107 protein-coding genes, 1 tRNA gene and 2 rRNA genes (2 of these 110 running past the window's edge) are annotated in these 113,635 nt (G+C 63.0%); 59 read left to right on the top strand and 51 right to left on the bottom strand.

From position 1 onward, the window contains the following. From sppA to lhpI, 4 genes are all read left to right on the top strand, one after another. Positions 1-933, top strand: the 3' portion of a protein-coding gene (sppA, locus tag NKI97_RS01490; protein ID WP_352448324.1) for a signal peptide peptidase SppA. The gene continues 24 nt to the left of window position 1, outside the view; 933 of the gene's 957 nt are visible here — the last part of the coding sequence; its start codon lies beyond the left edge, outside the window; the stop codon is at positions 931-933. Positions 934-1,014: 81 nt separating this feature from the next. Then, entirely contained in the window at positions 1,015-1,299 is a 285-nt protein-coding gene (locus tag NKI97_RS01485) for an integration host factor subunit beta (RefSeq protein ID WP_023675261.1), read from the top strand. A gap of 46 nt (positions 1,300-1,345) precedes the next feature. Beyond that, positions 1,346-1,678 (top strand): LapA family protein, encoded by a 333-nt coding sequence (locus NKI97_RS01480; protein ID WP_352633755.1) that lies wholly within the window; start codon positions 1,346-1,348, stop codon positions 1,676-1,678. Positions 1,679-1,730: 52 nt separating this feature from the next. Beyond that, positions 1,731-2,699 carry a bifunctional Delta(1)-pyrroline-2-carboxylate/Delta(1)-piperideine-2-carboxylate reductase gene (gene lhpI, locus NKI97_RS01475; protein WP_352832329.1) on the top strand — a complete coding sequence of 323 codons (969 nt, stop codon included), beginning with the start codon at positions 1,731-1,733 and terminating at the stop codon, positions 2,697-2,699. Between the two features lie 128 nt (positions 2,700-2,827). Here lhpI and NKI97_RS01470 read toward each other — a convergent pair whose 3' ends face one another. Together NKI97_RS01470 and NKI97_RS01465 are read right to left on the bottom strand one after the other, a co-directional pair. After that, positions 2,828-3,196 (bottom strand): VOC family protein, encoded by a 369-nt coding sequence (locus tag NKI97_RS01470; RefSeq protein ID WP_352506606.1) that lies wholly within the window; start codon positions 3,194-3,196, stop codon positions 2,828-2,830. An 86-nt stretch (positions 3,197-3,282) separates the two neighbouring features. Next, positions 3,283-3,966: a helix-turn-helix transcriptional regulator gene (locus tag NKI97_RS01465; protein WP_352468341.1), complete on the bottom strand. Its 684-nt coding sequence runs from the start codon at positions 3,964-3,966 to the stop codon at positions 3,283-3,285. 106 nt (positions 3,967-4,072) lie between these two features. On the opposite strand from NKI97_RS01465, the gene NKI97_RS01460 reads away from it, so the two are divergent. The 7 genes from NKI97_RS01460 (at position 4,073) to olsB (ending at position 11,502) form a co-directional block, all read left to right on the top strand. Continuing rightward, a complete protein-coding gene (locus NKI97_RS01460) occupies positions 4,073-4,558 on the top strand; it encodes a DUF1772 domain-containing protein (RefSeq protein WP_352832327.1) in 486 nt (161 codons plus the stop codon). Between the two features lie 180 nt (positions 4,559-4,738). Continuing rightward, complete coding sequence (locus NKI97_RS01455) at positions 4,739-5,692, top strand: RsmD family RNA methyltransferase (protein WP_502907065.1); 954 nt, start codon at positions 4,739-4,741, stop codon at positions 5,690-5,692. After that, a complete protein-coding gene (locus NKI97_RS01450; protein WP_352832322.1) occupies positions 5,693-6,556 on the top strand; it encodes a TrmH family RNA methyltransferase in 864 nt (287 codons plus the stop codon). A gap of 26 nt (positions 6,557-6,582) precedes the next feature. Further along, positions 6,583-7,059, top strand: coding sequence for a signal peptidase II (gene lspA / locus NKI97_RS01445; RefSeq protein ID WP_352454178.1), 477 nt, complete (start codon positions 6,583-6,585; stop codon positions 7,057-7,059). A 51-nt stretch (positions 7,060-7,110) separates the two neighbouring features. Continuing rightward, complete coding sequence (gene acuI, locus NKI97_RS01440) at positions 7,111-8,100, top strand: acrylyl-CoA reductase (NADPH) (RefSeq protein WP_352832319.1); 990 nt, start codon at positions 7,111-7,113, stop codon at positions 8,098-8,100. 88 nt (positions 8,101-8,188) lie between these two features. Then, the gene (locus NKI97_RS01435; protein WP_352832317.1) at positions 8,189-10,477 is read left to right on the top strand and encodes a PAS domain-containing hybrid sensor histidine kinase/response regulator; all 2,289 of its coding nucleotides are present in this window, start codon (positions 8,189-8,191) and stop codon (positions 10,475-10,477) included. Positions 10,478-10,626: 149 nt separating this feature from the next. Beyond that, a complete protein-coding gene (olsB, locus tag NKI97_RS01430; protein ID WP_023675251.1) occupies positions 10,627-11,502 on the top strand; it encodes a l-ornithine N(alpha)-acyltransferase in 876 nt (291 codons plus the stop codon). Between the two features lie 9 nt (positions 11,503-11,511). Here the strand turns inward: olsB and NKI97_RS01425 are convergent, their stop codons facing one another. Beyond that, a complete protein-coding gene (locus tag NKI97_RS01425) occupies positions 11,512-12,144 on the bottom strand; it encodes a trimeric intracellular cation channel family protein (protein ID WP_352448334.1) in 633 nt (210 codons plus the stop codon). A gap of 75 nt (positions 12,145-12,219) precedes the next feature. Between NKI97_RS01425 and NKI97_RS01420 the strand changes: the two genes are divergently transcribed. Beyond that, positions 12,220-12,870: a TetR/AcrR family transcriptional regulator gene (locus tag NKI97_RS01420; protein WP_352448335.1), complete on the top strand. Its 651-nt coding sequence runs from the start codon at positions 12,220-12,222 to the stop codon at positions 12,868-12,870. A 53-nt stretch (positions 12,871-12,923) separates the two neighbouring features. Continuing rightward, on the top strand, positions 12,924-13,703 hold the full coding sequence (locus tag NKI97_RS01415) for a cupin domain-containing protein (protein ID WP_352832315.1): 780 nt from the start codon (positions 12,924-12,926) through the stop codon (positions 13,701-13,703). 123 nt (positions 13,704-13,826) lie between these two features. Here NKI97_RS01415 and grpE read toward each other — a convergent pair whose 3' ends face one another. Further along, positions 13,827-14,462, bottom strand: coding sequence for a nucleotide exchange factor GrpE (gene grpE / locus NKI97_RS01410; RefSeq protein ID WP_023675250.1), 636 nt, complete (start codon positions 14,460-14,462; stop codon positions 13,827-13,829). Between the two features lie 236 nt (positions 14,463-14,698). Between grpE and NKI97_RS01405 the strand changes: the two genes are divergently transcribed. Both NKI97_RS01405 and NKI97_RS01400 read left to right on the top strand, forming a co-directional pair. Beyond that, positions 14,699-14,902 carry a hypothetical protein gene (locus tag NKI97_RS01405; protein ID WP_352588355.1) on the top strand — a complete coding sequence of 68 codons (204 nt, stop codon included), beginning with the start codon at positions 14,699-14,701 and terminating at the stop codon, positions 14,900-14,902. 127 nt (positions 14,903-15,029) lie between these two features. Then, complete coding sequence (locus NKI97_RS01400; protein ID WP_352832312.1) at positions 15,030-16,052, top strand: fatty acid desaturase; 1,023 nt, start codon at positions 15,030-15,032, stop codon at positions 16,050-16,052. Between the two features lie 147 nt (positions 16,053-16,199). Here the strand turns inward: NKI97_RS01400 and NKI97_RS01395 are convergent, their stop codons facing one another. The 6 genes from NKI97_RS01395 to cysG form a co-directional block, all read right to left on the bottom strand. Further along, complete coding sequence (locus NKI97_RS01395) at positions 16,200-16,820, bottom strand: DJ-1/PfpI family protein (protein ID WP_352703057.1); 621 nt, start codon at positions 16,818-16,820, stop codon at positions 16,200-16,202. 135 nt (positions 16,821-16,955) lie between these two features. Continuing rightward, a complete protein-coding gene (locus tag NKI97_RS01390; RefSeq protein WP_352568237.1) occupies positions 16,956-17,492 on the bottom strand; it encodes a DUF934 domain-containing protein in 537 nt (178 codons plus the stop codon). A gap of 203 nt (positions 17,493-17,695) precedes the next feature. Next, a complete protein-coding gene (locus tag NKI97_RS01385) occupies positions 17,696-18,460 on the bottom strand; it encodes a phosphoadenylyl-sulfate reductase (RefSeq protein ID WP_352448339.1) in 765 nt (254 codons plus the stop codon). Next, positions 18,435-20,105, bottom strand: coding sequence for a nitrite/sulfite reductase (locus NKI97_RS01380; protein WP_352448340.1), 1,671 nt, complete (start codon positions 20,103-20,105; stop codon positions 18,435-18,437). Before NKI97_RS01380 ends, NKI97_RS01385 begins: the two co-directional genes overlap by 26 nt. Before the next feature lie 49 nt (positions 20,106-20,154). Further along, positions 20,155-20,457: a DUF2849 domain-containing protein gene (locus NKI97_RS01375; RefSeq protein ID WP_352448341.1), complete on the bottom strand. Its 303-nt coding sequence runs from the start codon at positions 20,455-20,457 to the stop codon at positions 20,155-20,157. After that, positions 20,454-21,905 carry a siroheme synthase CysG gene (cysG, locus tag NKI97_RS01370; RefSeq protein ID WP_352832309.1) on the bottom strand — a complete coding sequence of 484 codons (1,452 nt, stop codon included), beginning with the start codon at positions 21,903-21,905 and terminating at the stop codon, positions 20,454-20,456. The genes NKI97_RS01375 and cysG overlap by 4 nt, the downstream gene beginning before the upstream one ends. A gap of 440 nt (positions 21,906-22,345) precedes the next feature. Here cysG and NKI97_RS01365 point away from each other — a divergent pair, with 440 nt between their 5' ends. Continuing rightward, entirely contained in the window at positions 22,346-22,795 is a 450-nt protein-coding gene (locus NKI97_RS01365; protein WP_352448343.1) for a baeRF12 domain-containing protein, read from the top strand. A 226-nt stretch (positions 22,796-23,021) separates the two neighbouring features. Then, on the top strand, positions 23,022-24,794 hold the full coding sequence (locus NKI97_RS01360) for a cation:proton antiporter domain-containing protein (RefSeq protein ID WP_352832307.1): 1,773 nt from the start codon (positions 23,022-23,024) through the stop codon (positions 24,792-24,794). Positions 24,795-24,907: 113 nt separating this feature from the next. Here NKI97_RS01360 and NKI97_RS01355 read toward each other — a convergent pair whose 3' ends face one another. The 5 genes from NKI97_RS01355 to NKI97_RS01335 all read right to left on the bottom strand — a co-directional run bounded on the left by NKI97_RS01355 (position 24,908) and on the right by NKI97_RS01335 (position 30,829). Then, positions 24,908-25,660 (bottom strand): SDR family NAD(P)-dependent oxidoreductase, encoded by a 753-nt coding sequence (locus tag NKI97_RS01355; RefSeq protein WP_352832304.1) that lies wholly within the window; start codon positions 25,658-25,660, stop codon positions 24,908-24,910. Positions 25,661-25,721: 61 nt separating this feature from the next. Beyond that, the gene (locus NKI97_RS01350) at positions 25,722-27,974 is read right to left on the bottom strand and encodes a transglycosylase domain-containing protein (RefSeq protein WP_352832302.1); all 2,253 of its coding nucleotides are present in this window, start codon (positions 27,972-27,974) and stop codon (positions 25,722-25,724) included. A gap of 291 nt (positions 27,975-28,265) precedes the next feature. Beyond that, positions 28,266-28,517 carry a hypothetical protein gene (locus NKI97_RS01345; protein WP_352749827.1) on the bottom strand — a complete coding sequence of 84 codons (252 nt, stop codon included), beginning with the start codon at positions 28,515-28,517 and terminating at the stop codon, positions 28,266-28,268. Positions 28,518-28,719: 202 nt separating this feature from the next. Then, positions 28,720-29,340, bottom strand: a complete 621-nt coding sequence (locus NKI97_RS01340) for a ribonuclease D (RefSeq protein WP_352832299.1) — start codon at positions 29,338-29,340, stop codon at positions 28,720-28,722. Between the two features lie 103 nt (positions 29,341-29,443). After that, positions 29,444-30,829 (bottom strand): M20/M25/M40 family metallo-hydrolase, encoded by a 1,386-nt coding sequence (locus NKI97_RS01335; protein ID WP_352502637.1) that lies wholly within the window; start codon positions 30,827-30,829, stop codon positions 29,444-29,446. A gap of 445 nt (positions 30,830-31,274) precedes the next feature. On the opposite strand from NKI97_RS01335, the gene polA reads away from it, so the two are divergent. Both polA and NKI97_RS01325 read left to right on the top strand, forming a co-directional pair. Further along, positions 31,275-34,223 carry a DNA polymerase I gene (gene polA, locus NKI97_RS01330; protein ID WP_352448350.1) on the top strand — a complete coding sequence of 983 codons (2,949 nt, stop codon included), beginning with the start codon at positions 31,275-31,277 and terminating at the stop codon, positions 34,221-34,223. A 292-nt stretch (positions 34,224-34,515) separates the two neighbouring features. After that, positions 34,516-34,797 carry a type II toxin-antitoxin system RelE/ParE family toxin gene (locus NKI97_RS01325; RefSeq protein ID WP_352448351.1) on the top strand — a complete coding sequence of 94 codons (282 nt, stop codon included), beginning with the start codon at positions 34,516-34,518 and terminating at the stop codon, positions 34,795-34,797. A gap of 67 nt (positions 34,798-34,864) precedes the next feature. Here NKI97_RS01325 and NKI97_RS01320 read toward each other — a convergent pair whose 3' ends face one another. Continuing rightward, positions 34,865-35,269, bottom strand: a complete 405-nt coding sequence (locus tag NKI97_RS01320) for a Fur family transcriptional regulator (protein WP_023675234.1) — start codon at positions 35,267-35,269, stop codon at positions 34,865-34,867. A 211-nt stretch (positions 35,270-35,480) separates the two neighbouring features. On the opposite strand from NKI97_RS01320, the gene NKI97_RS01315 reads away from it, so the two are divergent. The 3 genes from NKI97_RS01315 (at position 35,481) to NKI97_RS01305 (ending at position 38,866) form a co-directional block, all read left to right on the top strand. Continuing rightward, on the top strand, positions 35,481-37,682 hold the full coding sequence (locus tag NKI97_RS01315) for a caspase family protein (RefSeq protein ID WP_352448352.1): 2,202 nt from the start codon (positions 35,481-35,483) through the stop codon (positions 37,680-37,682). 102 nt (positions 37,683-37,784) lie between these two features. Further along, a complete protein-coding gene (locus NKI97_RS01310; RefSeq protein ID WP_352448353.1) occupies positions 37,785-38,165 on the top strand; it encodes a hypothetical protein in 381 nt (126 codons plus the stop codon). Beyond that, positions 38,162-38,866, top strand: a complete 705-nt coding sequence (locus tag NKI97_RS01305) for a DUF4760 domain-containing protein (protein ID WP_352448354.1) — start codon at positions 38,162-38,164, stop codon at positions 38,864-38,866. The genes NKI97_RS01310 and NKI97_RS01305 overlap by 4 nt, the downstream gene beginning before the upstream one ends. Positions 38,867-38,950: 84 nt before the next feature. On the opposite strand, the gene NKI97_RS01300 is transcribed toward NKI97_RS01305, so the two are convergent. Then, positions 38,951-40,033 (bottom strand): trypsin-like serine peptidase, encoded by a 1,083-nt coding sequence (locus NKI97_RS01300; protein WP_352448355.1) that lies wholly within the window; start codon positions 40,031-40,033, stop codon positions 38,951-38,953. Between the two features lie 391 nt (positions 40,034-40,424). Here NKI97_RS01300 and NKI97_RS01295 point away from each other — a divergent pair, with 391 nt between their 5' ends. Further along, positions 40,425-41,513, top strand: a complete 1,089-nt coding sequence (locus NKI97_RS01295; protein WP_352832295.1) for a S1 family serine peptidase — start codon at positions 40,425-40,427, stop codon at positions 41,511-41,513. A gap of 68 nt (positions 41,514-41,581) precedes the next feature. On the opposite strand, the gene NKI97_RS01290 is transcribed toward NKI97_RS01295, so the two are convergent. After that, positions 41,582-41,932 (bottom strand): hypothetical protein, encoded by a 351-nt coding sequence (locus NKI97_RS01290; RefSeq protein WP_023675228.1) that lies wholly within the window; start codon positions 41,930-41,932, stop codon positions 41,582-41,584. 190 nt (positions 41,933-42,122) lie between these two features. On the opposite strand from NKI97_RS01290, the gene NKI97_RS01285 reads away from it, so the two are divergent. Further along, positions 42,123-42,419 carry a DUF2934 domain-containing protein gene (locus NKI97_RS01285; RefSeq protein WP_352456784.1) on the top strand — a complete coding sequence of 99 codons (297 nt, stop codon included), beginning with the start codon at positions 42,123-42,125 and terminating at the stop codon, positions 42,417-42,419. A gap of 47 nt (positions 42,420-42,466) precedes the next feature. Here the strand turns inward: NKI97_RS01285 and NKI97_RS01280 are convergent, their stop codons facing one another. The 8 genes from NKI97_RS01280 to NKI97_RS01245 all read right to left on the bottom strand — a co-directional run bounded on the left by NKI97_RS01280 (position 42,467) and on the right by NKI97_RS01245 (position 50,735). Next, a complete protein-coding gene (locus tag NKI97_RS01280) occupies positions 42,467-43,159 on the bottom strand; it encodes a molybdate ABC transporter substrate-binding protein (protein WP_352832292.1) in 693 nt (230 codons plus the stop codon). A gap of 117 nt (positions 43,160-43,276) precedes the next feature. Beyond that, complete coding sequence (mgrA, locus tag NKI97_RS01275; RefSeq protein ID WP_352832288.1) at positions 43,277-44,323, bottom strand: L-glyceraldehyde 3-phosphate reductase; 1,047 nt, start codon at positions 44,321-44,323, stop codon at positions 43,277-43,279. A 131-nt stretch (positions 44,324-44,454) separates the two neighbouring features. Beyond that, entirely contained in the window at positions 44,455-45,603 is a 1,149-nt protein-coding gene (locus tag NKI97_RS01270) for a Gfo/Idh/MocA family protein (RefSeq protein ID WP_352832285.1), read from the bottom strand. A gap of 12 nt (positions 45,604-45,615) precedes the next feature. After that, entirely contained in the window at positions 45,616-46,362 is a 747-nt protein-coding gene (locus NKI97_RS01265) for a sugar phosphate isomerase/epimerase family protein (RefSeq protein WP_352832282.1), read from the bottom strand. Between the two features lie 87 nt (positions 46,363-46,449). Beyond that, positions 46,450-47,562: an ABC transporter ATP-binding protein gene (locus tag NKI97_RS01260; protein ID WP_352448362.1), complete on the bottom strand. Its 1,113-nt coding sequence runs from the start codon at positions 47,560-47,562 to the stop codon at positions 46,450-46,452. Positions 47,563-47,567: 5 nt separating this feature from the next. Further along, positions 47,568-48,503 carry a carbohydrate ABC transporter permease gene (locus NKI97_RS01255; protein ID WP_352832279.1) on the bottom strand — a complete coding sequence of 312 codons (936 nt, stop codon included), beginning with the start codon at positions 48,501-48,503 and terminating at the stop codon, positions 47,568-47,570. After that, positions 48,496-49,389 (bottom strand): carbohydrate ABC transporter permease, encoded by an 894-nt coding sequence (locus NKI97_RS01250; RefSeq protein ID WP_352456791.1) that lies wholly within the window; start codon positions 49,387-49,389, stop codon positions 48,496-48,498. The genes NKI97_RS01255 and NKI97_RS01250 overlap by 8 nt, the downstream gene beginning before the upstream one ends. A gap of 107 nt (positions 49,390-49,496) precedes the next feature. Continuing rightward, entirely contained in the window at positions 49,497-50,735 is a 1,239-nt protein-coding gene (locus tag NKI97_RS01245) for an ABC transporter substrate-binding protein (RefSeq protein WP_352456792.1), read from the bottom strand. A gap of 394 nt (positions 50,736-51,129) precedes the next feature. Here NKI97_RS01245 and NKI97_RS01240 point away from each other — a divergent pair, with 394 nt between their 5' ends. Together NKI97_RS01240 and NKI97_RS01235 are read left to right on the top strand one after the other, a co-directional pair. Continuing rightward, entirely contained in the window at positions 51,130-52,179 is a 1,050-nt protein-coding gene (locus NKI97_RS01240; RefSeq protein WP_352616544.1) for a LacI family transcriptional regulator, read from the top strand. A 404-nt stretch (positions 52,180-52,583) separates the two neighbouring features. Continuing rightward, positions 52,584-56,216, top strand: a complete 3,633-nt coding sequence (locus tag NKI97_RS01235) for an SIR2 family protein (RefSeq protein ID WP_352832276.1) — start codon at positions 52,584-52,586, stop codon at positions 56,214-56,216. A gap of 147 nt (positions 56,217-56,363) precedes the next feature. Here NKI97_RS01235 and NKI97_RS01230 read toward each other — a convergent pair whose 3' ends face one another. The 7 genes from NKI97_RS01230 to NKI97_RS01200 form a co-directional block, all read right to left on the bottom strand. Further along, on the bottom strand, positions 56,364-56,594 hold the full coding sequence (locus NKI97_RS01230; protein ID WP_095488311.1) for a hypothetical protein: 231 nt from the start codon (positions 56,592-56,594) through the stop codon (positions 56,364-56,366). Positions 56,595-56,781: 187 nt separating this feature from the next. Continuing rightward, on the bottom strand, positions 56,782-58,206 hold the full coding sequence (gene gnd, locus NKI97_RS01225; protein WP_352832273.1) for an NADP-dependent phosphogluconate dehydrogenase: 1,425 nt from the start codon (positions 58,204-58,206) through the stop codon (positions 56,782-56,784). Positions 58,207-58,346: 140 nt separating this feature from the next. Further along, complete coding sequence (locus tag NKI97_RS01220) at positions 58,347-59,984, bottom strand: copper resistance CopC/CopD family protein (RefSeq protein WP_352832270.1); 1,638 nt, start codon at positions 59,982-59,984, stop codon at positions 58,347-58,349. Positions 59,985-60,036: 52 nt separating this feature from the next. Further along, complete coding sequence (locus NKI97_RS01215) at positions 60,037-60,552, bottom strand: YcnI family copper-binding membrane protein (RefSeq protein ID WP_352832268.1); 516 nt, start codon at positions 60,550-60,552, stop codon at positions 60,037-60,039. A gap of 25 nt (positions 60,553-60,577) precedes the next feature. After that, positions 60,578-61,114 carry a copper chaperone PCu(A)C gene (locus NKI97_RS01210; protein ID WP_352832265.1) on the bottom strand — a complete coding sequence of 179 codons (537 nt, stop codon included), beginning with the start codon at positions 61,112-61,114 and terminating at the stop codon, positions 60,578-60,580. Between the two features lie 101 nt (positions 61,115-61,215). After that, the gene (locus tag NKI97_RS01205) at positions 61,216-61,572 is read right to left on the bottom strand and encodes a DUF2946 family protein (RefSeq protein ID WP_352832262.1); all 357 of its coding nucleotides are present in this window, start codon (positions 61,570-61,572) and stop codon (positions 61,216-61,218) included. Positions 61,573-61,691: 119 nt separating this feature from the next. Beyond that, positions 61,692-62,594 carry a GntR family transcriptional regulator gene (locus NKI97_RS01200; protein WP_352448373.1) on the bottom strand — a complete coding sequence of 301 codons (903 nt, stop codon included), beginning with the start codon at positions 62,592-62,594 and terminating at the stop codon, positions 61,692-61,694. A 256-nt stretch (positions 62,595-62,850) separates the two neighbouring features. Here NKI97_RS01200 and NKI97_RS01195 point away from each other — a divergent pair, with 256 nt between their 5' ends. The 5 genes from NKI97_RS01195 to NKI97_RS01175 all read left to right on the top strand — a co-directional run bounded on the left by NKI97_RS01195 (position 62,851) and on the right by NKI97_RS01175 (position 69,388). Continuing rightward, the gene (locus NKI97_RS01195; RefSeq protein WP_352832259.1) at positions 62,851-64,356 is read left to right on the top strand and encodes a UxaA family hydrolase; all 1,506 of its coding nucleotides are present in this window, start codon (positions 62,851-62,853) and stop codon (positions 64,354-64,356) included. 329 nt (positions 64,357-64,685) lie between these two features. After that, entirely contained in the window at positions 64,686-65,681 is a 996-nt protein-coding gene (locus NKI97_RS01190; RefSeq protein WP_023675208.1) for an ABC transporter substrate-binding protein, read from the top strand. Between the two features lie 104 nt (positions 65,682-65,785). After that, entirely contained in the window at positions 65,786-67,339 is a 1,554-nt protein-coding gene (locus NKI97_RS01185; RefSeq protein WP_352832256.1) for a sugar ABC transporter ATP-binding protein, read from the top strand. Further along, complete coding sequence (locus NKI97_RS01180; protein ID WP_352448376.1) at positions 67,336-68,301, top strand: ABC transporter permease; 966 nt, start codon at positions 67,336-67,338, stop codon at positions 68,299-68,301. Before NKI97_RS01185 ends, NKI97_RS01180 begins: the two co-directional genes overlap by 4 nt. Before the next feature lie 70 nt (positions 68,302-68,371). Further along, on the top strand, positions 68,372-69,388 hold the full coding sequence (locus NKI97_RS01175) for a zinc-binding alcohol dehydrogenase family protein (RefSeq protein ID WP_352832253.1): 1,017 nt from the start codon (positions 68,372-68,374) through the stop codon (positions 69,386-69,388). Positions 69,389-69,406: 18 nt separating this feature from the next. Here NKI97_RS01175 and phnF read toward each other — a convergent pair whose 3' ends face one another. Further along, complete coding sequence (gene phnF / locus NKI97_RS01170; protein ID WP_352448378.1) at positions 69,407-70,150, bottom strand: phosphonate metabolism transcriptional regulator PhnF; 744 nt, start codon at positions 70,148-70,150, stop codon at positions 69,407-69,409. Positions 70,151-70,285: 135 nt separating this feature from the next. Between phnF and phnG the strand changes: the two genes are divergently transcribed. The 12 genes from phnG to phnE (NKI97_RS01110) all read left to right on the top strand — a co-directional run bounded on the left by phnG (position 70,286) and on the right by phnE (NKI97_RS01110) (position 81,317). Continuing rightward, entirely contained in the window at positions 70,286-70,747 is a 462-nt protein-coding gene (gene phnG / locus NKI97_RS01165) for a phosphonate C-P lyase system protein PhnG (RefSeq protein WP_352832251.1), read from the top strand. After that, positions 70,747-71,355 carry a phosphonate C-P lyase system protein PhnH gene (phnH, locus tag NKI97_RS01160; RefSeq protein ID WP_352832248.1) on the top strand — a complete coding sequence of 203 codons (609 nt, stop codon included), beginning with the start codon at positions 70,747-70,749 and terminating at the stop codon, positions 71,353-71,355. The genes phnG and phnH overlap by 1 nt, the downstream gene beginning before the upstream one ends. 1 nt (position 71,356) lies before the next feature. Beyond that, positions 71,357-72,469, top strand: coding sequence for a carbon-phosphorus lyase complex subunit (locus NKI97_RS01155; protein WP_352832245.1), 1,113 nt, complete (start codon positions 71,357-71,359; stop codon positions 72,467-72,469). Continuing rightward, positions 72,466-73,377, top strand: a complete 912-nt coding sequence (locus tag NKI97_RS01150; RefSeq protein WP_352832242.1) for an alpha-D-ribose 1-methylphosphonate 5-phosphate C-P-lyase PhnJ — start codon at positions 72,466-72,468, stop codon at positions 73,375-73,377. The genes NKI97_RS01155 and NKI97_RS01150 overlap by 4 nt, the downstream gene beginning before the upstream one ends. Then, positions 73,374-74,150, top strand: coding sequence for a phosphonate C-P lyase system protein PhnK (phnK, locus tag NKI97_RS01145; RefSeq protein WP_352832239.1), 777 nt, complete (start codon positions 73,374-73,376; stop codon positions 74,148-74,150). The genes NKI97_RS01150 and phnK overlap by 4 nt, the downstream gene beginning before the upstream one ends. 2 nt (positions 74,151-74,152) lie before the next feature. Next, positions 74,153-74,860 carry a phosphonate C-P lyase system protein PhnL gene (gene phnL, locus NKI97_RS01140; protein ID WP_352832236.1) on the top strand — a complete coding sequence of 236 codons (708 nt, stop codon included), beginning with the start codon at positions 74,153-74,155 and terminating at the stop codon, positions 74,858-74,860. Continuing rightward, a complete protein-coding gene (locus NKI97_RS01135; protein ID WP_352832233.1) occupies positions 74,857-75,474 on the top strand; it encodes a DapH/DapD/GlmU-related protein in 618 nt (205 codons plus the stop codon). Before phnL ends, NKI97_RS01135 begins: the two co-directional genes overlap by 4 nt. 552 nt (positions 75,475-76,026) lie before the next feature. After that, on the top strand, positions 76,027-76,737 hold the full coding sequence (locus NKI97_RS01130) for a DUF1868 domain-containing protein (RefSeq protein ID WP_352539452.1): 711 nt from the start codon (positions 76,027-76,029) through the stop codon (positions 76,735-76,737). A 166-nt stretch (positions 76,738-76,903) separates the two neighbouring features. After that, positions 76,904-77,770 carry a phosphonate ABC transporter ATP-binding protein gene (phnC, locus tag NKI97_RS01125; protein ID WP_352539453.1) on the top strand — a complete coding sequence of 289 codons (867 nt, stop codon included), beginning with the start codon at positions 76,904-76,906 and terminating at the stop codon, positions 77,768-77,770. 90 nt (positions 77,771-77,860) lie between these two features. Next, positions 77,861-78,769: a phosphonate ABC transporter substrate-binding protein gene (phnD, locus tag NKI97_RS01120; protein ID WP_352448387.1), complete on the top strand. Its 909-nt coding sequence runs from the start codon at positions 77,861-77,863 to the stop codon at positions 78,767-78,769. A gap of 156 nt (positions 78,770-78,925) precedes the next feature. Beyond that, positions 78,926-79,882: a phosphonate ABC transporter, permease protein PhnE gene (gene phnE / locus NKI97_RS01115; protein ID WP_352539455.1), complete on the top strand. Its 957-nt coding sequence runs from the start codon at positions 78,926-78,928 to the stop codon at positions 79,880-79,882. 67 nt (positions 79,883-79,949) lie between these two features. Continuing rightward, entirely contained in the window at positions 79,950-81,317 is a 1,368-nt protein-coding gene (phnE, locus tag NKI97_RS01110) for a phosphonate ABC transporter, permease protein PhnE (protein ID WP_352502606.1), read from the top strand. 25 nt (positions 81,318-81,342) lie between these two features. On the opposite strand, the gene NKI97_RS01105 is transcribed toward phnE (NKI97_RS01110), so the two are convergent. From NKI97_RS01105 to NKI97_RS01095, 3 genes are all read right to left on the bottom strand, one after another. Then, the gene (locus NKI97_RS01105) at positions 81,343-82,194 is read right to left on the bottom strand and encodes a sugar phosphate isomerase/epimerase family protein (RefSeq protein WP_352832230.1); all 852 of its coding nucleotides are present in this window, start codon (positions 82,192-82,194) and stop codon (positions 81,343-81,345) included. A gap of 226 nt (positions 82,195-82,420) precedes the next feature. After that, the gene (locus NKI97_RS01100) at positions 82,421-83,608 is read right to left on the bottom strand and encodes a Gfo/Idh/MocA family protein (protein WP_352832228.1); all 1,188 of its coding nucleotides are present in this window, start codon (positions 83,606-83,608) and stop codon (positions 82,421-82,423) included. A gap of 155 nt (positions 83,609-83,763) precedes the next feature. Continuing rightward, complete coding sequence (locus tag NKI97_RS01095; protein WP_352832225.1) at positions 83,764-84,819, bottom strand: sugar phosphate isomerase/epimerase family protein; 1,056 nt, start codon at positions 84,817-84,819, stop codon at positions 83,764-83,766. A 392-nt stretch (positions 84,820-85,211) separates the two neighbouring features. Here NKI97_RS01095 and NKI97_RS01090 point away from each other — a divergent pair, with 392 nt between their 5' ends. Genes NKI97_RS01090 through NKI97_RS01070 form a run of 5 tightly spaced genes read left to right on the top strand, consistent with a single transcriptional unit; the run spans position 85,212 to position 89,449 of the window. Then, on the top strand, positions 85,212-86,099 hold the full coding sequence (locus NKI97_RS01090; protein ID WP_023675190.1) for a sugar phosphate isomerase/epimerase family protein: 888 nt from the start codon (positions 85,212-85,214) through the stop codon (positions 86,097-86,099). Positions 86,100-86,153: 54 nt separating this feature from the next. Beyond that, entirely contained in the window at positions 86,154-87,323 is a 1,170-nt protein-coding gene (locus tag NKI97_RS01085; RefSeq protein ID WP_023675189.1) for a mandelate racemase/muconate lactonizing enzyme family protein, read from the top strand. A gap of 1 nt (position 87,324) precedes the next feature. Continuing rightward, positions 87,325-88,041 carry a FadR/GntR family transcriptional regulator gene (locus NKI97_RS01080; protein ID WP_352832222.1) on the top strand — a complete coding sequence of 239 codons (717 nt, stop codon included), beginning with the start codon at positions 87,325-87,327 and terminating at the stop codon, positions 88,039-88,041. A gap of 1 nt (position 88,042) precedes the next feature. Next, positions 88,043-89,023, top strand: coding sequence for a hydroxyacid dehydrogenase (locus NKI97_RS01075; protein WP_352448395.1), 981 nt, complete (start codon positions 88,043-88,045; stop codon positions 89,021-89,023). A gap of 42 nt (positions 89,024-89,065) precedes the next feature. Beyond that, positions 89,066-89,449 carry a DUF6748 domain-containing protein gene (locus tag NKI97_RS01070; protein ID WP_023675186.1) on the top strand — a complete coding sequence of 128 codons (384 nt, stop codon included), beginning with the start codon at positions 89,066-89,068 and terminating at the stop codon, positions 89,447-89,449. 14 nt (positions 89,450-89,463) lie between these two features. On the opposite strand, the gene NKI97_RS01065 is transcribed toward NKI97_RS01070, so the two are convergent. After that, a complete protein-coding gene (locus tag NKI97_RS01065; RefSeq protein WP_352448397.1) occupies positions 89,464-90,759 on the bottom strand; it encodes an amidase in 1,296 nt (431 codons plus the stop codon). Positions 90,760-90,879: 120 nt separating this feature from the next. Between NKI97_RS01065 and NKI97_RS01060 the strand changes: the two genes are divergently transcribed. Next, positions 90,880-91,227, top strand: coding sequence for a GFA family protein (locus tag NKI97_RS01060; protein WP_023675184.1), 348 nt, complete (start codon positions 90,880-90,882; stop codon positions 91,225-91,227). Here NKI97_RS01060 and NKI97_RS01055 read toward each other — a convergent pair. Beyond that, complete coding sequence (locus NKI97_RS01055) at positions 91,224-92,447, bottom strand: MFS transporter (protein ID WP_352448398.1); 1,224 nt, start codon at positions 92,445-92,447, stop codon at positions 91,224-91,226. The two genes, NKI97_RS01060 and NKI97_RS01055, sit on opposite strands and share 4 nt — an antisense overlap. A 91-nt stretch (positions 92,448-92,538) precedes the next feature. Between NKI97_RS01055 and NKI97_RS01050 the strand changes: the two genes are divergently transcribed. Continuing rightward, entirely contained in the window at positions 92,539-93,519 is a 981-nt protein-coding gene (locus NKI97_RS01050; protein ID WP_352448399.1) for an AraC family transcriptional regulator, read from the top strand. A 12-nt stretch (positions 93,520-93,531) separates the two neighbouring features. Here the strand turns inward: NKI97_RS01050 and NKI97_RS01045 are convergent, their stop codons facing one another. From NKI97_RS01045 to NKI97_RS01010, 8 genes are all read right to left on the bottom strand, one after another. Next, complete coding sequence (locus NKI97_RS01045) at positions 93,532-93,813, bottom strand: hypothetical protein (RefSeq protein WP_352448400.1); 282 nt, start codon at positions 93,811-93,813, stop codon at positions 93,532-93,534. 246 nt (positions 93,814-94,059) lie between these two features. Next, positions 94,060-95,181 carry an ABC transporter ATP-binding protein gene (locus NKI97_RS01040; protein WP_352448401.1) on the bottom strand — a complete coding sequence of 374 codons (1,122 nt, stop codon included), beginning with the start codon at positions 95,179-95,181 and terminating at the stop codon, positions 94,060-94,062. Further along, a complete protein-coding gene (locus tag NKI97_RS01035; RefSeq protein ID WP_352448402.1) occupies positions 95,181-96,284 on the bottom strand; it encodes an ABC transporter ATP-binding protein in 1,104 nt (367 codons plus the stop codon). The genes NKI97_RS01040 and NKI97_RS01035 overlap by 1 nt, the downstream gene beginning before the upstream one ends. Beyond that, positions 96,281-96,502, bottom strand: coding sequence for a hypothetical protein (locus NKI97_RS01030; protein ID WP_023675179.1), 222 nt, complete (start codon positions 96,500-96,502; stop codon positions 96,281-96,283). Before NKI97_RS01030 ends, NKI97_RS01035 begins: the two co-directional genes overlap by 4 nt. Next, positions 96,499-97,458, bottom strand: coding sequence for a carbohydrate ABC transporter permease (locus tag NKI97_RS01025; protein ID WP_352448403.1), 960 nt, complete (start codon positions 97,456-97,458; stop codon positions 96,499-96,501). The genes NKI97_RS01030 and NKI97_RS01025 overlap by 4 nt, the downstream gene beginning before the upstream one ends. A gap of 1 nt (position 97,459) precedes the next feature. Beyond that, positions 97,460-98,365 carry a carbohydrate ABC transporter permease gene (locus tag NKI97_RS01020; RefSeq protein WP_254816733.1) on the bottom strand — a complete coding sequence of 302 codons (906 nt, stop codon included), beginning with the start codon at positions 98,363-98,365 and terminating at the stop codon, positions 97,460-97,462. Between the two features lie 92 nt (positions 98,366-98,457). Continuing rightward, positions 98,458-99,774, bottom strand: coding sequence for an ABC transporter substrate-binding protein (locus NKI97_RS01015; RefSeq protein WP_352448404.1), 1,317 nt, complete (start codon positions 99,772-99,774; stop codon positions 98,458-98,460). A 358-nt stretch (positions 99,775-100,132) separates the two neighbouring features. Next, complete coding sequence (locus tag NKI97_RS01010; RefSeq protein WP_502901422.1) at positions 100,133-100,828, bottom strand: TetR/AcrR family transcriptional regulator; 696 nt, start codon at positions 100,826-100,828, stop codon at positions 100,133-100,135. Positions 100,829-100,937: 109 nt separating this feature from the next. On the opposite strand from NKI97_RS01010, the gene NKI97_RS01005 reads away from it, so the two are divergent. From NKI97_RS01005 to NKI97_RS00995, 3 genes are read left to right on the top strand one after another with little or no spacing between them, the layout of a single operon-like run. Further along, positions 100,938-102,134, top strand: coding sequence for a Tm-1-like ATP-binding domain-containing protein (locus NKI97_RS01005; RefSeq protein ID WP_352448405.1), 1,197 nt, complete (start codon positions 100,938-100,940; stop codon positions 102,132-102,134). 11 nt (positions 102,135-102,145) lie between these two features. Beyond that, positions 102,146-102,985 carry a phosphoenolpyruvate hydrolase family protein gene (locus NKI97_RS01000; protein WP_352448406.1) on the top strand — a complete coding sequence of 280 codons (840 nt, stop codon included), beginning with the start codon at positions 102,146-102,148 and terminating at the stop codon, positions 102,983-102,985. A gap of 26 nt (positions 102,986-103,011) precedes the next feature. Next, on the top strand, positions 103,012-103,431 hold the full coding sequence (locus NKI97_RS00995) for a cupin domain-containing protein (protein ID WP_352448407.1): 420 nt from the start codon (positions 103,012-103,014) through the stop codon (positions 103,429-103,431). Positions 103,432-103,443: 12 nt separating this feature from the next. Here the strand turns inward: NKI97_RS00995 and NKI97_RS00990 are convergent, their stop codons facing one another. Beyond that, a complete protein-coding gene (locus tag NKI97_RS00990) occupies positions 103,444-104,631 on the bottom strand; it encodes a M24 family metallopeptidase (protein WP_352743052.1) in 1,188 nt (395 codons plus the stop codon). 366 nt (positions 104,632-104,997) lie between these two features. Here NKI97_RS00990 and NKI97_RS00985 point away from each other — a divergent pair, with 366 nt between their 5' ends. The 6 genes from NKI97_RS00985 (at position 104,998) to NKI97_RS00960 (ending at position 110,997) form a co-directional block, all read left to right on the top strand. Beyond that, on the top strand, positions 104,998-106,608 hold the full coding sequence (locus NKI97_RS00985) for an ABC transporter substrate-binding protein (RefSeq protein WP_352832218.1): 1,611 nt from the start codon (positions 104,998-105,000) through the stop codon (positions 106,606-106,608). A gap of 286 nt (positions 106,609-106,894) precedes the next feature. Beyond that, the gene (locus NKI97_RS00980) at positions 106,895-107,881 is read left to right on the top strand and encodes an ABC transporter permease (protein WP_352743056.1); all 987 of its coding nucleotides are present in this window, start codon (positions 106,895-106,897) and stop codon (positions 107,879-107,881) included. Next, on the top strand, positions 107,878-108,708 hold the full coding sequence (locus tag NKI97_RS00975) for an ABC transporter permease (RefSeq protein ID WP_352832214.1): 831 nt from the start codon (positions 107,878-107,880) through the stop codon (positions 108,706-108,708). The genes NKI97_RS00980 and NKI97_RS00975 overlap by 4 nt, the downstream gene beginning before the upstream one ends. Further along, positions 108,705-109,706 (top strand): ABC transporter ATP-binding protein, encoded by a 1,002-nt coding sequence (locus NKI97_RS00970; RefSeq protein WP_352832211.1) that lies wholly within the window; start codon positions 108,705-108,707, stop codon positions 109,704-109,706. Before NKI97_RS00975 ends, NKI97_RS00970 begins: the two co-directional genes overlap by 4 nt. After that, a complete protein-coding gene (locus NKI97_RS00965) occupies positions 109,703-110,494 on the top strand; it encodes an ATP-binding cassette domain-containing protein (protein ID WP_352539472.1) in 792 nt (263 codons plus the stop codon). The genes NKI97_RS00970 and NKI97_RS00965 overlap by 4 nt, the downstream gene beginning before the upstream one ends. After that, positions 110,491-110,997, top strand: a complete 507-nt coding sequence (locus NKI97_RS00960) for an L-2-amino-thiazoline-4-carboxylic acid hydrolase (RefSeq protein WP_352474855.1) — start codon at positions 110,491-110,493, stop codon at positions 110,995-110,997. Before NKI97_RS00965 ends, NKI97_RS00960 begins: the two co-directional genes overlap by 4 nt. A 711-nt stretch (positions 110,998-111,708) precedes the next feature. On the opposite strand, the gene NKI97_RS00955 is transcribed toward NKI97_RS00960, so the two are convergent. The 3 genes from NKI97_RS00955 to NKI97_RS00945 form a co-directional block, all read right to left on the bottom strand. Then, positions 111,709-111,785, bottom strand: a tRNA-Met gene (locus tag NKI97_RS00955). 129 nt (positions 111,786-111,914) lie between these two features. Continuing rightward, positions 111,915-112,029 (bottom strand): 5S ribosomal RNA (gene rrf / locus NKI97_RS00950). Positions 112,030-112,125: 96 nt separating this feature from the next. Beyond that, a 23S ribosomal RNA gene (locus NKI97_RS00945) occupies positions 112,126-113,635 on the bottom strand; it runs 1,289 nt beyond the window's last position.

The following is a 113,635-nucleotide window of genomic DNA, read 5'->3' as shown; positions in this document are numbered from 1 at the left end:
ATCGACCGCCGCCGCTTGCGCCGCAAGCTGACATTCTGGCGTGTCGCGGCGATTATCGTCGCCGCAGCCGGGCTGATCGCCTTTTCGGCGTGGATCTATGGTGACGACTTCACCGGCGCGGCTGTCGACCACATCGCCAAGGTCAAGATCGAAGGTACCATCACCGAAGACGAAGAACTGATCAAGCGGCTGGAGGCAATCCGTCAGTCGCCGCGCGTCAAGGCTGTGATCCTGTCGATCGATTCACCCGGCGGCACCACCGTCGGTGGCGAATCGATCTACGAGGCAGTGCGCAAGCTCGCTGCCGACAAGCCGGTGGTGGCCGAGGTCGGCACGCTCGCGGCTTCGGCGGGCTACATGATCGCCACCGCGGCCGACCATATTGTCGCACGCAAATCCTCGATCGTCGGCTCGATCGGCGTGCTGATCCAGTACCCGGACGTCAGCGGCCTCATGGACAAGCTCGGCGTCAAGCTGGAGGAGGTGAAATCCTCGCCCTTGAAGGCCTCGCCTTCTCCCTTCAAGCCGACCAATGACGATGAGCGCGCCATGGTCCGCAAGCTCATCCTCGACAGCTACGACTGGTTCGTCGGCATCGTCGCCGAGCGCCGCAACATGACCAAGCCGGACGCGCTGGCGCTCGCAGACGGGTCGATCTTCACCGGCCGGCAGGCGGTCACCAACAGATTGATCGACGCGGTCGGCGGCGAGGCCGAAGCAATCGACTGGCTTGCAGGCAAGGGTGTCGATGCCAAGCTCAAGGTGGTGGAATGGAAGGACACGGAAAAACGCGGCGGTTTCCTGTTCTCCAAAGCGATGGCGCAGACCGTCGGTGCTGCGCTTGGCCTGGCCGGCCATGACGGCGACGTCCTTCACGAAATTGGAGCGGACCGCTTGTTTCTTGACGGTCTCGTTTCCGTCTGGCACCCTTGAGGAACCGCTTGGGACGAGTGAAAAACCAAATAAAATCATTCTGATAATTTCGGCGGCACTGCTTTTACGGGGAGCCTTTTCATGATCAAATCCGAACTTGTGCAGATCATCGCCACGCGTAATCCGCATCTTTTCCTGCGCGACGTCGAAAACATTGTCAGCGCCATCTTCGATGAAATCACCGACGCGCTTGCCGAGGGCAACCGGGTCGAGTTGCGCGGCTTCGGCGCGTTTTCGGTGAAAAACCGCCCCGCCCGCACCGGCCGCAACCCGCGCACCGGCGAATCCGTAGAGGTCGAGGAGAAATGGGTACCGTTCTTCAAGACCGGCAAGGAATTGCGTGAAAGGCTGAACGGAGGCAAATAGGCGCGGCGCCCGCCACCGCTGGTGCCTTTGCTCCGAACGGAAAAACATGTTCAATCGCTTCATTCTCATCGTGGTTTTCGTGCCGCTGGCCGTCATCCTGATTGCGCTGGCCGTCGCCAACCGCGAACCGGTCGCCTTCACACTCGATCCGTTCAATCCCGGCAATCCGGCGCTGACGCTGACCGTGCCGCTCTTCATTTTCCTGTTCCTGGCGCTGGCCATCGGCATGATCGTCGGCAGCCTGGCGACCTGGATCAAGCAGGGCCGCTACCGCAAGCTGGCGCGCCAGCGCGGCGCCGAGGCAGAGAACCTGCGCCAGGCGGTCAGCCGCGCGCCCACCGCGTCGCAGGGCCCGGCCTTGCCGAAGCCGACGAACTGAGCCGCGGCTCGGGCCTGAAGCACAACCGGCCTAGTTCTCCACGGAGCCTTTCATGCTGACCATTTCCGCCGCCGAGGTCGACCGCGCGCTGACCTTTTCCGGGCTGGTCGAGACGTTGCGCGCCGCCTTTCGCGATGGCGCCGTGCAGCCGGTCAGGCACCATCACACGGTCGAGCGGCCCGATGCCGCCGCCTCGACCCTGCTTTTGATGCCGGCCTGGACCGACTTCAACGCCACTGGCACCTCGGCCGATGGCCATATCGGCGTCAAGATCGTCACCGTGTCGCCCGACAACAATGCCGTCGGCAAGCCCGCGGTGATGGGGCTTTACCTCTTGCTCGACGGCACCACCGGCGAACCGCAGGCATTGATCGATGGCCAGCGGCTGACACAGTGGCGCACTGCCTGTGCCTCGGCGCTGGCCGCCTCCTATCTGGCCCGCGAGGACGCATCGCGGCTGCTGGTGGTCGGCGCCGGCGCGCTGTCGCCATTCCTTGCAAAGGCGCATTCGGCGGTGCGTCCGATCAAGAACATCCGCATCTGGAACCGCACGCCGGCGAATGCCGAAAAGGTCGCGGCAAAATTGCGTGCCGAGGGTTTTTCGGCCGAAGCAGCAGGCGATCTCGACGCCGAACTCGGAAAGGCCGATATCGTATCGTCGGCGACCATCACCACCATGCCACTGATCAAGGGGGCACTGTTGAAGGCCGGAACCCATGTCGATCTGGTCGGCGGCTTCACGCCGGGGATGCGCGAAAGCGACGACGACGCGATCGTACGCGCCCGCGTCTATGTCGACACCCGCGCCGGCGCCACCAAGGAAGCCGGTGACATCGTCCAGCCGCTGGCCTCCGGCGTGTTGAAGCCGGAAGCCATCGTCGCCGACCTTTATGAACTCACGCGCGGCCAGAAAAAAGGCCGGCAGAACGACGACGAGATCACGCTGTTCAAGTCTGTCGGTGCAGCCCTCGAGGACCTCGCCGCCGGCATTGCCGTGTATCGCGCAAGCGTAGGGCAGTAGGGCAGTAGGGCAGTAGGGCAGTAGGGCAGTAGGGCAGTAGGGCAGTAGGAAACCGCACTGATCGTGCGGCGCCGCGCCAGCTATATTTCCTGTCACATACTCCCCTACTGCCCTACACCCCTACTGCCTTACTCCCTTTGCCAATAAACCCGCAGCCGGTGGCTGTCGGGATCAAGCGCGACGAAGGTGCGGCCGAAATCCATGTCGGTCGGCGTCTGCAGAATTTTCAGCCCGCGGCCGGCCCACTCGGCATGGGTGGCGTCGACGGCACCCGGCGTGTCCAGCGCAAAGACGATCTCGGCGCCGCCGCCTGCTGCCGCGGCGGCCGGTTCCACGGTGTGACGCGACCAGAGGCCGAGCTTGAAGCCGTTGTCGAGCACGAACAGCACGAAGGTCGGCGAGGTCTCGACCGGCTGCCGCCCCAGCAGCGCGCTATAGAAGGCGCCGCTTTGCTCAGGCTTGTCGACATAGAGGATGACGAAATTGGGCGGTGTCATGAATTGCTCTCCAGATGGTTTCGACTGGAGGAGCATACCGTATGCCACTGCCAGATTCTGGCAGCAGTCTCAACTGAGCAGCAGCCTTAGCTTGGCGTGTCGAGCGTCGCCCGCCATTCTTTGAGCAGCACCTGACGGCGGCGCGGATAGCGCATCTCGGTGGCATTGAGGCCGGATATCCGGTCGGCGCGAAAGTGCCTGAAATCCTGGCGCATCTCGCACCAGGCCGCGACGACGCGCACCTTGTCGAAGAAGCCGAGTGCGAACGGCCAGACGGTGCGCTCGGAGGCAGCGCCGCCGGCGTCGCGATAGACAAAGCTCAGCTTGCGCTCCTCGCGGATGGCCTGCCGCACCACACCGAGATCGATGCCTTCGGTGACCTCGGTGCGCGACCCGACCAGCAGCGTCGAGGCATCGAGCTCTTCGCGCAAATCGTCCGGCAGCACCGCGGCGATCTTGGCCAGCGCGTCGGTGGCGGCGTTCGCAAGCCGCCAGTCCGGCTGCTTGGCCACCCAGCGCGAACCGAGCACGATCGCCTCGATCTCCTCATCGGTGAACATCAAGGGCGGCAGCATGAAACCGGGCCTGAGCACGTAACCCAACCCCGCCTCGCCCTCGATCGGCGCGCCCTGCCCCTGCAGCGTGGCGATATCGCGATAGAGCGTGCGGATCGACACACCCATTTCGCCCGCAAGGCTGCGGCCGCTGACCGGCCGGCGATGCCGGCGCAGGATCTGGATCAGGTCGAGCAGGCGTTCAGCACGGGACATGAATCATGACCTGGTTTCAATCACGATAGAGCCCCAGCACTTTCGGCGGCAAGCGACATGGTGGCGGACGGGAACGTCTGCGCCCTGACGCCGTTGTCCGGCCATTATGGATATACGCGGGTTCCTGTTGTTCTGGTCGGTTTTGACCGCCATCGTCGCTGCGCTCAGCCTCGGACCATCCTTCGCCCATGTGCTGGAATCGGTGCCGCGGCTGACCAGATGGCCGCCTTCGCTCTGGCGTGAAACCACTGTCTTCAACGCTCAGTTCCAATTCTTCGCGATTGTCGGCGCACCGCTGGACGTGGCCGCGATCGCCTGTCCGGGGCTTCTCGCCTGGATGCTGCGCAGCGACCACCCGGCATTCTGGTGGATTTTGGCCGCCACCGTGCTTTATCTGATGGCCCTCGTGGCGTGGTTTACCCTGGTCAAACCGGCAAACGATGTCCTGGCCACCTGGGTGCCTGGACCGATCCCGGACAATTTCGAAAGTATCCGGAGCAGCTGGGAAACCGGCCATATGGTCGTCACCGGCTTCAAGGCCGTTGGTTTCATAACGCTCGCAGTCGGCCTGCTGTCGATCAGGCGCGGCTGATCCGGTTGCCCTTTTGTTGCGCCGGTCAATGTGCTGTGGCAGAAGCGGCGAGCCGCCTTCCGGAGATGCGCCTTCTTGAAACCTTTTCGCGACAAACGCCGCGACAGCCGCCCGCCCGCGAAGGGCGGGGCGGAGCAGCCGCGGCGGCGCGACGCCGGCCTGACCGGTTCGGAGCCTAAACTGCAGGACCGGTCCGAGCCGAAAGCCGCGCCGCGCCCTCTATCCCGCCGCGATGGCGCGCTGCCTGCCGAACATCTGCCGCTGATCCTCGAGGTCGGCCCCAATCAGGACTACGCGCTGCTCGACAGCGGGGCCGGAGAAAAACTCGAGCAATACGGCCCCTACCGCATCGTTCGGCCGGAGGGCCAGGCGATCTGGCAAAAGGCTTTGCCGGCCAGGGACTGGGAGCGCGCCGACGCCATTTTCACCGGCGATACCGACGAGGAAGGCATCGGCCGCTGGCGCTTCCCCAAGACGCCGCTCGGCGAGACCTGGCCGATGAAGCATGACGGCATAGATTATCTCGGCCGCTTCACTTCGTTTCGCCATGTCGGCGTCTTTCCCGAGCAGGCCTCGCACTGGGACCACGTGGCTGGACTGATCGCGGCGGCAAAACGGCCGGTGAAGGTGTTGAACCTGTTCGGTTACACCGGCCTTGCCTCCTTGGTGGCGGCGCGTGCCGGCGCCGAGGTCACCCACGTCGATGCTTCCAAGAAGGCGATCGGCTGGGCGCGCGAAAACCAAGAAATGGCGGGCTTGTCGCAAAAGCCGATCCGCTGGATTGTCGACGATGCCGTAAAATTCGCCGAACGCGAGGAGCGCCGCGGCAGCCGCTACGACATCATCCTGTTCGACCCGCCCGCCTATGGCCGCGGACCGAAGGGCGAGGTCTGGCAGCTGTTCGAGGACCTGCCGGCGCTAACCGATGTCTGCCGCGCGATCCTGACGCCGAAGCCGCTCGCCGTGGTACTGACCGCCTATTCGATCCGCGCCTCTTTTTTCGCCATCCATGCCCTGATGCGCGACACCTTCGCCGGCATGGGCGGCACGGTCGAGTCGGGTGAATTGATCATCCGCGAGAAATCTGCCGGTCGGGCGCTTTCGACCTCGCTGTTCTCACGCTGGGTGGCCTGAATGAGTGCCTACGAACGGCACGCGGGCGCGCCAGGGCAGGTGAAGGAAGTCACCAGCCTCGCCAACCCGCTGGTCAAGGACATCAAGGCGCTCGCGCTGAAGAAATTCCGTGACCAGCAGAATGCCTTCATGGCCGAAGGCCTGAAGCTGGTCATCGACGCGCTCGATCTCGGCTGGTCGATCAGGACATTGGTCTTCGCCAAGGCCGGACGTGGCAATACGGCGGTTGAAAAGATCGCGGCGCGCACGGTCGCCGCCGGCGGCACCGTCCTTGAAGTTTCGGAAAAAGTGCTGGTCGCCATCACCCGCCGAGACAATCCGCAAATGGTCGTCGGCGTGTTCTCGCAGAAATTCCTGCCGTTGAAGGACATCCGCGCCCGTGACGGTGACGTCTGGGTGGCGCTCGACCGCGTCCGTGACCCCGGCAATCTCGGCACCGTCATCCGCACGGTCGACGCTGTCGGGGCCAGGGGCGTCATCTTGGTCGGCGAGACCACCGATCCCTTTTCGGTCGAAACGGTGCGCGCCACCATGGGCTCGATTTTCGCCGTGCCGGTCGCCAAGGCGTCGCCCGAAGCTTTTCTCGCCTGGCGAGCGAGCTTTCCCGGCCTCGTCGCCGGCACCCATCTGAAGGGTGCGGTCGACTACCGCTCGGTCGATTTTTCAAAAGGCCCGGTGCTTTTGATGATGGGCAACGAGCAGCAAGGCCTGCCTGACGAGCTTGCCGCAAGCTGCGACAAACTGCTGCGGATACCGCAGGCCGGCCGCGCCGATTCGCTCAACCTTGCGGTGGCCACCGGCGTCATGCTGTTCGAGATCCGGCGCGGCGCGCTGAAGCTCGGCCCGGAGGACGCCAGATCGTGACATCTCAAACCGTGAAACTGCAAACCATGAAGTCCTGGAGGCCGTATGCTCTTCTGGTCGTCGCCGCGATAGCGCTCGACCAGTGGGTGAAATACCTAGTCGAAACCGGTCTTGCCTTTCAGGAACGGCTCGACCTGCTTCCGTTCCTAGCGCTGTACCGCACCTACAACACCGGCATCGCGTTCTCGCTGTTTTCGTCCTTCGGCGACACCGGCCTGGTGGTCGTCGCGGTTCTGGTGGTCGCTTTCGTGCTCTATCTTGCGGCCCGCACGCCGCCCGGCCACCTGCTTGCCCGCATCGGCTTCGCACTGATCGTCGGCGGCGCGCTCGGCAACCTGATTGATCGCGCAATCTACGGTCATGTCATCGACTATGTCCTGTTCCATACGCCGGTCTGGTCCTTCGCGATCTTCAACCTCGCCGACGCCTTCATTTCGGTTGGTGCGGTGCTGGTCGTCTTCGACGAACTCATTGGCTGGCGGCGCGGAGCGTCGAGCGATTGACCTCACTCGCCTGGCGCCGCACATTCTGATCTGCAAGCCCGAGGAGAAAAAATGCCCGAAACCTTCAAAGCCATCCTCGTTTCGCGTGACGCCGAGAAAAACCAGTCGGTCGCGGTGACCGAGCTTACCGAGGCAGACCTGATGGAGGGCGACGTCACCGTCGCGGTCGAGGCGACGACGGTGAACTACAAGGACGGTCTTGCAATTACCGGCAAGGCGCCGGTGATCCGCCGCTGGCCGCTGGTGCCGGGCATCGATTTCGCCGGCACCGTCATCTCGTCTTCCAATCCTGACTGGCGCAAGGGTGACAAGGTCATATTGAACGGCTGGGGCGTCGGCGAGACGCATTTCGGCGCCTTTGCAGGGCGCGCCCGCGTCAAGGGCGACTGGCTGGTGCCGTTGCCGGACGGCATGAGCCCGCATGATGCGATGGCGGTCGGCACCGCCGGCTACACCGCCATGCTTTGCGTCATCGCGCTGGAGCGCCACGGCATCGTGCCCGATCGCGGCCCGGTGGTGGTGACCGGCGCTGCCGGTGGCGTCGGCTCGGTCGCGGTCTCGATCCTGTCCAGCCTCGGCTATCACGTCATCGCCTCGACCGGCCGCGCTGCCGAAAGCCCCTATCTGATCGACCTCGGCGCCGCGGAAGTGATTTCACGCGACGAGCTCACCCAGCCGGCAAAACCGCTCGCCAAGGAACGCTGGGCCGGCGGCGTCGATGCGGTCGGCAGTCACACGCTGGCCAACGTTCTGTCGATGACCTCCTATGGCGGCGCCGTCGCCGCTTGCGGCCTCGCCGGCGGCATGGACCTGCCGGCAAGCGTCGCCCCCTTCATCCTGCGCGGCGTCTCGCTGCTCGGCATCGATTCGGTGATGGCGCCGAAGGCGGTCCGCCTCGAGGCCTGGCGCCGCATCGGCGCCGATCTCGACCACGCAAAGCTTGCCAGCCTGTCGACGAGCATCGGCTTCGACGGCATCATCGGCGCCGCGCATGACATCGTCGAGGGTAAGATCCGCGGCCGCGTGGTGGTGGATATGTGAGCCCCCAAGGGATAAAAAAGAGCGCGACCGCTAAAATTCGAGCGATCAACCACAACCTTCGATAAGCTCTGTCTGGCAGGATTTCCGTATGATTGCGGAACCCGGCATCAGAGAGGCGGAACCAGCCGAACGGGCCGACGGGACGGCCCCCGCGGCGCCAGGACGGCAGCTTGTCGCCGCGCCACCGCTGGCGCCGGAACTGCCGGCCTCCAACCGCGAAGGCCTGCCCTTCCTGACGCTCGTCGCCATCGTCGTGCTGGCAGGCTTTTCGCATCTGACCGGGGCGCCGGTCTTCATCACCATCGGCCTTTTGGCGACAGCCATCGCCGGGCTCGCCATGCATCTGCGCAACAGGCGCACCGAGCGCCGCGCGGTGGCCCTGCTCGATGCCACGACCGCCCGCAGCCGCGCCGAAATCGAGACGCTGGCCGACCGCATGTGGGAGATGCAGGAGAGCGAGGAGCGCTTTCGCGGGCTGATCGATGCACTCGGCGATCTCGTCGTCCATCGTGACCGCGACGGCCACATTGTCTACGCCAACAAGGTTTTCGCCGACCTTGTCGAAACCGACCAGCGCGACCTTGCCGGCAAGACCCTGGCCGAACTAGGCATCGATGTCGGCATCGTCCCCGACGCCGCGTTTTCCGACCATGAATGCCTGAGTTCCACCGACGTCGCCATTCGCACGCCGGACGGCCCACGCTGGTTCTCTTGGATCGAGCTGTCGGTGCGCGACAAGGACAGCGGCGCCGTTTCGCATCGCGCCATCGCCCGCGACATCACCGCTCGCAAGCGCGCCGAATCCTCGCTGATCACCGCCCGCGAGCGGGCCGAATATGCGAGCCAGGCCAAATCGCGCTTCCTCGCCACCGTCAGCCACGAGATCCGCACGCCGATGAACGGCATCATGGGCATGGCCCGGCTTCTCGCCGACACCAGCCTTTCGCCCGAGCAGCGGACCTATGTCGGCGCCATCTCGACCTCGGCCGGCGCGCTGCTGGCGCTGATCGAGGACCTGCTCGACTACTCCAAGATCGAGGCCGGCCGCTTCGATCCCGAACCGCAGCCGATGTCGGTGCGCGAGATCGCCGACAATGTCATCGAGCTTTTGGCGGCGCGGGCTTTTGCCAAGGATATTGGCCTCGGCTGTCATGTCGAACCCGACGTGCCGCAGCTGATCACCGCCGACCCCGGCAGGGTCAGGCAGGTGCTGCTCAATCTCATCGGCAACGCCGTCAAGTTCACCGACAGCGGCGGCGTCCTGGCAAGCATCGCTCGCGTCCGCACCAAAACCACCGACCGCATCCGCTTCACCATCACCGACACCGGCCCCGGTCTGCGCGAGCAGGACATGGAGCGCATATTCGAGGACTTCGAACAGGCTGACGGCACCTCGACCCGTGCGCATGGCGGTGCCGGCCTCGGTCTCGCCATTTCCAAGCGCCTGGTGACCGCCATGGGCGGCACTATCTCTGTGTCGAGCCGGCTTGGCCAGGGGTCCGAATTCGTCTTCGAGATTCCCGCTATTTCCGCCGTCGAGGCGCCGCAGATCCGCCAGGACGCGCTGTCGGGCCGGCATGCGGTGATCGTGTCAAAGAACCTGGTCGAGGCCGAAGCCCTCGCCCGCACCATTCGCGCCAATGGCGGCACGGTCGATCTGGCCACCGCCGCCGCCCAGGCCACCCCTTTCGCCGAGAGCTGCGACGTGCTGCTGATCGATGCTGCCATGGAGCAAAGCGACGGCAGGCTGCTCAGGCGCCTGCGCCAGAGCGGATTTGCCGATTGCGAAGCAGTGACGCTGATCGCACCGACCGACCGTGGCATGCTTGGCGAGTTCCGTGCCAATGGTTACGCCACCTTCCTTGCGAGGCCGGTGCGCGGCGAGACATTGCTGCGCGTGCTTTTGACCAGCCACGCGCCGGTCATCGCCGAGCCGCAACTGCAAAGGCGCGGCGCGCAGGCGGGGCACGCCATTGGCGCCCGCCAGCAGGGCCTGTCGGTGCTGATCGCCGAGGACAACGACATCAACGCCATGCTGGCCCGCGCCACGCTGCTGAAGGCCGGGCATCGCGTGAAAGTGGTCGGCAACGGCAAGGCCGCCGTCGAGGCGGTCATCAGCACCGGCCACAAGCACCGTTACGACGTGGTGCTGATGGACTTGCATATGCCTGTCATGGACGGCCTGGACGCCATCGCCGCCATCCGCCGGCATGAGGAGGAGACCGCGGTGCCGCCGGTGCCGATCATGGTGCTGTCGGCCGACAGCCAGGAAAAGACCCGCCACGCCGTGCTCGCTCACGGTGCCAGCGGCTTCGTCACCAAGCCGCTCGACCCCGATGCCCTGGTTCATGCGGTCGAAGGGCAAGCGGCCGCCTGAGGCACAACATAGACGGTTGATAGATTACCCAGCCGACGAAGTATTGCCCGCAGAGCCGTATCACGGTACTGTCACAATCCTGTTGCACCTACACCGTATCCCCGTGCCAAGAGGGATGGCTCGAAGGAGAATCACTCGTGCATACAGTCATGCCGGAATGTGATGCTCGGCCGAACGCCAGCGGGCCTTTGCTCGTCGGCCGGAACGCCGATGCCGTCATAAAAGGCGCATCGCTCGGCCGCATCGGCAATCTCGAAGTGCGGCTCGCCCGCAACGAGGCCGAGATCGCTGCCGCGCAGGAAGTGCGCTACCGGGTGTTCTACGACGAGCTTGGTGCCAGGAAGGACCTGTTCCAGATGCAGGACCGCCGCGATGCCGATCGCTTCGATCCCCTCTGCGATCATCTGCTGGTCTTCGATACTTCGCTTTCCGGCCCCGAGCATCGCCGCATCGTCGGCACCTACCGCCTGCTGCGGCAGGAGATTGCCGCGGCCGCCGGCGGCTTCTATTCCGAAGGTGAATTCGAGCTGACCAAGCTGATCGCGCGGCATCCCGGCCAGCGCTTCCTCGAGCTCGGCCGCTCCTGCGTTCTGCCGGAATACCGCTCGAAACGCACCATCGAGGCGCTGTGGCAAGGCATCTGGGCCTACATCAACCATTACGGCATCGGCGTGATGACCGGCTGCGCGTCGTTCCACGGCACCGTGCCGGCGGCACATGCGGAGGCGCTGACCTATCTTGCCCACCACTGCCGGACGAATTCATCCTGGGACGTGCGCGCCGTCGCCGGGCGCTATTGTTCCATGGATCTGATGCCGATCGAGGCCGTCAATACCAAGGCGGCGATCGCCGCGATGCCGCCGCTGGTCAAGGGCTATCTGCGCGTCGGCGCGCGCATCGGCGACGGCTGCGTCATCGACCGTGAATTCTCGACGGTCGACGTGTTCGTGGTGATGCCGGTCAAGGAGATCGGCGCCCGCTACGTCAATTATTATGGCGGAGAAGCGCAGCGGTTTGCGGCCTGACACCTTAAATCAGGGAATATCTTCCGGACGCCGGCCAGGCTTGCTTTTGTAGGACGGAAAGGCCCAGCCGAATTTCAGCGCGCCGCCGCGTACGCAGAAAGCCGCCATGAAACCTGCCAGGCCCGACGCAAGCGGCGGCAGTCCGGCGAAATCGCCAAGTGTGTAGAGGCCGGCGCCGGCAAGCGCTGCGGTAACGTAGATCTCCGGTCGCAGGAGCACCGAAGGCTCGCCTGTCAATAGATCGCGCAGAATGCCGCCAAGGGTTGCGGTGAGCATGCCGGTGACGATCGAAACTGCAGGTGACCCGGTGATCGTCAGCCCCTTGGCCGCGCCCATCACCGAAAATGCGGCAAGACCTATGGCGTCGAGCCAGAGCAGCAATTTGTAGCGGGACTCCAAACGATGTGCGCTGAAGAAGACGACGACCGCCACCGCTGCACAGATTAGCACATAGTCGCGGTTTCCCACCCAGAACACGGGCACGTTGAGGATGACGTCGCGAAACGTTCCGCCCCCGATGCCGGCAACGCTAGCCAGAAACAGGTAACCGATAATGTCGAGCTGTTTGCGCGAGGCGGCCAGCGCACCGGTCGCCGCGAAGACGGCGACGCCGGCATAGTCGAGAAGCTCGATCGGGTTCATGGGGTGAATAATGAAATAGCGAGTGGGGAATAGCGAGTGGCTCCTGCGAATCTGGATTGACTCCAGATAAATTAAATGATTGAATTGTTCATTCAATTATTTAAGTGGACGTCTATGTCCCCTCGCCGCTACAGCATGGGTTCCCGGACTGCCGCCTTCGCCAAGACGAGGCAGCGCATTCTCGACGCGACAATCAAGCTGCACACCCAGAACGGCATCTTTGGCACGACTTGGAAGGACATCGCTACGGAAGCCGATGTCGCCGTTGGCACCGTCTACAAGCATTTTCCTACTCTGGATGACCTGGTGCCGGCGTGCGGCGAAGTGCTGATGGAGCGTCTGCGTCCTCCGTCGCCCGAATCGGTGACTGAGATAATCGGCGGGGCGACGCACCCTAAAGAACGGTTGCGCCGGGTCGCCAACGAGCTGTTCGCCTTCTACCACCGTGGCGGACGGCATCTCGAAAGCGACCTGCGCGAGCGCGAGCTTCCAGCCATGCGGGAATGGGAGGAATACCTGCGACACATGGTGGCCGGATTCGTGCGCGAGGCCCTGGCCAACGACGGTCCCGGCGATGATGTCGTGCAGGCAATCAGCTTTCTATTCGACTTTCCGACGTTCAACGCGATGCGGATACGCGGCATGACGGTGGACCTCGCAGTCGAAACGGCAACAGAAATGGCGCTCTGCTGGCTCAAAGGCCAAGGCCGAACGAGCACGTCTTGAGCGAACAGAATGCGGGAGGCGAAACAAAGGTCAGGTAGCAAAGGGAGGAAGTCATGGACACGAATGTCGTTGAAATCACCGAATTTGCATTGAAGCCCGGATTCACCGAGCAGATGTTCCTGCAGACCAGAGATGAAGTGAATGACGAGGTGCGGAAGCTCAAGGGTTTCATCAATCGTCGCCTCCTTAAATCCGAGGGAGGCTGGACGGAGATACTCGAATGGGCGGACATTGACAGCGCCAAGTCGGCTGGCGAGGTCTGGTCCACCCTGCCCGGCATCAAAAACTATTGCTCGATGGTGAATTCCGCCTCGATCAAGGTCGGCTACCATTCTGTGGCGGCTGTGGTTAGCGGCGGAGCTGGCAGGAGCATTCCCCACGCCTTTTGCAGTCACGCCTTGGATGGAGAGGCGCGCTGGTGGCTTGGCTCGCTGGCGGTGATCAAGGCGACAGCAGCCCAGACGGCGGGCCAGTTCACGCTGGTTGAAGTCCTCGAGAGCGAAGGTGAGGCGCCGCTGCACGTCCATCATCGCGAGGACGAGTCATTCCTGGTGATGGAAGGCGAGATCGAGTTCGAGATCGGCGGTAAGGCGATTATGGCTGGACCCGGTTCGTTTCTCTTTGGGCCACGCGATGTGCCGCACCGCTATACGGTCAAGCGTGGGCCGGCCCGGATGCTGTTCCTCTTCACGCCCGGTGGGTTCGAGGAGCTTTTAGAAGCGACCAGTGTGCCTGCCGGAGACAGGCGCATCCCTCCGGACGGCGAAGGAATGCCGGACATGAAGACATTCCCCGACGTGGTCCGCCACTATGGGTGTGAACTGCTGGGCTGAGGGCAGGAAAGCCCTGCACGGCGACCTGTTTGATCGCCCCCTGAACTCGGACAGGTTGGGGGGCGGTCGATCATCCCTCACGCTTTGGTGGCGGTTGCTGCCGAACGGTGCACTATTCCCAGTTCACGCATCCTTCTCAGCCTGCTCGTTGACCGGCCCCGGCTCCACCGGCGCTTCGCTTGCCACATGCTTGGGGCCGCCCTTGGCGACGCCGACCATGGCCGGCCGCAGAACACGCTCGCCGATCGAATAGCCGGGCTGTACGACCTGCACGACCGTATTTGCCGGTACGTCGGGATTGGGCACCTCGAACATGGCCTGGTGGAAATTCGGATCGAATTTCTCGCCCTCGGGCTCGAGCTTCTTCACGCCGTGCCGCTCCAGCGCCGACAGCATGGCGCGCTCGGTGATCTCGACGCCGTCGATCAGCGCCTTGAAGCCGGCATCGCCCGAAGCCTTGGCCTCCTCCGGGATGGCATCCAGCGCACGGCGCAGATTGTCCGACACCGAAAGCATGTCGCGGGCAAAATTGGCAACCGCATAGGCGCGCGCGTCGTGGACGTCGCGGGCAGTGCGGCGGCGCAAATTCTCCATGTCGGCCGCGACGCGCAGTGCGCGATCCTTCAGCTCTTCGTTTTCCTTCAGAAGCCGGACAAGCGCTTCATAGTCGCCGTCGACGCCACCTTCCCTTGGCTCCGCGGCAGCCTCGGTCTTCTCGGCTTCATCGGGCGCGCGTTCGTCTTTTGCCTGGTCGCTCATCGCCGTTTCCCGTCATTTTCGAATGGTGTGGATTTGCGCCCGATATCGAGGTTTAGCGGCCAAAAATCAAGGGGCAAGCGATACTGCAGCCGCTGTCGCCGCTTGATGGCGGACGGCGCAGACCTCTCGATTTTAATTCAAACTTTACCGTACCCGACGGCTTTGCTTGCCGGGACACTACAATGCGGGAACCATTCCTCCCTTGGAAGAGTTTCGAAGCCGACACAGGATTTTGGATGATGCCCCGCAGGAATGGCGAAAAACGCGACGGGCTCGCCGGCGATATCCGGCGCCAGCTCGGCACCGAGGCGACCAAGCGCTTTCTGCGCACCTTGCCGGCCTTCCGCACGGAGTCCGATATTCCCGACCGTCTGAAGGAATTGCTCGACCGCCTGGACGGCGTCGAAGCCAAGGTGGTCGCAGGCGGGCGCCGTCGGTAGGCGCCGTTGCCGGCGACGCGCCCGGCGACTGCGGCCACCAATTCCTCGCCATCGCGCGACATTTACCCGCAGTAACTTTGCGTGATCGCCGCCTTGCGGCAGCGCCCTGCTCCGCCTATGTTTCATAATGAACATGATTTCCCCCGAAGCTGTGGCAAACAGCAAGCGCGCCTGGTTGAAAATCCTGTCGCGCTATAAAAAGCCCGACAGGCGTCGCAGCGCCGTCGAACTCGCCATCACCCTCATTCCTTTCGCCACGCTGTGGGGATTGTCCTCGGCCGCTTATGCCTATGGCCATTGGTGGGGTCTGGTCCTCATCCTTCCGGCCGCCGGCTTTCTGGTGCGGATCTTCATGATCCAGCACGATTGCGGCCACGGCTCCTTTTTTGCCAATCGCTATGCCGACGACTGGATCGGCCGCGTCCTTGGCGTGCTGACGCTGACGCCCTACGATTGCTGGCGCCGCGCCCACGCAACCCATCACGCCAGCGCAGGCAACCTCGACGAGCGCGGCACCGGCGACATCAAGACACTGACCGTCGCTGAATATCGGCAACTGTCATGGCGAGGCCGGCTCGCCTATCGCCTTTATCGCCATCCGCTGGTGATGTTCGGCCTTGGCCCGATATGGATCTTCATTTTCGAGCAGAGACTGCCCTTGGGCATGATGCGGGGCGGTTTCACCCCCTGGGTGTCGTCGATGTCGACCAACCTCGCCATCGCGGTCATCGCCGCGCTGCTCATCTGGTTCGTTGGCCCCGGCGCGTTTCTGGTCGTGCATTTGCCGATCGTCATCCTCGCCGGATCGGCCGGCATCTGGCTGTTTTATGTCCAGCATCAGTTCGAAGAGACGGAGTGGACAAAGGACTCCGAGTGGGAATTCCAGCACGCTGCCCTGCACGGTTCGTCCTATTACGACCTGCCGCCGGTGCTGAACTGGATCACCGGCAATATCGGCGTCCACCACGTGCACCACCTCTCGGCCAAGGTGCCATGCTACCGGCTTCCGGAAGTGCTGAGGGACTATCCGGAGCTGCGTGAGATCGGCCGCGTCACACTCCTCGACAGCCTGCGCTGCGTCAAGCTGGCGCTGTGGGACGAGAGCCGCAGCAAGCTGGTATCGTTCCGCGAAGCGCGGATGGCCGTGTAGACGCACCGCCGCACCTAAAGCGCGTCGCGCTCGACCGGCCTCATGCGACGCGCTTTAGGTTCTTGTTTATGCATGCCGTTATGGCAAAACCGCTGAACACTTTTGCGCGACATGCGTTAGGGGTGCGGCGGGCTCCACATTCCGAGCTTAAGCCGCCTGGCGCTGGTCGCGCATCAGGATCTCGCCTTGGCGGATCTCGGTGCCCAGCACTTTCAGGCATTCGCGCATGAACGCGGCAAGGCCCGGCCAGCCCTTGGCCGACACCAGATTGCCGTCGACATGGGCGCCGGTCGGCGTAACATCGATATAGATGCCGCCGGCCAGCGTGACTTCCGGCTCGCAATATTGCAGCGCCGCGACTTCGCGGCCGCGCACCACGCCGTCGACCGCGATCAGGATCTGCACGCCGTGGCAGATGGTGAAGATCGGTTTTCCCGTCTCATGGAAATGCCGCACCAGCGCCTGCACGCGCTTGTCGATGCGGATATATTCCGGCCCGCGCCCGCCCGCCGCGTAGACGGCATCGTAGTCGGCCGGATTGACCTCGGAAAACGTCTTGTTGAGGATGTAGTCGTGGCCGAGCTTTTCCGTATAGGTCTGGTGGCCCTCGAAGTCGTGCAGCGAGGTCTTCAGGATATCGCCGGCCTTCTTGTCGGGGCAAACGACATGGACGGTGTGGCCCACCGCATGCATGGCCTGTTCAAAGACGAAAATCTCGTACTCCTCGCTGAACTCGCCAACGAGCATCAATATCTTCTTGCCAGCCATACCCGGTTCCTCCCTTGTGGCCACATTTATTCGGATCGCGAAATAATGGGCCTATCCTAAGGCGGAGAGGCGCAAAATAAAAGGTTGAATCGGGAATGTGGTCCGACCAGAAGGCTTCTGGCCCTCTGGAGCGGATCAGCCGGCGCGCACCCGCCGCCAGGAATATTTCGGGCCTTTGGCCTCCGGCTTCACCGCCGGCTGATAGAACAGCGGCAGTCCGCCTGTGCGGCCTTGCTCGAGCCGCTTCAGCAGCACCGGGTGCGATATCTCGAATTCATCGAAGCCGACGCGCAGCATATGCGGCAGCTGATCGATCAGCACCTGCCCGGTGGCGCGCATAGCGCCTGCAAAATGATAACGGCTGCGCAGCAATTCGCCCTTGGAGAACGAGCGGCCGTCATTGAACGCCGGAAACGCCAGCGCCACCAGCGACAGCTGATCGAGCAGGCCTGCGATCTTTTCGAGCTGATCGCCGGGCTGCAGCAGCACACCGATGCGCTCCTTCGCCGACCGCCGCACCTCCGGATCGAGGCCGAGAAACGCTTGCAACGGCAGGATGAAACGGCCATTGCCGACCAGCGCCTCGGCACTTTCGGCATGAACCCACTCGTCCTCGCGGAACCCATCCGGTGTCCACAGCCGCATGGCGTTTTCGGCTATCAAATCGCTCATCAAGAAAATTCCCAAGTCCAAAGATTCTAAAGTGCACCTCAGGGTGCGTTGAGATTCAGGTCAGGCCGAGCCGGAACCGAAGGCGGGCGCGAAGCGACCAAACTGCGTGGCTTCCGAGAACCGGAGCGGAGCGTACTTTGGGTACGTGAGCGCCGGAAGCGCAGGAAGCCGCCGTTTGCAGGCCGGCTGAATATCAACATATCCTAAAGCGAGGCGTCGGTCAGCGACCTTTCCAGCCCCGACAAGTGGATGCCGCATTCGGTCTTGGCGTGCCCGGCCCAGCGGCCGCTGCGCGCATCGTCGCCCGGTTGCACCGGCTGCGTGCATGGGAAACAGCCGATCGACAGATAGCCATAGGCGACCAGCGGGTTCTCACGCAGCGCATGCGCGCGCATGTAGCCGGCCTGGTCCGATGTCGTCCAGTGCGCCAGCGGATTGATGCGGATGCGCGAGCCGACCGCCTCGAACACCGGCAGCGCTGCCCGGGTCGCCGCCTGGAAGCGCTTGCGGCCGGTGAACCAGGCGCGGAACGGCTCGACGCCGCGCGCCAGCGGCTCGACCTTGCGGACGTCGCAGCAGGCGTCGGTGTCGGTCTCGTTCAGATTGCCGGTCGGGTCGATCCTTGCCAGCGCCGCATCGTCGGGCCTGATCACCCGGATATCGCTCAGCCCGAAATCGGCGGCCAGCGCGTCACGATAGCCGAGCGTCTCCTCGAAATGCTTGCCGGTGTCGAGAAAGATCACCGGCAGCGTCCGGTCGATCTCGGCGATCATGTGCAGCAGCACCGCCGAATCCGCGCCGAAGGACGAGACGGCGGCGATTTCGCCGTGAAAGAACTCCCGGGTCGACCGCTCGATGATCTCCAGCGGCTTCAGATGGCCGTAGAGCGCGTCGAGACCCGCTGCTTGGGCGGCGATGCCGGCCTCGACGTCGACGATACGGTCAAGCGGCCTTGGCTTCGCCAGCATAGAGCGCCTCCTTGAACGGCGCGGGACCGACTCGGCGGTAGGCGTCGATGAATCTTTCGTTTCTGTCCAGCCGAAGCCCGAGATAGGTCTCGACGATCTGCTCGATGGCATCGGTGATCTCTTCCGAACTGAAGCCGCGGCCGATGATCTCGCCGACCGAGGTGTTCTCGTCGGCCGAGCCGCCGAGCGTCACCTGGTAGAGCTCGGCGCCTTTCTTCTCGACCCCGAGGATGCCGATATGGCCGACATGGTGATGGCCGCAGGCATTGATGCAGCCGGAAATCTTCAGCTTCAATTCGCCGATGTCGCGCTGGCGCTCCAGCGAAGCAAAGCGCCGCGAGATTTCCTGCGCCACGGGAATGGAACGCGCCGTTGCCAGCGCGCAATAGTCGAGGCCGGGGCAGGAGATGATGTCGCTGATCAGGTTGGAATTGGCCGTCGCCAGCCCGATATCGACAAGCGCGTCATAGACCGCCTTGAGGTCGGCACGCGCCACATGCGGCAGGATCAGGTTCTGCTCGTGGCTGACGCGCAACTCGTCGAATGAATATTTTTCGGCAATGTCGGCGACCGCTTCCATCTGGCTGTCGGAGGCATCGCCGGGCGTCTCGCCGATGCCCTTGAGCGAGATGGTCACCGCCGCGTAGTCGGGATGGCGATGGGTGACCACATTCTGGTCCAGCCATTCGGAAAAGCTCTTGGAGTCGAGGCGGGCAAGCTTGACCGCCTCATCGCCTTCCGGCCGGTCGACAAGCGCCGGCGGCGCGAAATAGGCGTCGATGGCGCGGATGTCTTCTTCCGGCAGCCTCAGCTCGGCGTCCTTCAACTCCTGCCATTCGGCCTCGACCTGGCGGGTGATCTCCTCGACGCCGGTCTCATGGACCAGGATCTTGATGCGCGCCTTGAACTTGTTGTCGCGACGGCCGTAGAGGTTGTAAACGCGCAGGATCGCCGTGCAATAGGACAACAGATCCGCTTCGGGCAGGAAATCGCGGATCTTCTTGGCGACCATCGGCGTGCGGCCCTGGCCGCCGCCGACATAGACGGCGAAACCGAGCTCGCCAGCGGCGTTCTTCTTCAGATGCAGGCCGATGTCGTGCGTCTGGATGGCGGCGCGGTCGCGCTCGGCGCCGGTCACCGCGATCTTGAATTTTCGCGGCAGGAACGAGAACTCCGGATGCACCGAGGACCATTGCCGCAGGATTTCGGCATAGGGGCGCGGATCGGCAACCTCGTCGGCGGCGGCGCCGGCGAAGTGGTCGGCAGTGACGTTGCGGATGCAGTTGCCGCTGGTCTGGATGGCGTGCATCTCGACGCTTGCCAGATCGGCCAGGATCGCCGGGATGTCCGACAGCGCCGGCCAGTTGAACTGGATATTCTGGCGCGTCGTGAAATGGCCGTAACCCTTGTCGTATTTGCGGGCGATGTGGCCAAGCATGCGCAGCTGCTTGCTGTTCAGCGTGCCGTAGGGCACCGCGATGCGCAGCATATAGGCATGCAGTTGCAGATAGACGCCGTTCATCAGCCGCAGCGGCCGGAACTGGTCCTCGGTGATCTCGCCGGCAAGCCGCCGCGCGACCTGGTCGCTGAACTCGGCGACGCGGGCCTTGACGAAATCGTGGTCGAACTCATCGTAACGGTACATATTCAGGTCTTTCCGAGCGCGTCCGCCCGTTTCATCAGTGTGTGGTCGTTTACGCCGCGCGGGCTTGCGGACGGGCCTGCTTGCCCAGGTCGTTGCGGGTGGTCGGGCCGGCGGCACGGATCTTTTCACGCAGCCGGACCGCTTCGACCGTGCCGTTGGCCACGGTCACGTCGATCAGGTTGACGTCGACCACTTCGTTGTTGGCGGAGGCCTTGGCGCCGATCGCCTCCAGCCGGTCCTCGGCCGCCTTGTCATGGGCGATGTCGGCATGGTCGATGGTCTCGGCCCAGCCGCCATTGGCGTACCAGACGGCTATGCCGTCGGCGAGGCGGTTCGCGGTCAGGACCTTCATTGGTTCACTCCTTGCGCGGCAGCACGGGCCACGCTTTCCTGCCTGTGTGCCGCCAGCGGCTCGGACCGTTCGAAGTTGGCGCCGGCGACCGCGTCGCCGATGATGGTCATCACCGGGCCGCTGAGGTCGGCACGCGCCTCCAGCGACGGCAGGTCGGCGAGCGTGCCGTGGAAACGGCGGCGGTTGGCAAGGCTGGCATTCTCGACCACGGCGACGGCCGTATCCGGCGACAGGCCGGCTTCGATCAGCCGGCCGGCGACCTCGGCGGCGACCGAGCGCCCCATATAGACGGCGACCGTCGCGCCGGAAATAGCGAGCTTTGCCCAATCTGGCAGCGAATTTCCCTTGAGGTCATGGCCGGTGGTGAACACCATCGACGACGACACGCCGCGCAGCGTCAGCGGCAGTTCGAAATCGGCGGCGGCGGCGAAGGCTGCGGTGACGCCCGGAACCACTTCGTAGGCGACGCCGGCATCGCGAAGTGCCGCCATCTCCTCGCCGGCCCGGCCGAACACCAGCGGGTCGCCGGACTTCAGCCGCACGACGCGCTTGCCGGCGTGGCCAAGCTCGACCAGCAGCGCATTGATCTCGGCCTGGCTCTTGGAATGGCAGCCCTTGCGCTTGCCGACCGGCAGGCGCTCGGCATCGCGGCGGCCCATGGCGACGATCGCCTCCGGCACCAGCGCGTCATGGACGATCACGTCGGCTTCCATCAGCAGGCGATGGGCGCGCAGCGTCAAAAGGTCCTCGGCGCCTGGACCGGCGCCTACAAGCGCGATATGGCCCGATGCCGGTTCTTTCGAAAGCAGCAGGCCGACGGCCGCATCATGCGCCTGCGAAAGCTCGCCGGCCTCGACAGCGCGGGCCGGCGCGCCGCCAAAGAAATCGCTCCAGAAGCGGCGGCGGGCATTGCCCTTCGGCAGCAGTCTTTCGGCGATGTCGCGAAACGATGCGGCGAGCGCTGCGAGCGGACCGAGCGAGGGCGACAGCATGCGGTCGATGCGGCTGCGCAGCATCTGCGCCAGCACCGGGCCGGCACCTTCCGTGCCGATGGCAATGGCGACCGGCGCGCGGTTGACCAGTGCCGGCGTGAAGAAATCGCATAGCTCCGGCCGGTCGACGGCATTGACCGGAATGCCCAGCCGGCGCGCATCCCCGGCAACGCGGCGATCGAGCGCCTCGTCGCCGCTGGCGGCAAACACCATCACCGCACCATTGAGATGTGCTGCATCATAGGCGTCGGCGATGTGGGCGGCCCCCGTCTCGGCGATAAAGGCCAGCAGCTCCGGGCTTGTTTCATCGCTGACGATGCGCAGCACAGCGCTCGACTGCGCGAGCAGCCGCGCCTTGGCCAGCGCCTCCTCGCCGCCGCCGACGATGGCTACGGCTTCGCCCTCGACCCGCATGAAGACGGGAAAGGCATTGAGCTTGGGCGTGGCTTGCGGCATGACGAGCGGAATCCTGGAACCGTTTGCCAGTTCTACGCGGGGGCGCGAAAAACCAGAAGGCACCCACTCGCGCATCGCTTCGTAGCAGGCAATCTCTTTTCTGCAAGCATGAAGGCCAAGAGAAAAATATTCCACATTCGAATGCGGAGCGGATTGAAGCTGCTGTTGCGGCCGTTGGTCCGTTGCCTTTCTAGCGGCTGGCAGAGCCGACCACAAAACAGATTTTTCTAAATTCTATCAATTTAGTAGATTAAGCCGCCGGATGCTGACCGAGCCATCAAAGGCAGCCCGGCGCTCTCGCCGGCCCTTGTCGGAATACCGGGTCCGAGTGCCGGAACATTCCCGCCTCGGCACGCGTTTGCTCTATGGACCCAGGCCCGGTCACACCCCTGCGGCAAAGGCTTGGCGATGGGTTCGAAAAATCAAAAAAGGAGCGCCCCATGAGCAACGTCAGACTGAAACGCGGACTGTGGATCGTGGTGGCAGATGGCGAAAAGGCGTTGTTCCTCGAGAACCGTGGAGACGTCCAATATCCCGACCTTCAGGTCGTGCACGAGATGGAGCAGGAAAATCCGGCAACCCGAGAACAAGGCACGGACCGCCCCGGCCGCTACAGCGACGGCCCTTCCGTCCACCGCAGTGCGGTCGAGGACACCGACTGGCACCGTCTCGGCAAGGAGCGTTTTGCCGAAGAGATTGCCGACAGGCTCTACAAGCTCGCGCACCGCGGCAGCTTCAAGGAGATCGTGCTGATCGCGCCGCCGCCGGTGCTGGGCGACATGCGCAGGAAGCTGCACAAGGAGGTCACCGACAAGATAACGGCAGAAATTCCAAAGACGCTGACCAACCACAGCATACCCGATATCGAGAGCCTGCTGCAGGCGACCTGATCGGCATCGGCGGCGTGCAACTTTCGTTTCCGTAGCAAGCGCCTGCTTGGAGCAGGCCGCGCCGGGTGGCAACGCTTGCCGGCTCTCCGTCTTTTGCTGCTTTGTCATCGATTTCATGAGGAATGCGGGGTTGTCTCGCGACTATCGCAGCCTCCATACTGCCACGGCGGCGGCTTTTGGACGGCGCATGTCCGACATCGCGATTCCTGAAGGCGCTCCATAGACAATGCCGCATGACACGCCCCTTATCGCCACCATCGTCGCCGGTCTGGGGCTGGCTTTCGTCTTCGGCGCACTTGCCAACCGTTTTCGCGTGCCGCCGCTGGTAGGCTATCTCATCGCCGGCGTTCTGGTTGGACCGAACACGCCGGGTTTCGTCGCCGATGCCGGCCTCGCCAATGAACTTGCCGAGATCGGCGTCATCCTGCTGATGTTCGGCGTCGGCCTGCATTTCTCGCTGAAGGACCTGTTGTCGGTCCGCGCCATCGCCGTGCCCGGCGCCATTGTGCAGATCGGCTTCGCGACAGCCCTCGGCGCCGGCCTTGCCTGGATGCTCGGCTGGTCGATCGGTGCGGGACTGGTCTTTGGCCTGGCGCTTTCCGTGGCCTCGACCGTGGTGCTGTTGCGCGCCCTGCAGGAGCGGCGGCTGATCGAGACCGAGCGCGGCCGCATCGCCGTCGGGTGGCTGATCGTCGAGGATCTGGCGATGGTGCTGGCGCTGGTGCTTTTGCCGGCGTTGGCCGGCGTGCTCGGCGGCCAAGAGCAGGTGGAGGTGCACTCCAGCGGTCTGCTGTCGCTGCCAGCGAGCTACGGCGTCTGGGGCGTCGTCGCCGTCACACTGGCCAAGGTCGCGGCCTTTGTCGTGGTCATGCTGGTGGTCGGCCGCCGGCTTATCCCCTGGATCCTGCACTACGTCGCCCATACCGGATCGCGCGAACTGTTCCGGTTGGCGGTGCTTGCGATTGCGCTTGGCGTCGCCTTCGGCGCGGCCAAGCTGTTCGGCGTGTCGCTGGCTCTCGGCGCTTTCTTCGCCGGCATGATCATGAGCGAATCCGAGCTCAGCCACCGGGCGGCCGAGGAATCGCTGCCGCTGCGCGACGCCTTTTCCGTGCTGTTCTTCGTTTCGGTCGGCATGCTGTTCGACCCGTTCAGCGTGATCAGCAATGGCTGGCCGATCCTGGCGACGCTGGCCATCATCGTTGTCGGCAAGTCGCTGGCAGCCTTCGTCATTGTCGTCGTCTTCCGCTATCCGGTCGCAACCGCATTGATGATTTCGGCAAGCCTAGCTCAGATCGGCGAATTCTCGTTCATCCTGGCTGAACTCGGCGTCGGGCTGAAACTGCTGCCCGAACAAGGCCGCGACCTCATCCTCGCCGGCGCCATCCTGTCGATCGTCCTCAATCCGCTAATGTTTCTTGCCGTCGACCGGATGAAACCCTGGCTGGAAGCACGCGCCGGCAGGACGGCGCCGTCCGGCGAAGCAAGGCCGATCGGCCCGGCGACCGAGCCCGGCCAGGTGGCCTCGGTCGCGGCGCCTGCTAACGAGGATGGCCCGCCGCCCAGGACCAGGCTGACCGGCCACACCATCCTGATCGGCTACGGCCGCGTCGGCAGTCTCGTCGGCACGGCGCTGAAGCAGGCCGCCCTGCCCTTCCTCGTCATCGAGGATGCCGACAAGACGTTGGCGAAGCTCAAGGCCGAAGGCGTCGAAACCGTGACCGGCAACGCGGCGAGTGGCGACGTGTTCGCCGCATCCAATCCCGAGGGCGCAAAGCGGCTGATCCTGGCCATTCCCAACGCCTTCGAGGCCGGGCAGGTCGTGCTGCGCGCCCGCGCCGCCAATCCGACAATCGAAATCATCGCCCGCGCCCATTCCGATGCCGAGGTCGAGCACCTCAAAAACCTTGGTGCCGACACCGTCATCATGGGCGAACGCGAGATCGCCCGCGGCATCGTCGAGGAGGTTTTGGCAGCGCCGAAAGCGGCCCCGGCAGCCTAAGCCTGCGCTGCCCGCCAGCGTTGCGGTCAAGCCCCTTCTCCCCGTTCTTCACGGGGAGAAGGTCCCGACAGGGGGATGAGGGGCAGCGCCGACGATTGATAAAACTCAGCCGCTCAAACGTGTTGGCCGCCATTGATGTGTATTTCCGAGCCGGTCACGTAGGACGCCTGCTGCGAGCACAGGAAGAAGATGATGTCGGCGACTTCTGCCGTGGTGCCCAATCTTCTCAGCGGGATGGTCTCGACGATTTTTTCCGTGCCCGGCGACAGGATCGCGGTGTCGATCTCGCCCGGCGCAATGGCGTTGACGCGAATGCCGTGCGGGCCGAAATCATGCGCCATCTCGCGCGTCAGCGAGCCGAGTGCCGCCTTCGACGTCGCATAGGCGGTGCCGGCGAAAGGATGCACGCGGGTGCCGGCGATCGAGGTGACGTTGACGATCGAGCCCTTGGCCGACGCCAGTTCCTTGAACAGTCCGCGCGCCAGCATGATCGGCGCGAAGAAATTCACCTGGAAGACATCGCGCCAGACATGCATCGGCGTGTCGATAGAGTTCATGCGGCTGTTGCCGTCGTTGAGCTTCGGCGAGATGCCGGCATTGTTGACCAGCGCATGCAGCTGCCCGCCATGCGCCTCCAGCCGGTGGCGGATCTCGGAGATGGCGATGCCGACATCCTCCTGGTCGGCGAGGTCGACCTTGATATGGTCTTCCGGGCCGGCCGGCCACGGGCAGTCCTCGGCAAAGGCCTGGCGCGAGCAGGTGATGACGCGCCAGCCTTCGCGTGAAAAGCGCTTGACCGTGGCATGGCCGATGCCACGGCTGGCGCCGGTCAGCACAATGGTCTTTCTGGTGTCGGTCTCTGCCATTCGCGGTCTCCAAACGGGAGATGTAGCGGAACGCGGCAGCGGTGGCGAGGGGGCCTGTTGTTCAGCCGCCTGTCAGGATGTCCAGGATCGACGTCTGCCGCTTCTTGACCGGGCCGCCGACATTGCCGGGCGGCACCGGGTGCTTGATCGATCCGGTGGCGCTGTCGACCCCCGGCATGGCCAAGTCGCCGGCATCGACCGTCTCGGCGGGACGCACGGGACGCGAAGCCGGCTGGGTAGCTGCTGCAGGCGGCGCCGATTGGCCAACGGAAGCGACCGGCGCCGGCGGCGCCGTATCGGACGGTATGTCGTCCGGGACGATGGTGTCGGGCGGCGTCGATTTCCAGGTTCCAGGCAGCGGCCGCACCGGCACGCCCTCATGTGCGGCGACCATGAACTCGTGCCAGGCCTGCGCCGGCAGTGCGCCGCCGGTGACCTTCTTCATCGCGCTGCCGTCATCGTTGCCGAACCAGACGCCGGTGGTCAGATTGGCGGTATAGCCGATGAACCAGGCGTCGCGCGAGTTCTGGCTGGTGCCGGTCTTGCCGGCCGCCGGCCAGGCGAACGCCGCCTTCCTGGCCGTGCCGATCTCGACCGTGCCGGTCATCATCGAGTTCATCATGCCGACGACATCGGGCTTGACGACGCGCGGCGCGCCGCCGCCATTGTTCTCGTAGAGCACCTTGCCGTCGCTCGTCGTGACGCGGCGGATGAAATGGATGTCCGGCTTGTAACCGCCATTGGCGAAGGGAACATAGGCCGAGGTCAGTTCCAGCGGCGTCACTTCCGAGGTGCCGAGCGCGATCGAAGTGTTGGCCGTCAGCTCGGACTGGATGCCCATGCGGTGCGCCGCCTCGACCACCGCATTCGGCCCGACTTCCATGGTCAGCTGCGCGGCCACCGAATTCAGCGATTTTGCCAACGCCGTCGCCAGCGTCACCTTGCCGAAATATTTGCCGCCGTAATTGTCGGGCGTCCAGTTGCCGATCTTGATCGGCGCGTCGTTGCGCACGCTGTCGGGCGTGCGGCCGGATTCCAGCGCCGCCATGTAGACGAACGGCTTGAACGCCGAGCCCGGCTGCCGGCGCGCTTCCGAGGCGCGGTCGAACTGGCTGGTCGAATAGTCGTAACCGCCGACCATCGCGCGCACCGCGCCGGAATTGTCGATCGACACCAGCGCGCCCTGGCTGACATTGAGTTTTTTGCCGCTCTGGTCGATCAGCCGGCGGATCGATTGCTCGGCGAGTTTCTGCAGCGTCAGATCGACGGTCGTGTCGACGACGATATCGCGGCGCACGTCGCCGATCAGGTCGGGCAGTTCTTCCATGATCGTATCGGCGACGTAGTTTTCCGAGCCGGTCCAGTAGGACGGCGCGCGCGTCGCCGGCGCGCTCATCGCCGTGGTCATCTCCTTGGCGCTGATCTTGCCCTCGTCGCGCATCGCGGCGAGCACCAGTTGCGAACGCTGTTCGGCGGCCTTCGGGTCGCGCGCCGGCGACAGCCGCGACGGCGCCTTGAGCAGGCCGGCGAGGAGTGCGGCCTCCGACAGCGTGACGTCGCGCGCGCTCTTGCCGAAATAGCGGCGCGAGGCCGCTTCGACACCATAGGCGCCAGAGCCGAAATAAACCCGATTGAGGTACATTTCGAGGATCTGGTCCTTCGTATGCTTGTGCTCCAGCCACAGCGCCAGCAGCACTTCCTGCACCTTGCGTTCCAGCGTGCGGTCCGGTGTCAGGAACAGGTTCTTGGCCAGTTGCTGGGTCAGCGTCGAGCCGCCCTGCGAAAAATGCCCGCCCAGCACATTGGTCACCATGGCCCGGGAAAGGCCGATCGGATCGATGCCGAAATGCGAATAGAAGCGGCGGTCTTCGATGGCGATGACGGCCTCGGGAATATAGGGCGACATTTCGTGCAGGCCGACGGCCTCGCCGCCGCTCATGCCGCGATTGCCAAGCAGCTGGCCGTCGACCGAGACGATCTTGATGTTGGGGGCGCGATCGGGAATGGCCCAGGTGGTGGCCGCCGGCATTTTCGCGCCGTAATAGACGACGATGCCGGCAGTGGCGATACCGCCCCAGATGGCCAGCACGAAGCACCAGTAGAACAGCCGAGCAAGCACGCCGAACACGCCGCGCCGGCTTTTGCCGCGCCCGCCGCGCGGCGGCTTGGCCTTGGACGATTTGCGCTTTGCAGCGGCTTTTCGGTGGCTCGGCACGACGCGGTCCTCCTCGCTTACCGAAAAACCGGCCGAGGATCTCGCCCCCGGCGATGCCTCGAAGCTGGGTTCGATGCGGCTGTCTTTCCGGTTCGCCATGCGCTGTGCTGTCTTCCCCATGCCTATGGCGTTGGGGTTGAAGACTAGATACGGCGGTTTAAAGGCGGGTTAAGTCGGGAAAAATCGAAATAAACTGTATTCAGTCGCTTGCCGAACGGCTGCGGCCCGCGACAGCGCCAAAGCCGGAAATGAAAAACCCGCCTCGGCGGGCGGGTCCTTGGAGCCAATGAGCACCACACCGAAATTAGTAGCATAGCTGCCGGCACAAAGCAAGAACAAAATGCGCGTTGCCTCAGAATAATCACTTCAGTTCGGCGGTTGCGACAACCCTCAGTCGTCGGCTTCCGCATCGTCGGAGGCCGGCCGCCAGCTGATCGGCTCGATCTTCCTTTGCGTATGGCCGTCCGTATAGGCCCACCAGCCAGCGTCGCTTTCGTCCCAGTCGCCGCCTGCCGCCTTCAGCCGGTCGAGCGAACGGTATTGCGCGATGCTCTCGTTCATCACGCCGTCGCTGTCCTGCCAGTAGACGGTGACCTTGGAGCCGTCCTTCGGTGCCGTTTCGATTGATTTTCGGGCAGCCATTTTCATTTCTCCCGGTGAAGCGAACGGAACGCCGGGACAAGCGTCTGGTTCCTGGCCGATGGCCTTTAGGAGAATTCGCTCCGGCGAGACATATGGCGTGGTTTTCGAGAACCGGAGCGCAGCGGACATTTGGGTCCGTGAGCACCGGAAGCGGAGAAAACTGTGCCAGATGGCCGCCGGAGTAGAATTATCATGAAGGCCATTAGCTGTGGGCGAAGATATCCTCCTCATCCCAGCCCATCAGGTCGAGTTTCGCACGCGTCGGCAGGAAGCGGAAGCAGGCATCGGCTTCCCTGGTCCGGTTGTCGCGCGCCAGCCGCGCGCTCAGCACGTCGCGCAGCCGGTGCAGGTAGAGCACGTCGGAGGCGGCATATTCGAGCTGCTCGGGCGACAGTATCTCGGCCGCCCAGTCCGACGATTGCTGCGCCTTCGACAGGCCGACCCCGAGAAGCTCGAAGCAGATGTCCTTGAGCCCGTGCCGGTCGGTGTAGGTTCGCGTCAGCCGCGACGCGATCTTGGTGCAGAACACCGGCTCCGGCATGACGCCGAAGGCATTGTAGAGCACGGCAAGGTCGAAGCGGCCGTAATGGAACAGCTTGGTGATGCTGCGGTTCTTGAGCAGGCTGACGAGGTTCGGCGCCTTCTTCTGGCCGGGCGCGATCTGGATGACGTCGGCCGAGCCGTCGCCCGGCGAGATCTGCACGACGCAGAGCCGGTCGCGATGCGGGTTCAGCCCCAGCGTCTCGGTGTCGATGGCGACCGCCCCGACATCGTAATGCAGCAGGCCGGGCAGATCGTTTTTGTGGAAACGTATGTCGCTCATCGTCTTCTCCGGTCGCGGCCCCGTGCAGCGATGCGCGACAGACCTTGCCCGTCCTTGCCGCGATCCGGCGAAAAATCAACATAAACTTGAGTCTGGCGCAATTTCAGCGTGTCAGCGCCTCGAGAATGCGCGCCCAGGAGCGCTGGCCCTTGTGGAAGGAGCTCATCTCGTACTTCTCGTTCGGCGAGTGGATGCGGTCGTCGTCGAGGCCGAAACCGACCAGCAGCGATTCCATGCCGAGATAGGTCTGGAAATCGCCGACCACCGGGATCGAGCCGCCGCTGCCGGTCACCACCGCCGGCTTCGGCCATTCGTCGGACAGCGCCTGCTTGGCCTTGGCGAGGAAGGGCGAGTCGTAGGACAGCTGGATCGCCGGCGAGCCGCCATGCGGATGAAATTCGACCGAGCAGTCCGCTGGCACGCGCTCTCTGACGAATGCCTGGAAGGCGGCGCGGATTTTTTCCGGATCCTGTTTGTGGACGAGGCGGAAGGAGACTTTCGCCGAGGCTTGCGCGGCGATCACCGTCTTGAAGCCCTTGCCGGTATAGCCGCCGATAATGCCGTTGAACTCGGCCGTCGGTCGCGCCCAGGTCAGCTCGAGCACCGAGCGGCCCTTTTCGCCGGACGGAATCGACAGGCCGATCGGGCCGAGGAAGGTCTCGGCGGTCTCGCCGAGCGACAGCCACGACTGCAATATCTGCGACGGCGTTTCCTCGACGCCGTCATAAAAACCCGGGATGGTGACGTGACCATCGGCATCGTGGATGTCGGCCAGGATCTTTGCCAGGATGCGGATCGGATTGGCGGCCGCACCGCCATAGAGCCCGGAATGCAGGTCGCGGTCGGCGGCAGTCACCGTGATCTCCTCGCCGACCAGCCCGCGCAGCGAGACGCAGATCGACGGCGTATCGCGGTCCCACATGCCGGTGTCGCAGACCAGCGCGAAATCGGCCTTGAGCTCATCCGCATTCGCCTCGAGAAACGGCTTCAGCGACGGCGATCCGGACTCCTCCTCGCCCTCGAACAGGATTGTGATTCGGCACGGCAATCCGCCATGCACCTGCTTCCACGCGCGGCAGGCCTCGACGAAGGTCATCAGCTGGCCCTTGTCGTCGGCCGCGCCGCGGCCGGTGATCACCTTGTGGCCGGGCTCGATCTCCTTGACCGCCGGCGCGAACGGGTCGCTTTCCCACAGCTCGATCGGATCGACCGGCTGGACGTCGTAATGGCCGTAAAACAGCAGATGCGGCGCGCCCGCCGGCCCGTCGTGATGCGCGACCACCATCGGATGCCCCGGCGTGTCGCGCACGCTGGCGTCGAAGCCGATCAGCTTGAGCTCGGCGACCAGCCATTCGGCTGCCTTGCGGCAGTCGGCGGCGTAGTCCGGATCGGTGGAGATCGACTTGATGCCGAGCAGGCCGAACAGCCGTTCGAGGCTCTGGTCGAAATTCTTGTCGAGGCGGTCGAGAACAGGGGAAACTGCGGACATCTGGCGGGGCTTTCGATTCTGGCGGCGAATCTAGAGCCCATACGGCGAAACGGAAAGCCCGCGACCGTTGGGCCACAGCTTCCTGTCCAAAGGCAAAAAAATGCCGCCGTGGTGGAGGGGAACCACGGCGGCCTTTACTCGAAACGATGCGGCAGCCCGGAGAGGGGGGATAGGCTGCCGCAAGTGTCCGGGATAGGCGGGGGACGGGCCTTGCTCCGGACTTCGGCGAAAACTGCCGATGGCGTTTATCTGTGTCTGCGAACGTGGCGATTCAAGGGCACAAAAATTACACTTTTGTAACATAGGCGTGAGCGAACAAAGCTCCGGCCAAGCCGGCAGGGCCGGCCAAGCTCGCACGCCATTTTGTCAGGGTGTTGCCGGAACCCTTGGCGCAAGCCGCCTTTGGCATGGACCGCGGCGCTGCGCCGCGCTATTCCCTCGTGCCATGAAAAAAGGCGATCATCTCTTCCTTGTCGACGGCTCCGGCTACATCTTCCGTGCCTATCACGCGCTGCCGCCGCTGTCCCGCAAGTCCGACGGGCTGCCAACCAGTGCCGTGCTCGGCTTCTGCAACATGGTCTGGAAGCTGACGCAGGACGCCCGCAACACCGATGTCGGCATCGTGCCGACGCATTTCGCCGTGATTTTCGACTATTCGTCGAAGACCTTCCGCAACGACCTCTACCCCGAATACAAGGCCAACCGCTCGGCGCCGCCGGAAGATTTGATCCCGCAATTCGGCCTGATCCGCCAGGCGACCAGGGCCTTCAACCTGCCATGCCTTGAGACGGAAGGCTACGAGGCCGACGATTTGATCGCCACCTATTGCCGGCTTGCCTGCGAAGCCGGCGCCGACACCACCATCATCTCTTCCGACAAGGACCTGATGCAACTGGTCGGCCCAACGGTTGCCATGTACGACCCGATGAAGGACCGCCAGATCGGCGTTCCCGAGGTGATCGAGAAATGGGGCGTGCCGCCACAGAAAATGATCGACCTGCAGGCGCTGACCGGCGATTCGGTCGACAATGTGCCGGGCGTGCCCGGCATCGGGCCGAAGACGGCAGCGCAATTGCTCGAACAGTTCGGCGACCTCGACACGCTGCTCGCCCGCGCCGGCGAGATCAAGCAGGACAAGCGGCGCGAATCGATCATCGCCAATGCCGACAAGGCACGCATTTCGCGTGACCTGGTGAGGCTGAAGAACGACGTGCCGGTGACCGAAGGGCTTGACGAATTCGTATTGCATGCGCCGGACGGCCCCAGGCTGATCGGCTTCCTCAAGACCATGGAATTCTCGACGCTGACCCGCCGCGTGGCCGAAGCGACCGGAACCGACGCCGGCGACGTTCCAGCCACCCCCGTCACCATAGAGCGTGCCGATACCGCGCATGGCCCCGATATGGGTTTTGGCGTGCCCGCGGCCGCCGAGAGCGCACCGCCGTCGGACGAAGCGGCACTCGAAGCTCCGGCCGCAGCCAAGCAAGGCGACACCCCATCCCTGCTTTCGGCGCTTCGCCTGGAGGCTGCCACCGCCCGCAAGATCGACACCGGCGCCTACGCCTGCATCCGCGACGCCGCGACGCTGAAGGCCTGGATCGCCGAGGCGATGGAGAGAGGCATTGTCGCCTTCGACGTTAAGACGTCCTCGCCCGATCCGATGCGGGCAGAACTGATCGGCCTTGCCATGGCCGTCGCGCCTGGCCACGCCGCCTACGTGCCGCTTGCCCACAAAAACGGCAATGGCGACCTGCTCGGCGGCGGCGCGGTCGAAAACCAGGTCCCGGTCCGCGACGCGCTGGCGTTGCTCAAGCCGCTGCTCGAGGACAAATCCGTCCTCAAGATCGTGCACGACATGAAATACCGCCTTGTCGTCATGAGCCGTCACGGCATCGAGGTCGGCCCCTATGACGACACCATGCTGATCTCCTACGTGCTCGAGGCCGGCACCCACGGTGGCCATGGCCTGGAGGCGCTGGCCGATAAATGGCTCGGCCACGCGACCATTCCGCTGAAGGAACTGGCCGGTTCGGGAAGAAGCTTCGTCGGCCTCGATCAGGCCGACCTCGGCAAGGCGACGGCTTACGGCGCCGAGCACGCCGACGTCGCGCTCAGGCTCTGGCAGGTGCTGAAGCCACGGCTTGCCGCCAAGGGCCTGGTCTCGGTCTATGAACGGCTGGAACGGCCGCTGGTGCCGGTATTGGCGCGGATGGAACAGCGCGGCATCTCCGTCGACCGGCAGATCCTGTCGCGGCTCTCCGGCGAACTGGCACAGGGTGCCGCACGGCTTGAGGACGAAATCTACCAGCTGGTCGGCGAACGCATCAACATCGGCTCGCCAAAACAGCTCGGCGACATCCTGTTCGGCAGGATGGGTCTGCCCGGCGGTTCAAAAACCAAGACCGGCCAGTGGTCGACCTCGGCGCAGCTTCTCGAAGACCTCGCCGCCGAAGGCCACGAATTGCCGCGCAAGATCGTCGACTGGCGCCAGCTGACCAAGCTGAAATCGACCTATACCGATGCGCTGCCCGGCTTCATCCATCCCGACACCAAGCGCGTCCACACCTCCTACGCGCTTGCCGCGACGACGACCGGGCGGCTGTCGTCCTCGGATCCCAATCTGCAGAACATTCCGGTGCGCACCGTCGAGGGTCGAAAGATCAGGACGGCCTTCATCGCGGACAAGGGCAACAAGCTGGTTTCCGCCGACTACAGCCAGATCGAATTGCGCGTGCTCGCCCACGTCGCCGAAATCCCGCAGCTCAAGCAGGCCTTCGCCGACGGCGCCGACATCCATGCCATCACCGCGTCTGAAATGTTCAACGTGCCGGTCGAGGGCATGCCTTCGGAAGTGCGCCGCCGTGCCAAGGCGATCAATTTCGGCATCATCTACGGCATTTCGGCCTTTGGCCTCGCCAACCAGCTGTCGATCGCGCGCGAGGAAGCCGGCGACTACATCAAGAAATATTTCGAGCGCTTTCCCGGCATCCGCGACTATATCGATGCGACCAAGGCCTATGCCCGCGAGCACGGCTTCGTCGAGACCATTTTCGGCCGCCGCATCCACTATCCGGAAATCAGATCGTCAAATCCTTCGGTCCGGGCGTTCAACGAGCGCGCCTCGATCAACGCACGCCTGCAGGGCACCGCCGCCGACATCATCCGCCGCGCCATGATCCGTATGGACGAGGCGCTGGAAAAAGCCAGGCTTTCCGCCCGCATGCTGCTGCAGGTGCATGACGAACTGGTCTTCGAGACGGTCGAAGCCGAGGTCGAGGCGACGATCCCGGTCGTCTGCCACGTCATGGAGAACGCCGCCATGCCGGCGGTGTCGATGTCGGTGCCGCTGCACGTCGACGCCCGCGCCGCCAACAACTGGGAAGAGGCGCATTAAGGCGGGCCACAGAGCCATGTTCGGTTCAAGGTTCACGAGCAGCAGCGGTATGCTATAGTGCCCGTATGATCACCAAGGCACTTGAGAATCTGGTAAGGCATGCGGAAGCTTGGCCTCGCGAAGACCAGGAGGAGCTTGCTGATTACGCCCGCGTCATCGAGGCGCGGCGGACTGGCGTGTATGCGATGTCGGAATCAGAGCGCAGCGCGGTCACAGCGGGCCTAGCAGAGGCCGATCACGGCACTTTCGTAGATGAGGATACCGTTCGCGCGGCCGACACCCGCCGCAGGCTATGAAGGTCCGATTTACGCGGCAAGCCTTTGCCGAACGCGAGGCGATTTTCAACTACCTCGAAGAGCGGGCGCCTCAGGGCGCCCTTTCAGTCATTTCTCGGATCCACGCTGGGATTTCGCGACTTGCCGAATTTCCCGAAAGCGGTCACGCGACCGACATCCCTGGCGTTCGCGTCCTCTTCATAGGCCGCTACCCTTATAAGGTCTTCTATCGTGCCCGTGCCGACGCAATTGAGATCCTGCACATCCGGCATACCTCAAGGAGACCCTTTCCCTACTGAGCCGATCCGGGAACACCCGGCGAGGGCTCGGAAAACCTTGCTCCGCCTTCGCCGCGTTGCTCCGGCCTCAAGCCGCCTCGGCCAAACACTTCGCACATGTCCCACGAAACTCGATCACCGCCTTCTTGGCGGCGAAGCCGGTCGAGCGCACCCATTCGTCGAGCCGGTGGCCGACATCATGGTCGGAGAACTCGGTCACCTGGCCGCAGGTGTCGCAGATGGCAAACGCCGTCATCGAATGGCTGTGGTCGTGCGGCTCGGCACAGGCGACGAAGGAATTGAGGCTTTCGAGCCTGTGCACGAAGCCGGATTTCACCAGCGTGTCGAGCGCCCGGTAGACCTGCAGCGGCGCGCGAAAACCGCGCTCGCGCAGTTGGTCGAGCAACGTATAGGCGCTGAGCGGGCCGCTGGCGGCCTCGAGCTTCTCGAGAACGCAAAGCTGGTTCTTCGTCAGTACATCCCTTGCCGCCATGATCCTGTTCCAAGCCGCTCCGTGCCGATCGCTGCCATTTCGCAAGCAGTCGGACCTCTTCCACTGAGATAGCGACGAACTGCCATTTTTGCTACTGTTTCTATTCGCAGCCGGTGGTCGGCTGGCCGGCGGCGCCATATTCAAAATACTGACAAAATCCTCGGCCAGGCTGGCCGTGCTTGGAAATTCGATCGGGCTTGGGGAAGCAATCATGATCAAAGTGACGCGGCGGACGCTGCTTGCCGGCACGTCCGCGCTGGCCGCTGCCGGCCTGGTGCCGTTTCGGGCATTCGCAGCGGCGCGCACCTACCATGCGCTGCTTGTTGCCTGCACCGATTATCCGAACCTGCCGAAGAAAAACTGGCTGATCGGACCGAAAAACGATGCCGGCCTGGTGCGCGATTACCTCCTGGGGAACACGCCCGCGCCGGTAAAATTCCTGGCCGAAAACGCCACGCTGCTCGCCAAGGATGTCGAAGGCGCCAACGGACCGCCGACACATGCGGCGATCAAGGCGGCGTTGGCCGATCTTGCCGCCAAGGTCCAGCGCGACGATTTCGTCTACCTGCATTTGTCCGGTCACGGCGCGCAGCAGCCGGCAGCGAACAAGGGCGACGAGACGGACGGCCTCGACGAGATTTTCTTGCCGTCCGACATCGACAAATGGGTCAACCGCGAAAAGGGCGTGCCCAATGCGCTGGTCGACAACGAGATCGGCACCGCGCTCGACGCTATTCGCGACAAGGGCGCCTTTATCTGGGCCGTGTTCGACTGCTGCCATTCCGGCACGGCGACGCGCGCCGCCGAGGTCGACGACGAGTTGGAACGCAAGGTCGAGTTCGCCGATCTGGTCGGCGGCGACGACGCTGCCAGGGCGGCTGCGGTGAGAGCCTATGACGAGATTGCGTCGGCCGCGCCGCGCGGCTTTGACGAGGACGGGCAGCGCAAGCCGGCCTTCAAGCTGACGCCGACCGGCGCCGAGCCGACCACCAAGGGCAAATTGGTCGCCTTCTACGCGGCGCAGACGGTGGAGACGACGCCCGAGATGCCGCTGCCCAAGGGCACGGCCGATGCGCCGCGTTTCGGGCTGTTCACCTTCACCATCCTGTCGAAACTGGCCGAGAACCCCAACATCACCTATCGCCAGCTCGGCCAGGCCGTGCTGCAGCAATATTCGGCGGACGGACGCACCCGGCCAACGCCGCTGTTCGAGGGAGAACTCGACGCACGCGTCTTCGGCACCGACAAGACCGAGGCGGTCATGCAATGGCCGATCGTCATCGAGAACGACAAAGCCACGATCGGCGCCGGGTTGCTGCATCGCCTCACCCCCGGCAGCAGGCTCGCAATATTGCCGTCGGCGCTGTCGCCGCTGTCCGAGGCGCTTGGCTATCTCCAGGTGCAGTCGGCGAAAAACCTGGAAAGCCGGGTCAAGCCGGTCGAGTTCGGCGGCAAGCCGGCGCTCAAGCTGGCCGACATCCCCGCCAATGCCTATGCGCGACTGGCCGAGCTCGCCGTCGACTACAAGCTCGTGGTCGCGCGGCCGGCAGCGGCCAAAGGCCTCGAGAAAGTGGCCGCGCTGGCGAACTCGGTTCTCGACGAACTGGCGGCCAGGGAGAGCTCAGGGTTCCACATCGCGCTGGTCGAGCCGGGCAAGAGCGCAGATCTGCGTCTCGCAGTGCTGCGCGAGAACGCCATTACCGGCGCCGCAGAAGATGCCACCGACGCGCCGGCGCTGTGGTTCCTGCCGACTTCGGGCGACATGACGCTCAAGGGCGGCAGCAAGCCGCCGTCGATCGTCATTCATCCGGACGGCCGCGAAAAGTTGATCGAGGCCGCCGCAGGGAATCTGACGAAAATCTTCCGCGCCATCGGACTGTCGAGGCTGGCCGCCGCTTCCGATTATCGGCCGGAAGAGGTCAGCGTCGAGTTCCGGATCAAGCGTTTTGACAGCGACACGCTGCAGCCGATCGAACCGTCGACGGTGCCGCGTGTTTCGCCCGACGATCAGGTCCACGTCCTGGCCAGGAACGGTTCGACCAACCTGATCGACATCAACGTGCTCTATGTCGGCTCCGACTATTCCATCCAGCATTTTCTTGCCGAGCGCCTGACCGAAGGCGCCGTGCTCGAGGAAGGCCTGTTCAAATTCACCGACACCAGCTTCGGCATGGAGCGGATGATCGCCGTCTTGACCGAGGCGCCGCCGCAGAGCGAGAAGCAGGATCTGAGCTTCCTGGCGCAAGAGGGGGTTGTCTCGGTAACGCGGGGACTGGGACAGCCAAGCTTCGCCGACATGCTGGCCGATATCGGCATGGCGCCGGCGACGCGTTCGGCCATGCGGCTCACCGACGACAAGGGATCGAAGGGCGCCGTGATGATCTTCCCGATGGAGACGGTGCCGCGCGCCTGAGGCGCGGTCAGGTGCCCGGCCGGGCCTCTTGCCTAATCGGCTGATAATGAACATTCTTCGACCGCCGCTGTCGGCGGCCGAACGGAACGGATGAGGGCGTTCGTGGACAGGATCGTATTTTCGTGGCGCGCAACAACCGCCGGCCTTGTCGCCGGGCTGTTGCTGGCCGCGAATGCTTCGGCGGACGAGGTTTGCGGCCTCTGCGCCAAGGAGGTCGTCATCAATTCCGAACTGGCGAGCTGCTTTCTCGACCAGTACGACCAGATCGCCAAAACCGGCAACGCCGCCGTCGTGGTCGATCTCAGCAGTTGCACCTCACGCGGCGTGGTCGAACCATTGCCGTCGCCGAGCAAGGCGCAGGTGGCGCCTGACGTGCAGTTCATCGTTTCGCGGGCGCAGCTGGATTGCCTGAAGAAGAAGCTGGAGACGCCGGGCATCGTGCTCGACCCGTCCGCCACCATAGAACTGGACAGCTGCGGATGACGAAAGCGGGGGGCAACGCAACGCAGCAGGCAGTGACGGCGCCGGTACCGCAAAAGAAGCCGGTGTCGCTGCCGGAAACCGTCGAAGGCCTGCCGTGGGTGAGCAATCACGAGGTCAAGAAGGAGGCGAACCCATTCACCGATCGCGACTGGCGCATGCTCGTCTATGCCTGGTCCGGATTGCTGGTGCGCCTGGCGATCATCTTCACCTTGATCTTTTCGGTCTACCAGTTCCTGGCGAACCAGGAGCAGAAGCGCGTCGAGCAAACGATGTCGCTGGTCGAGCTCTGGGAAAGCAAGGATTACCAGCAGGCGCAACGGGCCCTCAAGCAACGCCTGGCGGCGCTCAACGCCAAATACGGCAATCTGCTCAGTGCCAATCCGACGCCGACCGAGGAACAGGTGTTCAGGCAGCGCATCGGCATCGAAGCGATGAGCGCAACCGGCGGCGACATGCCGCTTGCCGAGTTCAGCGACAATTTCGACCGCATCGTCTATTTCCTCAACCGCCTTTCCTTCTGCGTCGAAGGCAGGCTGTGCTCGCGTGAGGTCGCCGACTCCTATTTCCGCGACTATGCCGCTTCGTTCTGGAGCTATTTTGCCGGCTATATCGACAAGGAGCGCAAGGCCGGTTCACCGACTTTCGCCCAGCCGATCGAGAACTATGTCCGCCAGGCGCCACCCTCGGCCCAGTCCAGATAATTCCCGAAAATGCGAAAGCCGGCGACGGAAATGCTCCGCCGCCGGCCGGTTTTCCGCGACGATCGCGGCGGAAACTCTGCAGGCCTATTTGTACAGGCTGTTGATCCACTGGACGTTGATGGCGTTCAGGCGCACGGCTGTGTTGGCATCCGGGCTCTCGGCCACGTTCACGCCGGTGATGACGCGCTGCTTGGAGCCATTGTCATAGGCGTAGACCGAGCTGCCGCTCGATCCTGGATAGGTGTCGCAGTCGTACTGGAAATACTCGGTGGCGATGTGTTCGGCGAGCACTTCGCAGGTCGCCTTCCACATCGTGCCCATCGGCTTGTCGCCGGGATAGCCGACGATGTTAGCGGTGAAGTCGCCAAGATCCACGTAATTGGCATAGCCCAGCCAGCCGAGATTGGTGCCGACATCCTGTTTCAGGGTGACGATGCCGAGATCCCACGGCACGACCGAGCCGTAAAAGCCCTGGTAATTGTCGATGAAGCCCTGGACGATATAGGCGCTTTCATAGGTGAAGGCGCCGAACGGTGCGTCGTCGGCAGTCTTGCCGTTGAGAGCCGGCACGAACAGGATATCGTCCAGCCAGGCCTTGTCTTCGTGGCTGTAGAGGCAGTGCGCCGCGGTGAGCACCGTGCGCGGGCCGATCAGCGTCGCCGAGCAGCTGCCATAGCTGCCGCTCTTCGATTTGCCTTCGAGATAGCCGATCGCGGTGAACGGGTAGGTTTTGGTATTCTTGATCTGCTCGCGGTCGTCCGTCCCGAACACCTGGCGGCCGGCCTCTTCGCCTCCGCTCAGCCCGGAATTCTCGGACTTCTGTCCCTCGGCGGGCGCGTTCATTTCCTTGATGACAAGGTCCTTCAGCGTCTCGTTCGGGTCGATCTTGATGTTCTTGCCATCGGCGGAGCGGCCGACGATGCCATAGGATTTGACCGCCGTTGCTTCGTCGGTGAGCGGCGCGGCGCGGTTGGCCTCGTCGTCGGTCAATTTCGGCGGGGCGATCGGTTTCGCCCGGCCGGGCTTGTAATCGCCCGATGTTACATCCCGCATGCTTTCGCCGTTGCCGGCATTGGCGGAACCTGGATCGGCAGCCAAGGCAGGAACCGCCCACATTGCGGTGGAAAGCAACGCGGACGCAATAATGCACTGTGTCAGTTTTGTCATGGTGAGACTCTCCCAAAAGTCAGCAAGAACTGGATCAAGATACAGAAATATTGTCGAGATCGTGGTGGCGCAGAAAAATGAAATTGGTTACAGGTGCCTTTACCGGGCCATTATTCAGTGCAGCCAGTTTAGGTCCCCGCCAAAAATGCCTGCAACGGTATACTGCCTAAAATAATCCAACATTGGCAACGACAAATTGCTTCCACATAGCCCGTGGGGGGCTATAGGATTTTGGGCGGGTTTGGCTCGACAGCACGACTAGCAGAAATGGTGCTCGGCTTTGTGACGGATCGTGCTTCGCCGTGGAGCATGATCTCACCGGCCGGTTCCATTTCAGTGGATCATGCGTCGGCGACTGACCTGTCGGGAACATCGTCTCAGGGGGTTCGAGGTGAAGATCATCCATAGGTTCAGACCGATTGCCGCCGCTGCGCTGCTCGGCATCGCGGCGGCCTTGCCAGCCGTCAATTCCGTTCATGCCACGGACGCGGCCGCCCGGCCCGAGGCGGCGATCTCGCCGATGAAACGCGTAGCCGAGGCCAGGGCCAAGGCCAAGGCGGAGAACCCCGACGGCGCCGATCGCGTCTACGGCGGCAAAGAGGCCGAGAAGGGCGCTTACCCGTTCCAGGTGGCATTGCTGACCACCGGCAAACTGGACAAAAGCCTGGCCTCGCAGGCGAATGCGCAGTTCTGCGGCGGCAGCCTGATCGCGCCGCAATGGGTGCTGACGGCGGCGCACTGCCTCAATGACGACGGCGAGCCGATTTCGCCTGATATGGTCACCGTGCTCACCGGCGCCACCGATCTCAGCGAGGGCAAGCGCTACAAGGCGGCGGAGATCGTCGTCAACGAGGGCTATAGCGAGCAGACGCTGGACAACGATGTCGGCTTGATCCGGCTGGCCGCGCCGGCCGATGCCCCGACCATCAAAATTGCCCGTGAGCCGACACCGGACACCGGTAAGACGACGGTCACCGGTTGGGGCAAGATGCAGGACGGAACGTTTCCCACCGCGCTGATGGTCGCCGACCTGGACCTCCAGCCGAACGCAACCTGCAACAGTGGCATCAAGGCGATTTATGCGCATGATTTGAAGGCAGCGCTCGGCGAGCTCGCCCGCCGCATGCGTTACTCGGAAAGGGGCATCGAGGCGGCCGCCAACGCGATTGCAGCTGACATGGCCGATCCGCTGACCGCCAACATGATCTGCGCCGGCACCGCAAGCGGCGAGCGCGACGCCTGCAACGGCGACAGCGGCGGACCGCTGTTCATGACCGGCGCCGATGGTCCGGTGCAGGTCGGCGTCGTCAGTTGGGGCGAAGGTCCGGCCGACGGCGGCACCGCCTGCGGCCACAAGAACGCCTACGGCATCTACACGCGGCTGGCGAATTACACCGGCTGGATCGAGGAGAAGATGAGGACGGCAGCTCCCGCAGCGCCCAAAGCCCTCGGCACGGCGCAGAAGCCCGCCACGCCCTGACCGGTGTCATTTGCTGAATGACGGCGGGAGCAATCCCGCCGTTTCTGCCCGGAACCTTTAGGTTGGGACTAAAACCAGCGATCGCGGCGCTGGTCTGTGGCGGCCAAGGCGAGGCCCAGTAGCGCCCCTACGGCCGCTCCGAGTATGAAGGCGGACGATATTGTGCCGGGATTCTCCTGGACAACCCCGGACACTGTCTGCGCCCTGTTGCGCAGGGCTTGTGCCGTCCGCGAGGCGCGCTCAGCAGCGTTGCCATACCAATCGCCGGCGTCCTCGATCGCCTCTTCCGCGCGTTCCGCCAAGGTTCGGTTGATCTTGTTGATCTCGCGCCTCAGCTGCGCGACCTGCTTCTCCAGGGCTTCCTGAGCTTCACGTTGAGTCATCTTCGGTGCTGCGGATTCGTTCGGTTCGTCGGCCATTGTAATCTCCTTTGCTCAGGCTCGGCTCAACGGCCGGCCCACTGTGCAGGTTCCTCCGCAAAACGCGTATGTCCGGTGTTTGTTCGATGAGAGACCGGCTTTTGTCCGGCATGTCTGCGAATTCGGCATCAACATCGGATCGTTCCGGCGCTCCCCGCGTTGGTGAAAACGCCACAAGGGAGGAACCGTCATGGACGACGATCGGCATGAAAAGATTCGGCAGCGAGCCTATGAAATCTGGATGCGCGAGGGCCGCCCGGATGGCGCGCATGAGCGTCATTGGCAGCAGGCGAAGCAAGAGCTTGGCCTCGACGACGCGGACGTTCCGGCGGGAACGATCGCCAGTTCCGACGTTCTGACGGTCGAGGCACTGGCGATGCGCACCGGGATAACCGGTGATCAGGCGCAAGAGCTGATCGACAGGCTTGGCAACGACAGGGCGACGCTGGAGGAAGCCGCGCGGAACCTCAAGGCAGCCGAAAGTTAGAGCGTGTTTGAGAAGGGGATTCCCAGCGCTGCTTATCAAGCACGCTCTTAGCGGCGCTCGACACCCCTTGCCGCCAGCATGTCATCAACGGCTGCCGACATCAGAAATGCCGACAGCTGCTTGGCAGCTTCTGCGTCCGTCGAATCGGCGCTGATGCCAATGGCGAAGTCGACGTAACTTTGGAGTTCTGCAGGAAACCGACCGACAAGCACGACCTCGGGAATGGCGGCGAGAATCGAAGTCACGGGAACGACCCCCAACTCGGCTTCCCCACGGCCCACGGCCGGCGCTGTCTGCCCTCCTGCTATGGCCACCAGCTTGGGCTTCACCTCATCCGCTATCCCCAAACGTTCCAGCAAACCGGAGAAGTAGCCACCGCTGGTTCCTTCACTGGCGTAGGCAATCGATCTGGCGCTCTTCAACGCCTGTTCGAACGCTTCCACGGACCCGATGTCGAGCGGTCGACTGCCTGCCTTGGCCGCCACCCCCATTGCTATCCGGCCAAACGCCACCTGGCTCCCCGCCTTGACCTTTCCCGAGGCAGTCAGATCCTGAACCAGGTCCGGATTGGTGATGACGAGGTCAAAAGCTTCCCCAGCTTCAATCTGCTTCTTTACTGTCGGATTGAGCTCCCACCTGACCGCAACTGTGAATCCCGTGGCCGTTTCGAACCGGGGTATGAGAGCTAGGATGGCGGGGCGGACCGCAATAGCGCCAAAAAGCCGGATTTCCTGATTCATCGCCTAACCCCGAATCGGACGAAACGACCTTCTTGCAATACCCATCCAGCTGCCCGGCCATTCTATGCTCAGCGTCCCGGAAGCCGTCGCCCTTCGGCCACCGGATGCCGTCATCGCCTACTTCCTCGGCGGCCCCTTGCGCTCGGCCGATGCCGCCCAGAGATTGATATCCGACTCGCGGGCAAAGGTGTCGATCTCGGCGAGTTCGGCATCGCTGAAGTCGAGCGCCTTCAGCGCGCTGACGCAATCCTCGACCTGTTCCGGCCGGCTGGCGCCGATCAGCGCCGATGTGACCCTGCCCCGGCGCAGCACCCAGGCCAACGCCATCTGCGCCAGCGTCTGGCCGCGGCGACGGGCGATGACGTTCAGCGCCTCGATATTGGCGATCGACTTGTCGTTGATGAATGCCGGGCGCAGCGACTTGCCCTGGCTGGCGCGGCTGCCATCGGGGATGCCGCCGAGATATTTGTCGGTCAGCATGCCTTGCGCCAGCGGCGAGAACACGATCGAGCCGACACCAAGCCCCTCCAGCGTATCGAGCAGGCCATCATCCTCGACCCAGCGGTTGAGCATCGAATAGCTCGGCTGATGGATCACGCAAGGCGTGCCGAGCTGCTTCAATATGTCGGCGGCCTCGCGGGTGCGCTGGGAATTATAGGAGGAAATGCCGGCATAGAGCGCCTTGCCCGAGCGCACCGCGTGATCGAGCGCGCCCATCGTCTCTTCCAGCGGGGTGTCGGGGTCGAAGCGGTGGGAATAGAAGATGTCGACATAGTCGAGCCCCATCCGCTTCAGGCTCTGGTCGAGGCTGGCCAGGACATATTTGCGGCCGCCCCATTCGCCGTAAGGCCCTGCCCACATTTCGTAGCCAGCCTTGGTCGAGATGATCAGCTCGTCGCGATAACCGGCAAAGTCCGTCCGCAGGATCTCGCCGAACGCCCGCTCCGCCGAGCCGGGCGGCGGGCCGTAATTGTTGGCGAGATCGAAATGCGTAATGCCGAGATCGAACGCCTTGCGCGCGATCGCCTGCTTGGTTCTATGCGGCGTGTCGTTGCCGAAATTGTGCCACAGCCCAAGCGAGATCGCCGGCAGCTTCAGGCCGGACCGCCCGCAGCGATTGTAGACCATCTTGTCGTAGCGGTTTTCGGCGGGAACATACGGCATGGGAAATCCTCATATCGAAACGAGCCGACAGCTGCCGCCGCGACAGTGGGGCAAGTCGACTCCGGCCCACCCTTAGCCTCTCCCCGCGCAAACGGGGAGAGGCTTTTTGCGGTGCTTGGGAGGTGCGCCGCCTACTTGGTTTTCTTCTTCGCCAGCAGCTCCTTCGCCGCCTTGACGCCGAGTGCCGCGGGCCGCTCGCAGCTGGTCTGCATGGCGACGAACTTTCCGGTCTCGCCCGAACGCAACAGGCCGGTCATGACGTCGACGGCATGCAGCGCCAGTTCCATCGAGCAGCGGTGCGGCCGGCCTTCCCTGATCGCGATCGCCATGTCGGCCAAACCGGCGGTGCGGTAGTTGGCCATCATGCCTTGCGAATGCATCTCGTTGGGCACGCCGAACGGATGCGGCCATTTCGGCAGCTTCTTCACCGGTTTGGCGGCTTCGGTGTAGCGCACTTCGCCGCCGAAGAAGTTCGGATCCGGCACGAACACCGTGCCCGCCTCGCCATAGAGTTCCATCGGCGCGTGGCCATGGCTCCAGACATCCCAGCTGGTGTTGAGCGTCACCATGGCGCCGTTCTCGAATTCCAGCACGCCGTGGATCGTCGTCGGCGTGGAGACCGGGATCTTTTCGCCGGCGCGCGGCTTCGAGCTGATGATGCGTTCCGTCATCGGGATCGAAGCGAAGGCGGCGACCTGCTTCACCGGCCCGATCAGCTGGATCAGGTTGGTGATGTAATACGGTCCGATATCGAGCACCGGCCCGGCGCCCGGCTGGAAGAAGAAGTCCGGATTGGGGTGCCAATGCTCCATGCCATGGCTCATCACATGACAGGTGCCGCTGGTGATCCTGCCGAGCCTGCCGGTGTCGATCAGGTCGCGGACAAGCTGGTGCGCGCCGCCGAGGAAGGTGTCGGGCGCCGAACCGATGCGCAGCCCCTTGCTTTCCGCCCGTTTCTTCAGGTCGAGCCCTTCCTTGACCGACAGCACGAAGGGCTTCTCCGAATAGACGTGCTTGCCGGCGTCGAGGATCTGCTTCGACACCTCGTAATGCACCGCCGGAATGGTCAGGTTGACGATGATGTCGATATCGTCGGCCTTGAGCAGCCCCTCGACGGTCTCGGCGCGCAGCTTGAACTCTTTTGCCCGCGCTTTCGCCGCTTCCATGTTGATGTCGGCGCAGGCGCGCATCTCGATGCCGCGAAACAGCGGCGCCAGCGAGAAATACGCCTTCGAGATGTTGCCGCAGCCGATGACGCCGATGCCAAGTTTTGTTGTCATGCTGATGTGCTCCTAATAGGTCTTGGCGGCTGCGATCGAGCGGCGGGCGAAGCGCTCGATGTCGTTGGGATTGTCCTGTTCCATGACGTAGTATTTTGCGGCGCTTTTGGCGCGTAGCGCCTTGATCAGGCCGGGCCAGTCGATGGTGCCGTGGCCGACGTCGGACCAGCCGTCCTCGTCGAGGCCCTCGCCCGGCTTGGCCAAGTCCTTGACATGGACGGCGACGATGCGCTTGCCGTGCTTCTCTATCCAGGGCAGCGGATCGACGCCGCCGCGCACCACCCAGGCGACGTCCATCTCCCAGCCGATGTCGGGCGCGGAAGACAGGATATGGTCCTGCGGCACCGAGCCGTCGGCAAGCGCCTTGAATTCGAAATCATGATTGTGCCACGCAAAGCCATAGCCGGCTTTCCTGGCCGTCTCGCCGATCTTGGCCAGGCGTTCGCCGAAGCCGCGCCAGCCGGCTGTGTCGGCCGGCCTGAACTCGGCATTCAGGAACGGGCAGATGAGCAGCGTGATGCCGAGCGCGTCGGCCGTCCTGCGCACGCCGTCGAAATCCTTCTCGAGCGCGTCGATCGAGAAATGCCCGGTCGGCATGGCGAGCCCGTTCTTGTCGAGCTCGGCACGAAACGCCTTGGGATCGTCATAGACGCCGCCGAACCCTTCGACTTGGCTGTAACCAAGCTCCCCCAGCATCTTGAGCACGCCCTCCCAGGGTTGGAAATTGCGGGCGCTGTAAAGTTGGAATGACCAGTTCATCGTCTCTGTCCGTTTTCTTGTGGATGGTTAGTTTTGGGGGGATGAGTCTTGCGGGAGTGGAAGAGTCTTGGGAGGCTAAATCATGCTCTAGAGGCGGTTACCTGTGGCGGCGTCGAAAAGCGAGGCGCGCATCGGGTCAAAACCGATGCCGACCGCCTCGGCGTTGTTTGGCGTGCGCTCGGCTGTCACCCGCACCGTGAAATTCTGGCCGGCGAGCTTCAGCCAGACCAGCGTGTCGGAACCCATGGGCTCGACGACCTCGACATTTGCCGTGGCTGCGAACGGCCATCCCGTGCCGCTGTTGAACGCCACGTGCTCTGGGCGGATGCCGAACACGGCCGGCCCTGGCACCGGGTCCTTCTCGAAAGCATAGGTGGCAAGCGGTATCCGCACATCCTCGGCGACGAAGTGCCAGTCGCCTGCCGCTTGCTCCAGTCTGCCGTCGAGGAAGTTCATTGCCGGCGAGCCGAGGAAGCCGGCGACAAACCGGTTGACCGGCCGGTTATAGATGGTCTGCGGCGCATCGAGCTGCTGGATGACGCCGCCCTTCATCACCGCGATACGGTCGGCCAACGTCATCGCCTCGATCTGGTCGTGGGTGACGTAGATCATGGTGTTCTCGAGCTTGCGATGCAGCAGCTTGATTTCGACGCGCAATTCCGCGCGCAGCTTGGCGTCGAGGTTGGAGAGCGGTTCGTCGAACAGAAAGACATCGACGTCACGCACAAGTGCGCGCCCGATCGCCACGCGCTGGCGCTGGCCGCCGGACAGCGCCGCCGGCTTGCGATGCAAAAGCGGTTCGATCTGCAGGATCTCGGCGGCCCGGGCGATGCGTTTGGCGATCTCGTCCTTGGCGAGGCCGGCAACGCGCAGCCCGAACGACAGGTTCTTCTCCACCGTCATCTGCGGATAGAGCGCGTAGGACTGGAACACCATGCCGATGCCGCGATCCTTGGGCTCTTCCCAGGTGACGTTCTTGCCCTTGATGAAGATGCGGCCTTCGGAAACGTCGAGCAGCCCGGCAATGCAGTTGAGCAAGGTCGACTTGCCGCAGCCGGACGGGCCGAGCAGCACGATGAATTCGCCTTCGGCAACATCGAGGTTGAGCGTCTGCAGCACCGATATCGCACCGAAATTCAGCGACAGGTTCTGGATCGAGACGCTGGTGCCGTTTGCCGCAATGCTGCCGTTTGCGTTCATCGCCATCATCCTTTCACCGCGCCGGCGGCGATGCCGCGCACAAACAATTTTCCGGACAGGAAATAGACGATCAGCGGCACCAGGCCGGTCAGGATGGTGGCTGCCATGTTGACGTTGTATTCCTTCACGCCTTGCACCGAGTTGACGATGTTGTTGAGCTGCACCGTCATCGGATAGGTGTCGGGGCGGGTGTAGACGACGCCGAACAGGAAGTCGTTCCAGATGCCGGTCACCTGCAGGATGATGGCGACGACGAAGATCGGCAGCGACATCGGCAGCATGATGCGGAAATAAATGCCCCAGAAGCCGGCGCCGTCGACACGCGCTGCCCGGAACAGCTCCTCCGGCATGGAGGTAAAGTAGTTGCGGAACAACAGTGTGAGGATCGGCATGCCGAAGATGGAATGGACGATCACCAGGCCGCTGAGGCTGCCGTAAAGGCCGACTTCGCGCAGGATGATGACGATCGGATAGATCATCACCTGATAGGGGATGAAGGCGCCGACGATCAGGATGATGAAGAAGGTGTCGGCACCTTTGAAGCGCCAGTTGGCAAGCGCATAGCCGTTCACCGAGGCGAGCGCGATCGACAGGATCACCGACGGGATGGTGATGCGCACCGAATTCCAGAAGCCACGCGACAGCCCGTCGCAGTTGAGCCCGGTGCAGGCGCTCGACCAGGCCTTGACCCAGGGCTCGAAGGTGATCTCCATCGGCGGCGAGAAGATGTTGCCGAGGCGTATCTCGGGCATGCCTTTGAGCGATGTCACCACCATCACGTAGAGCGGCAAAAGATAGTAGAGCGCAACCACGATCAGCGTGCCGTAGAGGAAGATGTTGCGGCGCGAGAACATATGCCGCGGCTTCGGTCCGCTCGGCCCGTAGGTTTCGAGCCCGCCGGCGCCGGCAATGGCGGGCAATGAAACGGCTTGGTCAGACACGCTTCTTGCCTCCGAACTCGAGATAGGCCCACGGCACGATAACGATGATCACCGACAGCAGCATCATCGTCGAGGCGGCGAACCCCTGACCGAGGTTCTGGGCGAAGAACATATAATCATAGACATATTTGGCCGGGACTTCGGAGGCGATGCCGGGCCCGCCGCTGGTCTGGGCGACAACCAGGTCATAGATCTTGACGATACCGGCAGCGATGATGACGAGCGTGGTGATGAAGACCGGCCGCATCATCGGTATGATGATGAACAGATAGGTCTTCCAGGTCGGTATCCCGTCGACCCGCGCGGCCTTCCAGATATCCTCGTCGATGCCGCGCAGGCCGGCCAGCATCAGGCACATGATGAGCCCGGTGCCCTGCCAGAGAGCGGCGATCAATATGCCGTAGATGACGATGCTGGAATCATAGAGCGGATTGAAGCTGAAGCTCTCCCAGCCGAGGCTGCGCACCACTCCCTGGATCCCGAACTCGGGGTTGAGCAACCACTGCCAGACGAGGCCGGTGACGATGAAGGACAGGGCGAAGGGATAGAGGAAGATGGTCCGGAACGTGTCCTCGAACCGGATCTTCTGGTCGAGCAGGGCGGCAAGCAGGAAGCCGATCACCAGCGAGAACAGCAGCGACAGCACGCCGTAGATCAGCAGGTTCTCGATCGAGACCAGCCAGCGCGGCACCGACCACAGCCGGTAGTACTGGTCGAGCCCGACGAAATTCAGCCGTGGCAGGAGCTTCGAACTGGTGAAGGAATAAAGCACCGTCCACGCGCTGCCGCCGACAAAGATCACCAGCGCTGTGAGGATCATTGGGATCGAGGCGATCTTCGCATTGAGGTTGCGAAAGAGTTGGCTAGGGCGTTCGCTCTTGCTCATCTGCACAGCCGCTTTGGATCGGGTAAGGGCCGGAGGGTCAAGAGGCCTTGACCCGAGCTCCCGACCCTGCGTTTGCAGGGGCGGGAGTAAGGCGGTCGGTCGATCGCTCAATCGGCCGAACCGACAATGGCGGCGAAGCGCTTCTGCGCATCTTCCACGGTCATGTCCTGCTTGGCGAAGAACTCGGAGAAAAGATCCTCCTTCTGCTTCTGCGTATCCTGAGAAAGCAGCTGGTCGGTCCAGGGCATGACATTGCCCTTGGCGAGAATTTCGAGCCCCTTCTTCATGCAGTCGTTCGCCGCCTTGAGGTCGACGTCGCCGCGCACCGGCAGCGAACCTTTCTTGAGATTGAAGGCGACCTGCGTCTTGGGATCGAGCAGCGTGTGGGCCAGCACTTCCTGTGCCTTCGATTTTTCGGGATCCTTCAGCAGCGGGAAGTAGAAAGCGTCGCCGCCGGTGGCGATGACCTCGTTGAGACCGAGGCCCGGAAGGCAAGTATAGTCCTTGCCGGCGGTCTGGCCGGCAACCTGGAACTCGCCCTGCGCCCAGTCACCCATGATCTGGCCGCCGGCCTTGCCGGTGATGACCAGATTGGTGGCCTGGTTCCAGTCCTGCACATTGGTGTTCTTGGCCATCTTGCGGGCGTCGTCCGCGGCCTTGAAGACCTTGGCGACCTCGGGCCCAGCGGCGAATTCCGCGTCCTTGTCCTTGTAGACCTTGAGGAAGGCGTCGGTGCCGCCGACCGCCGCAAGCAGCACGTCGAAAGCGCCGGAGGCCTGCCAGGGCTGGCCGCCGACCGCTAGCGGCTGGATGCCTGCCTTTTCAAGCGCGGGCGCCGCAGCGACATATTCATTCCAGTTCTTCGGCACCGGCACGCCGGCTTTTTCGAAGGCCGCGTTCGACAGCCATAGCCACTGCCAGGAGTGGATATTGACGGGCACGCAATAGATCTTGCCGTCGAGGGTACAGCCGTCGAGCAGGCTCTTCGGCTGCACGATTTCCGTCCACTTTTCCTTGGTGGCGAGATCGGTGAGGTCGCGCATCAGCCCGGCCTGCACCAATTCTTCCGCCTGCCGGCCGTGATTGAACTGGGTCGCGCCCATCGGGTCACCGCCGGTGATGCGGCTGATCATGATCGGCCGCGCCGTGCCGCCGGAGCCGGCGATGGCGCCGTCAACCCAGTGATTGCCGGTTGCGTCGAAAGCCTTGGCGAGTTCGGCGACCGCTGCCGCCTCGCCGCCGGAGGTCCACCAATGGGTGACTTCCAGATCCGTCGCGGCCGCCGGGCCGGCAAATTGCAGCGCGACCGTCGCAGCCAGCGCAGCAGTCATGAGTTGGTATCGCATTTCGTTCCTCCCAGAATCTGAAACGTTACAGATTTTCGATACGGCAATTGCTTGAGGCGCGCAACCCCTCAGGCGAAGGTGGCATCAAGTTTTTTCGAAGCGCGAATAAAATCGCGCGGCTCGTCGGTCTACCGCATCGCAACAAGAGGGGTTGCACTGCAAAATGCAATGCTGCGACGCCAGAAAACCGGAAAAGCTCCTTCTGTCGCTCTTTTTTGCACCGACCGGAGTGCCGCTCGTTTTGCGCCTGTCACCAGTGATATCGCCACGGCAGTGACAATCTGTAACGTTTCAGTATATAGCGGTCTCATTCGGTGAAGGCCCGCGGCGTACCCGCGGCCCGCCGATTGCCGGCCTGCCCGGCAACTGCTATGCGCCTGACGGGGCGGGATGAATGAACAGGCATCAAAAAGAGAAGGCCGACGAAGCGTCGGGCCGGGGCCGGCCGACACTGAAGACGCTCGCCTTCATGACCGGGCTGGGCGTCACCACCGTGTCGCGCGCGCTGAAGGATGCGCCCGAGATCGGCGCCGAGACCAGGCGGCGCGTCCAGCTTGTCGCCAAGCAGATCGGTTATCGGCCCAACCGTGCCGGCGTCCGCCTGCGCACCGGCAAGACCAATGTCATCAGCCTGGTGCTCAACACCGAGCACGAGATCATGAGCTTTGTCTCGGATATCATCTACGGCGTTTCCGAAGTCATTGCCGACACGCCCTACCATTTGATCGTGACACCCTACTCGCGCTCGCAGGATCCGCTCGACCCGATCCGCTACCTCGTGGAAACCGGTTCAGCCGACGGCGTCATCATTTCGCGCACGCAGCCGAACGATCCGAGGGCCCGTTATATGCTGGAGCGCGGCATCCCCTTTGCCACGCATGGCCGCACCGATATGGGGCTGATCCATCCCTATCATGATTTCGACAATTACGCTTTCGCAGCCGAGGCAGTGCGCCATCTGGCCGGCCTCGGCCGCCGCCGCCTGGCTCTGTTGGCACCGCCGGTCGAGCTGACCTATCACGGCCACACGCTCGCAGGCTTTGCCGATGCGCTGAGCGAGGTCGGCGCCAGCGAGATTCCGTTCAACACCGTTTCGATCGATCATTCGATCGAGCAGATCAGAATGCGGACGGCGCAGCTGATGCGCCGCGAAAGCCGCCCGGACGGTTTCATCAGCAGCGCCGCCGCCGCGACGCTCGCCATCGTCGCCGGCATCGAAGACGCCGGCCTCAAGCTTGGCCGCGATGTCGATGTGGTGTCCAAACAATCGTCGGAGCTTCTGCACCTGTTTCGCAGCGAATTGCTGGTCGTCAACGAGAACTTCCGACTGGCCGGCGCCGAACTCGCCCGCTCGGTGCTGGGCTGGATCGGCGGCGCCGCACCCGGCACCCTGCAAAGCCTGAGCGAGCCGGGCGAAGTCCAGGCCTATCGCCGTCCCGAGTAGAGCGGGATATGTTCAAATTGAGCTGGGCATCCGGCTCCATCTATTTGTCTTAGCGCATTTCTGCGACGCCAAATGATTCCACTTGGCTGAAAAATGCGCGCTGCTGACTGGCAGCCTTGGGGCCGTGAGCTGACTGGCAGCTTGCGGCAGAGGATGTCATTGAATCGGACCTCCACCGTTGCACCTGAATATTTGGCAGCCACAACTGCCGTCGATATTATGGGGCCATGAGATTCCATTCCGACGGACCCGCCATACCTGACATCCTTTTAGAACGAGCTGACGCTGGTCGCGTCGTGTTCCTTTGCGGGGCGGGTGTTTCATTGCCCTCGGGTATGCCCAGTTTCATCGGTCTCACCCAACATGTAATCGAATTCTTCGATCCTCCCGAGGACACAGAGATCATGTCCGCTTTCCAGCCGTGGCTGGATGACCCGTCGGGCGCGAATGTGCCGCTGGATCAAATCTTCAACCTGCTACACCAGGAGTACGGCAAGGACGAGGTGAACGCTCTAGTCACTGAACGGCTCAGTGCTCCCCCATCAGCCGATGAGGTTGGACGAGAGCACCGTCTAATCAAACGGATATCCTCGAACCAGAGCGGCGCGCCGCAGATCGTCACAACCAATTTCGATCTTTTATTCGAAACAGGAACGCCCGCCGGAGAGATGATCTACCACGTCCCTCCCGCATTCCCTGACCTTGCCTTCGGAACGACGATAGAGGGCATCACTTACCTGCATGGCAGGTTATCAGACGTAAGTTCCGCACATCATCCCTATGTATTGAGTAGCGCAGACTTCGGTCGCGCTTATCTTTCTGAAGGATGGGCGACCAATTTCATCAGAAACTTGCTGAGCCGCTACACCGTAGTCCTTGTTGGCTATCAGGCTGAGGACCCGCCGATCAGATATCTGCTCCAGGGGCTCAACCACGACGGGCTTTATGATCGCTCTCGTCTCTATGCGTTTGATCGGGGGTCGCCTGAAGATATCGAAGCCAAGTGGCTTGATCGAGGCGTAACGGCCATAGCGTATACAGATCATGCCCATCTGTGGACAACGATGGAAGCTTGGGCAGATCGCGCCGACGATCCACGTCAATGGCGGGCATCCGTGATAGCGGCCGGCCGACAGGACCCGAAGGAGATAGCTCCTCACCAACGCGGTCAAGTTGCCCATGTGCTTCGTTCCGTGCAGGGCACAAGATTATTCTCAGAAACCGAACCCGCACCCCATCCGGAATGGGTATGCGTAATGGATGCGAACGTTCGGTCTGCTAAGCAGAGCAGTGGCTACGGAAAACACGCTGAGACGTTCGATCCAAGACTTGCCTATGGGCTCGATGACGATTTGGAAAACATCTCGGAAGAGGATCGTCGGCAAGGCGTCAGCAACGACAACCTTCTTGTTTGGCGGCCAGGGGATGACAATCCGCACGAGCTCCATCGCCTCGGTGGAAGGCAAGCCGATGGCTTTGAGGCAATCCCGGTCAGACTATGGCATCTCATCACCTGGATAGGTAAGTCTATCAACAGCCCTGTGTTGGCGTGGTGGGCCATCCGCCAAAATGGGCTGCATCCGCGACTGCTGCAACAAATCGAATGGCGTATTGAACATTCAGCGGCCCTCCATGAGCGTACTCGCCATGTCTGGAATTTGATTCTAGAGCACCATCGCGACCCTCGTAACCGCCATTGGGACGGCAACTGGTTCGACCTTAAGAAAAGGATTGCCATCGAAGGCTGGACGTCCAGCGTTCTGCGCGATCTTCAACAAGCCTCCACTCCCAGGGTCGATATCAGACCTGCGTTTGGCCTCGGCAGTTCCAGACCGCCGACGGCAACTTGGGACGACATCCGTCTCAGTGATCTTGGCCAGTTCGAGATCAAGTTTCTTGAACGGCATAACGAGCACCTAGAGGTGCCTAATGAGGCATTGCCTCGAGTGTTCGGCATCCTGGAAGACCAGCTTGCCGTTGCCTCCGGCCTGCTCGCGGATATCGAGACGGTCTACTTTCAGACGCCCACCTGTTACCCAGACCGAGAGGTCAATGGCCGAGAACACGTTGCGAAAGCGTCGGAAGCCATGACGTTGTTCATCCAGCTATTCGACCGGATCGCTGACCGTCGACCAGATTTGGCCAATGCCCACGCCACGACCTGGCCTGAATCGGACAGGTACTTCTTCCGCAAACTCAAGCTGTATGCTTTCGCCAAAAGTCACGTCTTCGATGCCGACCACGTTGCCGAGGCCGTGCTGGCCTTCGATCAGGCATCGTTCTGGGACATCGATGTCGTCCGGGAGTTTCTGTTCCTACTTGCGGACAGGTGGCCCGAATTTTCGCCGGAGCACCAGGATCGACTGACCGAGCGCATTCTGGCCGGTCCTGATCAACTCTCCCATTGGTCAGATGAAGAGTATCCCGCCGTACGAGACGGGTTCGCAGCACGGTACGGCAGATACCTTGAACTACAGGGTTGCGTTCTTTCAGCCGACCATATGGCTCGGCTCGTAGATATCATAGAAGGCATTCCGCGATGGAACGATGGGTGGGCGACCTCGACGGTCACCCAAAGAGGCTCGCATGTTGGCTGGGTCGGGACAGATGAGACGCCGGACGCGCTTCTGGACCTTCCAGTAAACGAGATCGTGCCTCGGGCAAAGGATGACTTCAAGCGCGACTTCGGCAGCTTCACCGAGAAGCGCTCGTTCACCGGGCTTGTGAAAACCAGACCGGCGACGGCGCTGTCTGCGCTGACCGTCGCCGGAAAGGCGGGCGAATACCCACAGACGTTCTGGTCGTCCATGATTGACGATCTGCCCGAGGATATCTCACCTCGGCTGAGACGTGTGTTCCTCCACAGGCTGGCCCGACTGCCGCATAGCGTGATCGCGGAGTTGCGACACACCCTGGGGCGTTGGCTCGAACAGAAACTCGTGTCGGTGCTTGAGTTCGACGATGGTCTTGGTTGGCCCGTCTACGATCACATCGTTGACGGCATTCTGAGCGGTGGAGCGGACGCCGCAGAGAGTGGTCTTGGTGAGGTTCGCCAAGGCGACGAAATCGTCGAACGGTCTAGGCGAACCGTCGATCATGCAATCAACGGCCCCCTGGGAATGTGTACAGAGGCGCTTTTCCATGCTGTGCCTGAAGAGACCCAACAAGCAGGATCATTGATTCCCGAGTACATCAAGACTCGCGTCGAGCGCCTCTTCGCAGCACCTAGTGACGGTTCGGATCACGCTGTGTCGATTGCGATGAGGAGACTGAACTGGCTCGTATACGTCGATCCCATTTGGGCCCAGGAACGCCTCATTCCCATGTTGGCGTTCGATCACCCAGCCTCGGAACCGGCATGGAACGGGTTCCTTCACGGCGGACAAGTGCCATGGCCGCCTTTAGCAGAGATCATCAAGCCTCTGCTGACTGACCTCTTCCCATGGATCGATGGATTTTCTTGGGATCCTGACCTCTCGAATGTTGCGGCGCAGTGGCTCGGCTTCATGCGTGTCTTTCGCCCTGATCAGCCAGACGGTTTGACCAGACGAGAGATGCGCACCGTGCTGCGGTCCATGGCTGATGAGTCTCGGAACCGGTTCATCTTCTGGCTTGGTGAGGTTGGCCAGAAAAACGAAAATGGCTGGACCGAGCTTGTCGTCCCGTTCATCAACGAGGTCTGGCCCAGGGAACGCAGGTTCCGCACCTCGGCGTCGATGAGAGCTTGGATTGGCCTTCTCGATGACACAGGCGACAGCTTTCCAGCCGTGTATGGAGCCGTGAAGAAGTTCTTGGTGCCTGTGGAGACGAATGACCATCCGTTCTATCGATTCACCCGAGAGATCAACGATGAAGAACCGCTCACGACACGCTTCCCCGAAGCGACTCTCGATCTGATGAACGCCGTCACGCCCCAGGTCATCACTCGGCCACCCTACGAGTTGCCGAAAGTGCTGGCTGTAGTCGCCGAGACAAATCCGGCGCTAACCTCAGACCCTCGCTACTTGCGACTCATCGATCTGGTCGAGCGAAGCTGACTTCATTTCTTCGAAGGGCTGCTTACAGCGAGCGGAATTGAGAACTCAACGTCCGACTTGAGGCGCAGTCCCGACGTCCAGATGGCGAACCGCCGGACCGGCCCGAGAACTCCCAACGGCGCGCTTGAGATCACCCGCGCGGCTCTACTAGTCCGAAAACCTCACGCTCACGCCGCGCTGGCGAAAATAGGCCTGCATCAACTTGCGCCCCGAGCGGTTGTTCTGCGCCAACTTGGTAGGATCGAACACCGCCTGTTTTATCCCTTCTCGTGTCAGCGCCGCTTTAAGCGTCGCGATATGTGCGTCGATGTCGGCATTATCCGCCCGCAGCGAGGCATAGATACTTTCGGTCGCCTGGGCCACGGTCGGTTCGCTCACAGGTATGGTCCTTTGGTCGGTTGAGCGGCGGCTTACCACAGATTCGCGGCACCGCCGATACCGATGAGACCGTCAATCGTCTCTACCGGCATAGCAGGTTCCTGGCGCGAACCGACACCCAGTTGGTGGCTGGAGATATCTGCCTTCTGACAACCGCAAAATTGAACTCTAGGTCCAAGTCGCGGCGCTAACCCGCCGCGCCGCTCCCCCAAGGACCATGGAACGCACCCTGCCCATCGATGCGCTCGAAGCCGTGCGCGCCGAAGAAATCGCGCTGCGCCTGGATCAGGTTCGAAGTGCCGCGGCCCTGCCGGTAACTGTCGAAATAGGCAAGTGCAGATGACAGGGCCGGCACCGGCGAGCCGGCTTCGGCCGCGCTTGCGACGACACGGCGAAGCGACGGATGTGCCTCCTGCATCAACGAGACGAAAGCCGGCGCCATCAACAGGTTGGTGGCCCCGCCGCCGCCGCCGAAGGCCTCCGCCATCGTATCCAGCAATTGCGAGCGGATGATGCAGCCGGCCCGCCAGATCTTGGCGATGACCGGCATCGGCAGGTTCCAGTTGAATTCCTTCGACGCGCCGCTCATCACCGCGAAGCCTTGCGCGTAGGCGGCGATCTTGCCGGCAAACAGAGCCAGCTCGAGATCGGCGAGCAGGGCGTCCCTGTCTCCGGAAATCTTGCTCACGCCGCCGCCATAGACCTTTTCGGCGGCAAGCCGCTCGTCCTTGATCGACGACAGCACGCGCGCCGCCACAGCCGCTTCGATTGCGGTGGCCGGGATACCGAGCTGCTGCGCCTCGATCACCGACCATTTGCCGGTGCCTTTCTGGCCGGCGCGGTCGAGGATGATGTCGACCACCGGTTTGCCGGTCTTGGGATCGTCGGCGGCCAGCACCTTGGCGGTGATCTCGATCAGGTACGAATTGAGCCTGCCCGTGTTCCACTGGGAAAACACCTCAGCGATCTCTTTCGGCCCCATGCCGAGCCCGTCGCGCAAGATGCCGTAGATCTCGGCGATCATCTGCATGTCGGCATATTCGATGCCGTTGTGGATGGTCTTGACGAAATGGCCGGCGCCGTCGGTGCCAAGCCACGCCGCGCAAGGCTCGCCCTTGAACTTGGCCGAGATCGCGGTCAGCACCTTTTCGACGCGCTTCCAGGACTCTTCGGTGCCGCCGACCATGATAGAGGGACCGTGGCGTGCGCCCTCCTCGCCGCCGGACACGCCCATGCCGATGAAGGTCAGGCCCGAATCGGCAAGCTCGGAGAAGCGCCGCATCGTATCGCGGAAATTGGCATTGCCGGCGTCGATGACGATGTCGTTGGCCGACAGCACGCCGCGCAATGCCGCGATCTGCTCGTCGATCGGCTTGCCGGCCAGCACCATGATGATGATCGGCCGCGGCGGCCGGATCGCGGCGGCCAGTTCTTCGAGGCTGTAGCAGGGCACCACCCTATCCCGAAGCGCGCCGGCATTTTCGACAAAGGCATCGGTGCGCGCCGCGGTGCGATTGAAGACGGCGATGCGGTGCCCCTTCTCGGCGATATTGAGCGCCAGGTTGGAGCCCATCGTGCCAAGGCCGATCAGGCCTATTTCGGCTTTTTCCATCGTTTCTTCCCTGCTTTCGGATCTTGTTGGTTTGAGCCCGCGATTGGGTTGGACGCCCATTCTTGATGGCGATGATTGACGGGGGTTCGCGGCCGCGTCAACCGCCTCGCCGAATTGTCTTGCGTGGACCAGCGCTCTCGTCACGGCCTGATGTCGATCGGCGCCTCTATCTTCACCATCTCGAAATCCGAGACCAGGATATCGAGCCGCGCCGTCCACCGGCCGGCGACCGGAATGACGAGATCGTCGACGCGCCAGGTGCCGTCGCCGGGATTCGTCGCCGGGCGTTTGATGGGCTCGATGCCGGAATCGGGCTTTGACAGGACCAGCGTTACCTGCTTGGCGTCGAGCGGGCCGAAATCGCCGGTCATGATGAAGATCGAAGCGGCAGCAGGTCCGGTGTGGCCGGGCGCAATGCTGAGATCGGCCATCGCTTGCAGCGTGTGGATATGCACCGATGCCGGCTGTGCCGCGGCGATCGCCAGCGCCCGCGGCGGCGGCGTGAAGCGCCAGCCGGCGGCAACGCCGAAGATCGCCACCACGATCAGCAGCTCGATAAAGATCGAGCGGGCCAGCCGCCGCTCGACTTCCGTTTCGCCCGCCTCAGCCGGAGCCGTAAGCTTGAAGCGATTGATGGCGGCGAGCGTGAACAGAAAGACGAGCAGCACCAGCTTGAGCAGCAGCAGCCGGCCGTAAGCGGTATGGACCAGCGCCGACGGCGTTTGCACCTGGATGACGGCGAGCACGATGCCGGCTGCCGCAAGCACCGCCACGACGAACAGGATCGCTCGTGAAAACCGGCGCAGCAACGGCCCGGTTTTGTCCGGCTGCCGTTTCAAGGCAAGACCGAGCGGCGCCAGCGCCCCGGACCAAATCGCAATACCAGTGGCGTGCAGAAACACCATCGGCCGGGTCAGCCATTGCGGCTCGGCGGCACTGGCATGCCCGCTGGCGGCAAGTGCTGCGCCAACGCCAACCAGTCCGGCCAAGGCCAGCGGCTTTGCGTCGGCGGGCGGCACGACCAGCGATAGCAGGCCAAGGCCGAGCGCCATCAGCGCGACCAGCACCGTCCAGCCGAAGCTGGTGCCAAGCCCGGTCTGCCAGATGACCGGCTGCGCCAGCCGGGCAAGCGGCGCGCCGAGTGCATCCAGCCCCTGGAAACCGAGCGACAAAACTGCGGCGGCCAGCCCGCACAGGATCGCGGCGACGATCATGTTCTGGCCGGATCGGCCGCCTTGCGCCAGCCAGCCTAGCGCAAAGGCACCGCCGACACCGAAAAACAGGCCGATGTATAGAAAAACCTTGCCGATCCAAATCGCCGTTCGAAGCTCCCGGTCGACAGCTTCGGAGGCGGCCGGCGCAGCACTCGGTGCACCGACCGAGAACAGCACCGAGCCGCCGACCGGATGGCCGTCGGCGGAGATTACCCGCCAGCTCAGCACATGCGTGCCGGATTTCAGCGCCTGCGGATTGTCGACCTCGACGGTCTGGCCGCTGAGCCGGAAGGAGGTCAGCGGGACCGCCGTGCCGTCGGGCCGCACCAGCGTCAGCACCAGCGGCGAAACCGGTTCGCTGAAGGTCAGCGACATCTGCGACGGGCTCTGCGCCAGCACCGCACCGTCAGCCGGCTCGACCTTGATCAGCGCCGCATGGGCGAAGGCCGGACCAGGCATGGCAATTGCGGCGAGCAGCACGATGGCGGCCAGCAGGCCAGCCACAAGCCGGCCAGAACAGTAGCCGGCCATGCAAGCTTGCCGCAGGAAGGATGCCGCGCTCATCTCACCGCCAAGAGCAGCGGCGCGCTCATCCGCCAAAGCGCGCCGCTGGAGCTCACTTCGGCAGCAGCTTGAGGCCGGGCGCCGGAAATTCCAGCGCGTCCTCAGCCTGCCCGGCCGCCGGAATTTCGATCCAGCGATCGGCAACCCCGTCACATTCCTGCACCACCGGGAAATGCAGCGTCTGGCCTGCCGGCAGATCCGCCGCCAGTGTCGCGCGAAAGACGAATTCGTCGTAGAATTCGTCCGGCAGGCTGCCGGCGCTCCAGTCGATCTCCTTGACGCCGCTGGTCACTGCCTGGCCGTAGAGCTGGTAGGACTTTTCGTATTTACCGTTCTTGACCTGCAGTGTCCAACCCGGCTTCGGCATCGGTTTGACCGAGAGCACCCCTTCCGGGATCTGCACGCGCAGCGCGGTCGTCGCCTTGCCCTCGCAGCCATGCGGCACCCGAAGAACCGCCTTGTAAGTCGAGCCGACTGCGGTCTCCGGCGTTTCGAGCGTGATGTGGGCAAAGGCCGCGCTGGTCCCGAGGACAAGAAGCACGCAGCCGGGCAAATGAGATTTCTTCATGATGGTACCTCTCGAAGCGGCCAAGTCAGTCGTCGTCCTGGGGCGCCGGGCTACCGATGCCTTGCACGGCGAATTCAATCTGCAGGGGCCCGGCTTTTTCGAAGGTCAGCGTTGCGGAGAACATTTCGCCCTCCTTGGGCTGCCGCTTCAAATCCATGAACATCAAATGATAGCCGTTGGACGCCAATGCGACCTTGCCGCCAGCCGGGATTTCGAGGCCGCCGGTGACCGGCCGCATGGTCATGACGCCATTGCTGACGCCCATCTCGTGCAGTTCGGCCTTGGCCGAAATGTCGGAGGTGATCGACAGCAGGCGATCCGGCGCACTGCCGGTGTTGGTGATGGTGAAGTAGCCGCCGGCCACCTTGGCGCCGGCTGGTGTGGCGCGCGACCAGGGGTGCCCGATCTCGAGATCGCCAAGCTTGAACTCGTGTGCCAACACCGTCTGGGCGCTGGCGAACAGGAGGGCAAGAACGCAAAGGGCGATGCCGAGACGCTGCTCGAAACGACCCAGTGCGAAGCGCCTGCGGCTGGATGCGGCAGCGCAAAAAGAGTGAGACATGATTGCTCCGTGGACTTTAAGGGGGATCGCGCCGATGGCCGGTCGCGAACGGTGTCGATAAACGCGCCGGCAAAGTGTTGCGCGGCGCGAACCTGAACGGATCAGGCCGTCGCCGGTGGTGCGCGCGGATTGGACGGAGTGCGGGCGCGGGCGAAATCGCGATGCCGAAAGGCCGGCAGGATAAAGGCGATGGTTTCGACGGAAAGGCTGCGAGCCAGGCTCCCGGCGGCATCGGGCGGCGCGTAGACCGCCGAAACGAGGTTGCAACCAAGCATGCAGCAAGCCGGCATGTGCTGCTGATGCGGATCACCGGCGGGGAGTTGCGCCGCACCGCCATGGGTGCAGATCGTGTTGCCGAAAGCATCGAATTGCGAGGCGTTCGGCTCGACGCCGGAAGCAACCGCGCCGAATATCGACTGGAGCACGAAAAGCCACGCCGCGGCGAACACGACCGGCATGCTCCATCGTCTCCGGCGTATGGTCAAGAACCAGCCTCTTCACGCAGCAACGTCAGCTCTCTAGCACGGAGCCGGCGGCCGGAAAATCGCCAAAACGTTGCTGCGGCAACGCAACACAATCACGCGCGTTGCGGCTGCCTGCCCTCGGGAATGGACGTCAGCAGCGTGTGGCGGGCCGATTTCAGGTGCTTGCGGCAGGCGGCGTCGACCTTGGCGAGATCGCGCGATTTGAGCGCGGCGATATAGGCGAGATGCTCCTGGACCGCGACTTCGTTGCGCTCGCGCTCCTGCGCCTTGTTCCACTGGTAGTGGTAGTGGAAGATCATGGCGATGACGTCGTAGAAATCGACGATGAAGCGGTTGTGCGACGCCCGATGGATCAGCCGGTGAAAGCGCTCGTCAAGCTCGGAGAATTCGTTGAAGCGCACGGCGATCTCGCGCTCCAGCCGGTGATGCTCGTCTTCCAGGCGGTCGAGGTCGGCCCACACCGGGCTGTCCTCGGGCAGAGCGGCAAAGGCTGCGGCCGAGCGCAGTTCGAACATCTCGCGGATTTCGGTCAACTCCAGCGCGAAGGCGCGGGTAAAGCCTTTCAGCACCCAGTGGCTGTTGCGGCGCTTCTCGATCAGCCCGAAGCGCGAGAAGCGGATCAGGAATTCGCGCACGCTGGTGGTGCCGACGCCGATCTCACGCGCCAGTTCGAGCTCGTTGATCTGCATGCCGGCTTCGGCACCGCTGGCAAGCAGCCGCCGCATGAAGGAGCGCTCGATGATCTCGGCCAGCGTGTCGGTTTCTTCCTCGGGGAAGAAATCGTCCGGTCGCGGTTCGCGCAGGACCGTCTTGCTGCGCTTGTTCCAGTCGATCAGCCCGGTTTCTTCCATGCGCGCAAGGATAGTGCGGACCGTCGTGCGGCTGACGCCGAGCAGCGTACCCAGCTCCGGCTCCGAAGGCAGGCTCCTGGTTTCGTCGAGCAGCCTCAGACCGCGATTATAGGCGTCCTTGTAAACGTTGTTGCTCTTCGACATCCCCTGCCCCGTGGCGCATCTGCGTTTGCGGCCAGTGTGAAGCGTTTCTCGCGCATGAAACCGGTACCTTTTCGGAAAACATCATGCGCAACGCTAGTTTTGGTTGTAGAGCCTACTTCTCGCATCCAAAAGACGCGTCGCGCTCTGGCGAAAAAACAATTGACGCAAAAATGTTTTTTCACGATAAAAGACATTATATGTTAAGAGCCGCGTGTCAATCCGCTCGCGCACCCAGGAACACACCCAGGAAGCTCCCGTGAACGCCGCAAACAGCATTCTTCTGTCTCCCGCCGACAATGTCGCGGTCGCCAATGGCCGCATCGAGATCGGCACCGTGCTGCCGGGCGGCGCCGTCGCCGCCGCAGTGATCGAGCCGGGCCACAAAGTGGCGATCAAGCCGATTGCGGCCGGCGAGGCCGTGGTCAAATACGCCCAGGCGATCGGCCGCGCCACGCAAGACATCGCGCCCGGCGAGCATGTCCATTCGCACAATCTGGTCTTCGAAAGCGGGCGTTTGCCGGTGGTGCCGCCGAGCGAGGCAGTGCATGCGACCGAGGCCGACCGCGCCCGCACCTTCATGGGCTACCGCCGCGCCGACGGCCGCGCCGGCACGCGCAACTTCATCGGCATTCTCGCCAGCGTCAATTGCTCGGCCACCGTCTGCCATGCCATCACCGACGCGGCGAACCGCACGCTTTTGCCGCAATATCCCGGCATCGACGGCTTCGTCCCGATCGTCCACGGCCAGGGCTGCGGCATGAGCGCCACCGGCGACGGCATGATGGTGCTGCATCGCACGCTGGCCGGCTATGCCCGTCACCCGAATTTCGGCGGCGTGCTGATGGTCGGGCTCGGCTGCGAGGTCAACCAGCTCACCCTCTACGGCCAGAAGGGCGTTGCCGCGGGAAAACGTCATTTCAACATCCAGGAAGCCGGCGGCTCGCGCAAATCGGTCGAGAAGGCGTTGGTCGTGCTGGCCGAGATCGCCGAAGAGGTCGGCAAGCTTCAGCGTGAGCCGATCCCGGTCAGCGAGATAGTCGTCGGCCTGCAATGCGGCGGCTCCGACGGCATGTCCGGCATCACTGCCAATCCGGCGCTGGGTGCCGCGGTTGACATCCTGGCCGGCGTCGGCGGTGTCGGCATCCTCTCCGAGACGACGGAGATCTACGGCGCCGAGCACCTGCTCGCTTATCGCGCCGCAACCCCCGAGATCGCCGCCAAGCTCGACGGTTATGTGAAATGGTGGGAAGACCACGTCGCCAAGCATGGCGCATCGATCGACAACAATCCCTCACCGGGTAACAAGCGCGGCGGCCTGACCACCATCCTGGAAAAGTCGCTCGGCGCGGTCGCCAAGGGCGGCCAGACGCCGCTCAACGGCGTCTTCGGCTATGCCGAAAAGGTCACCGGGCACGGGCTGGTGTTCATGGACACGCCCGGCTACGACCCGGTCTCGGCCACCGGCCAGGTGGCGGGCGGCGCCAACGTCATCGTCTTCACCACAGGCCGCGGCTCCTGCTTCGGCTGCCGGCCGACGCCGTCGATCAAGGTCGCCAGCAACTCGACCATGTATCACACGATGGAAGAGGACATGGACGTGAATTGCGGCGTCATCGCCTCGGGCGAAAAGACCATCGCCGGCATGGGCCGCGAGATCTTCGAACTGATCGTCGAGACGGCTTCGGGCCGCAAGACCAAGAGCGAAGAGTTCGGCTACGGCGACAACGAGTTCGTGCCTTGGCATCTCGGAGCGACGCTCTAAGCCGGACATGCGCAATAGTCGCGAACCCCGGACGTGATCGCCAGGCGTCACAGTTTCAACGCTCCCGAAAAAGAATGAACATTCCATATTGACTGGATGATGGAATTAATATTCCATGCGGCATATTGGAGGAGATTGGCAGCGGAGTTCCGAGGGAGCAAGCTTTCCCGCCCAGCCATTCGAGCGGCCATTAAACATCGCTTGCGCCGACCGAGGTGATGCACTATCAAAATGCGGTAAATGTTTTTTATTGATAAAGTTCCGTTTGGGCCGCGCCATCCGAATGGAGCTTCCGTAACATTCACCGGGCGACTTAGGGAGGACTCCTAATGAAATTCGTGACCAGCATTCTCAATCGCCGCGCCTTCGTGGCACTCGCAGCCGCCTCGATGCTTGCCGGCGTGATGCACTCGGCCCCGGCATCCGCGGCCGACGCGACCATTCCGATCATCGTTAAGGACACCACGTCCTTCTACTGGCAGATCGTTCTGGCCGGCGCCCGCAAGGCCGGCAAGGATCTCGGCGTCAACGTGCCGGAGCTCGGCGCCCAGGCCGAGACCGACGTCAACGGCCAGATCTCGATCCTCGAAAATGCCGTCGCCGGTAACCCGGCCGCCGTCGTCATCGCGCCGACCGAAGCCAAGGCGCTCGGCAAGCCGATCGACGAGGCCGCCACCAAGGTCAAGATCATCGGCATCGACTCCGGTGCCGACTCCAAGGCCTTCACCTCGTTCCTGACCACCGACAACATCCAGGGCGGCCGCGTTGCCGCTGACGGCCTTGCCGCAGCCATCGGCGAAGCCAATGGCGGCAAGGTCGAGGGCGACGTCGCCCTGATCACCGCTCTTCCGGGCGCCGGCTCGCTCGAACAGCGCGCCCAGGGTTTTAAGGAACAGCTCGCTGCCAAATATCCGGGCCTCAAGCTGGTCGCCGACAAATACGCCGACGGCCAGGCCACCACCGGCCTCAACATCGCCACCGACCTGATCACCGCCAACCCCAACCTCAAGGGCATCTTCGCCTCCAACCTGATCATGGCGCAGGGCGTCGGTCAGGCGATCGCCGAGAACAGTCTTGCCGGCAAGGTCGGGCTGGTCGGTTTCGACAGCGACGAGAAGCTGATCAAATTCCTCAACGACGGCGTCATTTCGGCTCTCGTCGTTCAGGATCCGTACCGGATGGGCTATGACGGCATCAAAACGGCGCTCGCCGCCTCGAAGGGCGAGAAGGTCGAGGCCAATGTCGATACCGGCGCCAATTTGGTTACCAAGGCCAACATGAAGGATCCGAAGATCGACGCGCTGCTCAACCCGAAGCTCGACTGAGCATAGCCGCAAGTGAACTGTTTCCGGGGCCTTTTCGCCCCGGAAACATCCCACTCGTGCCAATCGCGAGGCCAATCTTTGGGGGCCAATCTGGGAGGATTGTCATGATGTCGACGGCGCAGGAACTCCATCCGGCCCCAACGCTTGAACCGGGCAGGACCATCCTCGAACTCCGCGGGCTGGAAAAGCGCTATCCCGGCACCCACGCGCTGAAGCCGGTCGACCTCGCCTTCAAGGCCGGCGAGATCCACGCCATCGTCGGCGAGAACGGCGCCGGCAAATCCACCCTGATCAAGCTTCTGACCGGCGTCATGCCGCGCACCTCCGGCGACGTCATCTGGGAGGGCAAGCCTGCCGCATTGGCAACGCCGCATGAGGCGATGGCGCTCGGCATCAATGCCGTGCATCAGGAAGTCGTCCTGTGCCGCCATCTCACCGTCGCCGCCAACATGTTCCTCGGCGAGGAGGATTCCCGCTTCGGCATCCTGCAGCAGCGGGCGATGGTCAGGCAGGCGCAGAAGATCATCGACGATCTCGGCTTCGACCTGCCGGCGCATGTCATGCTGGGTGACCTGACCATCGGCCAGCAGCAGCTGATCGCCGCCGCCCGCGCCACGGTGCGCGGCACCAAATTCCTGATCTTCGACGAGCCGACCGCCTATCTTACCCGCAAGGAGGCCGACCAGCTGTTCACGCTGATCCGCCGGCTGAAGGGCGAAGGCGTCACCATCATCTACATCAGCCATCGCATGGAAGAAGTGTTCGAGCTCGCCGACCGCGTCTCGGTGCTGCGCGACGGCACGCTGGTCGGCACCAGGAACATTGCCGAGACCAATGACGCCGAGCTGGTCAAGATGATGATCAACCGCTCGATCGAGCAGGTCTACCACAAGGAGCATTTCACCCCCGGCGCGACCATCGTCGAAACCAGGAACCTGTCCGGCAAGGGTTTCGAAAATGTCTCGATGTCCGTCCGCGCCGGCGAGATCGTCGGCCTCTATGGCCTGATTGGCGCCGGGCGCAGCGAGTTCGTCACCACGCTCTATGGCCGCCACCGCAAATCGGCCGGCCATATCCTCTGGGAGGGCAAGGAGGTCAAGGTCAATTCCGAACATGACGCGATCAGGCTCGGCATGGCGCTGGCCCCGGAAAGCCGCCGCGACCAGGGCCTCTGCCTCAACCTGCCGGTCGGACTCAACCTTAATCTGCCGATCTACAAGCGCATCTCGAGCAATCTGCTGATCTCGCGCGCGCAGGAAAAGGCGCAAGCCGATCGCCAGATCGCCGACCTGCGCATCAAGACGCCGACGCGCGGCGCGCTGGCCTCCAGCCTGTCCGGCGGTAACCAGCAGAAGATCGTCATCGGCAAATGGCTCGCCCATGGCGCCAAGCTATTCATCTTCGACGAGCCGACTGTCGGCGTCGACGTCGGCACCAAGGCCGAGATCTACCGCCTGTTCGGCGCGCTGTTGTCCAAGGGAGCCGGCATCATCCTGATCTCGTCCTACCTGCCCGAGGTCTATGAACTCGCGGACACGCTGCACGTGTTCCGGCGCGGCAAGCTGGTGGCCACGCACGGCTTTCGTACCGCTGACCACGAGGCGATCCTCACCCAGGCGCTGGCCGAGAAACAAGAAAAACCGGGAGGACGGATATGAGCACCGAGGCGATCGCTGCCGAAAGGCCGAAACGCAACTACAACGCCCTGTTCGGGCTGACACTGCTGGCGCTGCTGGTTCTTTTATGGATCATCCTGTCGGTGGCGACGCCAAGCTTCGCCTCCGCCAACAACATCTCCAACCTGTTGCGGCAAGGGTCGATGATCGCCATCCTGGCGGTCGGCCAGACCTTCGTCATCATCACCGGCGGCATCGACCTTTCCGTCGGCGCCGTGGTCGGCTTCGCCACCGTCATCGTCGCGATGCTGATCAACGCCGGCACACCGGTTTTCCTCGCCATCCTGATCACCTTGCTGGTCGGCGTCGCCATCGGCATGTTCCATGGGTTCGGCATCGTCAAGATGGGCCTGCCGCCCTTCATCATCACCCTGGCAACGCTGACCTCGCTGCGCGGCATCGGTCTGTTGATGACCAATGGCAACTCGATCTCGATCAACAACGACGCCTTCCAGACGTTCTCGCGCAGTTCCTTCGCCGGCGTCCCCAATCTCTTCTGGATGGTGATCCTGGTCGGCATCCCAGCCTACATCTTCCTGCACCACAGCCGCTGGGGCCGCTATCTGTTCTCGGTCGGCTCCAACGCCGAGGCGTCGCGCCTGTCAGGCGTCAACGTCCAGCGCACCATCTACATGGCCTACACCCTGTCGGGCCTGTGTGCGGCCTTCGTCGGCGTGCTGCTTGCCTCGCGCATCGGCATCGGCAATCCGACGCAGGCCGAGGGCTGGGAATTGCAGGCGATCGCCTCCTCGGTGATCGGCGGCACCTCGCTGTTCGGCGCTGTCGGCTCCGTGCACGGACCGCTGCTCGGCGCCTTCATCCTTGCCACCATCAACAACGGCGCCAATCTGCTCAACGTCAACGCCTTCTGGCAGCGCATCATCACCGGCGTGCTGATCATCGTCATCGTCTATTTCGACGGACTGCGCCGCCGCGGCAAATAGACCGCCTCCCAACAACCGCCGGCCTCGCGACAGCAGGGCCAGCGGTGCCATGAACCGACTGGATTGAAGCATGAAAGCCGTCGTCTGCCGCTCGCCCGGCGAACTTGTCCTCGAAGACCGCCCGGAGCCTGGCGCGCCCCCCGCCGGCTGGGCGCTGGTCGCCGTCAGCCATGTCGGCATCTGCGGCACCGACTATCACATCTTCGAAGGCAAGCACCCGTTCCTCGCCTATCCCCGCATCATGGGCCACGAGGTTTCCGGCACCGTGATCGAGGTTGGCGAGGGCGTCGATCTCGCCGTCGGCGAAGCGGTGGTCGTCAATCCCTATCTCGCCTGCGGCAAATGCATCGCCTGCCGGCAAGGCAAGCCGAATTGCTGTGTCATGATCGAGGTGCTCGGCGTCCACCGCGACGGCGCGATGTGCGAGCAGATCCTGGTGCCGGCGCAAAATCTTTATCCGGCAAACGGCTTGTCGCTGGCCGATGCTGCCGCCGTCGAATTCCTGGCGATCGGCGCCCATGCCGTGCGGCGCTCGCTGGCTGATCCAGGTGCGCGCACGCTGGTCATCGGCGCCGGCCCGATCGGGCTCGGCACGGCGCTGTTCGCCCGCATCGCCGGGCTCGATGTGACGCTGCTCGACATGAGCGCTGAACGGCTTGGCTTTGCTGAAAGCGAACTCGGCTTCGCGACGCTCGACGGCTCGCGGGGCGCTGCTGCCGACCTGGTGCGGGAAGCAACCGGCGGCGACGGCTTCGACGTGGTTTTCGATGCCACCGGCAACACCCGGTCTGTGCAGTCGGCCTTCGCTCATGTCGCGCACGGCGGGGCGCTGGTCCTGGTCAGCGTCGTCAAGGACGACATCGCCTTTTCCGATCCCGAATTCCACAAGCGCGAGATGATGCTGATCGGCAGCCGCAACGCCCTGCGTGCCGATTTCGATCATGTCGCCGCCTCGATCCGCAACGGCGCGCTGCCGCTGGCAAAGCTGGTCACCCACCGCACCACGTTTGGCGAGACGCCGCACGACCTCGCCCGCTGGGCGCATGAGAAGTCCGGCCTGATCAAGGCCGTCATTCAAGTCGGATGATGCCAGGGCTGCCGCATCTCAGAGCGCCGACAATTTGAGCTCGATCCGCTCGGCCGGGAAGCGCGACTCCGAAAACTGTATCGGCTGACCGTCGGGCGTGACGTTGACGGCGACCGTCACCAGCACGATGGCGCCGGGCTGCAGCTCGAGGTCCGCAAGGTCGGCGGCATCGGCATGGCGCGCCGACAGCACGGTCGATTGCCTGAGATAGTCGTCGATGCCGAAACGTGCCAGCGATGCGGTGATCGAACCGGTTTCCGCCATGGCGGCATCGATGCCGGCAAAGCGCCTGGCATCGAACCAGCCGGCCGCGCGGGACACCGGCATTCCATCGGCTTCGCCGCGCGTTTCCAGGCGTATCACATCGGCCCCCGTCGCAAGGCCTAAGCCCTCTGCGACACGACGGTTGGCCGGCTCGATCGATGACGCGAGCAAGGTGATATGCCGCTCGGACGCCTGTCCTTGCAATCCCTCGGAAAAGCGGGTGCGGGCGCCGATCGGATAAGACAGCCGCTTGCGCGACAGCACGAAGGTGCCGCGCCCCTGCTCCGCCCTGAGCACACCCTCCTGCACCAGCGCTGCGATAGCGCTACGCACCGTGTGGCGGTTGACGCCATAGCGTCCGGCCAACGCGATCTCCGGCGGCAGCGCGGCATTCTCGGGAAAATCGCCGGCGGCGATCGAATGCAGGATCTGGTCGGCGATCTGCCGCCACAGCGCGACACCGCTGCGCCGCTCGATGCTGTTGGCTTGTCCGATCATCTCCCGCCCCAATTCCTCGCGCCGATCTTTTGGCCCGTGTCACGTGCCCGTCATGGACACACGCTAGATAATGGATATAATTTGTATAGTTGTCTATATCAATAGACAAATGAACGCAGACGAGGAGCACCGGCCATGCGAGGACGGGAAGCGCGAGAGCAGGCGGAGCGCAAGGCCGTGATGGCGACGCTGGCGCAATCGGCCGGCGACGACATCGTCCGCCTCTGGGACGAAGCCGGCCTGCCTTGCGAAGCGGAACTTCTGCGCGGCCCCGAAACCGGCCTGGTTACGGTACGCGGCCGCATCGGCGGCGGCGGCGCGCCCTTCAATGTCGGCGAGGCGACGGTCACCCGTGCCACGGTGCGGCTTGCGTCCGGCCATGTCGGCCACTGCTACGCGCTTGGTCGCGACAAGCAGAAGGCAAGGCTGGCTGCAATCGCCGACGCGCTCTGGCAGGATCCTGCCCACCGCAACGAGATCGAGACCAGGATCGTTGCGCCCTTGCAGGCGGCACTGGCCAAGGCGCATGAACAGCGCCGCGCCGAGACGGCGGCGACCAAGGTCGATTTCTTCACCATGGTGCGCGGAGAAGACTGATGGATATCGCCACTCAATCCATTGAAGGCGGCTTCGCCGATCCGGTATTCAACGCGCAGACCGTATTCCGCGCCGTCATGGATGCGATGGCGCGGCCGGGCAGCGTGCAGCCGCTGCCGGCCCTCGCCCACCCCCCGGTGCCGCTGTCGACCACCGCCGGCGCCGTTGCGCTGGCGCTGTGCGACAACGACACGCCGCTCTGGCTCGACCCGGCTTTGCAGGCGTCGGCGGTGAAATCCTGGCTTGGCTTCCATACCGGCGCGCCGCTGGCCAACACCCCGGCCGACGCGCATTTCGCGCTGATCGCCACGCCGGCCGAGATGATGGCGCTCGACGGGTTTTCGCAAGGCACCCAGGATTATCCCGATCGTTCGACGACGCTGATCCTCGAGGTCGGCGATCTCGTCTCCGGCGCTGCGCTGCTGCTCGAAGGCCCGGGCATCGAGAAGACGGCGACGATCGCGCCGGCGCAAATGCCGCGCCATTTCGTCGAGCAATGGAAGCAGAACAACCAGCGCTTTCCGCGTGGCGTCGATATCATTCTCGCCACGTCCGAAGCAATTGCCTGCCTGCCGCGCACGACGCGCATCAAGACGATGGAGGCATAGGATGTATGTCGCGGTAAAGGGTGGCGAAGCGGCCATTCGCAACGCCCACAAACTGCTCGCCGACCGCCGGCGCGGCGATCGTTCGGTGCCCGCACTTCGCCTCGACCAGATCGTCGAGCAGCTGGCGCTCGGCGTCGACCGGGTGATGAGCGAAGGTTCGCTCTACGACAGGGAATTGGCGGCACTCGCCATCGTCCAGGCGCGCGGCGACATGATCGAGGCGATCTTCCTGGTTCGCGCCTATCGCACCACGCTGCCGCGTTTCGGCTACACCAGGGCGATCGACACCGGCACGATGCTGGTCGAGCGGCGGGTGTCGGCGACCTACAAGGACCTGCCCGGCGGGCAGCTGCTCGGCCCGACTTTCGACTACACCCACCGGCTGCTCGATCCCGAGCTTGCCGCTGGCGGCGAAGTCGCCGAGCCGGAACAGCGTGCCGGCGAGGCGGAAGCGATGCCGCGCGTCTCGGCCATCCTCGCCCGCGAAGGCCTGATCGAGCCCGACGGCGACATGCCTGGGGATCATACCCCCGGCGACATCACCCGCGAGCCGCTCGAATTCCCGATGGCGCGCGACATCCGCCTGCAGGCGCTGTCGCGCGGCGACGAAGGGTTTCTGCTGGCGCTCGGCTATTCCACCCAGCGCGGCTACGCGCGCAACCATCCCTTCGTCGGCGAGGTTCGCATCGGCGAGGTCGAACTGGAACTGGACGTGCCGGAACTGCCCTTTGCCGTGCCGCTCGGCAGCATCCGCGTCACCGAATGCCAGATGGTCAACCAGTTCAAGGGCTCGGCCAAGGCGCCGCCGCAATTCACCCGCGGCTACGGCCTCGTCTTCGGCCAGAGCGAACGCAAGGCGATGGCCATGGCGCTGTGCGACCGCGCGCTGCGCGCCTCGGAGTTGGGTGAGGATGTCATCGCCGCCGCGCAGGACGAGGAGTTCGTCATCTCGCATTCCGACAATGTCCAGGCGACCGGCTTCGTCGAGCATCTGAAGCTGCCGCATTATGTCGACTTCCAGGCCGAGCTCGACCTCGTGCGCCGCATGCGCACCGAGCATGATGCCCGCGAGAATGCCGGCAAGGCCGAAGAAAAGAGGGAGGCAGCGGAATGAGTGCACAACCAGCGGACATCGCCACCTACAACTTCGCCTATCTCGACGAGCAGACCAAGCGGATGATCCGCCGCGCCATCCTCAAGGGCATTGCCATCCCCGGCTACCAGGTGCCGTTTGCCTCGCGCGAAATGCCGATGCCCTATGGCTGGGGCACCGGCGGCGTGCAGGTCACCGCTTCGATCATTGGCCCGGACGATGTGCTCAAGGTCATCGACCAGGGCGCCGACGACACCACCAATGCCGTTTCGATCCGCGCCTTCTTCAAGAAGGTCGCCAACGTCGCCGTCACCACCGAGACGGCCAAGGCGACCATCATCCAGACCCGCCACCGCATCCCTGAATATCCGCTGAGTGCCGGTCAGGTGCTGGTCTACCAGGTGCCCATCCCCGAGCCGCTGCGCTTCCTCGAGCCGCGGGAAACGGAGACGCGCAAAATGCATGCGCTGGAGGAATACGGCCTTATGCATGTGAAGCTCTACGAGGACATCGCCAGGCACGGCCGCATCGCCACCACTTACGCCTACCCGGTCAAGGTTGAGGGCCGCTATGTGATGGACCCGTCGCCGACGCCGAAATTCGACAATCCCAAGATGCACCGTTCGCCGGCTTTGCAATTGTTCGGCGCCGGCCGCGAAAAGCGCATCTATGCACTGCCGCCCTTCACGGAGGTGGTCAGCCTCGATTTCGAGGACCATCCGTTCGAGGTGCAGACCTTCGACCAGCCCTGCGCTCTGTGCGCGGCCGAGAACGTCTATCTCGACGAGGTCATCCTCGACGATCATGGCGGCCACATGTTCGTCTGCTCCGATACCGATCATTGCGAGAAGCGGCGCGCGGCAGGCCACCGCGGCCATCTCGCGCCCGAGACCCATCTTGCCCCAGGAAAAATGGAGACGGCGCAATGACAGACGAACCGCTGCTGCGCGTCTCGGCGCTGTCCAAATTCTACGGCTCGCGCGTCGGCTGCGAGAACGTCACTTTTGACCTCTGGCCGGGCGAAGTGCTGACGGTGGTCGGCGAATCCGGTTCCGGCAAGACGACTTTGCTCAACTGCCTGTCAACTCGACTGCTGCCCAGCTCCGGCACCGCCAGCTACCGGATGCGCGACGGCCAGTTTCGCGAACTCTACCGCATGAGCGAGGCCGAGCGCCGCTTCCTGATGCGCACCGACTGGGGCTTCGTCCACCAGAATCCGGCCGACGGGCTGCGCATGACTGTATCGGCCGGCGCCAATGTCGGCGAACGGCTGATGGCGGTGGGCGACCGCCACTACGGCAACATCCGCGCCACTGCCGTCGACTGGCTGTCGCGCGTCGAGATCGACGAGGACCGCATCGACGACGAGCCGCGCGCCTTTTCCGGCGGCATGCGCCAGCGCCTGCAGATCGCCCGCAACTTCGTCACCGGGCCGCGGCTGGTGTTCATGGACGAGCCGACCGGCGGCCTCGATGTCTCGGTGCAGGCGCGCCTGCTCGACCTGCTGCGCGGACTAGTCACCGATCTCGGCCTGGCGGCCATCGTCGTCACCCACGACCTTGCGGTGGCGCGGCTGCTATCGCAGCGCATGATGGTGATGAAGGACGGGCGTGTCGTCGAAAGCGGCCTGACCGACCGCGTGCTCGACGATCCGCGCGCGCCCTACACCCAGCTTCTCGTTTCCTCGATACTTCAGGTGTAACCATGGCAACCCCGCTCGTCGTCTCCGATGTCGCCAAGAGCTTCACCATGCATCTGCGCGATGGCATCAAACTGCCTGTCGTCGCCGGCGTGTCGTTTTCGATCAGGAGCGGCGAATGTGCAGTGCTCGGCGGCCCGTCCGGCGCCGGCAAGAGCTCGATCCTGAAGATGCTCTACGGCAACTATGCGGTCGACGAAGGCCAGATCATCGTCCAGCACGAGGACGGGCTCATCGATCTCGCGACGGCCAGCCCTCGCACCGTGCTTGCCGTGCGCCGGCTCACGATCGGCTATGTCAGCCAGTTCCTGCGCACCGTACCGCGCGTCTCCGCCCTCGATGTCGTCGCCGAACCGCTGGTCGAGCGCGGCGAGGAGCGCGAGGTCGCGCACGGCAAGGCACGTGCCTTGCTGGCGCAGCTCAACCTGCCGGAGAAGCTCTGGGCGCTGCCGCCGGCGACGTTCTCCGGCGGTGAACAGCAGCGCGTCAACATCGCGCGCGGCTTCATCACCGAGCATCCGATCCTGCTGCTCGACGAGCCGACCGCTTCGCTCGATGCCAGGAACCGCGACGTGGTGATTGCGCTGATCGCGGCCAAGAAGGCGGCCGGCGTTGCCCTGCTTGGTATCTTCCACGACCACGACGTGCGCGAGGCGGTGGCCGACCGCGTCATCGACGTGACAGCTTTTGCCGCCGGGAAAATTGCCGCATGACAAGAAAGCTGTCGGAAACGCCGCTGGTCCACGAGACGGCGCAAGTCGAGAACTCGACGCTCGGCCGCTGGACCGAGATCGCCGAGCGCTGCCGGGTGTCGGAAAGCACGCTCGGCGACTATTCCTACATGATGCAGGACTGCGGCGTCTGGTGCGCAACGATCGGCAAATTCGCCAACATCGCCGCAAGCGTGCGCATCAACGCTACCAACCATCCGACCTGGCGGCCGACGCTGCACCATTTCACCTATCGCGCCTCGGATTATTGGGACGACGCCGAGCACGAGAGCGAATTCTTCGCCAAGCGCCGCGCCAAACGCGTCACCATCGGCCACGACACCTGGCTCGGCCACGGCTCGACCATCCTGCCCGGCGTCACCGTCGGCCATGGCGCGGCGGTCGGTGCCGGCGCGGTGGTGTCGAAGGACGTCGCGCCCTACACCGTCGTCGCCGGCGTACCGGCCAAGCCGATCCGCGAACGCTTCGACCGCCGCACCGCGGAGCGCTACCAGGCGCTCGGCTGGTGGGACTGGGACCATGCAAGGCTGCGCGCCGCGCTCGACGATTTCCGCGAGCTGGAGGCCAATCAGTTTTTGGAGAAGCATGGGGGTTGACGCCCTGAATAAGTCAGCCGCTCAGGCAAATGTCCAAAATAATAGAAAGAAATCCTAACGTAATAAGAATAGCAACACCAGTCTAATTTAACCTGATAAGTTCTATAAATTTTTTGTCATAACCAATATCTATAAGCGATTTGGTTTTTTCCTCAACTTTATTTGCAAAATTTATCGTAACTAGAACGATTAAAAAAATGAGAATCATTAGAATAATGGCCGCGTCACGCCCATTTCCATAATTGTACAAGTATCCAGATATTGGATGGTTCAAGCTACCAACCCGATATAATGGACGTCAAAACCAGGGCCACTGTGAAACTCATCGCAGCGACTACCCCTGCAGCATACAGTCGCAACCACTGGCGCCAACGTAGCAATTAGGAAGCCTCTCTTTGATACGAGTTTGAATCTTTATTTCAATCTTGATGATGTGGAAACCCCGGCAGCATCACTTGGCGAATCATGCCTTTGATATTCTACTTCTTGGCACGGTTTTCATGTCCCTGACACATCGTCGGGGCAGGACGCGGCCTTCCTTTGGAGATCGCAATGCCTGTTTCAGTCAGACCTTCGCTCGCCGGATTCTTTGCCGGCTCGAACCCGACCCCTCCGGTGCATCTCGGCAGGCGCTACGACACCTCTGGTAATTTTCTCAACGAGCCCGGCAACACGGTCGTCTGCCATCTCGTCAACGGCTCGGCTTCGGAAGCGGTGATCATCGACGTGCGTGAGCGCATGCGCGCCATGCCTGATGCCGACGGGCTGGCCTTCACGCCCGTCTCCAGCCTGCACATGACGCTGTTCCAGGGCATCATCGAATACCGCCGCCGGCTTCCCTATTGGCCGGAGGATGTGCCGCTCGACACCAGCATCGACGACATGACCCGCCTCTATCAGGAACGCCTGAACGGCTTCGAAGGCTACGGCGCCTTCAAGATCAAGGTCGTCGATGTCGTGCCGACGGGCTTGACCGTTGCCGGCGCAACCGATGAGGACGTGCATATCCTGCGCGCATGGCGCGATGCCTTGTCGGCGCCTTTCGGATACCGGCATCCCGACCACGACACTTACGTCTTCCACATCACGTTCGCCTACCAGATCCGGCGTCTGGCGGACGAAGGGGCGTCCGAGTGGCAAGATCTGTTCGACGATTGCCTCTCGCTGTTTGCCCGCCAGGCTCCGGTGATCGAGCTGCGGCCACCTGCCTTTTGCCGCTTCAGGGACATGGAGCATTTCGAGGAGTTGCTGATCCTCGGCTGATCCCATCCAAGCCGCCCGGACGGCAGCGGTTTGGGTCAACTCGCCTTCGCGCCAAACGCGCCTGTGGGCAGTAACAAAACTGACATCAATCCGACACCGCAGGTTCATGCCGTTGCGCTAGCGAGGGTTAACAGACCTTCAACCGCGACTGGACTGGAACTTACCCATGTCAGCAACGCCAGAAATGTCAGCAACGCTCGAAATTCGCGGCGTCACCCGCCGGTTCGGCAAGAACACCGCTGTCAGCAATGTCGACATCTCGATTCCGCACGGTCAGATGGTCGGCATCATCGGTCGCTCCGGCGCCGGCAAATCGACGCTTCTGCGCATGATCAACCGCCTCATCGATCCGAGCCAAGGATCGATTTTTTTTGACGGCGCCGAAATTTCCCGGCTGCGCGGCTCGCCGCTCCGACGCTGGCAGCGCGACTGCGCCATGATCTTCCAGCAGTTCAACCTGGTGCCGCGCCTCGATGTGCTGACCAATGTGCTGCTCGGCCGGCTCAATCACCGTTCGACCGTGTCCAACCTATTTGGCATGTTCTCCCGCGGTGAATGCGCCGAGGCGGTTGCAGCCCTCGAGCGCCTCGACATCGCCCGCACCGCCCTGCAGCCGGCCGGCACGCTTTCCGGCGGCCAGCAGCAGCGCGTTGCGATTGCGCGCGCCATGATGCAGCAGCCGAAGGTGTTGCTGGCGGATGAGCCGATTGCCTCGCTCGATCCGCTCAACGCCAAGGTGGTGATGGATTCGCTGCAGGACATCAATTTGCGCGAGGGCATCACCGTCATCACAAATCTGCATACGCTGGATACGGCCCGCACCTACTGCAACCGCATCATCGGCATGGCCGCCGGCAAGGTCGTCTTCGACGGCCCGCCTGAAGCCCTCAACCGCGAGGCCGTGCGCATGGTCTACGGCGCCGACAGCAATGGCGGCGAAATCTCCGAGGCCATCACCTCCACCAGTGTCGCCATCAAACAGAAAATCGCTGCATCCGCCGGACCGCTCGAGCCCGCATTCCCGGGATATTGAGAACGGCCTGATCGCCCGCCCGCGTCAAAGGCACCTGTCAAAAAATTCGAACGCTACCGGCGCGAGGCCGGGACCAACAGGAGAGAGATAATGTTCAGGAAGATGGTTTTTGGCGCCGTTTCATTGCTCGCCATCGCGGCAAGCGCCGCTCACGCCCAGGATATCAAGGAATTCCGCATCGGCATCCTTGGCGGTGAAAACGAAGCGGACCGGCTGCGCAACTTTCAGTGCCTCGCCGATCACCTGAAGTCCGAATTCGGCTTCGAGAAGGTCTCGCTGTTCCCGGCCGCCGACTATGACGGCGTTATCCAGGGCCTGCTCGGCGGCACGCTCGATTTCGCAGAGCTTGGCGCGTCGGGCTATGCCAGCGTCTACCTCAAGGATCCGAACGCCGTGACCCCGATCCTCACCACCCAGCAGACCGACGGCGCGACCGGCTATTATTCGATCGGCCTTGCGCTGAAGTCGTCCGGCATCACCGACATCAAGTCGGCCAAGGGCAAGAAGCTCGGCTATGCCGACCCGGATTCGACCTCCGGCTACCTGATCCCGCTGACCCAGATCCCGAAGGACACCGGCGCTTCGAACGAAACCTTCTTCGCCTCGACTCAGTTCAATGGCGGCCACGAGAACAACCTTCTCGCGGTTCGCGACGGCAAGGTCGACGTGGCGGTTGACGATTCCTCGGGCATCGGCGACTTCAAGAACGGCTACACCTCCGGCACCTTCCACAAGGAAGTCGCCAAGGGCGCCGTGGACCCCAACGATTTCGTCGAAGTCTGGCGCTCCGGCTCGATCCCGAACGGCCCGCTGGTCGTGCGCACCGCACTCGGCGGCGATATGAGCGCCAAGCTCGCCAACTTCTTCACCAGCCTGCCGGCCAAGGACAAGCCTTGCTTCGAGGCCATCGAAGGCGGCGATTTCACCGGCTACGTTCCGGTGAAGCCGGACTTCTACAGCGTCATCGTCGAAGCCCGCAAAGCCGCGATCGGCGGCTGACGACAATTGCGGAAAGGGCGGCGTCCAGTAGAGCGACGTGCGTCCACTTGGACGCACAAAGTACGCTCTAACACTTAGATGCCGCATCGTGCTTTCCGAAAGTCGACTTTCGGGCCGATGCGGTCGCCACCTTTTTTTGTCCGCTCGTGATCCCGTATGACCTTCGCCGCTACAATTCGTTCAGACGCGGTCCGGCAGGCAGCAGACGCCTGGCGACGCCAGACGTCCTTGCGCCGGTTCTACACGGCGCTCGGCATCGGCTCACTGCTTGTCGCCATGTGCACAGCCATGTGGTTCGCCGACGAGGCCAATGCCGGACATTTCTTCGATCGGCTGCCGCACATACTGGATTTCCTTAGTTGGCTTGTTCCCAAGGACTGGAACGACGTCTGGCGGGCGCTGTTCGACATCACATCGCCGCACGACAAGGGCAGCCAAGAGTTCAACTTCCCGCTTGGCCGCGTCTATCTCTGGGGCGGCTTTTATCTACCCGAATATTTCGAGCTGATGCTCACCACGCTTAACGTGGCGCTGGTTTCCACTTTCATCGGCTTTGTCTTTGCGGTGCCCTTTTCCTTCATCGCCGCGCGCAACTTGACGCCGAGTCCGGTGCTCAGGCTCGTCGTCAAGCGCTTCATGGAACTGCTTCGCGCCTTCCCCGAGATCGTCATTGCCGGCCTGTTCGCAGCCATCCTCTCGACCGGCCCGGTCGCAGCCATTATCGCCATCGGCCTGCATTCCATCGGCGCCCTCGGCAAGCTCTTCTACGAGATCAACGAAAACATCGACATGCGCGCCGAAGAAGGCCTGCGGGCGGTCGGCGCCAACTGGTTCGAGCGCGTGCGCTTTGCCGGCCTGCCGCAAGTGCTGCCCAATTTCATGTCCTACACGCTGCTCAGGATCGAGATCAATGTGCGTATCTCGACCATTATCGGCGCGGTTGGCGGTGGCGGCATCGGCGAGGAACTGAAGCTCTCCATCTCGCGCGGCTTCGGCGCCAAGACGCTGGCATTGGTGCTGCTGCTGTTCACGACGATCTTCCTCGTCGACCAGTTTTCCGCCTGGCTACGCCGCAAGCTCGTCGGCGAGCAGGCATTCATGATGGGTGCCTGACCATGATCCCAAAAAGTGGATTCCGGTTTTTGGAAAAGATCATGGCAAATCAACAAGAAGACTGCCCATGGCCGCAATGACCGCCGATGAGATGCGGTCGATCGAGGAGCGCTTTCCCCAAGTGTTCCGGCGGCCCTTGTACAAACGCTTCGGCCCGCTGGTCCTGTTCACAGGCATCCTGCTCTATCTCCTCTACGCCTTGTGGTTCTTCAGCCTGCCGCAAGTGCTGAGGGAATCGCACTGGGAGCGCCTGCCGCTCTTCCTGACGCAATGGATCAGCTACGATCTGCAGCCGGAATTCCGTCTCGACCAGCCTCAGATCACACCCAGATACCCGCGTTTTTCGGCGCTCGGCGAAGACCCGCATCCCGATTGGGTCATCACCAACGCCAACGGTTCCTACACCATCCTGATCGACGGCCGGGCCAAATCGGTCATCTTCGACAAGACCGAGGCGACGCTGGTCGCCAATGGCCAGACGGTGCCGGTGTCCTTGGCCAGCGGCAAACCGGTAATATCCGGCCCGGTGCCGGAGTGGATCACCGCGCATGACGATGAGATCGTCGCCAGGATGGGCTTTGCCGGCGAGGTCCGTATAACCGTCGATCGCGTCAAGGTCCGCAAGCGCTTCCTCGGCTGGGCGAATTTCGTCTTCGACACACGCTCGCCCTTCTTCGGCAAGTCGCCCGGCGAGGTGGTCTCGTTGCTGGTGTCCGGACCCCAGCTCAAGCCGGGCACATCAAACATTGCGCTGGCCGCCGATAATATCTGGAACAACGCCCAATGGCAGCATGGCGACGTCTGGACGAAGCTGTTCCAGACCATCGTCATGGCGTTTCTCGGCACCTTGCTCGGCGGCATCGTTGCCTTCCCGCTCGCCTTCTTCGCCGCCCGCAACATCACCCCGAGCGGCCTGCTTAGCCAGGTGCTAAAGCGGTTCTTCGATTTCATGCGTTCGGTCGACATGCTGATCTGGGCGCTGTTCTTCACCCGCGCCTTCGGCCCGGGGCCGCTTGCCGGCAGCGCCGCGATTTTCTTCACCGAGATCGGCACGCTCGGCAAAGTCTATTCGGAAGGCCTCGAGAACATCGACGACAAGCCACGCGAGGGCATCCAGTCGACCGGCGCCAACGGCTTGCTGGTGCAGCGCTATGGCGTGCTGCCGGAAGTGATCCCGGTCTTCATCAGCCAGACACTCTATCAGTGGGAATCCAACACCAGGGGCGCGACGATCATCGGCGCCGTCGGTGCCGGTGGCATCGGCCTGAAGCTCTGGGAGGCCATGCGCACCAATTCCAACTGGGCCAATGTCTTCTACATGGTGCTCTTGGTCCTGCTCGTCGTTTTCATCTTCGACAACATTTCCAATTTCCTGCGCCGCCGCTTGAGCAGGACGATCCACGACTACAACCGGATCCAGGCCGGCCAGGGCTGACGGGGGGCGTTGCGCAGGCGTGCGGTTAGGGCGCCTTCCTCCATCCATTCCTGATATGCCTGTAGCCGTCGCGGTAAACAGCTTCCGGGCCTTCGGAAAAGTCGCGCCACACCTTGGTGGCCGCGGCCAGATCCTTCAGCGAACGCCCGAACGCCTCGATCGTCAGCCAATCGTCGTAGCCGCTCTTGCGAATGGCGGAGAAAGTCTCCTTCCAGGGGACGTGGCCGCGGCCCGGCACGCCGCGATCGTTCTCCGAAATATGGATATGGACGATGTTCTTGCGGTTGCGCACATAGGCGCCGATCGGGTCGGCCTCTTCGATGTTGGCGTGGAAGGTGTCGTACATCGCCTTGATGTGCGGCCGGTCGATCGCGTCGATATGCGCCGACAAATCGTCCATCGTGTTGAGCAGATAGCATTCGAAGCGGTTGAGCGCCTCCAGCCCGATGGTGATGCTCTTGTTGCCGGCATAGTCGCCAATGGCGCGTTGCGAAGCGATCGAACGTTTTTTCTCGGCCGCCGTCGGCCCGCTGCCGGAGAAGGCTCCGAGTGTCGAATGCAGCGGGCCGCTCAACGTGTTCGCGCCAAGCGCCTGAGCGCAGTCGATCGCCGATTTCATGTAGTCGATCCCGGCCTTGCGCGTCGAGGCGTCGGCCGAGATCAGGTTCATCGCCGGATCGCCCATCGCCGAGACGGCGGTACGTTGCAGCCCGATGCGGTCGAGCAACTCACCGAGCTTCTTGTAGTCGTCCGGCGTGCCGGAGAAGACCGGTATCTCGACGCCGTCGAAGCCGGTCGCCTTGATATCCCTCAACAACGGCTCGTGTTTTTTCATGACACTGGTCGTCCACAACAACATGCACATGCCGATTTTCATCGACGCCCCTCCCCTTTGACGGCCGGGCTTGCTCCTCCGGCGACTTCGCCACAAGCCCCCTCATCCGGCCACTTCGCGGCCACCTTCTCCCCGCTGGGGAGAAGGTGCAGACGCCAACGCAGGCGATCTCCTCTCCCCTCGGGGAGAGATCGGAATGCCCCCAATTGCCCTTGCAATTCGGCTGGCATCCGGGTGAGGGGGACTTCCCGTTAACCGGACGCAGTGATTAAAGTTTCGTCCACGCTCCATTCTTCTTTGACGACTTCACGCAGGCCTCGATGAAGGCCATGCCTTCGACGCCGTCTTGCACAGTTGGGAAAACGACATCCTTAGCCGGCTTGCCGCCCCTCCGGCGCGCCGCACGAATGGCCCGCGCGGCTTCCTGGTAGATGTTGGCGAAACCTTCGAGATAGCCTTCCGGATGGCCTGGCGGAACGCGGCTGACGCGCCCGGCGACGGGCAACGCTCCCGCGCCGTTTCGGGTGATCAACTGCTTCGGCTGACCGAACGGCATGTACCAGAGATAGTTCGGATCGGCCTGCACCCATTCGAGCCCGCCCTTCGAGCCGTAGATGCGCAATTTCAGGCCGTTCTCGTGGCCGGGCGCCACCTGGCTTGCCCAGATCATGCCCTTGGCGGGGTGCGACCCGCCGACCGGCTTGAAGCGCAGCAGCACATTGATGTTGTCGTCGAGCAGCCGCCCCGGGACGAAGGCATCGAGATCGGCCGACAACGAATCGAGCTCCAGCCCGGAGACGAAACGGGCGAGGTTGTAGGCGTGCGTGCCGATATCGCCCAGCGCACCGCCGGCACCGGCCTGCTTGGGGTCAGAGCGCCACGCAGCCTGCTTCTGGCCGGTGGCGGCCAGGTCTTCGGTCAGCCAGTCCTGCGGATATTCCGACTGCACGATGCGGATGTCGCCGAGCTGTCCCTTGGCCACCATCTCGCGTGCCTGCCGCACCATCGGATAGGCGGTGTAGTTATGCGTCAGCACGAACACCTTGCCGGTCTTTTCGACCAGCGCCGCCAGCCTCTTTGCCTCGGCCAGCGTCGTCGCCAGTGGCTTGTCGCAGATGACGTGGATGCCGGCCTCGAGAAAAGCTTTGGCGGCCGGCACGTGCACATTGTTCGGCGTGACGATGGCCACCACCTCGATGCCATCCGGCCGCTTGGCCTCCGCCTTGGCCATCTCGGCATAGGAGCCGTAGCTGCGTGCCGGATCGAGCCCAAGCTCGGCCGCCGAGGCCTTAGCGCGCTCCGGATTCGACGAGAGGGCGCCAGCAACCAGCACGAACTCGTTATCCATGCGCGCCGCGATGCGATGCACCGCGCCGATAAATGCGCCTTGTCCGCCGCCAACCATGCCGTAACGGATCGGACCGCCTCCCGTTTCCGTCTTCGATGCGCCAACCATGATTTTCTCCCTCGTCACTGAAATACCCCTCCGCTTGAGGGGAAGGTGGCCCGCAGGGCCGGGTGGGGTTGGTTCATGCCGAGCTCTACGCCCAGCGACCCACCCCGATCCGCTGCGTGGATCGACCCTCCCCTCGAGGGGGAGGGATATCTGTGCTAGATCCCCATCATCTCGCGCAGCACCTTTTTATCGGTCGTGCCGCCGGCGAAATCGTCGAATGCTTTTTCCGTCACCCTGATGATGTGGTGCTGGATGAAGGGGGCGCCTTCGGCAGCACCATCCTCCGGGTGCTTAAGGCAGCATTCCCATTCCAGCACCGCCCATGAATCGTAATTGTATTGGGTGAGCTTGGAGAAGATGCCGCCGAAATCCACCTGCCCGTCGCCGAGCGAGCGGAAACGCCCGGCGCGGTTGGTCCAGCTCTGGTAGCCGGAATAGACGCCTTGCCGCCCGGTCGGATTGAATTCGGCGTCCTTGACGTGGAACGCCTTGATCCGCTCGTGGTAGATGTCGATGAATTCGAGATAATCGAGCTGCTGCAGCAGGAAGTGCGACGGGTCGTAGTTGATGTTGCAGCGCTTGTGGCCGCCGACCGCATCGAGGAACATCTCGAATGTCGCGCCGTCGAACACGTCCTCGCCCGGATGGATTTCGTAGCCGACATCGACGCCGTTCTCGTCATAGACGTCGAGGATCGGCTTCCAGCGCTTGCCCAGCTCGGCAAATGCTTCCTCGATCAGTCCCGCTGGCCGCTGCGGCCATGGGTAGAGGTATGGGAAGGCCAACGCGCCGCAAAACGACACCGACGCCTTGAGCCCGAGATTTTTCGAAGCCTTGGCGGCGAACTTCATCTGTTCGACCGCCCATTGCTGCCTGGCTTTTGGATTGTTGTGCACCGCAGCCGGGGCAAAGCCGTCGAACTGCGCGTCATAGGCGGGATGCACCGCCACCAGTTGCCCCTGCAGATGCGTCGACAGTTCGGTGATTTCGACGCCGGCATCGGCGCAGATGCCCTTCACCTCGTCGCAATAGGCCTTGGAGGAGGCTGCCTTCTCGAGATCGAACAGTCGGGCGTCCCATGTCGGGATCTGCACGCCCTTGTAGCCCAGACCAGCCGCCCATTTGGTGATCGAGGCCAGCGAATTGAACGGCGCGGCGTCGCCCGCAAACTGCGCCAGGAACAGACCAGGCCCCTTCATCGTCGTCGGCATCGGCATCTCCCTATGTTTCACGACCAAGCATAGCGCCGATTGAAAACAGGGCCAGCGTCTTTGGTCTCTTTGCACAGCGCGCTCAGCGCTGCTATTCTGGTATTACCAAATGCCGAAATCTGGTCAAGCCATTTGAAGCGCTGCGACGGTCCTGCAACCATGCCGAGTTAAGCCACATGTTTAAATATAATCAATAGCATAGACAGGAGCCAACGCTTGATGGCAGCAGTTCTTGCCGTCCAGATGAAATTACTGTAGACGTCCCTTCAAGCCCAATTGGTCGAACCAGTTTGCAAAAAATGCTGGGACGCCTTGGGGAGGAATCATGCGGCACGCTTCGGCAGAGTGCGCCGCAGGCGAACTGGTACAGGCGATTCTGGGAAGGATAGACCATGCATCTTTCGACGCACAATTGGATGCGGGCGGAGCCGCTGGAAACGACGCTCAAGCGCATCAAGAAATTCGGCTACGAGTCGATCGAGATCTCCGGCGAACCCGAACAGTACAAGCCTAAGGAGACGCGCGCACTGTTGAACGAGTACGGCATTCGCTGCTGGGGAGCGGTGACGCTGATGCTGGGCGAGCGCAATCTCGCCGCCAAGGACCAGGGCCAACGCGAGCGCTCGGTGCAGTATGTCAAGGACGTGCTGACCATGGTCAGCGAACTTGATGGCGAGATCATCACGCTGGTTCCGGCCACCGTCGGCAAGGTGGTGCCGGACGGCACCGAGGAAGAGGAGTGGAAATGGGTGGTCGACGCCACCCGGGAATGCTTCACCCACGCCAAGAAGGTCGGCGTCAAGATCGCGGTCGAGCCGCTCAACCGCTTCGAGACCTATCTGTTCAACCGCGGCGCCCAGGCACTGGCGCTGGCCGATGCGGTCAGTCCCGAATGCGGCGTCTGCCTCGACGCCTACCACATCCACATGGAAGAATTTAACGTCTACGACGCCATCCGGCAGGTCGGCAAGCGCCTGTACGACTTCCATGTCGCCGACAACAACCGCTTCGCCGCCGGCCTCGGGCAGATCGACTGGCCGAAGATCGTCGGCACGCTGAAGGAGATCGGCTATGATGGCGCGCTGACCAATGAATTCGTCGCCCCCGTCGACCGCACGCCGGCTGCCCCCTATCCCGACATGGTCGAACGCAACCCCGTCGACATCTCGCCGGAGCAGTTGAAATTCATTCAGGACCACGGCTCCAGCGTGCTCACGGAGAAATTCTACACCGACCAGATGCGCATCAACGCGGAAACGCTGCTGCCGCTGATCAAGTAGCCGAGCCGTTTGGAAAAGCCCTTCCGCCTCACCGCGGCCGGGCCGAGGATGAACATGCGCATCAAGACGGTCCAAGCCTGGTGGGTCCGCATACCGATCGAAGCCGCGAAGCAGCACCGCAGCGACTTCGGTCAGGTAGCGACGTTCGACGCCGCCATCCTGCGCATCGAGACCGACGACGGGCTGGTCGGCTGGGGCGAGGGCAAGAATGCCGCCGGCAGCGCCGGCAGCTACGGCGCCCTTGTCCATTTGCTGAACTACGAGGTCGGCCCGCAGCTGGTCGGCCGCGACCCGGCTGACATCGGCGTCATATGGGAGATGCTCTATAATGGCACGCGCCACGACAGCGCCGCTCGCGCTGGCCACGCCATGCCGCAATTGGCACGACGCGGCATGAGCATCGCCGCTATCAGCGCCGTCGACATCGCATTGTGGGACATTCTTGGCAAATCGCTCGGCGTTCCGGTCTGGCGGCTGCTCGGCGGCCGCAAGCTGGACCGCATGCCGGCCTATGCTTCCGGCGGCTGGGCCACTGCGGAAGCCATCGGCGACCAGCTGCAGTCCTACATCACCAAGGGCGGTTTCAAGGCGCTGAAGATGCGCGTCGGCGCCATGGACGGCGCCCCACATATCTCGGCCGCTCGCGTCCGTGCCGCCAGACAGGCGCTCGGTCCCGATATCGACCTGATGGTCGACGCGCACGGCACCTACACGGTGGCCGAAGCCAAGCGCTTTATCCATCTCGCCGGCGACCTCGATCTCGCCTGGTTCGAGGAGCCGGTGATCGCCGACGACAAGCCCGGCATGGCCGAGGTGCGCGCCTGCGGTTCGATCCCGATCGCCACCGGCGAAAGCGAGGCGACGCGCTATGCCTTCCGCGACCTCGCCGTGCTCAAATCCGCCGATATATTCCAGCCGGATCCGGCCTTTTGCGGTGGCATCAGCGAGGCGATGAAGATCGGCACCATCGCCAGCGCCTTCAATCTGCGCTTTGCGCCGCATCTTTGGGCCGGCGCGCCCTGCTTCTTTGCCGGGCTGCATGTCTGCGCTGCTTCGCCGGCGAGCTTCACCGTCGAATATTCGCTCGGCGCCAACCCGATGATCCACGATCTGATCGAAGAGACTGTCGAAGCAAAGGACGGTATGGTAGCGATCCCTGATAGACCCGGGCTGGGATTCACCATTTCGGAGCGGTTCCTGGAGGCGCACGCGCAACACGGCTGACATGAAAGAAAAGAACCTTCTCGCGGAACTCGCCGCCTATCTGTTCTCCCATTCGGACAAGGAGACGGGCCGCACGCCGTCGGAGCGCGAACTGGCAGAGCATTTCGGCGTCAGCCGCGGCCAGATCCGCGAGGCGCTGGCCATTCTCGAGGCCATGCGCATCGTCGAGCGACGGGCGAAATCCGGCATCTACATCGATGCGAAGCAGGCGAGCGTCGAGGCGATGGCGCTGTTCGCCCGCGCCGGCCTGCCGCTCGATCCCGTCCAGATCTACGAGACGGTCGAGTTGCGCAAGATCCACGAGATCAAGGCCGCCGAACTTGCCTGTTCACGCGCCACCGAGGAGAATTTCGAGCGGCTGCGCGAGATCCTGAAGGCCTCCGAGGATCGCATCGCCGCCGGTGAAGGGCTTGCCCGGGAAGACCGCGAGTTCCACCTCGAGATCGTGCGGGCGACCAAGAACAGCGTCTTCCACAATATCTGCAGCGTCTACTACATGATGGGTGAACTGCGCCTGCCGATCTATTTCAACGATCCCGAACGCAGCGTGCGCTCCCATGCCGAGCATATCCAGATCTACGAGGCGCTGCTGCGCCGCGATGGCAATCTCGCCCAGGCGCTGATGAGCGCCCACCTGCAAGGCGCGGAAAGCTACTGGAAGGGGCTGATCGAGGGGCGTGGGGCGGAACCGGAAAGCCCTGCGCTCGAAAAGGCCTGAAATGCCCAAGATCCTGTCAACACACAGACTGCACCCTCGTGCCGCTTCCATGCTGACCGGGGCCGGCGAACTCGTCGTTGCTTCCGCCCTCGATGCGGCCACGCTGGCCGCCGAGGCGAGGAACGCCGATGTCATCATCGTTCGCGCTCCCTTGCCTGCGGCGCTTTTCGAAGGCGCGAAGAAGCTCAGGGCCGCGATCCGCCACGGCGCCGGGCTGGACATGGTACCGATGGAAGCGGCCAATGCGGCCGGCGTGCTGGTGGCGAATGTGCCGGGGGTGAACGCGCGATCTGTCGCCGAATATGTGATGTTCGCGGCGCTGGCGCTGCTTAGGCGCTTCCGTGTGTTGGACCGCGACTTGCGTGCGAAGGGCTGGCTGGCGGGCCGCGAACACACGGTGGTGGCCAGCGAGCTAGCGGGCAAGACGATCGGCATTGTCGGCCTCGGCGCGATCGGTCAGGCGGTTGGCCACATCGCCGCCCATGGGTTCGATCTGAATGTGGTGGCGACGACGCGCAGCATGCGGCCGGCGCCGGACAGGGTCGGCTTCCTGTCGATCGATGCACTCATCGAGCAGAGCGACATCATCGTTCTGTGCTGCCCGCTGACGCCCGAAACACGGGGGCTGATCAGCCGCGAGCGCATTGAGCGGATGAAGCCGGATGCGCTGCTGATCAATGTTTCGCGCGGGCCGGTGATCGATGACGACGCGCTGATCGAGGCCTTGCAGAAGGGCCGCATCGGCGGCGCTGCGCTCGATGTTTTTGCTACACAACCGCTACCGCCCAACCATCCTTATTTCGGCTTCGACAACGTCATCGTCACCCCGCACATGGCTGGGATTACCGAGCAGTCGATGATGCGCATGGGCGTCGGCGCGGCTGGCGAAGCCTTGCTGGTGCTGGCCAACAGATTGCCGGTCAATCTGCGCAACCCCGAAGTGGTCGAGCACTACCGGCGGCGGTTCCCTGCCGATTTCTGAAAGCGCCCCAATGTTCCCGAATTCGCCGGCGATGGTGCCAGCATGGCAAGCGTCACAAAATTCCTACTGACCGCCGGCTTCTGCGTGGCGACGGCGCAAGCCTTCGCCAACGGACAGGGTAGCTACGTGTTCTGCGACAACGGCATACGCTGCGTGGCGGCACCCTGTCCATCGAACAGCGCACTCGACCTCGCTGCTGGGAAGCTCATCAAAGGCGTTTCAATCGACATCGATCGCCTGCCGCAGCAAGACAAGGCGCTCGATCTTTCAGACAAGCTCTATGCCGGCAAGGTCGTTGTTGTCGGCTCGATCGAGAACCGCACCCGGACCTTCAACGGCAAGCGGTACACCCTGCCTTGGCTGGTCGCCACCAGCATCGAACGCGCCGCCAAGGACAGCGAACGCGGCCACTGCTCGTCGCGCTGACACGCGCTATCCGATCAATTTGCAAGCAGCCCCTCCACGCCGGCTGCGATGCGCAGTAGGTGGTGGTCATGGCCATTGCGCGCCACCAGCATCAGCCCGGCCGGACGCGTCATTCCCGGCATCGGCAGCGAGATGGCTGATAGATCGAACTGGTTGGCGACCTGCGTGTTGCGCAACAGAAGGCCTTCCGTCCTGTTGCACAGAGCCTCGTCGCTGGTCATCGACACGATCGTCGGCGCCGTCACCGGTGTGGTCGGCAGGGCCAGCACGTCGACCGACGCCAGCCGGTCATCCATCGCGGCGGCCAGCGCCGTGCGGCGGCGCATTGCCCTGATATAGACCGTGGCCGGAATGGCGGCGGCGCGCGACAATGGCCCGCTTACCCGCGGGTCGACCGGCCTCGTCGCTCCCGTCGCCAGCCAGTCGGCATGGATCTCCGCCCCTTCCATCGCCGCGATCGACGCGCGTTGGGTTGCCACGCGCAGATCGGCAAGCAGGTCGTCGATCGACAGCTCCACAAGCCGTGCGCCGCTAAGCTCTATCTTGCGCAGACACCGGTCGAACGTCGTCGCGACCTCTTCCTGCGTATCATCGAACAGCACGCCGCGCGCAATACCGATGCGCAGGCCGTCCAGCGGCAGCGGCAACAGTGCCGCCAGGTTTTCGCCCGACATCACTGCATCGGCCGCCGCACATTCGGCGACGGTGCGGGCCAGCGGACCGATCGAGTCCAGCGTGGCTGACAGCGGAAACGCACCCGCAAGCGGCACGCGCCGCGCAGTCGGCTTGAAACCGACGACGCCATTCAGCGATGCCGGAATGCGCACCGAACCACCGGTATCGGAACCGATGGAGATTTCGCTGGTGCCTTCGCCCACCGAAACGCCGGCGCCTGAGGAGGAGCCGCCCGGAATACGGCTGGCATCGCTAGCATTGCCGGGCGTGCCATAATGTGGATTGACGCCGATCGCAGTAAAGGCGAACTCGGTCATGTTGGTCTTGCCGAGGATGATTGCGCCGGCCTGGCGCAACTGTTGCACGACAATGGCATCCCGCAGCGCCGGCGCTGCGTTGGCGAGCAGCAGAGAGCCCGCCGTGGTCGGCTCGCCGGCGACATCGAACAGATCCTTGATCGAGACGATCGCCCCATCGAGCGGCCCGAGCGTGACGCCGGCTTTTCGCCGCGCATCGGTGGCGTCCGCCGCCGCCCGTGCGGCTTCCGGGTAGAGCTTTACGAAAACCCTCTCATCGTCGACGCGAGCGGCAAGAGGCGAAAGAATTGCTTCGAGGTGATCGCGGGCTGATTGCATTTTTCGGTGTCGGACTCCGCGCGCTTGCAACGTCTTAAGGTAGTAGCCAGAAACTGGCCGCAGGAGACATAGCCCGGCACGGTCGGATTTGCACCTGTCGAACCGAAGGAGGAAGGCCCGATGCTCTACCAAGGCAGCTGCCACTGCGGCAAGGTCGCGTTCGAGGTCGAAGGCGAGCTGACCGGAGCCGTTCGGTGCAATTGCTCGATCTGCTCGCGCAAGGGTGCACTGCTATGGGCAGTTCCGCATGAGAGCATGCGGGTGCTTGCCTGGGGCGATGATCTCGGCCGCTACAGCTTCGGCAACCATGTCATCGCCCACCGCTTCTGCCGCAGCTGCGGCATTCACCCCTTCGCCGAGGATGTCGGCGAAGGGAGCGGGCGAAGTGCCTATATCAATATCAATTGCATCGAGGCGTTGGACGTCGCCGCCGTGCCGGTCTTCGACTTCGACGGCCGTTCCGTTTAGGCCTTGGGGTCGTCGATCGGCTTGGGGCCAAGGAAGAACGCCGCCAGTGCCGCAAGCAACGTCGCCGCCGCGCAATAGGCGAAGGCGGTGGCAACGCCGGTATTGTCGACCAGCAGGCCGCCGAAGACGGCGCCCAACGCGATGGCGACCTGGAACGTCATAACCATGAGCCCACCGGCGCTTTCCGCCTGATCGGGGGCGGCCCGCACCAGCCAGGTCTGCAGCCCGACTGGGACGGCGCCGAAGGCAAAGCCCCAGCTGGCCACTGCTATTGCAGCCACGACGGGTGAACCTCCGACCACCAGCAGCAGGAGCGCCGAAAACGCGATCAGCAGGGGCGCCAGGCTGACGGCTGCCTTGAGGCTGCGTTCGGCAATGAAGCCGCCGGCAAAATTGCCGAAGAAGCCACCAATGCCGTAGGCGAGCAGCACAAGCGAGATCGTCTCGATGTCCAGCGCGGGCACCTTCTCGAGAAACGGGCGGACATAGGTGAAGCCGGCAAAATGTCCCGAGGCGACCAGCAGCACCACCAGCAGCGCCACCCTGATCATCGGCCGCTTCATCACCTCCAGCAGCGTACGAAAACCTGCCGTACCTGCAGGCGGCAGCTTCGGGATGGTAGCCACCTGCACCAGCAGCGCCAGCGCACCAACCACGGCGGCGATCATGAACGCCGTCCGCCAGCCCCAGATGTCGCCGACATAGGCGCCGACCGGAGCCGCGCAGACCGTCGCCACCGAAACGCCGGTGAGAATGATCGACATGGCACGCGGCATCAGCCGCATCGGAACGAGCCGCATCGCCATGGCTGCCGACATCGACCAGAAGCCGCCAAGACTGATCCCGAGCATGATGCGGGCAATCAGAAGAACGGGAAGCGAGGACGCAAACGCGGCCACCAGGTTTGACAGCACAAGCAGCACCGTCAGCGCCCACATGACCAGCCTGCGGTCCAGCCGCTTGGTGACAATAGCCATGGTCGGCGCCGCAATCGCGCCAATGACGGCGGTGGCCGTTACCGCCTGCCCGGCGGCGCCTTCGGTGATGCCGAGATCCTGTGCAAGCGGCGTCAGCAGGCTGGCAGGCAGAAATTCCGCGGTCACCAGGCCAAAGACTCCGAGCGCCAGGGAGACCACCGCCCCCCATGCGGGCTCGGATCGTTCGCCGGTTTCCGATGGGTCGAGAACGGCGTCCATGACGCCTGTCGCGGGTTCGGTCATGAGGGATCTCCGATCTGGTTGCAGCGCAGCATTTGGCTGCAATGCAACATAGGGAGTGACTGTCTGGAGTTTCCATGCTAGAAACACCATTATGCTTGACCGTTCGTCCAAAATTCCAATCACCGGTGATCCGCTGACAGACATATTGCGCGGATTGCGCCTCGAAGGCGTCGATTACGGCCGTTGCGAGATGAAGGAACCCTGGGGCATCCATTTTCCGGCTCAGGCGGCGGCACGGTTTCATTTCATCGGCCGCCAAGGCTGCTGGTTGCTGCAGCCGTCCGGTGAATGGGTCGAGCTCAAGGCGGGCGACGCTGCCTTGTTGCCGCGCGGCTCAGCCCACACGCTGGCGAGCGAGCCGGGTATCGAGGCGGCGCCGATCCACGGCTATGATGTCGAGGAAATCTGCAAGGGTGTCTATTGCATGTCGAATGACGGCATGCCCGGCTGCCGTCCGGGGACCTTGCTGTTTTTCGGCAGCATGTATTTCAATCTCGATGGCTTGCACCCCTTGCTCGGCATGATGCCGGACGTGATGCGCGCACATGAGTTGGAGGCCTATGAGCCAGGTATCCCGCATTTGCTGGAAGCGATGGCCCGCGAGGTGACGATGGAGCGCGTCGGCTCTGGCGGCATCCTGGCGCGGCTGGCCGATGTGCTCGCCGCGACCGTCATCCGCTCATGGGTCGAGCGCGGCTGCGGCGACTCTTCCGGTTGGATTGCGGCGGTCAGGGACCGCGAGATCGGCCGGGTGCTGGCCGCGATCCATCTGGAACCGAACCGCGACTGGACGGTGGAGGCTCTGGCGAAGATGATGGGTGCCTCGCGATCAGGTTTCGCCGAGCGCTTCGCAACCATTGTCGGCGAAACACCGGCAAAGTACGTCACGCAGGTGCGGATGCACCAGGCGAGGCAATGGCTGGTCCGCGACCGGCTCAAGATTTCCGTCGTCGCGGCGCGCCTCGGCTACGAATCCGACGCCTCCTTCAGCCGCGCCTTCAAACGGGTCATCGGATCGCCGCCCAGCCATTTCCGGGCCGAGGAACAGGCGGAGATCCGCCAGGCCGGCTAAACGTTGGCCGGCTTATTGCTCGGTGATGCAGGCCGAGCCGGCGCTGCTCTTGCAATATTTGCCGGAGGCCCCGCACCTGCCATCCGAGACTTCCACGACGGTGCCGCTCAACAACAGCTTGCAGTCGCTGGTGGACAGATTGACCGTGCCGTTGAGGTCCTTGATCTTCTTGGCGTCGACCTTCGCGCCGGCGACAACTTTCTTGGCTGCCTGCGCCTCGCCCAGATGCGCCGCCGACAATCCCATACCGGCGACGAGCAGGATCGTCGCAAAACTGCGGAACAGATTTCCCATAGCCAACCCTCCATTTTGGGCCTCCAAATTGGGCTTGCAAAGCCCGTTTGGGACCAAAGGATCAGCCTATTCGACAAATCGGAGCATCCGCATCCCCCGTACGGGGGATGACGGGAAGACTCGAGCATTTCGCAGCCAAGCGGAATCACGTGGCGTCGCACAAATGCGGCTAAAACACATGGATAGAGCGGCATGCACGGTTCACTTTGAACGTATCCCGCTCTAGCGCAGTAAAGACGCTTGTACTTAGCCGGCGTGACGCAGGCTTATTCCGCTGCCCTTGTCGAACAGCACCACCTTGTCCGGGTTCCAGGCAAAGCGCACCGGCTGCTCTATCTGGACGTCGGTCCTCGCAGGCACGGTGGCGCGCAGCATGGCGTCGCCGACCCGCAGCGTCAGGATCTTCTCGACGCCATGGTTCTCGACGTCATGGACCCGCGCCTCGACCGGCGCGCCGGTCTCGAGATAGACGTCCTCGGGACGAATACCGAAGACGAGCGGGCGACCGTCGGTCGCCGCGCCCGTCTTTAGCCCCCACGAAGTCTTGGCACCCCCCGAAGTCTTGGCACCCCCCGCAAACGGCAATTCGAAATTGAGCGGCGCCATCACCGCACGTCCGTTGACGAGCTTGCCGTCGATGAGGTTCATCGGCGGCGAGCCGACGAAGCTTGCCACGTAGGTGTCGCGCGGATTGTTATAGATCTCGTACGGCGTGCCGGTCTGTACGATGCGGCCATGGTTGAGCACGCCGACCTTGTCACCCATCGACATCGCCTCGATCTGATCATGCGTCACGAACAGGAAGGTGGCGCCAAGCTGCATCTGCAGGTTCTTCAATTCGGTGCGCAGCGCCTCGCGCAATTTGGCGTCGAGCGCCGACAACGGCTCGTCCATCAGGAATACCCGCGGCTTGCGCACGATGGCGCGACCGATCGAGACGCGCTGCATCTCGCCGCCTGAAAGCCTGTCGGTCTTGCGGTCGAGCAGATGCTCGATCCTCAGCGTCCTGGCCGCGCGGTCGACACGATCCTTGATCTCGGCATCGGGCAGCCGGCGGATCTTCGGCTTCAGCGGAAATTCGAGGTTCTGGCGCACCGTATAGCGCGGGTACAGCGAATATTGCTGCAGCACCAGCGCCACGTCACGCTCGGCCGCGCCCCAGTCGGCGACATCGACGCCGTCGATGAAGACCTGGCCTTCGCTCGGTTTTTCCAGGCCGGCAATCATGCGCAGCGTCGTCGTCTTGCCGGCGCCGGTCTCGCCAAGCAGGACGAAGAACTCGCCATCGGCGATGTCGAGATCGAGCCCGGTCAAGGCGGTGTGATTGCCGAATTTCTTCGAGATGTTCTTGAGCTGGATGTGGGCCATCAGAGTCTCACTCCCAGCGATTTGCCGCTCGCCGTGTCGAAGAAATGCGCCTGGCTGGGATCGATTCTGACGAAGACTCTTTCGCCGGGGCCGCCGATGAAGCCGCTCTTGGTGCGCGCACGCAGCATCTTGGAGCCGACCTTGAGGTCGACGATGTCGAAGGACCCGAGCGGCTCGACGATCTGCGTCTCCACCGGCAAGAATCCCTCGGCGGCTTCGCGGCGGACGAGGACGCCTTCCGGCCGGATGCCGAGCGCGAGTTGGCTGCCGGCATGGCCGTTGAGCTTCGACAGCAAGGCGCGCGGGAATTCGAAACCGGCGGCCGCATCGCCGACCGTGACCGAGGCCGATGAGGCTTTCTCGGTCACCGAAGCGTCGGCGACGTTCATCACCGGGCTGCCTACAAATTGCGCGACGAAAAGATTCGCCGGATGCGAATAGACCTCGTCCGGCGAGCCGACCTGCTGCAGCACACCTTCATGCATGATGACGATGCGGTCGGCGAGGCTCATCGCCTCGATCTGGTCGTGGGTGACGTAGATGCTGGTCGAGCCCTGCTTGATGTGCAGCCGCTTGATCTCGGCCCGCATCTCCTCGCGCAGCTTGGCATCGAGCGCCCCGATCGGCTCGTCCATCAGCATCGCCTTCGGCCGCCGCACCAAGGCTCGGCCGATCGCCACGCGCTGCATGTCGCCGCCCGACAGCGCCGACGGTTTCTTGGCGAGGAGATCGCTGATCTGCAGCTTCTTGGCGACCGAGCGAACCTCGCTGTCGATCTCGGCCTTGCTCTTGCGCGTCGCCCTGAGCGGAAAGGCGATGTTCTCATAGACGCTCATATGCGGATAGAGCGAGAACGACTGGAAGACCATGGCGATATCGCGATCGGCGGCCTTGAGGTGCTGGACCGGCTTGCCGTCGATGAGGATGTCGCCGCCGTCGATCGTCTCCAGCCCGGCAATCGCCCTGAGCGTCGTCGTCTTCCCGCAGCCCGACTGGCCGAGCAGCACGATGAACTCGTTGTCGTCGATCTTCAGGTTGAGGTCTTTGATGACCTGGACGGCGCCGAAATATTTCTGGACGCCTCGAAGCTCGATCTGGGTCAATGCTGTGCCCCCGGATTTGCCCCTTGCCCGGTGCCGGCCTTCTCCTCCGGCGCGATCTTGGAGGTGATGTTGAAGCCGATCAGGCCGATCAGGATGATGGTCACGCCATAGCTGTGCAGCAGCATGTTCCACGGCTGGCAGAGCGCGATGATACCGAGCACCATCAGCACCTGGCTGCCCGGTTCGAGATATTTCTGGTTGATGTCGCGAAAGCTCATTTGCGGATCGCTCCAAACGACATGCCGCGCAACAGGTGGTTGCGGAGCAGGAAGGTGAAGATCGCGACCGGCAGCAGGAACAGGAAGGTTCCGGCGGCAATCACCGTCCAGTCCGGCAGGCCGGAACCGATCTGGCTGGGGATGAAGGGCGGTGCTGTCTGGGCACGGCGGCTGGTCATGATCAGTGCGAAGGCATATTCGTTCCACGCCGTGATAAAGCAGAACACGGCGGTGGCGGCGATGCCGGTGGCGGCCTCGGGCAGCACGATCTTGAAGAAGGCCTCCATGCGCGTATAGCCGTCGACGAGGGCCGCCTCCTCATACTCCTTGGGGATCTCGTCCATGAAGCCTTTCATCAGCCACACCGAGAAGGACAGGTTGAAGGCGGTGTAAAGGATGATCAGGCCGATATGGGAATCGTTGAGGCCGACCGCCCGGTACATCAGGAACATCGGAATGGCGACGACCACCGGCGGCAGCATGCGTGTCGACAGGATGAAGAACAGTAGGTCCGCCTCGCCTTTTACCTTGAAGCGCGAGAACCCATAGGCGGTGAAGGTGCCCATGCCGACGGCCAGGACGGTCGAGGTTATGGCAACGATCAGTGAGTTCATGAAACGGCTCGGATAGCCCGACCACTGCACCTGGCCCTTGCCGTCGCGCACGATCTTTTCGCCCCCATTGAAGACGACGCGCTCCCACCACGGCGCAGCCGCGTACTCCTCCGGCGACGGCGGGCTGCGCAGCTGCGAACGCTTGGTGAACAACTTGACGAAGGGCGATATCTCCGGCTGGAAAACCACCGTCGGCGGAATGGTGGTGGCGAGGTTGCGCGGCTTGAACGCCGTCGAGGCGATCCAGTAGATCGGCGCCAGGAAGATGATCGTCACCAGCAGGACAGCGACGATGGCGACCCGGTTGAAGGTGATTTCGGAAGAAGTGCGGACTGCGGCCATCTCAGCGCTCCTTCACCTTGTTGAGGTATTTGACATAGATGTTGGTGATCGCCAGCACCATGATCAGCACGATGTAGGCGAGCGCGCAGGAACGCCCGGTCTGCCATTCCTGGAACGCCATCTTGTAGAGCCGGATCGAGATCAGCTCGGCCGTCGGCTGGCTGGTCAGGATGTAGGCGAGGTCGAAGGTCTTGAACGCCTCCATGGTGCGGAAGATGACCGCGATCATCAGGATCGGCGCAACCAGCGGCAGCGTTATGCGGAAGAAGGTGTAGAACGGCCCGGCCCTGTCGATCGCGGCTGCCTCGTAGAGATGCTTGGGCACGGCCGACAGGCCGGCCAGCGACAACAGCATGACGAAGGGCGACCACATCCAGATGTCGGTCAGCGCAACCGCATAGAGCGCCATTTTCGGATTCGACAGCCATTCGAAGGTGCCGAGGCCGAGCGCATAATTGATGATGCCGAAGGACGGATCGTAGAGCAGCTTCCAGAACAGGCCGACGACGGCCATCGACAGCATCATCGGCAACAACAGGAGCGTCGTCAGCAGGCCCTTGAGCGGAATGTCGCGATTGAGCAGCATGGCCACGCCGAAGCCGACGAGCAGCTGGCCGGCGACCGAGATGATGACGTATTTTGCGGTGATGGCGAAGTTGGACCAGACATAGGGATCGCTGAGCAGGTCGCGATAGTTTTGCAGCCCGACGAAATTCGCCGCCGCGCTGGTCGAGGCGCGGAAATCGGTGAACGAATAGCCCAGCGAATAGATCAGCGGGAAGATGTTAAAGACGATCAGAAACAGGATCGTCGGGATGATGAAGAGATTGCGGATCGAAATGTCGCTTAGACCGCGAGCGGCGGCCCGCGAGGACCTGTCCAGCGTGGTGATCATTGTGGTCGCCAAGACCCTGCTCCCAGTTCAGAAATCAGAAAGATTTCAAAAATCAGAAAAAGAAACGGAGGAGGCACGAACGCCCCCTCCGTGAAACTTCATACTTATTGGCCGCGGCCGTATTTCTTGAAGGTCGCGTTCCAGTCGGCTGCCAGTGCGTCCAGCGTCTCCTTGGCGGTGCCTTCGCCGCCGATCATGTAAGGATAGATGCGCTGGTTAAGCTGCTGCAGCAGTTCAGCGTATTCCGGAACCGCCCAGAAGTCCTTGACCTTGAACATGGTCTCGTAGAACGCCTTGTTGTAGGGCGTGGCGTTCTGGAATTCGGGCGACTTGAGCACGGCGGCACTGCAGGTGTAGCCGCCAAGCGCTGCCCATTTCTTCTGGGTCTCGTCCTTGATGAACCATTCCAGGAACTTCGTCGCCTCTTCCTGCTTCTGCGAGTAGGAAACGATGGAGATGCCCTGACCGCCGAGTGCGGCGAACTGGTCGCCGCCAGGTCCGGCTGGATTGGCGAAGAAGCCGGTGTTCTTGGCGTTCGGGTTCGACGCCTCGTTGATCAACGAGGGGAAGAACGCGAAGTAGTTCATGCTCATCGCGGCCAGGTTTTCAGTGATCGCCTGGTTGTCCTCGACGAAGAACGACTTGGCCCAGCCCGGAGGCGTGAACTTGTAGAGTTCCTTGTAGGCGTCGAGCGCCGCGATCGCCTTGTCGGAGTTGATGAAGCCATCGACCTTGTAGGTCTTATAGTCACCCAGCTCGCCGCCAAAGGAGAACAGCGCGTTTTCGAAGCCCATCGCCATCGCGTCATAAGAATTGTCGGTGTAGATGGCGATGCCGTATTTTTTCTGGTCCGGCCGGTAGAAGAATTCGGCGATGTCGCGTAGCGCCTTGAAATCCTTCGGCACGTCGAGATCGTAGCCATACTTGGCCTTGAAGGCTTCCTTTTCCTTGGGGTCTTCGAACCAGTCCTTGCGATAGGACCAGCCGACGGCGTCGCCTTCGAGCGGAATGGCCCAGTACTTGCTGCTGCCGCCCGGATATTCGGCATAGTATTTCACCGTGGCCGGTGCCATCACTTCACCGACCTTGTGCTTGTTGAAGAAGTCGGTCAGGTCGACATAGTGGCCACCGGTCGAGCCAGCACCAAGCCATTGCGAGTCGCCGACGACCATATCGTAGGCGTCGCCATGGGCGTTGAACTCGGTGAAGGCCTTGGTCTGGAAGTCGGGCCACGGTGTGGTTTCCACCGTGATCTTGACGCCGGTCTCCTTCTCGTACTCGTTGCCGAGTTCCTGCAGGTAATTGGCCGGATCCCATTCCGCCCAGAAGATTGTAAGTTCCTTTTCCTGCGCGTAGACGGACGTTCCGCAGGCGAGCACTAGGCCGATACCAGCAAGCAAGCTGGTCATTGTCTTGCGCATAATGATTTCCTCCCTTGTGCGCATTCTACCGCGTCATGCGAGCCGGCGGCGAGGCCGGCCCTGGTAGTCCTCCCGTGACGGCACCGTTCCGGTTTTTGAGCCTCCTCGCTCGACCGAAACGGATCTCAGCCTTCACCTTTGATCCGCTTTATTTGTCCTGATCTGGTATTACCAATTTAAGAGGAACGTCAAGCCCTTTCTTGGGCGGTGGCGGACACGCAGACAAGTTGGCTTCTGCGATATCTGCCTGTTTTCCCTGAATTTTCCTACTCCTTGATACATGAATGCCTTACTTGGGCCGCTGCATCGCTAGTAGCATGAATAGCCAGGTTGAAAATCTGGTCGAACCAGATTGGCGTCATCTCACGGCGGTCGTCGGCGCGATCCCATCTCCTTCAATCATCGATTCGGTCATAGCCGCGCGCACAAGAGCGCCGGCCGCCCATTGCGCAACCGACATCATACTGCGGCTATCCAATCCCCATATATCCTTTAAAACGATCAGCACCTCAACACCGAAGATCAATGACAGCGCCTGCGCGAGCCGCTTGAATTCGCGCGGCGGCAACCGGCCTTTGAGTGGCGCGATCGCATCTTTCAAAAGATCGACGCGATGGCCGCGCGTGAAGGCAGGTTCGCCGTCAAGCGTGCCTGCCTGTCGCTGCGCCCACTGGTCGAGCGACAGTTTCAGCGCCGCCTTGAACGTCGCTTCGAAGACCTCGATGCGCGGCATGGCGGTCTCGAACAGCTCGGCGACCCGGCGCTCGGGATCGGCAGAGCTCGATTTCCACGTAAGGATCGGCCCAAGCCCCTCATCGACCACCGCCTGCACCAACGCCGCTTGGCTCGGAAAATACCGATAGGCGGTGGCGCGCGAGACCTCCGCTGCCTCCGCCACCTCGCTGACGGAGGGCGTGGCGCCCGCCTGCATCAGCTTTGTCGCCGTCTCAAGCATGAGACGCCTGGTGCGCGCGCGGGCCCCGCGCTCTACTTGGGGGTTCGGCCCTTGGCTGGCATCGTCGTCCATTGCCGCTTGTTGACGTGAGACATTCATGTCAATACGATACGCGTGTCTCAAAAAATTGCAATGGCCCTTCGCGCCGTCGAACGGCCGGGCAAAAAGGGGCGGCAGCGCCGAGCACGCCCAAGACCGGGGAAACGCGATGAAGCGCATCTATGTGGTGGGCACCGCCGACACCAAGGGCGAGGAACTCGCATTTCTGGCCGATGCGGTCGCGGCTACCGGCGCTTCGATTGCCCGTGTCGACATCGGAACACGCGGCGCGACCGTGCCGGTCGATGTTTCGGCAGACGAGGTCGCCAGCCACCATTCCGAGGGTCGCAATGCCGTGCTCGGCGTCGACGATCGCGGCACCGCGGTGGCGGCGATGGCTGCCGCCTTTGCCCGGTTTGTCCAGTCGCGCAGCGATATTGCCGGGATTATCGGCATTGGCGGCGGTGGCGGCACCTCGATCATCACCGCAGGCATGCGCACGCTGCCACTCGGTCTGCCCAAGATCATGGTTTCGACGTTGGCCTCGGGTGACACCGCGCCTTACGTCGACATCTCCGACATCGTCATGATGCCGTCGGTGACCGACATGGCCGGCCTCAACCGGCTTTCGCGTGTCGTGCTGCACAATGCCGCCCAGGCGATATCAGGCATGGCGACAAAGCCGGCGCCGCCGCCCGAGGGCAAACCGTCGCTCGGCCTCACCATGTTCGGCGTCACCACGCCATGCGTGACCGCGATCGCCGATGAGCTTCGTTCGACTTATGACTGCATGGTCTTTCATGCCACCGGCACCGGCGGCCGCACCATGGAAAAATTGGCCGACAGCGGCCTGTTGTCAGGCGTCATCGACATCACAACGACCGAAGTCTGCGACTTGGTGCTTGGCGGCGTGCTGCCGGCGACCGAAGATCGCTTTGGCGCCATCGCCCGCACCGGGCTGCCTTATGTGGGCTCGGTCGGCGCGCTCGACATGGTCAATTTCTGGGCGCCGCCGACAATTCCGGAACGCTATCGCGGCCGGCTGTTCTATGAGCACAATCCAAACGTCACACTGATGCGCACCACTGCCGACGAAAGCAGAACGATCGGCGAATGGATCGGTACAAGGCTGAGCCTCTGCCAGGGTCCGGTTCGTTTCCTCATTCCGGAGAAAGGCGTGTCGGCGCTCGACATTGAAGGCGGCGCCTTCTTCGACCCTGAAGCCGATGCCGCTTTGTTCGGGGCGATCGAGCGTACCATCAAACCGGCCAAAACGCGGCGCGTGCTGCGCCTGCCGCTTCATATCAACGACCCCGAATTCGCCTGGGCTGCCACGACGGCCTTCCTCGACATCGCCAGACAGTGAGACACCAAGACATGGCCGCCATACCGCGCAAGAAAATCCTGGAGAAATTCCGCAAGATGATCGCGGACGGCGTGCCGATCGTCGGCGGCGGTGCCGGCACCGGCCTGTCGGCCAAGGCAGAGGAAGCCGGCGGCATCGACCTGATCATCATCTACAATTCCGGCCGCTACCGCATGGCCGGGCGCGGCTCGGCCGCCGGCCTGCTCGCCTATGGCAACGCCAACGAGATCGTCAAGGAAATGGCCTACGAAGTGCTGCCGGTAGTGAAGAAGACGCCTGTGCTGGCCGGCGTCAACGGCACCGATCCCTTCGTCATCATGCCGCTGCTTTTGGCCGAGTTGAAGACGATGGGCTTTTCCGGTGTGCAGAACTTTCCGACCATCGGACTGTTCGACGGCCAGATGCGGCAGAGTTTTGAAGAAACCGGCATGGGCTTCGGGCTCGAGGTCGACATGATCGCCGAGGCTCACAAACTCGACCTGTTGACCACGCCCTATGTCTTCAACCCAGACGAGGCGCGCGCCATGACAACAGCTGGCGCCGACATCGTCGTCGCCCATATGGGGGTGACCACCGGCGGCTCGATTGGCGCGACATCGGCTAAATCGCTGGACGACTGTGTGAGCGAGATCGACGCCATCGCCAAAGCGGCACGCTCAGCGCGCGAGGATATGATCCTGCTTTGCCATGGCGGGCCGATCTCGATGCCGGACGACGCCAGATATATTCTCGAGCGCTGCAAGGGCCTGCACGGGTTCTATGGCGCCAGTTCGATGGAGCGGCTGCCGGCGGAAGCCTCAATCGCCAGGCAGACGGCGGATTTCAAGGCGGTCACGTTCGGCGCTGCGTAGAGACCAGCAAACAGAAGGGTGGAACGATGACCGACAACAGCAAGGTATTCGTATATCCAAAAGACGTCAGCGCCTTCGGCTTCGACTGGGGCAGGCTGTCGCTGACGGTCGCTCCCGAAGTGAACGGCGCAAAGCGATTTTCCGGTGGTGTCGTCGACCTACCGTCAGGCAAAGGCCATACGCGTCATAACCATCCGGGTGCGGAGGAGATCATCTTTGTCATCTCAGGCAATGGCGAGCAGATGGTCGAAGACGAGAAAGGCAACCCGGTCGTCGAGAAAGTCGGCCCCGGCTGCACCATCTATGTGCCGGAAAGCCGCTTCCACTCGACGCTCAATACCGGCGACGGGCCGATGCAGCTTTTCGTCGTCTATTCGCCGGCAGGGCCGGAACTGGCATTGCGGGAGTTGCCGGATTTCAGGTTGATGCCGCCGGGCGGGAAGTGAGATAGAAGGCGCCTAAGCCCCACCCCTGTTCCAGCCCCTGCCCCGATCGCCGAACATGACGTAACCGGCATCGGTCACCGCCACCGTGTCCTCCAGCTTGATGAAGCCGCGCGTCGGGTGGAGCATGGTCGTCTCGACCGAAAGCACCATGTTCTTCTCCAGCGGCTTTGCGGCATAGGTGCCTTCATAGGTCACCGGATGGTTGGTCATCAGGAACGGCGCTTCATGCGTGATCAGCCCCATGCCATGCGCGAAGAAATCAGTATAGGCCGCAACCTTGGATTTCTTCAGAACGCCTTCGGCATGAGAAATCATGTCACCGCCCAGCGTGCCCGCCTTGACCTTGGAGAAGGCCGCCTGCTGCACTGTCTCGATCTCGGCCAGCAGATCCTCGAGTTCGGCGTCAGGGTCGCCCAGCACGCCCATGCGGCAAAGATCGCCGATATAGCCGTGGTAGTTGCCGCCGGAATCGATCGACATCACCTCGCCCTTCCTCCACGCCTGCGGCGAGGCGGCGCGGTTGTGGCTGGAGCCTAGCGTCAACAGGCAATATTCGAAATGCGCGCCGCGATTGGTCTCCTCGCGCCTGAGCTGTTCGATGATCTCGCTCTTGGTCGTGCCTTCGCGTGCCCAGCCGATGGTCGCCAGCATGGAATCGGTGATCAGCTCAGAAGCGATGCGCAGCTTTTCCAGCTCCGCCTCGGTTTTGATTGCCCGCATGCGCTCCAGCATATCAGTCGCATCGATCAGCTTGGCATCCGGCAGCGCGTTGCGGATCAGGATATAGGCGTCGGACGGCAGGAAGGCGGGCTCGATGCCGATGCGGGCATTGCCCTTGCCGATCTTTCGCAAATGCTCGACCGCCAGATTGGCGGCATCGAGCGTACCCCAGCAGGCGGCATGCAGTGTCGGCGTCCAGAACGGATGATTCTGGTGCTCGCCGCCTTCCATGCGGTTGCCGATATAGGCGGCATGCTCCGGCCCACCTTTCTCATAGACGACGACAGGCAGATAACGGCTGTGGCCGATTGCATCCATGGCGGCGAAGAAGATGAACTTGTAGCCGCCAAGCAGATATTGCGTGTTGTGCTTGGAGGTGGCGAGCAGCACGTCGATGCCGGCCTCCTCCATCAGCTCGTCCACCCTGGCCTGGTCGAACGGCACGCTGCCGACGGCATTCTTGCCTGGGGCAATGTTCATGTCTCTCTCCCTGAAATTCCTTAGCCGGCCGCTCGCCGGCACCGGCTTTTCCGGCTCTGAACCTCGGCTATGCTTAAATCTGCATCATTTTGCCCGATCTGGTCCAGCCAGAACGGGCGAACCAGCCCTAAAAGCTGCTCCACCTGCTGCACTGTACTCCAGTCTGGTCCTGCTAGAACCGCGCGTCGAACCGTTTTCTGTACAACTGGTCCAGCGGACGGAAATTTCAAAGCCACGTAGAGATGCGCCAATTCCGTCTTTGGCGAAACCCCGCACAAGGCCCATAATCAGCTTTGCAGGATGCTTACGAGCGTCCGCGGGGTACGGCGGACCCGGCCGGGTCCGCGGAGAGGACGGAGTTCGATCATGCCAGAGTTCACCATTTCCAGACGTACGATGCTGGCCGGTTCGGCATTGCTGTTGGCCTCCACCGCCATGCCGACGATCGGCTCGGCGCAGACGCCGAGAAAGGGCGGACGACTGGTTGTCGCCGCCGATTCCGAGCCGCGCAATCTCAATCCGGCGATTGTCGCCTCGAACGGCGTCTTCTTCATCTCGAGCAAGATCGTGGAAACCTTGGCCGAGGCCTCCTTCGGCGGCAAGGACGGGCTCGATCCGCGCCTGGCGCTCAGCTGGGAAGGTGCCGCCGACGGCCTGTCGGTGACGTTCAAACTGCGCGAGGGCGTCAAATGGCATGATGGGAAGCCATTCACCTCAGCCGATGTCGCCTTCTCGGCGCTGCAGGTCTGGAAGCCGCTGCAGAATCTCGGCCGCACCGTGTTCAAGGATCTGGAGGCGGTCGACACGCCGGACGAAACCACCGCCGTGTTCAAATTCGCCAAGCCGACACCGTTCCAGCTGATCCGCAACGCCTTGCCGGCGCTGAGCAGCGTGGTGCCCAAGCACATCTACGAGACCGGAAAGATCGAGGACAACCCGGCCAACAACGCCCCGATCGGCACCGGACCGTTCAAATTTGCCGAATACAAGCCCGGCGAATATTACCGGCTGGAGAAGAACACCGATTATTGGGACAAGGACGAGCCCTATCTCGACGAGATCATCTATCAGGTGCTGCCGGACCGCACGTCGGCGGCCAGCGCCCTGGAAGCCGAAGAGATCCAGCTCGCCGCCTTCTCCGCCGTGCCCCTGGCCGATCTCGACCGCATCTCCAAAGTGCCCGGTGTCAAGGTGATCACCAAGGGTTATGAAGGGCTGACCTACCAGCTCGTCGTCGAGATCAATCATCGCCGCAAGGAGCTGGCCGACCTGAAAGTACGCCAGGCGATCGCTCACGCCATCGACAAGGATTTCGTCGTCAAGACGGTATTCCTTGGCTATGCCGCCACCGCCACTGGCCCGGTGCCGAAAAACGACCCGCAATTCTACACCGCCGACGTGCCGACCTACGCCTTCGACGTCGCCAAGGCCAACGCCTTGCTTGACGAGGCCGGCTACAGCCGGGGCGATGACGGCAAGCGCTTTTCACTGAGGTTGCTGCCGGCGCCCTACTTCAACGAAACCAAGCAGTTCGGCGACTATCTGCGCCAGGCGCTCGCCGCCATCGGCATCGACGCCCAGCTGGTCAACAACGACTCTGCCGCGCATATCAAGGCTGTCTACACCGACCACGCCTTCGACCTTGCAGTCGGGCCGCCGGTGTTCCGCGGCGATCCGGCGATCTCGACCACCATCCTGGTGCAGAGCGGCATTCCCGACGGCGTGCCCTTCTCCAACCAAGGTGGCTACAAGAATGCCGATCTCGACGCCCTGATCGCCAAGGCATCGGAGACGCTCGACACCGCCGCCCGCACCGAACTCTACAAGGAGTTCCAGAGAAAAGTTGCCGCCGACCTGCCACTGATCAACGTCGCCGAATGGAGTTTCATCAGCGTCGCCCGCGATACGGTCAACAACATCGCTAACAACCCGCGCTGGGCAGTATCGAACTGGGCGGACACTTGGCTGGCGGGGTAAGGAAGTCTCTCCAGACTTGCGTGCCGCTTGTGTGGGTGCTCAGCTTCAGCGATGAGAGCTTTTTCGCGCCCCCTCTGTCCTGCCCTCTTTGCCATCACTTGGCATCTCCCCCACGAGCGGGGAGATCGGCTGTCATTGTCGCTTTCGCCAATCTCCAGCGTTGCAAGACGGCCGGCAACGCCGAAGCTGCCAATCTCCCTCCTTGTGGGGGAGATGTCCGGCAGGACAGAGGGGGGCGCCGTAGAGCGCGGCACCGAAGACTTGGCTCTCCTATCGGCGTTGCGCCATGACCCGCGCCGTCATCCTCCTTCGCCGCCGTCTCGTCGGCAGCATCTTCGTGCTGCTGATTGTCGTCATTGGCACCTTCCTGCTGCTCGAAGCCGCTCCCGGCGACGCGGTCGATGCCTATATCGTCTCGACCGGCGGCGACGCCGGCATGATCGAGCTGTTGCGTCACCGCTGGGGGCTCGACCAGTCTGAGCTGACGCGGCTGGCCAATTACCTTTGGGCGCTGCTGCATCTCGACCTTGGCCAGTCGGTCACCTTTTCGCGGCCGATCCGCGAAGTCGTCCTCGAGCGCCTGCCCAACACGCTTCTGTTGATGGGGAGCGCCACCGCGCTCTCCTTCGGCCTCGGCTCGGCGCTCGGCATCTATGCCGGCGCCAGACCCGGCAGCTTCCGTGATCGTTTCCTGTCCATCGGCTCGCTGGCGCTCTATGCCGTGCCGGGCTTCTGGCTCGGGCTTGTGCTGATCATTGTCTTCGCCGTCGACCTGCGCTGGTTTCCGATCGGCGGCATCGAGAGTATCGTCTCGGCCAGGACCGGCCTCGATCGCGCCGCCGATATCGCCCGCCATCTCGTCCTGCCGGTTTCGGCGCTCGGCTTCATTTATCTCGCGCTCTATCTGCGCATGACGCGCGCCGGCATGGCCGAGGTGTGGCGACAGGACTTTGTGCTGGCCGCCCGTGCCAGGGGACTTTCCCGCCGTCGCATCGTGCTCGCTCACGTCGCCCGTAACGCGCTGTTGCCGCTGGTCACCATGCTCGGCCTGCAATCCGCGCAGATGTTGGGCGGCAGCGTCGTCATCGAGAGCGTCTTTTCCGTCCCCGGCCTCGGCCGGCTGGCGCAGGAAGCAGTGGCCGCGCGGGATACCCCACTACTGCTCGGCATCATTCTCGTCAGCGCCGTCCTGGTCGTCATCATCAACCTTCTCGTCGACATCGCCTACGCCTTCCTCGATCCGCGCGTTGGGGCCAGTGGGGCCGGCGCGTGAGCCCGCTTCGCCGCTTTCTCCGGACCCCGGAAGCGATCGCCGGCGCGGTCATCCTGGCGGCGCTGTTTGCCATGGCTTTTGCCGCGCCTTTGTTGTTTCCCGGCGATCCGCAGGCGATTGCCGGACCGGCATTGCTGCCGCCCCTCCAGGACTGGTCGCTGCCGCTCGGCACCGACCGGCTCGGCCGCGACGTGCTAGCCGAGCTTCTCCACGGCGCCCGCACCTCGCTGGCGGTCGGGCTGGCAGCAGCAGCCGTCGCCCTTGCCGTCGGCGCCATAATCGGCACGTTGGCCGGCTTTGCTGGCGGCGTTGTCGACGAGATGCTGATGCGCATCGCCGACGCGTTCCAGACCGTGCCAGCCTTCCTGCTGGCTTTGGCTTTCGTGAGCATCGTCGGGCCGTCGCTCGGCGTCGTCGTCGCGGCGATCGCGCTTGGCGCCTGGACCGGACCGGCACGCGTGGCGCGGGCCGAAGTGCTGTCGATCCGCGAGCGCGATTTTGTTGCCGGCGCCCGCGTCATCGGCATGCATCCGCTGGAGATCGCCTTGCGCGAGGTGCTCCCCAATACGCTGCCGCCGGTAATGGCTTTGTCGTCGGTGATCGTTGCAGCGGCGATTCTCACCGAAGCGGCATTGTCCTTTCTCGGCCTCGGCGATCCCAACCGGGTTACCTGGGGCGGCATGATCGCCGAAGGCCGCGCCGTGCTGCGCACCGCGCCCTTCCTGTCGATCATTCCGGGCGTAGCGCTCGTGCTCACCGTGCTCGGTGCGTATCTCACCGGCGAAGGCGTCGTAGAGACGACGGCGGTGAGGAGAAGCCTGTCGTGACGGCGCTTGCTTCGATCCGCAATCTGACGGTGACCTATCGCCGCGACGGCGCCGAGGTGGCGGCGCTGAAGAATGTCGGCTTCGACATCACGGCCGGCGAGCGCTTTGCCATCATCGGTGAAAGCGGTTCGGGCAAGAGCACGCTGGCGCTGGCCATTGCCGGGCTGCTGCCGGCCAACGCCAGGATCGAAGGCCGCATCGATTGGCTCTTGCCTCCGCCGCCAATGTTTGGTGCCAAGGCACCCCCCTCTGTCCTGCCGGACATCTCCCCCTCAAGGGGGGAGATCGGTAGTTTCGCAGCCGGTTCCTTTCCGCCAGCTTCGGTGATTGGCGAAGGCAGAGATGAAAGCGCAATCTCCCCCCTTGAGGGGGAGATGTCCGGCAGGACAGAGGGGGGCGCGACAGAGCGCCGACCATTTGTCATTGCGACAAGCCACACCCCCATCGGCGGCCGCGACATCGGCTTCGTTTTCCAGGACCCATCCGCCAGTCTCGACCCGGTGATGCCAATCGGCAAGCAGATCGCGGAAGTCGCCTGCACTCATCTCGGCCTCAGTTGGCGAGACGCCTATGCCAAAGCAAAAACCCTGCTCGAGCGCGTCCGCCTGCCCGATCCGGACGCTGCCCTCTGCGCCTTTCCACACCAGCTCTCGGGCGGCCAGAAGCAGCGTGTCGCGATCGCCGCAGCGATTGCGGCCGGGCCGAAACTGCTGATCGCCGACGAGGCGACCAGTGCGCTGGACACCATCGTGCAGGCCGAGATTGTCGGGCTGATCCGGCGACTGGTGGCCGAGGACGGTATGACGCTGCTGTTCATCAGCCACGACATTGCGCTGGCCGCTGAGCTTGCAGAGCGCATAGCGGTGTTCCGGCATGGCGAGCTGCTCGAGCTCGATTCGACAGCCCAAATCGTCAATGCCCCGCGGCACGCATACACTCGTGTGCTGCTTGACGCTCATCTCGGCCTCGACGCCGAGCCGCTGTTGCGGCGAACATGACCGACCCACTGCTCGCCGTTTCCGGCCTGACCAAACGATACAGTCGCGGCGGCAAGACCATCGCCGCGGTCGACGACGTCTCCTTCCACATCGACCCCGGCGAGACGCTGGCGCTGGCCGGACCTTCCGGCAGCGGCAAGTCGACGATAGCTCGTCTAGTGCTCCGGCTCATCGAATTCGATACCGGCCGTATCGAATTTGAAGGCAGCGATTTCCTGTCGCTGAACGGCGCTGCCTTGCGCGGCCGGCGCACTCGTCTTCAGATGGTGTTTCAGGATCCGCTCGCCGCCTTGAACCCACGCGCCACAGTCGCGCGTGTGCTCGACGACCCCTTGCGCATCCATCACATTGCCTCTGGCCCCGAGCGCCCGCGCCGTATTGCAGCTCTGCTGGAACGCGTCGGCCTCAGCCCCGGTCTCGCCGGCCGCGCCATTCACGAAATTTCCGGCGGCCAACGCCAGCGCGTTGCAATCGCCCGCGCCATCGCCACGAAACCGTCGCTGGTCGTGCTCGACGAGGCCGTGTCGGCGCTCGACGTTTCGGTTCGCGCGCAGATCCTGCGGCTGCTGCTCGACCTTCAACGCGAGGAGCGCATCGCCTATCTGTTCATTTCGCACGATCTCGGCGTCGTCCGTGCCATCGCCCACCGCATCGCCATTCTGGACGGCGGGCGGATTGCCGAGCGCGGCGATGCCCGCACCGTCATCGACGCGCCGCAATCCGCGATCGGCAAGGCGCTGGTGGCGGCAGCGCCAAGACTTTCGAGGATCGAACAGGACGCATCATGACCGACGCCGAAGCCAGAGCCGAAAAACTGTCGCGCGAACTCGATTCCGCCTTCCGCAACCGTGCCGATCTCTATCGTCTGTTGCTCGACGAGCTGACCGCGGAAGTTGGCGCGGAAAAGGCTGAGGCGATCATGATCCGCACCATCGAACGGCGAGGCAGGGAGGTTGCGGCGGCGGCCTTCGCCGATTTCGGCCCCAACGACGCACCGGCGATTGGCGAGGCGTTCCTAGCCGTCAGCCCGGATGGCGGCCGCATGTATCCGACCGATGTCGAACGCGGCCCGGACCGCATCGCCTTCAGGGTCAGGCGCTGCCCGCTGAAGGACGCCTGGGTCGAAGCCGGCATCGACGACGAGAAGCTCGCCACGCTCTGCCGCATCGCCGGCGCCTTCGATCGCGGCCTGTTCGAGGCCACCGGAGTGCGCTTCGACAACGTCACCTGGACGGCGGGCCACGGTTCCGGCTGCTGCCACATCGCCTTGACCAACCGCGATGCCGGTTAGAGCTGCAGCTCGAGCCGTGTCGGCGAAGAAGTAGAGTTCCGTTCCGTTGGGCAGCACGGAGCCAAACACCCCGGCGCCATAAGGCAAGCGGGAATTTTGATGTGTGCATTGCAAGGAATTCGTGCGGACAGGATCTGCCTCGGTGTCCCGCTGTGTCGGCTTCGTTGCTAAGTGTCCGGGTTGCTAAGTGTCCGGCCGGAGACGTCTTTGTGGGTTCATGGTTGTGGCCTCGAGCCACGGCAATCAAATCAATCCGAGATTCTGTCGGATTGCGGCATCCTTGTTCGTCTTCTGTAGGGGAGTTCCTGGAGGTGAACTATGAGCGAATTGCCGGTGGTCAAAACGCGACGCAAAGGCAAGACCCTTACGCAGAGCATGCTGATCCCAACCGAGAAAATGGTCGCTGACGAACTCCGGGCTGCAGGACCTGGGCACTTTTCGGACCTTGCAGAGTTACGACGTAAGCTCGCGGCAAAATACGGAGCAGACGCCTGCTGCCCAGTGACTGTGCGGCGGCACCTGGTGCATATCAGTCAAGACGGCAGCGCGCCCTTTTGGCGCGTCGTAAATCCCGATCGGCCATTCGCCCGACGTATGAGAGGTGGATCGGAGCACATACGCGAAAAATTGGCCGCGGAATGCTAAAGTGTCCTGTCGCCGTACTTCAGCGCATACGAAAACGGCCCGCACAAGGCGGGCCGTTTTCGAATTTGGTTGCGGGGACAGGATTTGAACCTGTGACCTTCAGGTTATGAGCCTGACGAGCTACCGGGCTGCTCCACCCCGCGTCAACCCTAGAAGTAAGCCTTGGCTCACTGGATTCAAGCTTCTGCCAAATGAAAGGCCGCTTGCGCGGCCCGATATCCCGTTGGCGGGCCTGTTCGTAAGGAGAAGATTAAACAACGTGCGCTTGGCAGACCTGGCAGCGACCTACTCTCCCGCGTCTTGAGACGAAGTACCATCAGCGCTGGAGCGTTTCACGGCCGAGTTCGGAATGGGATCGGGTGCAGCCGCTCCGCCATAACCACCAGGTCGGCAAAACGCACGTTGCTCGAGAAGCTGTTTTCTGTGCCATCCATCTCGGCGCAATCCAAGGATTGTCACCAGAAATGGGCATTAGGAATGAGAACGATCAAGCCGATCGAACTATTAGTACCGGTAAGCTTCAAGCGTTGCCGCTCTTCCACACCCGGCCTATCAACGTGGTCGTCTTCCACGGTTCTCAGGGAATACTCGTTTTAAGGTGGGTTTCCCGCTTAGATGCCTTCAGCGGTTATCCCGTCCGGATATAGCTACCCTGCTATGCGGCTGGCGCCACAACAGGTCCACCAGAGATCCGTCCATCCCGGTCCTCTCGTACTAGGGACAGATCCTTTCAATATTCCTACACCCACGGCAGATAGGGACCGAACTGTCTCACGACGTTCTGAACCCAACTCACGTACCGCTTTAAATGGCGAACAGCCATACCCTTGGGACCTGCTCCAGCCCCAGGATGCGATGAGTCGACATCGAGGTGCCAAACAACCCCGTCGATATGGACTCTTGGGGGTCATCAGCCTGTTATCCCCGGCGTACCTTTTATCCGTTGAGCGATGGCCCTTCCACGCGGGACCACCGGATCACTATGACCGACTTTCGTCTCTGCTCGACTTGTCAGTCTCGCAGTCAGGCAGGCTTATGCCATTGCACTCAGCGAACGATTTCCGACCGTTCTGAGCCCACCATCGCGCGCCTCCGTTACTCTTTAGGAGGCGACCGCCCCAGTCAAACTACCCACCATACATTGTCCCGGACCCGGATAACGGGCCGCGGTTAGACATCCATAGTGATAAGGGTGGTATTTCAAGGGTGGCTCCACCTGAGCTGGCGCCCAGGTTTCAAAGCCTACCACCTATCCTACACATGCCACTACGAATGCCAATGTAAAGCTATAGTAAAGGTGCACGGGGTCTTTCCGTCTAACCGCAGGAACCCCGCATCTTCACGGGGAATTCAATTTCACTGAGTCTATGCTGGAGACAGCGGGGAAGTCGTTACGCCATTCGTGCAGGTCGGAACTTACCCGACAAGGAATTTCGCTACCTTAGGACCGTTATAGTTACGGCCGCCGTTTACTGGGGCTTCGATTCAGAGCTTGCACCCCTCCTCTTAACCTTCCAGCACCGGGCAGGCGTCAGACCCTATACGTCGTCTTGCGACTTCGCAGAGCCCTGTGTTTTTGATAAACAGTCGCTACCCCCTGGTCTGTGCCACCCTCCCATGCTTGCGCATGAAAGGGTCACGCTTCTTCCGAAGTTACGCGTGCAATTTGCCGAGTTCCTTCAGCATAGTTCTCTCAAGCGCCTTGGTATACTCTACCAGTCCACCAGTGTCGGTTTCGGGTACGGTCTATAAGGAGGAGCTATTTCCTGGAACCACGCAGCAGCCCTTTCAATCCGATAAGATTGGACTACCTCAATGATCCGTCACTTCCTCCAGGCCCACGAATATTAACGTGGTTCCCATCGTCTACGCATTTCTGCCTCGACTTAGGGGCCGGCTAACCCTGCTCAGATTAGCTTTAAGCAGGAACCCTTGGACTTTCGGCGGGGGAGTCTCTCACTCCCCTTACGTTACTCATGTCAGCATTCGCACT

The organism is Mesorhizobium sp. M0296, from assembly GCF_040321675.1.
GTDB lineage: Bacteria > Pseudomonadota > Alphaproteobacteria > Rhizobiales > Rhizobiaceae > Mesorhizobium.
This window is presented reverse-complemented; position numbering and strand designations above follow the sequence as displayed.

Coding starts and splice junctions, on each gene's coding strand:
- phnH (WP_352832248.1), top strand. CDS start 70,747: ATGGATATCGCCACTCAATCCATTGAAGGCGGCTTCGCCGATCCGGTA.
- phnF (WP_352448378.1), bottom strand. CDS start 70,150: ATGATCGGACAAGCCAACAGCATCGAGCGGCGCAGCGGTGTCGCGCTG.
- NKI97_RS01280 (WP_352832292.1), bottom strand. CDS start 43,159: ATGAATCAGGAAATCCGGCTTTTTGGCGCTATTGCGGTCCGCCCCGCC.
- NKI97_RS01355 (WP_352832304.1), bottom strand. CDS start 25,660: ATGGCAGAGACCGACACCAGAAAGACCATTGTGCTGACCGGCGCCAGC.
- phnG (WP_352832251.1), top strand. CDS start 70,286: ATGCGAGGACGGGAAGCGCGAGAGCAGGCGGAGCGCAAGGCCGTGATG.
- NKI97_RS01315 (WP_352448352.1), top strand. CDS start 35,481: ATGATCAAAGTGACGCGGCGGACGCTGCTTGCCGGCACGTCCGCGCTG.
- NKI97_RS01350 (WP_352832302.1), bottom strand. CDS start 27,974: ATGGCGAACCGGAAAGACAGCCGCATCGAACCCAGCTTCGAGGCATCG.
- NKI97_RS01270 (WP_352832285.1), bottom strand. CDS start 45,603: ATGACAACAAAACTTGGCATCGGCGTCATCGGCTGCGGCAACATCTCG.
- NKI97_RS01250 (WP_352456791.1), bottom strand. CDS start 49,389: ATGAGCAAGAGCGAACGCCCTAGCCAACTCTTTCGCAACCTCAATGCG.
- NKI97_RS01375 (WP_352448341.1), bottom strand. CDS start 20,457: ATGAAGGTCCTGACCGCGAACCGCCTCGCCGACGGCATAGCCGTCTGG.
- phnE (WP_352502606.1), top strand. CDS start 79,950: ATGGCCGCAATGACCGCCGATGAGATGCGGTCGATCGAGGAGCGCTTT.
- lhpI (WP_352832329.1), top strand. CDS start 1,731: ATGCTGACCATTTCCGCCGCCGAGGTCGACCGCGCGCTGACCTTTTCC.
- NKI97_RS01040 (WP_352448401.1), bottom strand. CDS start 95,181: ATGGCCCACATCCAGCTCAAGAACATCTCGAAGAAATTCGGCAATCAC.
- NKI97_RS01300 (WP_352448355.1), bottom strand. CDS start 40,033: ATGACAAAACTGACACAGTGCATTATTGCGTCCGCGTTGCTTTCCACC.
- NKI97_RS01465 (WP_352468341.1), bottom strand. CDS start 3,966: ATGTCCCGTGCTGAACGCCTGCTCGACCTGATCCAGATCCTGCGCCGG.
- NKI97_RS01360 (WP_352832307.1), top strand. CDS start 23,022: ATGCCGCATGACACGCCCCTTATCGCCACCATCGTCGCCGGTCTGGGG.
- NKI97_RS01480 (WP_352633755.1), top strand. CDS start 1,346: ATGTTCAATCGCTTCATTCTCATCGTGGTTTTCGTGCCGCTGGCCGTC.
- NKI97_RS01400 (WP_352832312.1), top strand. CDS start 15,030: ATGAACATGATTTCCCCCGAAGCTGTGGCAAACAGCAAGCGCGCCTGG.
- NKI97_RS01005 (WP_352448405.1), top strand. CDS start 100,938: ATGAAGCGCATCTATGTGGTGGGCACCGCCGACACCAAGGGCGAGGAA.
- NKI97_RS01220 (WP_352832270.1), bottom strand. CDS start 59,984: ATGAGCGCGGCATCCTTCCTGCGGCAAGCTTGCATGGCCGGCTACTGT.
- NKI97_RS01240 (WP_352616544.1), top strand. CDS start 51,130: ATGAACAGGCATCAAAAAGAGAAGGCCGACGAAGCGTCGGGCCGGGGC.
- NKI97_RS01150 (WP_352832242.1), top strand. CDS start 72,466: ATGAGTGCACAACCAGCGGACATCGCCACCTACAACTTCGCCTATCTC.
- NKI97_RS01030 (WP_023675179.1), bottom strand. CDS start 96,502: ATGAGCTTTCGCGACATCAACCAGAAATATCTCGAACCGGGCAGCCAG.
- NKI97_RS01425 (WP_352448334.1), bottom strand. CDS start 12,144: ATGAACCCGATCGAGCTTCTCGACTATGCCGGCGTCGCCGTCTTCGCG.
- NKI97_RS01485 (WP_023675261.1), top strand. CDS start 1,015: ATGATCAAATCCGAACTTGTGCAGATCATCGCCACGCGTAATCCGCAT.
- NKI97_RS01200 (WP_352448373.1), bottom strand. CDS start 62,594: ATGTCGAAGAGCAACAACGTTTACAAGGACGCCTATAATCGCGGTCTG.
- NKI97_RS01205 (WP_352832262.1), bottom strand. CDS start 61,572: ATGCCGGTCGTGTTCGCCGCGGCGTGGCTTTTCGTGCTCCAGTCGATA.
- NKI97_RS01045 (WP_352448400.1), bottom strand. CDS start 93,813: ATGGGAAATCTGTTCCGCAGTTTTGCGACGATCCTGCTCGTCGCCGGT.
- NKI97_RS01305 (WP_352448354.1), top strand. CDS start 38,162: ATGACGAAAGCGGGGGGCAACGCAACGCAGCAGGCAGTGACGGCGCCG.
- NKI97_RS00980 (WP_352743056.1), top strand. CDS start 106,895: ATGACCCGCGCCGTCATCCTCCTTCGCCGCCGTCTCGTCGGCAGCATC.
- NKI97_RS01100 (WP_352832228.1), bottom strand. CDS start 83,608: ATGGTTGGCGCATCGAAGACGGAAACGGGAGGCGGTCCGATCCGTTAC.
- NKI97_RS01380 (WP_352448340.1), bottom strand. CDS start 20,105: ATGTACCGTTACGATGAGTTCGACCACGATTTCGTCAAGGCCCGCGTC.
- NKI97_RS01080 (WP_352832222.1), top strand. CDS start 87,325: ATGAAAGAAAAGAACCTTCTCGCGGAACTCGCCGCCTATCTGTTCTCC.
- NKI97_RS01420 (WP_352448335.1), top strand. CDS start 12,220: ATGATTGAATTGTTCATTCAATTATTTAAGTGGACGTCTATGTCCCCT.
- gnd (WP_352832273.1), bottom strand. CDS start 58,206: ATGGAAAAAGCCGAAATAGGCCTGATCGGCCTTGGCACGATGGGCTCC.
- NKI97_RS00995 (WP_352448407.1), top strand. CDS start 103,012: ATGACCGACAACAGCAAGGTATTCGTATATCCAAAAGACGTCAGCGCC.
- NKI97_RS01470 (WP_352506606.1), bottom strand. CDS start 3,196: ATGACACCGCCCAATTTCGTCATCCTCTATGTCGACAAGCCTGAGCAA.
- NKI97_RS01345 (WP_352749827.1), bottom strand. CDS start 28,517: ATGGCTGCCCGAAAATCAATCGAAACGGCACCGAAGGACGGCTCCAAG.
- NKI97_RS00965 (WP_352539472.1), top strand. CDS start 109,703: ATGACCGACCCACTGCTCGCCGTTTCCGGCCTGACCAAACGATACAGT.
- phnL (WP_352832236.1), top strand. CDS start 74,153: ATGGCAACCCCGCTCGTCGTCTCCGATGTCGCCAAGAGCTTCACCATG.
- NKI97_RS01155 (WP_352832245.1), top strand. CDS start 71,357: ATGTATGTCGCGGTAAAGGGTGGCGAAGCGGCCATTCGCAACGCCCAC.
- NKI97_RS01180 (WP_352448376.1), top strand. CDS start 67,336: ATGAGCACCGAGGCGATCGCTGCCGAAAGGCCGAAACGCAACTACAAC.
- NKI97_RS01090 (WP_023675190.1), top strand. CDS start 85,212: ATGCATCTTTCGACGCACAATTGGATGCGGGCGGAGCCGCTGGAAACG.
- olsB (WP_023675251.1), top strand. CDS start 10,627: ATGCCGGAATGTGATGCTCGGCCGAACGCCAGCGGGCCTTTGCTCGTC.
- NKI97_RS00990 (WP_352743052.1), bottom strand. CDS start 104,631: ATGAACATTGCCCCAGGCAAGAATGCCGTCGGCAGCGTGCCGTTCGAC.
- NKI97_RS01320 (WP_023675234.1), bottom strand. CDS start 35,269: ATGGCGGCAAGGGATGTACTGACGAAGAACCAGCTTTGCGTTCTCGAG.
- NKI97_RS01285 (WP_352456784.1), top strand. CDS start 42,123: ATGGACGACGATCGGCATGAAAAGATTCGGCAGCGAGCCTATGAAATC.
- polA (WP_352448350.1), top strand. CDS start 31,275: ATGAAAAAAGGCGATCATCTCTTCCTTGTCGACGGCTCCGGCTACATC.
- NKI97_RS01025 (WP_352448403.1), bottom strand. CDS start 97,458: ATGGCCGCAGTCCGCACTTCTTCCGAAATCACCTTCAACCGGGTCGCC.
- NKI97_RS01075 (WP_352448395.1), top strand. CDS start 88,043: ATGCCCAAGATCCTGTCAACACACAGACTGCACCCTCGTGCCGCTTCC.
- NKI97_RS01335 (WP_352502637.1), bottom strand. CDS start 30,829: ATGTCCGCAGTTTCCCCTGTTCTCGACCGCCTCGACAAGAATTTCGAC.
- mgrA (WP_352832288.1), bottom strand. CDS start 44,323: ATGCCGTATGTTCCCGCCGAAAACCGCTACGACAAGATGGTCTACAAT.
- NKI97_RS01010 (WP_502901422.1), bottom strand. CDS start 100,828: ATGAATGTCTCACGTCAACAAGCGGCAATGGACGACGATGCCAGCCAA.
- NKI97_RS01095 (WP_352832225.1), bottom strand. CDS start 84,819: ATGCCGACGACGATGAAGGGGCCTGGTCTGTTCCTGGCGCAGTTTGCG.
- NKI97_RS01340 (WP_352832299.1), bottom strand. CDS start 29,340: ATGAGCGACATACGTTTCCACAAAAACGATCTGCCCGGCCTGCTGCAT.
- NKI97_RS01130 (WP_352539452.1), top strand. CDS start 76,027: ATGCCTGTTTCAGTCAGACCTTCGCTCGCCGGATTCTTTGCCGGCTCG.
- NKI97_RS01085 (WP_023675189.1), top strand. CDS start 86,154: ATGCGCATCAAGACGGTCCAAGCCTGGTGGGTCCGCATACCGATCGAA.
- NKI97_RS01460 (WP_352832327.1), top strand. CDS start 4,073: ATGGATATACGCGGGTTCCTGTTGTTCTGGTCGGTTTTGACCGCCATC.
- NKI97_RS01185 (WP_352832256.1), top strand. CDS start 65,786: ATGATGTCGACGGCGCAGGAACTCCATCCGGCCCCAACGCTTGAACCG.
- phnD (WP_352448387.1), top strand. CDS start 77,861: ATGTTCAGGAAGATGGTTTTTGGCGCCGTTTCATTGCTCGCCATCGCG.
- NKI97_RS01000 (WP_352448406.1), top strand. CDS start 102,146: ATGGCCGCCATACCGCGCAAGAAAATCCTGGAGAAATTCCGCAAGATG.
- NKI97_RS01055 (WP_352448398.1), bottom strand. CDS start 92,447: ATGACCGAACCCGCGACAGGCGTCATGGACGCCGTTCTCGACCCATCG.
- NKI97_RS01105 (WP_352832230.1), bottom strand. CDS start 82,194: ATGAAAATCGGCATGTGCATGTTGTTGTGGACGACCAGTGTCATGAAA.
- NKI97_RS01385 (WP_352448339.1), bottom strand. CDS start 18,460: ATGCTGGCGAAGCCAAGGCCGCTTGACCGTATCGTCGACGTCGAGGCC.
- phnK (WP_352832239.1), top strand. CDS start 73,374: ATGACAGACGAACCGCTGCTGCGCGTCTCGGCGCTGTCCAAATTCTAC.
- NKI97_RS01260 (WP_352448362.1), bottom strand. CDS start 47,562: ATGAACGCAAACGGCAGCATTGCGGCAAACGGCACCAGCGTCTCGATC.
- NKI97_RS00985 (WP_352832218.1), top strand. CDS start 104,998: ATGCCAGAGTTCACCATTTCCAGACGTACGATGCTGGCCGGTTCGGCA.
- NKI97_RS01175 (WP_352832253.1), top strand. CDS start 68,372: ATGAAAGCCGTCGTCTGCCGCTCGCCCGGCGAACTTGTCCTCGAAGAC.
- NKI97_RS01415 (WP_352832315.1), top strand. CDS start 12,924: ATGGACACGAATGTCGTTGAAATCACCGAATTTGCATTGAAGCCCGGA.
- NKI97_RS01060 (WP_023675184.1), top strand. CDS start 90,880: ATGCTCTACCAAGGCAGCTGCCACTGCGGCAAGGTCGCGTTCGAGGTC.
- NKI97_RS00960 (WP_352474855.1), top strand. CDS start 110,491: ATGACCGACGCCGAAGCCAGAGCCGAAAAACTGTCGCGCGAACTCGAT.
- cysG (WP_352832309.1), bottom strand. CDS start 21,905: ATGCCGCAAGCCACGCCCAAGCTCAATGCCTTTCCCGTCTTCATGCGG.
- acuI (WP_352832319.1), top strand. CDS start 7,111: ATGCCCGAAACCTTCAAAGCCATCCTCGTTTCGCGTGACGCCGAGAAA.
- NKI97_RS01265 (WP_352832282.1), bottom strand. CDS start 46,362: ATGAACTGGTCATTCCAACTTTACAGCGCCCGCAATTTCCAACCCTGG.
- NKI97_RS01210 (WP_352832265.1), bottom strand. CDS start 61,114: ATGTCTCACTCTTTTTGCGCTGCCGCATCCAGCCGCAGGCGCTTCGCA.
- NKI97_RS01435 (WP_352832317.1), top strand. CDS start 8,189: ATGATTGCGGAACCCGGCATCAGAGAGGCGGAACCAGCCGAACGGGCC.
- NKI97_RS01215 (WP_352832268.1), bottom strand. CDS start 60,552: ATGAAGAAATCTCATTTGCCCGGCTGCGTGCTTCTTGTCCTCGGGACC.
- NKI97_RS01135 (WP_352832233.1), top strand. CDS start 74,857: ATGACAAGAAAGCTGTCGGAAACGCCGCTGGTCCACGAGACGGCGCAA.
- NKI97_RS01290 (WP_023675228.1), bottom strand. CDS start 41,932: ATGGCCGACGAACCGAACGAATCCGCAGCACCGAAGATGACTCAACGT.
- NKI97_RS01405 (WP_352588355.1), top strand. CDS start 14,699: ATGATGCCCCGCAGGAATGGCGAAAAACGCGACGGGCTCGCCGGCGAT.
- NKI97_RS01395 (WP_352703057.1), bottom strand. CDS start 16,820: ATGGCTGGCAAGAAGATATTGATGCTCGTTGGCGAGTTCAGCGAGGAG.
- phnE (WP_352539455.1), top strand. CDS start 78,926: ATGACCTTCGCCGCTACAATTCGTTCAGACGCGGTCCGGCAGGCAGCA.
- grpE (WP_023675250.1), bottom strand. CDS start 14,462: ATGAGCGACCAGGCAAAAGACGAACGCGCGCCCGATGAAGCCGAGAAG.
- lspA (WP_352454178.1), top strand. CDS start 6,583: ATGAAGTCCTGGAGGCCGTATGCTCTTCTGGTCGTCGCCGCGATAGCG.
- NKI97_RS01245 (WP_352456792.1), bottom strand. CDS start 50,735: ATGCGATACCAACTCATGACTGCTGCGCTGGCTGCGACGGTCGCGCTG.
- NKI97_RS01050 (WP_352448399.1), top strand. CDS start 92,539: ATGCTTGACCGTTCGTCCAAAATTCCAATCACCGGTGATCCGCTGACA.
- NKI97_RS01390 (WP_352568237.1), bottom strand. CDS start 17,492: ATGAGCGATTTGATAGCCGAAAACGCCATGCGGCTGTGGACACCGGAT.
- NKI97_RS01190 (WP_023675208.1), top strand. CDS start 64,686: ATGAAATTCGTGACCAGCATTCTCAATCGCCGCGCCTTCGTGGCACTC.
- NKI97_RS01365 (WP_352448343.1), top strand. CDS start 22,346: ATGAGCAACGTCAGACTGAAACGCGGACTGTGGATCGTGGTGGCAGAT.
- NKI97_RS01235 (WP_352832276.1), top strand. CDS start 52,584: ATGTCCGCTTTCCAGCCGTGGCTGGATGACCCGTCGGGCGCGAATGTG.
- NKI97_RS01070 (WP_023675186.1), top strand. CDS start 89,066: ATGGCAAGCGTCACAAAATTCCTACTGACCGCCGGCTTCTGCGTGGCG.
- NKI97_RS01325 (WP_352448351.1), top strand. CDS start 34,516: ATGAAGGTCCGATTTACGCGGCAAGCCTTTGCCGAACGCGAGGCGATT.
- NKI97_RS01065 (WP_352448397.1), bottom strand. CDS start 90,759: ATGCAATCAGCCCGCGATCACCTCGAAGCAATTCTTTCGCCTCTTGCC.
- NKI97_RS01015 (WP_352448404.1), bottom strand. CDS start 99,774: ATGCGCAAGACAATGACCAGCTTGCTTGCTGGTATCGGCCTAGTGCTC.
- NKI97_RS01450 (WP_352832322.1), top strand. CDS start 5,693: ATGAGTGCCTACGAACGGCACGCGGGCGCGCCAGGGCAGGTGAAGGAA.
- phnC (WP_352539453.1), top strand. CDS start 76,904: ATGTCAGCAACGCCAGAAATGTCAGCAACGCTCGAAATTCGCGGCGTC.